Below are 114,988 nucleotides of genomic sequence, written 5' to 3'. Positions count from 1 at the left end.
CCGCGGCCCGCGCGGGTATGTCGCCGTCGGCGTGGATATCGAAGGCCGCTCGTCGCGAAGCCGTGCGCATGGGCTGCAACCCCGCGACGGATGTGACGGCAGAAGCCGCCGCCGACGCGGCCGAGCTGGCCGCAGCCGAGGAGGCGATGCGTGCGGCGGGGTGAACTGTGGATCTACAACCCGCATGGTTCGCCGCGTCGTCGCACTGTCGTGCTCATCAGCAGTGACGGCATCAACGAGTCGCCGAGGCCGTGGCTGATCGCCGCCGAGGTGGTCGAGGACGATCCCCAGGACATTCTCGCGGTGCCGATAGACAGCTACGGCTGGGTGCACGCAGGCAACATCGGGCGGATCTTCCGCGGCTGGCTCGCCGAACGCGTCGACGAGATGGAAATCGACACCATGGAGCGTCTCGACACCGCACTGCGCGCCGCGATGGACCTGTAAACGCCTCGGTATCGCAACCCGTTGGCCACGAAGTCCGCAGGTCGATCGCCTACCATCAGGGCCGACGTACGGAATGGTGTCCAGTCGACGGAAGAGGATGCAGGTGCGGATCTCCCTGATCGCCGCGGTGCTCATCGCGCTGCCGGTGCTCGCGGCATGCGGCGACGACACACCGGCGGCGGCGCCGACGGTGACGCAGGCGGACCTGGCCAAGTCGTTGCAGGACAAGGGTTTCAAGGGCAAGGAGCGCGCCGAGTGCGCGGCGAAACAGTTCTTCGACCAAGGCATTTCGCAGGATGCGCTGCGACTGATGGTCAGCAACGAGTACGACACCAAGGCCGCCGACGAGCAGACCCTCGGCATGAGCAAGGACGACGCGGAGAAGGCGCGCACCGCCAGCACCCGCATCGCCGCCGAATGCATGAGCTTGCCCGGCTGATTCTGGCGTAACCGTCGCGCAATGGCGAGCGCCGCAGCGGGTGTTCGCCGTATTCTGACGGGGCGTCGACGTGCGGATCGGCGGGGAGGAGCCGGTTGCCATGGCGCCGCAATATCCGGAACCAGCCCACTACGCCGGCTCGCCGTATTCAACAGGTCAGCCAGCGCCACAACGGATCACACCCTCCGGCTGGTGGTTCGTCTTCGGCGCGCTACTCATCGTTGGCGGCCTAGTCGGCGGCGTTGTGCTCGGGGTACTCGGATTCGTCGGCATGGCCGGGAAGGTCGATGATCTCCAGCGCGTGCCGGTACCGGGCACCGGCACCGTGCAGCTGACGGAAACCGGCGGGTACACGGTGAATTTCGAGTATCCCGGCGCCTCGGCACACGGATTCCCCGGCAGGATCACCACGAGCATCACCGATCCGAGCGGCGCGGCCGTTCAGCTCCAGGAGTACAGCGCCAACGTGACCTACACGTTCGGCAAACACGAAGGCCGAGCGGCCTTCTCGTTCACCGTGAACACACCGGGCACCTACCGCGTCACCACCACCGGCGGACCCGCCACCGCCGCCATCGGCCGCGGCTTCGGCACCTCGCTGGCCGGCTCGCTGGTGGGGGCATGCGCGCTCGGCTTCGGCGGGCTGGTCCTCGGCGTGATCGCACTGATCGTTGTCGGGGTCAAGCGCGGTCGAAGCAAGCGCCGGGCGGCCGCACCCGCAGGCTGGACCGGCGGCTATCCGCCGGGACCTCAGCAGTCCGGCCCGCAGCAGTACGGTCCATCGCAGTCGGGTCCGCAGCAGTACGGTCCATCGCAGTCCGGTCCGCAGCAGTACGGCCCGCCACAGTACGGGCCACCCCAATCGGGCCCGCGCGAGTACTGACCGGCACCCACCTTCGCACCTCGCGGTCGAATCCTTCGGCATCCGTAGCGAGACTCCCGTCAACCACTATTTCGATCGCACTGCGCGCAACCCGTGAGCTGATTCGCGGGGTGCGCGATCGTGGGGCGATGACATCCCTCGAGGCCAAAGCCGCCACAGATTCCGACCTGGATGCGGTCTTCGGACCGATCTTCGAGCGCATCGCGCAGGGGGCGGTGGAGCGGGAGATCGATCGACGGCTGCCGTTCGAGGAGGTGGGGTGGCTGCGCGAGGCGAAGTTCGGTGCCCTGCGAGTGCCGGTGGAGTTCGGCGGGTACGGGGTCAGCGTGCGGCAGTTGTTCCGGCTGCTGATCGGGTTGGCGGCGGCCGAATCGAATCTGCCGCAGGCCTTGCGGGTGCATTTCTCGTTCGTCGAGGATCAGCTGCTTGCCGAGCCGGGCCCGAGCCGCGAGCAGTGGTTGCGCGCGGTGGCCGACGGCACGCTGGTCGGCAATGCGATCACCGAGCCGGGGGTCGGCGCGGTCGACCGCTATCGAACCCGGTTGACCAGGGACGGGGATCGCTGGCTGCTCAACGGGGTGAAGTACTACAGCACCGGATCGCTGTACGCGGACCACATCCTGGCCGCGGCGGATCGCGACGGTGAGCGGGTCGGCGTGCTGGTGGACGCGAAGGCCGACGGCGTGCGCCAGCACGACGACTGGGACGGGTTCGGGCAGCGCCTGACCGCCAGTGGCACTACGGAATTCACCGATGTGGTGGTGGCCGACGAGCGCATCCTCGGCCCCGGCTACGGCGCGCCAGGCCCGACCTATGGCACGTCCTATCTGCAGCTTGTCCAGCTCGCGGTGCTCGCGGGCATCGCGCGGCGAGCCGAGCAGGACGCCAGGGAATGGGTGGCGGGCCGCACCCGCAGCTACTCGCATTCGGCCGCGGCGCTGCCGCGCCAGGATCCGTTGGTGCAGCAGGTGATCGGTCGCCTGTCGGCCGCGGCGTTCGCCGCCGAGGCGAGCGTGCTCGCGGTCGCCGACGTGCTCGACGAGGTGCTCGCCGGTGCGGCAAAGGACGAAAAGTTGCTGGTGGCAGCCGAACTCGCGGCCGCACAGGCACAGCTCGCGGTGATCGATCTGGTGTTGCCTGCCACCTCGCTGCTTTTCGAGGTCGGCGGCGCGTCGGTCGTCTCGGAGCGGCAGCGGTTGGACCGGCACTGGCGCAACGCCCGCACCATCTCGGTGCACAACCCGGCCATCCAAAAGGCAAGGGCAATCGGCGATCACCTGCTCAACGGCGCCGACCTGCCGTTCGCCTGGAGCGCAGGCGAACACAAACCCACGGACGGAGCCGCCGAATGACCCGCCGCATTCGCTTCAACGCCTTCGACATGAACTGCGTCGCCCACCAGTCGCCGGGACTGTGGCGGCATCCGGACGACCAGTCGCATCGGTACAAGGAGCTGAGCTACTGGACCGATCTGGCAAAACTGTTGGAGCAGGGGCATTTCGACGGCATCTTCATCGCCGATGTGCTCGGCACCTACGACGTCTACGGTGGCACCGATATCGCCGCGCTGCGCCAGGGCGCGCAGATCCCGGTGGCCGATCCGCTGCTGCTCGTTTCGGCCATGGCGGCGGTGACCGAGCATCTCGGCTTCGGCATCACCACCGGCACCGGTTTCGAGCACCCCTTCCCGTTCGCGCGCCGCCTGTCCACGCTCGACCACCTGACCAACGGTCGGATCGGCTGGAACGTGGTGACCGGCTACTTGCCCTCGGCGGCACGGAATTTCGGCGCTGACGACCAACTCGACCACGACGAGCGTTACAACCAGGCCGACGAGTACCTCGAAGTGCTCTACAAGCTATGGGAAGGATCGTGGGAGGACGACGCGGTGGTCCGTGACGCTGCGCAAGGCATCTACGTGGATCCCGCGAAGGTGCACCACATCGGCCACCGCGGCAAGCATTTCACGGTGCCGGGCATCCACCTGTCCGAGCCGTCACCGCAGCGCACGCCGGTGATCTACCAGGCGGGCGCTTCGACGCGTGGCGTGCGGTTCGCGGCCGAGAACGCCGAGGCCATCTTCATTGCGGGGCCGTCGAAACGCATACTCGCTCAGACGGTTTCCCGGGTCCGAGACGCGCTGGTGGCGGCGGGCCGGGATCGGTATTCGGCCAGGATCTATGCGTTGGCGACCATCATCACCGACGCCACCGACGACGCGGCGCGCCGTAAACACGAGGAGTATCTGTCCTACGCCAGCGTCGAGGGCGGCCTGGTCTTCATGTCCGGCTGGATGGGCATCGACCTGTCGACCTATGACCTGGACGATCCGATCGGGCAGGTGGAGAGCAACGCCATCCAGTCCGCTGTCGCCGCATTCCAAGAGTTCGACGATGACGGACGCGAGTGGACGGTGCGCGACATCGGGCAGTGGGCCGGCATCGGCGGCATGGGTCCGGTGTTCGTCGGTTCCGGGGAAACCGTCGCGGGCCTGCTGCAGGAATGGGTCGAGGAGACCGATCTCGACGGTTTCAACCTGGCTTACGCCATCACGCCGGGTTCCTTCGAAGATGTTGTCCACCACGTTGTTCCGGTCCTGGCCGAACGCGGGGCCTACGCCACCGAATACGTGCCGGGCACGCTGCGCAACGCGCTGTTCGAGGCGGGCGATCGACTGCCGGAGGAGCACCGTGGTGCTCGATATCGCGTCGGTGCAGCGGGATCGACGGTGCTGCCTGACGACGTCTCGCGCCCGGGCGCGGTCGTCCAGACACCGCACACGTAAGACAATGGGTTGCGGCGAACACCGGGAGAGGTGTTCGCCGCACCGATCAGAGTGCTGCCAGGAACGCCCGCGCGACGGCTTCCAGACCGTGCTGGTCGATGGCATCGAACCGGTCCGGCTTCGGACTGTCGAGATCGAAGACACCGACGAGTTCGCCGTTGTGCACCAACGGAACAACCACTTCCGAGCCAGTGTCGCCGTCGCACGCGATATGGCCGGGAAATGCGTGCACATCGGGAACCACTTGGGTTTCCCTGGTCTGTGCCGCGGTCCCGCAGACGCCCTTTCCGAGGGCGATACGGACGCACGCCGGTTTGCCCTGGAATGGGCCGACCACGAGTTCGTGTCCGTCATAAAAATAGAACCCGACCCAATTCAGGTCGGGCAGCGCGTGGAATACCAGCGAGGCGAGGTTGGCGGCGTTGGCGACCCGATCGGGCTCGCCTGCCACCAGCGCTTCGGCCTGCGCAGTGAGCTGCTGGTACTGCTCGGTCCGGTCTCCGGTCAGATCGGCAACGGTGAACGACATGCGCCGAATGGTACGCCAGAGGAAACGCCGGTTCTTCCATTGATTCTCGCTGATCGCAACACTCACGAGGGCCGCGGCACAGTTGCAGGATCCCAGCATGACAACGCAGAATTCCGTTCCCCGTTCCACCCGTTCGGCCGCGGTAATCGGCGCAGGCCAAACCGGCGTCACTGCGGCTCTAGGTCTGCTCGACGCAGGATTCGAGGTGACCATCTACAGCGACCGCGATCAACGCAGCCTGCGCGATGACGTGCCTGCCACCGGCACCGCGCTCGAATTCGGCGTGACCCAGCAGTCCGAATCGGCGCTCGGCCTGGACACTTACACCGGCAGGGCGCCGAGACACACCGGGCTCAGCGTCCGCATCGCCGGACCCGACCGTGCCGAATTGATCCAATTCGACGGCCATTTCGACGGATACGTCGGCGTCGCCGTCGACACCCGCCTGAAGGCCGACGAGCGACTGACCGCCTTCCAGGAGCGTGGCGGGCGTTTCGTGGTGGAGCCGGTGACCCCGGAAATTCTCGACACCATCGCGGCGGGCAACGATCTCACCCTGGTCGCCACGGGCAAGGGCGGACTCTCCGACCTGTTCGCGATCGACACCGCGCGCACCCCCTACGACGCACCACAGCGCTCACTGCTCACCGTCACCGTGACCGGAATCGGTTACGACAAGGATGTTTTCGCGCACCGCAGCTCGGCGGGCGGCGCGCACAGCGGCTTCTCCATCCTGGCCGAGCAGGGCGAGGCATGGTGGGGTCCCTACCTGCACAAGGACGCCGGGCCGAGCTGGGCGTTCCTCGGCTGGGCCCGTCCAGGCAGCGAGTGGGAAACCCGTTTCGCCGCAGCCGAGTCCGCCGAGTCCGCGCACAAGATCGTGCAGGACCTGTACCGCGACTTCATCGATTGGGACCTGCCGGAGGTGCTCGCCACCCAGGTGATCGCCGACGACCCGCACTCCTGGCTGAAAGGCGCGGTGCGGCCGGTGGTTCGGTCCGCCGTCGGCCACACCACCAGCGGGCACGTGGTCGCCTCGCTCGGCGACACCTCCATCGCCTACGACCCGATCGCGGGCCAGGGCGCACAGAGCGGGCTGATCCAGGCGCAGCGGCTGGTCGCGGCCGCCGCCGTGCACGAGGGTCCGTTCGACGACAGCTGGTTCAACGCGCGGTACGCGGAGTTCCTCGCCGTGCGCGGTGATGCCGCGAACAAGGTGACCAGGCTGTTCCTCGGTGATCCGGAACTGGCCGAGATCGGCGGGCAGCTGTTCGCGGCCGCGAGCGTCGATCCGAAGTTCGCTGCCGCCCTGGTCGGTCTGCTGCACCACCCGCAGCCGTTCCTCGAGGTCGATTCGCTCGAAGCGGCCAATGCATTCATTACTCGCATTACCGGCGAGAACGCGGCGACCTTGCTCGGACGCTTCGCGCCGGCAGGCAAGTTCGCCAGGTCCACCTTCGCCGACAACCTCGCCACCGCCTGAATCCCCGACCACTCCAGCACGGCGATCCGATCGCACAGATTCAAACCCTCGTGCCGGTCGGAGCGCGGTGCTGGAGTGGGAGGAGATCGACTGCCACCCCCTCGGCTACCCCGAAAGCCACCGGCTACCCCCGAAAGCATGGAGCAGCTATGACCACGGAGCAGATTGCCGACCAGATCCGATTCGCCTACTGGGTGCCCAATGTCAGCGGGGGGCTGGTCACCAGCGATATCGAACAGCGCACGGGCTGGGACTTCGAGTACAACAAGAAGCTGGCGCAGACCGCGGAGCGCAACGGCTTCGACTACGCCCTCTCGCAGGTGCGCTACACCGCCTCCTACGGAGCCGAATTCCAGCACGAGTCCACCTCGTTCAGCCTCGCGCTGCTCGGCGCGACCGAGCGGCTGAAGGTGATCGCGGCCATCCACCCCGGTCTGTGGCACCCTGCGGTGCTCGCGAAATTCGGCGCGACCGCCGATCACCTGTCCAACGGCCGGTTCGCCATCAACGTCGTCTCCGGCTGGTTTGCCGGTGAGTTCACCGCGCTCGGCGAGCCGTGGCTCGAGCACGACGAAAGGTACCGGCGCAGTGCCGAATTCCTCGAGGTGATCCGCAAGATCTGGACCGAGGACAACGTGAACTACGGCGGCGACTTCTACCGGATCCGCGACTTCACGCTGAAGCCGAAGCCGCTCAACACCGCCGAACGCCCGAATCCCGAACTGTTCCAGGGCGGTAACTCGACCGCGGCCCGCCGCAACGGTGGCCGCTACGCCGACTGGTACTTCTCCAACGGCAAGGACTTCGACGGTGTCACCGAGCAACTCGACGATCTACGTGCGGTCGCACGTCAGCACGAGCGCGAGGTGAAGTTCGGCCTGAACGGCTTCATCATCGCCCGCGACACCGAGAAGGAAGCGCGGGACACGCTGCGCGAGATCGTCGAGAAGGCGAACAAGCCTGCGGTGGAGGGATTCCGGGACGCCGTGCAGCAGGCAGGCGCGTCCACCAAGGACCGCAAGGGCATGTGGGCGGATTCCACCTTCGAAGATCTCGTGCAGTACAACGACGGCTTCCGCACCCAGCTGATCGGTACGCCGGAACAGGTGGCCGAGCGCATCGTCGCCTACAAAGAGCTCGGGGTCGACCTGATCCTCGGCGGCTTCCTGCACTTTCAGGAGGAGATCGAGTACTTCGGCGCGAAAGTGCTTCCGCTGGTTCGGGAGTTGGAGGCCGCGCGACGGCCGGTCGCGGCGGCGAGCTGATGACACTGTCGGAGGCCGCGGCGCGTCCCGCCGCGGCCGACCGGATCACCTCGGCCGCGCACGCGTTTTCGGTCGCGGCACACCTCGCGGCCGACTTCGCGTTGGAGGCCGCCGCGCGGGACAGTGGTCGGGTACTGCCGCGCCAGGAGATCGAACGGCTCGCGGCGAGTGGGCTGCTCGCGATCACGGTGCCCGCCGAGTACGGTGGCGCCGACCTGTCGCCGAGCGCAGTGGCGGAGGTGGTGCGCATTCTCGCGACCGCCGATCCGAACATCGCGCAGATTCCGCACAGCCACTTCGTCTACGTGAACCTGGTGCGGCTGGCCGGTTCGGCGGCACAGCGGGAGCGGTACTTCGCCGGCGTGCTCGACGGTGGACAGATCGCCAACGCGCAGTCCGAGCGCGGCGGTGCGACCGTCGCCGAGATCGCCACCACGGTGCGGCCGGTGGGCGACCGGTTTCGCATCGATGGGCGCAAGTTCTATTGCACGGGTTCGTTGTTCGCGAATCTGCTCGCGGTGCTCACCGTGCTCGACGACCCCGAGCAGCGCAGCGGACTGGCGGCAGGGGAGTACATCGCCTACCTCCCCGCGACCGCGCCCGGTGTGCGGATCATCGACGACTGGAACGGCATCGGTCAGCGCACTACCGGCAGCGGCACCGTCTCCTTCGACGAGGTGCTTGTCGAGCGTGACCAGTTGATCCCGCGCGCTGCTGCGGTGCGCGCGCCCACCGCCTACGGTGCGTTCGCGCAGCTGCTGCATGTCGCGATCGATGCGGGCATCGCGCGCGGGGCGCTCACGGCCGCAACGGAGTTCGTGCGCACGGCGAGCAGGCCGTGGTTCGAAGCCGGCGTCACCAAGGCGATCGACGATCCGTTGCTGATCCAGCGATTCGGTGAGCTCGCGGTCGCGGTCACGGCCGCCGAAGCGACGCTCGGCGCGGCAGGCGCCGCCGTCGACGCGGCCACCGACACTGGGGCGCAGCATCATCGGACCGAGGAGCTGACCGCCGAGGCGTCACTCGCGGTCGCCGCGGCCAAGGTGCTCGCCGATCAGGCGGCGAACGAGGTGTCCAGCGCGCTGTTCGAAGTGAGTGGCACCCGCAGTGCCGCAGCAGATCTCAACCTGCACCATTTCTGGCGCAATGCCCGCACCCATACGTTGCACGACCCGATTCGGTGGAAGTACCAGCACATCGGCCGTGCGCAGTTGCACGGCACCGCGCCGCCGTTGCACGGCGTGATCTGACCGGCCCCGCCGGTCGAACCGCAGGTTAGTGAAAAGGATCGAAAACAGTGACAGTGACCGTGGTAGTCGGTAATCCGAAGCCCGCTTCTCGCACTTTGACGGCGGCCACGCTGGTCGCGCGGGGTCTGCGCCCCGACGTGGAGCCGACGGTGATCGACCTGGTCGAGTTCGGCGCTGGCCTGCTCGGCTGGGGTGACCCAGCGGTGACGGCGGCGGTGCGCACCGTATCCGCTTCGGAGCTGGTCGTTTTCGCCAGTCCGACCTTCAAGGCCACCTACACCGGGCTGTTGAAACTCTTCCTGGAACAGTTCGACGGAGGCACCGGATTGGCCGACGTCCTCGCCGTCCCGGTGATGCTCGGCGCGGGCCCGGTGCACGCATTGGCACCGGATCTGTTGCTCAAACCGGTGCTCGTCGAGCTGGGCGCCACCGCAGCGCTGCCCGGTCTTTACCTGTCGGACAGGTCATTTCAGGAAGACGGTGTGATCGACCGCTACACTGGACGCTGGCGTCCCGTGGCCGGGGCACTCGCGAGCAGCGTACAGGCGGGGAATCATGCATGAGCTCTTCGAATTTCCGGCCGATGGCAGCGGCCTGCGCCGTGCCTTCGCCAACTTTCCGAGCGGCGTCGTCGCGGTATGCGCCGAAATCGACGGCACCCAGCACGGTCTCGCCGTGAGCACCTTCGTGCCCGTCTCGCTCGACCCGCCACTGGTGTCGTTCTGTGTGCAGAACTCGTCCTCGACCTGGCCCAAGCTCCGCGGCGCGAGCCACCTCGGGCTCAGCCTGCTCGGCACCGATCAGCAAGATGCCGCCCGCACGCTCGGCGCCCGCAACGGTGACCGGTTCCGCGGCACCGAAGTGCACCGCGGCACCGGCGACGCGCTGTTCATCGACGGTGCGTCCGCCTGGATCGAAGGCGTGCCGGAGGTGCATGTGCCCGCGGGCGATCACGCGGTGGTCATTCTGCGCATCCACCGCATCGCCACGCGCACCGATGTCGATCCGCTGGTGTTCCACGGCAGCAGATTTCGTCGACTCCATGCCGACGTGCGCGAGCGCAGGGATCTCGCCGGGTAGCAATGCTGTTGCGGCCCAACGACATCGGGTTCGGCATTGACCGGCGATCGCCCGACCTGGGGCGCCATCGGCCCTGGTCGGGGCATGTGGGACACTGGAGGAAAGCTATTCGGAAGGGTCGGTCATGACGTTGGGCATGGTTCTCGGTGACGTTTCCTCGCGCACTTCGACGCGGGCGCTGTAACACCCACCCTTCACACCTCCTCGTCGCGGTGCACTCCGTGTCCCCGCATGCCCGACCACGAGGAGTACCTCATGTCCACGATGAGCTGGACCGAAGCCGATACCGTCCGATCCGCGCCATGGCATTCGGAGAGCGCGACACCCGTGCCGACCCGAATCATGGTGGCCGACGACCGGATGACCGCTGAAAACGCCTACCGCCTGGCCTGTGAAGGCACCGCGCTGCTGTGGCGCGGCGACTATCACAACGGCCGTCAGCTGCTGCAGGCGATGAGCCGTCGCGTCGACCGGAAAGCCACGGGGCCCGGCGACACCGCGGCCGAAACCTTCCGGCTGCAGCGCCGGGCCCGCAACCATCGGGCCCGAGTGCTCGGCAAGCTGCTCGTGCAGCTCGAGGACGACCACCGGCTCGCGCTGCGCCGCGCACCGGACGTGCGCAAGGCGTGCGACGACGTCTACGGGCCAGGGCGCGAGCCCATGCTCATCGCGCTCACCGAACTGCTCGGTGTGCTCGGCGCGGCACAGTGGCGAGCAAAAGGCGTTGCGATACCGGCGCTCGACGCGACCATTCACCCGCATTACGGCGTGTTCTCGCCGGTTCGGGGCGAATACATCGATCTCGTCGCCCGCGCTCCGCTGCCGATGCCCGGTGGCACCGCCTTCGACCTCGGCACCGGCACCGGCGTGCTGGCTGCCGTGCTTGCCCGCCGCGGTGTCGAGCGCATCGTGGCCACCGACGACAGCCCGCGCGCGCTGGCTTGTGCCCGCGACAACATCGACCGGCTCGAGCTCGGTCGAACCGTCGAGATCGTCGGCCCCGCCCTCTATCCCGAGGGCCGCGCCGACCTCGTCGTCTGCAATCCGCCGTGGTTGCCCGCGCGGCCGACCTCCGCGCTCGAGCACGGCGTCTACGACCTGGACAGTGCCATGCTGCACGGTTTCCTCGGCGGTCTGGCCGCCCACCTGAACTCGGGCGGCGAGGGGTGGTTGATCCTGTCCGACCTGGCCGAACATCTGGGGCTGCGTACCCGCGACCACCTACTAACCATGATCACCGCCGCAGGCCTGCGCATCATCGACAAAACCGACACCACCCCGCACCACCCGCGCACCAAGGACACCGCCGACCCACTGCATGCCGCCCGCGCCGCCGAAACCACCTCGCTCTGGCGGCTCACCCCGACAAGGCGAGCCGGTTCTTGAACACCGGAAAGCCCGACCCGGCATGCGGATCGGGCCTTCTCCGAATTAGGCTGCAGGACAGCGTGTTCCAGGAATGGTCAGGTTGATGAGGTATTCGTCGGCTGCCTTGGTGGTGCATGCCGAGCGGTCGTAGATGCCGTGGCCGTGGCCCTCGTAGGTGAGGAGGGTGGCACGAGGGGTGTTCTTCTCGACCCCGAGCGCCCATTCGTGCGGAGTGGCCGGATCATGCAGTGAGCTGAGGATCAGCACGGGCGGGCCGTCGGTGATCTGTGGCCGGTGCGGAGGGTTCGGTGCGGTGATCGGCCAGCCGGAACACAGAGCGCCTGCGCCCCAGGCGAAGTGGGCACGCAGTGTGCCCGCGTCGGCATTCTGTTCGCGCCACAGGCTTGTCCAGTGTTCTTGGTCGGCGATGTCGAAACGCCAGTCGGAGCAGGCGATGACTTCCGGCATCGGCGCCGGTGCGCCCTGCCGCCGCGGCGTGGCCTGCGGCAGTGGGCTGTTCGCGGGTTGATCCGCCAACGCGCGTAGTTCCGTTGCCAGCCTGGACCATTCAGGCTTATACAACCGTTGGATAACCGTGAAGCTCAGGTCGAACGGCCCCAGCGGCTTGCTGGTGTCCGTCAGGTTGCGGAGTTCATCGCGCGCCGCCTTGGCATACGTATCGTCGAAGATCCGTCTGACATCCGCATCATGCAGCGCGCACTGTTCGTCACGGGCACACCAGGATACGAACTCGCCGAACGTATCCGCGGCCGCCCGTGCCTCGGTAGCCATGAACGCCCGCCCATCCAGACTGTGATCATCCACGCTGTCGAGCACCACCGCCCGCAGATTCTTGGGGAACAACTCCGCATACGCTTGCGCGGGCATCGTCCCGTAAGACCTGCTGTACACACTGATCTGGTCCGCTCCCAACGCCGCCCGCACCGCGTCCACATCCCGCGCCACGCTCACCGCGTCGAGGTGGTCCATCAACGGCCCGGTGTACTGGCGACAACTTGCCGCGAGATCCCGTGCATAAGAACGAACTTCATCGATCCGCCCACCCAAATCCGGCACCAGATTCGGCCGGTGTCCCACCAGCCCCGCATCACACTGCACCGGATGGCTCCGCTTCACCCCACGCGGATCGAGACTGACGATATCGAACCGCTTGCGCAGCTTCTCCGAAAACTTTCCCCCCTTGAGGATTTCATCCACCCCCGAACCTCCAGGCCCGCCAGGCAACGAAACCAAAGTCCCCACCTTGCCCGCCTGATCATCGGCCTGATCCCGCACCACGGCGACCTCGATCTGCGCTCCCGCCGGATCGGCCCAATCCACCGGCACCCGGACCGCCCCACAGTCGAACGCCGCATTCTCCACACACGGCTGCCAACTCACCCCCGGCGCGGACCGCGCCTCAGACGAACAAGCCCCGAGCACTCCCGCACCCAGTCCAACGGCCAGAACCGCAGCCAAACCACGCCGAATAACCATGCCCGAATAGTCGATCCCCACCCCGCCGCACCACATCCCCCCGCCGAGCCACCCACCCTCACCCCCCAGTACTGCACGCACAAAAAAGACCCTGACCAGCAACTACAGTCAGGGTCTTCGTCGCAGAGCCGATGACGGGAATCGAACCCGCGCTGTCTGCTTGGGAAGCAGAAGTTCTACCATTGAACTACATCGGCAGCCGTATCAGAGATACCTCCGAGACTTTAGCAGAACCGCCCCGACCCCGGTAAAGCTCCAGGTAGAACCCTCTGACCTGCGAAGAAGAACTGGATTGCCGGTCGCGAGGCGCGCCCAATCCCTTCCTCGCTCAGTCGGTTACTGTCTCGTGCTCCGGCAACCCACACTTATCTGCTACATCGGCGACAAAGTCATTTCCTGACTCCGAACCTCAGGTGCAGCACTCGCTCACCCTGAATGACCACGTGAGGATCTTCCAGCAGGTGCTGGCCGTCGATATCGCCGAAGAAGCGTTTCCCGGATCCGAACACCACGGGGACCACGTCCATCGCGACCTCGTCGATCAGACCGGCCGCGAGACACTGGCCGCCGACCTGTCCGGCGTTGACAGCGACGGTGCGGTCGCCAGCGAGTTCGCGTGCGGTGGCGATGGCGGCGTGGATGTTGTCGACGAAGTGGTAGGAGGCCTCCGGGTGCCAACCGTCCGGCTTGGGGCGATGCGAGACGACGACCACGTGCTCGCCCGCGGGTGGCTGCCCCTCCCAACCGTTCACCAGGTCGAACAGTGTGCGGCCCATGACGATCGTCCCGATCGACGCCCACGTGGCGCGGACGTAGTCCGCCGAGGCGCGCGCGACCTTGAATCCGGCTCCGCTGCCGGAATGATCGAAGTCCTGCTCGCCTGCGGGTTCTGTGATCGGGGTGTCACCGCTGAAATACCACTCGTGCAGGGGGCCGACGTCGTCGTTCTTGTCGGCGATGAAGCCGTCCACCGACATCACGTTGTGCATGATCACCGTGCTCACAGGGTCTCCTCCGGATCGTTAGGGCGTGGATTCCGATTCTGTGGCACCACTGGGTGCGCAGGCTTGTAAAAAATCACTCGATCGGCATCGGCCCGGCATCCGGCGGGAATCGGTCCTCGGCCGGAAATCTGCGCCGCAGCGCGAGGTAGCCGGTGGGGGTGTGGCCGGTGAAGTCCTTGAACTCCTTGCTGGCGTGCGCCTGATCGAAATACCCTGCGGCGTGCGCGAATTCGGTCCAATCGACCGGGCCGCGCGCGTCGACGGACAGGATCAGGCGAGCGAAACGATAGATGCGGGCCACGCGTTTGGGTGTGACGCCGACATGAGATTTGAATTGTGCGGTCAGATGATTGCCACTCACCCCGGCGGCGTCACCGAGCGCCGCGACCGAGACCGAACCGTAGGACCTCGCCAACCGTGTCCCCACCTGCGCGACCAGGTCGAGGGTGTCCGATCGGCTTTCCACGAGACGCGACCGCAGCTCCTGCTCGACGAGGTCGAGCGCGTCGACGGCAGCGCCGAGCTCGCCGAGGCGACCACGGATTCGCTCCAGCGCGCGCTGCCACACCGCGTCGACCGGCACACAGCGATTCCGCAGTTCGAGCGCCGGAATGTCGGTGAACGCCGAGAGTCCCCATGGCTTGAAATGCACTCCTACCATTCGCACACGGGCCGGATACGCCAACAGGAAACGCTCGGTCCACAACCCCATGAACCACCCGTCGACCAGAGACGCGGACGGCACTGCGAGATCGGGCACAGTCAGCTGGACCGGATCGCCGAGATTGATGAACAAATGCGCCGAAGGCATCGGGGGAACGAGCACGCGGCGATAGCGCGGCACCCCGGACAGGCAGTAGATGTCGTCGATGAACCGATCGAGCGGCGGGCCGGGAACCCGGCCTACGTAGCGCATGCTCCAGTGTCTCGCATCCCGGTAGCGACGTCACGAAACACCGGCATAGCCAACGCGAACCAGTACAGTCTCCGGCGCGGTGTGGGTGGGCACCATAGGATCGGTGCCCGTGCGGAATTTCTTCCACTCGCCTCATCTCGACTGGCCGCAGCTGCGTGGTTCGCTGCATGTGTATGTGCTGCCGGATCCCGAGTTCATCGCCTCGGTGCAGCCTGCGGTAGATGCCGTCGCGGCGTTCGACGGGTGCACTGCGGTCGAACCGCGCTGGCAGCACGCGACGGTCACTCGAATTCCATGGTGGCGCAACGAAGTAGACGCGGAAGTCCTCGAACGTTTCGCCGCCGCACTGGCAGTCGTCGCCGCGGGCACGGTCCCGTTCGCCATCCCGATGCAGGGTCCGTGGCTGCACGAGTACGGCGTAGGCGTGGCCGCTCCCGAAGAGGCGCAATGGAAGCAGCTCTATACCGCTACCCGCGACACCGCCGCGCGAATCTTCGGGACCGAACGCGCGCTGCCTGCGCCGCCGCCGATGCCGCATGTCTCGCTCGGCTACGGCATCGCCGAACGCGACTCGGCCCCGCTGGCGCAGGCACTCTCGACGATCGAGACACCCGCCACACTGACCGTCGATGCCCTGCATTTTCTGTCGGTCGATGTGGACATCGAGGCGGGCACTTTTACGTGGGATGCGCTTTCTTCGCATACCGTAGGGCCGTCGTAAAGACCGACGCCCGCGCAACATGATTCGATGGGCGTGCGATGAACGGTTGCGGGGAGAAAAAGCTGTGAGGACGATGTCGGCGGAGATGGTGAAGTGCCGGGGCTGTGCCAGTGAGTGGCCGCTGGGCGCACATTTGGTTTGCCATTGTCCGCAGTGTCATCAGACGTTCGTGGACGAGCAGTCTGCGACTGCGCATCTGATCGTGAACTACGGTGGCCGAAAACCGTACGTGCGGTGCAAGACTCCCGAAGCCGCAAACCTGGTCGACGCGGGACGGGCGTACCCGTGCTGGCGGCTGCGCGACGCACTACCCGACTGAGCTGAACCAGCGCGGCGAACACCGCTGAACAGTTTGCGTCTGTGGCGGCGATCGCCTTGTCCAGCCGTCAGCTCATACGTATAGGACGACCGTTCGTCAGATGCCGCGCCGTGCGGGGATCCGCCAGCGCATGTTCAGCGATTCGACGCCTCCTGTGCACGCATTTGTTCGGCCGCGGTCGCGACGATCGTGACCGAGTTCGAGTAGTGCGTTCGATCGTGCGAAATAACACAGATCGAGGGACGGAGCCCGGTGAAAGACGGCTCACGCTAACGGGATTCGCGCGCTAGTGTCAGATTTCCGAACGAGGAGCGTCTGATGATCAATTCCCGCGTTGCCCCCGTTGATGGAAACGACAGGCTACGGCGCCCACCGCGGCTGCGCACGATTCGGTTGGGGAGGATGAAGCTGAGCTACGTGCCCGACGGGGCAGTCGGGCTCAAGCCGAGTGGCTGGTTGCCGAATGCCACTGAGCAGGACTGGATCACCTACGCGGACCACCTCGATGAGCACGGACACCTCGTTGCCGGGATCGGCGGGTTGCTGGTGCAACGTGGTCGACGCGCCCTGCTGATCGATGCGGGCATCGGGCCGGTGGTTGCCAAGGACGACTCGCGGAATCCGGTGACGGGCGCGGCACACGGTGGTGCCTTGCTGCGCAACCTGGCTCGTCTCGGAGTCGCCGATCGGATCGAAGCCGTCGCCGTCAGTCACCTGCATCTCGACCATTTCGGGTGGACGCTGCGCGAAGGACCAGGTGGCACCGCACCATTCGGTGCGGCGCGCTATCTGGTGACCGACACCGAATGGGACTGGTGGCATTCGCTCACCCCGGAGCGGATCGACTCGTTCCCGGACTGGGCGAAGGGGAGTCTCGTCACCCCGGACATGCTGGCCGTGATCGCGCCCAGGGTGCAGCGGATCGTCAACGGAGAGGAGATCTTTCCCGGCGTTCGCGCGCAAGTGGTGCCCGGTCACACGGCGGGTCACACGGCATTCGCGATCAAGTCGTTCGGTCGTCGCCTGGTGATGATCGGCGACGCCATGCATACTCCCGCGCAGATCGCCCACCCGGAGTGGTTCTGCGCCGCGGACTTCGATCCCGAAGAAGGTGTCCGCCGCCGCCGCATCCTGATCGATCGCCTGGCCGCCTCCGGTGATCTGGCCTTCGGCATCCATTTCGCCGACGTCCCGTTCGGTCGCGTGCACCGCGACGCCGACGGCCGCACCACCTGGGTGCCGGTCGGCTGAGATGCGCTGAGCGGTCCGGCAATCCGTGGTCACGGATCGCGCGACAACGAGCGTGCCCGCAACTCCGGCACGGCTCGGACCGGATCCTGACGTTGGTCCAGATAACGGTAGGCGCCGTAACAGAGCAGCACCCACAGCGCGCCGATCGCCCACCCGCCGAGCACATCGGTGGGCCAGTGCACCCCGAGGTAGATGCGGGAAAGCCCCACCGCGACAACGAACATCGCGGCACCGATGGCGGCGAGACGGCGCACGACGGGGCGGCGCAGCCGTGGAATCAGCAGCAGCGCAAGAATTCCGACCACGACGATCGACCCGAGACTGTGCCCGGACGGATACGCCGGGTTGGTCTTGACGATGACGTGGTTGATCGCAGGCGGCCGCGGTCGATCGATCAGGTGTTTACCGCCGTCGACGAGCAGCCAGGAGCCGAGCCCCGCGATGACAACCAGCGCGGCAGCCCTGCGCTGCCCGAGCCAGGCGAACACCGCAATGGCCAGTACCGCGAGCACGGTCATCGTGACGGTGCTGCCGACATGAGTGACCGCGATCGCGATCGGCGTCAGCACCCCGTTGCGATGCGCGACGACCCAGTCCGAGATGTGGGGGTCGATCGTGGCGAGTCCGTCCCGATCGAGCACATTGGCGGTGAGCCCGAGGACGAACACGGCGAGCACGCCCGCCAGGACGGTGGGCGCGAGGATCCGAACCGTTGGGGGATTCGAGGTCACCCACCCACCTTCCCATCCGATCCTGAGAACAAACCCCCAGGAGCCGGTCAGAACTTGCTGTAGGCGCCGTCGATGAGCAGGGTGTCGCCGGTGTGGTACGCACTGGCCGGGCTGGCCAGATACACCGCGACCGCCTCGAAATCGGTCGGCCTGCCCCAGCGCCTGGCCGGGATGCGCGGCTTGACCCGTTCCTGGAAGCGGTCCCACGCGAAAACGCCGTCGGTCATGGGGGTTTCTATCCAGCCGGGCAGCACCGAATTGGCACGAATGCCCTCTTTGCCGAGTTCGACGGCGATGGAGTTCATCATGGCGATCAGCCCGGCCTTGCTCGCCGCGTAGGACTGGCCGCGTGGCACGCCCTGCCTGGCCGCCAGGCTCGCGGTGCCGACCAGGCTGCCGCCCTCGCCCTGGGCGACCATGACTTTGGCGGCCTCGCGCAGGGTGACGAAGGCGGCGTCGAGATTGATCGAGGTGACGCGCCGGAACTCGGCGAGATCGGTGTCGATGAACGGAGTGATGCCTTGCGCCACACCGGCATTGACGAAGCAGGAATCGATGCGACCGAGCTCGTCGGCGGCCAGTGCGATGGTGTCGATCACCTGCTTTTCCTCGCCGACATCGCAGGTGAGCGCCAGCACCCGGCCGCCGTAGGCGCGCAGGATGTCGGCGGCATCGGCATTGCGTTCCTTGTTGCGTCCCACGATGCACACGTCGGCGCCTGCGCGCGCGAGCCCGCGGGCGAAGCCGAGACCGATGCCGGAATTGCCTCCGGTGATGATGGCCACGTGGCCGGTCAGATCGAACAGCGGAGCGTCGGTCATGCGTCATCCCTTCGTCGCGGGCGTCCCTGCCCGAACGAGTGCGAGGATAGTGCTCTAACCGTGTCGCCGCGCCTCGACGATGACCTTGTGGGTACCGCCGAGCCGCCACCTCCCTCGGCCATGACCGCTCGACCGCCGTGCGGCTGAGGAGCACCGGCGAGCAGGCGCTACGCTGCTTGCCGTGCTGCTTTCCGATCGTGACATCCGTGCGGAGATCGCCGCTGGGCGTCTCGGCGTCGAGCCGCTGTTGGAGAACCTGATCCAGCCGTCGAGTATCGACGTGCGACTGGACGGGATGTTCCGGGTCTTCGACAACTCCCGCTACACCCACATCGATCCCGCGCAACGTCAGGACGAGCTGACCAGCCTCGTCGAGCCTGCCGATGGTGAGCCGTTCGTGCTGCACCCCGGCGAGTTCGTGCTCGGCTCCACGCTCGAGGTGTGCACGCTGCCCGACGATCTGGCCGGTCGGCTGGAGGGCAAGTCGAGTCTCGGCAGGCTAGGCCTGCTGACGCATTCGACCGCTGGGTTCATCGATCCCGGCTTCAGCGGCCACATCACGCTGGAACTGTCGAATGTGGCCAACCTGCCGATCACCCTGTGGCCCGGCATGAAGATCGGCCAGCTGTGCCTGCTCCGGCTGACCAGCCCGGCCGAGCACCCGTACGGCAGCGCCACCGCAGGCTCGAAGTATCAGGGCCAGCGGGGGCCGACACCGTCGAAGTCCTACCTCAACTTCCCGTTGCCGCCCGCGGTGGTGGACGCCGCGGAATCGCGGTAGATCTCAGCGCTACTCGGCGGGTTCGCGGACCGGTTGTGCCTGCGCAGGCACCGGCGTCTTCCGGAAGTGCCGACGGCTCGACGTCGTGGCCCACAGGAGCGACAGCACGACGATCGTCAGCACCCAGCCTGCGATCAGCGCCAGATGTACCCCGGCACTGGGGAACATCACCCACACGACGAACCGCCCGAGGAATTGGCAGGCGAGCAAGAAGGTGATCAGCACTCGCGTCCAGTTCCTGCCGTGCAAGAGTGGCAGCACAAGGGCGGCGTAGAGCGGTGCGTTGATCACGTGGAAGACGGTGCCCACGTTCCAGCTGAACGGTGAGAGCACAAGGACGAGAACATGATTGATCGCGTGAAAGAGCACGCCAATGGCGGCGATACGCACGGTGATCGGTGCAGCGAACATCGTCAGACATCCTTCGTGGTCGAGGTCCGCCACACGCTATGTCCCGAGCACTGCCGAGGTATTGGACGAATGGGACATCAGCCGCCGAGCAACCGGCCAGGCGGCGATCCGGCAAAACGCTGGAAGTCCCTGATCAGATGGGATTGGTCGTAGTAGCCGAACTCGTCTGCGAGCAGGCTCATGTCACGCGCGGGCTCGCGCACCAGCGCGGTGAGTGCCGCGGAGAAGCGGAGCAGCGAACCGTAGTCCTTCGGCGGCAGGCCGACCTGCTCGGCGAAGCGGCGCCGGAAATGCCGCTGGCTCCAGCCGCTTTCCGAGACGAGGGCGGCCACCGGCAGCAGGCCGTTCGAGGTGCGCAGTTGCCGGATCGCGTGGGTGATCGCCCGGTCTTCTTGGTCGTCTGCCGCCGCCGAACGTTCGCGGAGATAGGCGGCGACCATGGCGAATCGGGCGGGCCAGGTGGGTGTTTCGGCGAGGCGCTCGGTCAGCGAGCGCACGGACTTGCCGAGGATCTCGGTGAGATCCGTTGCTTCGTTGCGCAGCTCGTCCATCGGGACACCGAGCAGCCGTCGCGCGGTCAGCGGATCGAGTTGCACCTGGACGCTGCGCATCCGCCCGGAGTGCCCGGCCATGCCTGCCCGATCGTGCAGCCCGATGACGAGCGCGGTGGGGTCCAGGCTGCGTCCTTCGAAGGTCCCCTCCAGCGCGAACACGATCTTGACGGTGCCACCGGGAATCTTCCTGCGCCGCACCGGGTTCGGCTCGGTCACATCGAAGCCGTAGCAGCGGACGATGTCGAGGCCTGCGAACGCTGTTGCCGGTGCGGGTACCAGCTCGCGGGTGCACACCTGGAAGGTCCCGCGTAGGTCACTCAGCCGGTCGCCGCCCATTCCTCGAATGTAGATGCGGCCGCCGCACCGTGCTCGGCCTAACGAAAGCCGACCCGGCGATAGCCGCTCTGACGCGCACCGACCCAGCGCACGCCGACCTGGCGAAAGCCGTTCTGGCGGAAGGCGAGCCAGCGCGGACCGCCGTCGCGAAAACCGCGGACTCCGACCCGAGTCCGCCCCGTCGACTGCCAGGAAAAGGGGCGGACTCGGCCCGGTGTGGCGCCGGGCGGCAACGGGAACCGATCGCGGCGCGTGATCAGTCCCCGCCGCCCGCTCCCACCGCCAGCGCCGTCGTGATGATGACGGATAGCGGAGGAAGCGTGTCGCCGCGTCTCGGCGGGGATACCCAGAAGCACCCTTCCCGGGTCCACCTGCCGAGTCCGGTCGGCAACATCACGGCACTGCCAATGGCCGGAATGCCGATGTCGAGGCGGTTGAGCACCTCCAACACCTGCGTTCCCGGCCTGCTGTCCGGTTCGGCGAGAAAGCTCCACCGGATCTGCCTGGCCAGCATGGGCCCCCTGGTCCCCTGCTGTTCCAGTGCGGCCCGTACCTTTTCGGCACGAGCGGTCGGCAAGTGGACGACGCAGACGCGAGCGGTGATCGGCAACATGACGAATCCGCCACGTTCGGTTACGGGTAGTCCGAACTCGTGCCGGTAGAACGCCACCCAATCGTCAACAGTCCTGAGTTTCTCCACATTCACGGCGAACTCCTTGCCTCCCGTCCTCAAGGGTCCCGGTACAACCCGTGATTCGGTATTGCCCGCACGCCCGCCTTCTGCTGCCCTTCCGCTGCCTCTGATACCAGCTCTGTTTCGTATGTAGCCGTGCCAACAAACCCCTCGTACCCTGGGGAAGGAGTGCTTTCGGAAGGGATGACATCGTGGTCCGGCAATGGTCAGGTAAAGAGGCCCGTGCCCTTCGCGATGCCAAGCGCATGAGCATCAGGCAGTTTGCGGCCCATCTCGGTGTGCATGAACGTCTGGTATCGAAGTGGGAGGCCGGTGGCGTCCGAGTCCATCCGCGTCCGATCAATCAAGCCGCTCTCGATACCTCCCTTGCCAGGTCCGATGACGTTGTGCGGGCACGGTTTGCGGCAATGATCGATCAGCCGGTGGCTGATCGACCGTCCGCGCCTGGATTCGATGCGCCTGCCGATAGCTCGGCGCGCGCCCAATATTCGAGCGACGCGGACCTTTTGGCTCTCATAGATGCCGGTGCGATGAGAGGTGAAGCGTTAGCAGCAATTTCGGAGAGGGATCTGATCATGGCGGCTGCCCATGAGGCCAGCGAACACGCCGGCCAGGCGGAGAGCACGAACGTGGGTGCGACCACTTTGGAACAGCTCGACGCCGACGTCACGCGCATTGCGAATGACTATGTACACATCCCGCCGGTGCCGATGATGGTTGAGATGCTGCGGGTTCGGCGTCGGGTGTACCGACTGCTGGAAGGCCATCAGCGCCCCGCCGATACCAGCCATCTGTATCTGCTGGCGGGCACGCTGTCGGGTCTGCTCGCCAACGCGAGCACCGACCTCGGCTACTTCGATGCGGCGGGCGAGCAGATCAGAGCGGCGTGGGCCTACTCCGAACTGTGCGGTCACAACGGGCTCCGGGCGTGGAGCCGCGGCATGCACGCGCTCATCGAGTACAAGTCGGAGCGTCCGCGCCGCGCGGTGCAGCTGGCGCAAAGCGGTCAAGAGTTCGCCGAGTCGGCGACCGCGAAGGTTCGGCTGCTCAATATCGAGGCGCGCATCTGGTCGCGGCTCGGCAGCCAATCCGACGCCGATCGGTGCATCCGCGCCGCCGACGACGCCCGCGATGTGCCCGAGACCGACACACTGCACGACGACGTCGGCGGCGTGTTCGGGTTCAACGACGCCAAGGCGCATTACTACGCGGGCGCGACCTACATCCATCTCGGTCAGGCCGAGCCGGCACTGGCCGCCACGCAGCGCGCGATCGAGCTGTATGCGAGCGGCCCCTCCGAGCAGCGTTCCTATGGCGCCGAATCGCTGGCCAGGATCGATTGTGCTGCGGCACACCTGATCAACGGCAGCCTCGACGGCGCGGCCGAAGCGCTGCGCCCGGTGCTCGGGCTCGCCGAGGAGAAGCGCATCGCCCAGTTGGAGGAGCGGCTGACCGGCGTGCGCAGGCGCATCGCGGGCCCGGACTTCCGCGATGCGGTCGAGGCGCGCTTCCTCGACGAGCAGATCGAAGAGTTCTGCGGCGCCACCGCCGCGAAGGGGATACCGCCTGGCAACCCGGCTTCCTGAGGTTCTCGTCACACAACGAGCCGCGGCGACAGGCTTGCCGCGGTCGCCCCAGTAAAAAACGGGCAATTGATACAAGCAGGCCGATTATCTGTTTGCGGTGGGTGGCACCATGGGACGGGTGAGCCCAAGTCATCGACCGCCGCGTGTGCTGGAGCAGTCCACGAAACTGCAGAACGTCGTCTACGAGATCCGTGGACCGGTACACGCGCAGGCGGCACGGCTGGAGGCGGAGGGTCACCGGATCCTCAAGCTCAACATCGGCAACCCCGCCCCGTTCGGTTTCGAGGCGCCCGACGTGATCATGCGCGACATCATCGCGGCGCTCCCGTATGCCCAGGGCTACTCCGAGTCCAAGGGCATCCTGTCGGCCAGGCGCGCGATCGTCACCCGCTACGAGCTGGTGCCCGGCTTCCCCGAGCTGGATGTGGACGACGTCTATCTCGGCAACGGCGTCTCCGAGCTGATCACCATCACCATGCAGGCGTTGCTCGACAACGGCGACGAGGTGTTGATCCCGGCGCCGGACTACCCGCTGTGGACCGCGATGACCAGCCTGGCCGGTGGCACGCCGGTGCACTACCTGTGCGACGAGTCCAGCGGCTGGCAGCCCGACATCGCGGATATCGAATCCAAGATCACCGAGAAGACCAAGGCGCTTTTGGTGATCAATCCGAATAATCCGACGGGTGCGGTGTATTCCGCGGAAATTCTCCAGCAGCTCGCGGATATCGCGCGCAAGCACCAGTTGTTGCTGCTCGCCGACGAGATCTACGACAAGATCCTCTACGACGACGCGAAGCATATTTCGCTGGCTTCGGTGGCCCCTGACCTGCTGTGCCTGACCTTCAACGGACTGTCCAAGGCGTACCGGGTGGCGGGGTATCGCTCTGGGTGGCTTGCGATTACCGGTCCGAGGGAGTCCGCGCGGGGGTTCCTCGAGGGCATCGATCTGCTCGCCTCGTCCAGGCTGTGCCCGAATGTGCCTGCGCAGCATGCGATTCAGGTCGCGCTCGGCGGGCATCAGAGCATCGAGGATCTGATCCTGCCCGGCGGTCGGCTGCTGGAGCAGCGCGATGTCGCGTGGGAACGGCTCAACATGATCCCCGGCGTCTCGTGTGTGAAGCCGAAGGGCGCGCTGTACGCGTTCCCCAAGCTGGACCCGAATGTGCATGAGATCCATGACGATTCGAAGTTGATCCTGGATCTGCTGCTGCAGGAGAAGATCCTGATGGTGCAGGGGACCGGCTTCAACTGGCCCAACCATGATCATGTGCGGATCGTGACGCTGCCGTGGGCCAGGGACCTCGCGGTCGCCATCGAGCGCTTCGGCAACTTCCTGGCCAGCTACCGCCAATAGGTTGCGCGACACATTGCAGCAACCGCAACGCCCTGCTTCAGGCTCCTAAACAGACCAACGGTCTGGATAGATGCGAGATTTAGAGACCATCTAGCGCAAAAGAAGTACTTTTGTGTACAGTAGGACTCGGCACTTTCGAGTGCCCGGTCGGGTTACCTACCCCCCTGGGTTAACCCGATCTCGGGTTCGGCCGCCTACCCCCCTGGGCCGCCGGCCTGCGGGCGGCGGAGACATCCCCCTGCTCTCCGCCGCCCCCTCCGAACCCCTTCGCGCAGGCTCTGCCGCCGACTTCCGCTGGTCGATTCCGCCTCGCCCCCGCGTATTTGAAAATGAAATCCTTTAAGCTCGCCTGGTGAGCGACCACCATCACCACCACGATCACTCCGGACCCATCGCGATCGGCGACACCGCCGCGCGCGTCGTGATCGGATTGCTCAGCGTCATCGGTGTTCTCGTGGTGCTCGGCACCATCCTGCTCTGGCCGAGCAAACAACACATCGACATCCCGCTGCCCATGCAGAACGCGGGCGGCGGTGCGGTGCAGACCGAGGCGGGCACGGTGATCCTGCAAGACATCGGGCCGTGCGGCAGTTCGTCGATCGGCAAGGTTTTCGTGGACAAGCCGGAGGCGCCGCGCAGTGACGCCTACACCTGCCAGCGCAGCCTGATCGACATCCAGTCCGGCCCGCACAAGGGCAATCGCACGCTGCTCGAGATCCCGCCGGGCCCAGGCCAGCCCGATCTGCATGCCGGAGACAGCCTGCGGCTGGTGCGGCAGACCGATCCGAGCGGCACCCCGATGTACTCGTTCGAGGACTACGCGCGCGGGCTGCCGCTGATGTTGATCGTGCTGGTCTTCGTCGTGGTGATCGTGGTGGTGGCGCGCTGGCGCGGGCTGCGCGCGCTGCTCGGGCTGGTGTTCGCCTTCGCGGTGCTGGTGATGTTCATGCTGCCCGCACTACTGGACGGCAAGCCCGCGATTCCGGTCGCGCTGGTCGCCGGGGCGCTGATCCTTTACGCCGTGCTGTATCTCGCGCACGGGGTCAACTTGCGCACCAGTTCGGCGCTGCTCGGGACGCTGACGTCGATGATCGTCGCGGCGGTGCTGTCATGGGTCGCCATCGAGATGACCCATCTCACAGGTCTGTCCGAGGAACAGAACACCAACGTCGCCACCTATATCGAGCACGTGAGCATCACCGGACTGTTGTTGGCCGGGTTCATCATCGGCTCGCTCGGCGTGCTCAACGACGTCACCATCACCCAGGCGTCGGCGGCCTTCGAGCTGGCCGCGCTCGACGAATCCGCTTCGCGTCGCGAGGTTTTCACCGCAGCCATGCGGGTCGGCCGAGACCACATCGCGAGCACCGTGTACACCCTGGTGCTCGCCTACGCCGGTGGTGCGCTGCCGTTGCTGCTGCTGTTCAGCGTCGCGGGCCGGTCGATCCGCGACGTGCTCACCGGCGACGCGGTCGCGATCGAGATCGCCCGCTCGTCCGTCGGCGGCATCGCCCTCGCCCTGTCCGTCCCGCTGACCACCGCCATCGCGGTCATGCTCGCCCGGCCGTTCGGTAGTCGCAAGGCGCCTGCAGGGCCTGCACGCCGCGCCAGGCACGCGCGCTGAACTCGAGCATGACCGCTTCGTTCGGCCAGGGTCGGCTGATGCAAACGTGAGCCGTCGGTTATCTTGCAGCTTCCGGCGGTGAATTCCTTTGCTGGAGTGGGTGAATGCAAATTAGACAATGGGGATGATCCGGCACGTGGCCGATGCCGCCGCGCACCGCGTCGACGCCGCAACGCAATTCGCGCGCCGCCTGAGCAGTGCCGATGATGAGCACTTGCCCGTTGGCTCAATCGCGGGCGGGCCCGAGCACGCCGAGATCCGCAGAGAGGGTGCGAATCTCGCGGGTTCAGGATCGAGCGCGGACGCTGGGTGTTCGAACTCGCGCGAAGGGATCGGCTCAGCGCGGAGGTGGGAAGGGGAACACCTCGGGCGGGATCGTGGGGACCACGATCGGCGGAAGACCTGGCACCACAAGGGTATTCGGGCCTGGCGCGGGCGGCGGGGGCGGGGCTTCCGTGGTCTGGCGGCGCGGTGGGGGTGCGGCCACCGATTCCGCGGCAGGCGATTCCGACGGCGTCGCCGGTGCGACGACGCTCTGAGGATCGTGGGTTGTGCTGCGCGGCGTAGTGGTGGCAGGCACGGTGGGCGAGCCCTCGCTGTGCGAATCCCGTTGCAGCACCTGCGGACCGTAGCCGAGACCGAGCCCGATCGCGGCGACCACCGCGAGCGCGCTGACGGTCAGCACCGCGCCGCTGATCTCGCGCTTGCCGCGCTTGGGCGGCGTCGACAACCACGCGGGGGACAACTCGTCGTCGAGGCTGGGACTCGGCGCGATCACCTCGGGCTTGACCGGTCGTGCGAGCAGCGCGGCGCCGCGAGCGACCACGGTCTCCGGGCTTTCCGGCACGATCACCGGAACGCCCATCCAGCGCTCGAGCACCTTGGACACCAGCGGGATCCTGGCGCACCCGCCGATGGCGAGCACACCGTGCACCGGACGATCGGAGCGCGTGATCACGTCCCGCGCCATCCGCGCCGACGATTCGATCGCCAGCATGATCAGCGACTCGAAGTTCTCCTGGGCCAGCAGCACCAGGCCCTGTTCGCTCGGCAACGCGACCGCGGTGTTCGAGGACAGCTGTTCCTTGGCCTCGCGACACAGCGCGTCCAGCGCGGCGAGACCGGCCGCGTCCGGCGGATGCGCGATCCGGCCCGAGGCGATCTGCTGTTCCCGGATCAGCGAGTCGAGATAGTCGCCGCTGATATCGCTGGTGCGTTCACTGTGGCGGATCTCACGCGACTGGGTGTCCACCACGCTCACCGAGAGCCCTGAGCTGCCGAGGTCGTACACCACCAGCGAGGAAATGCCACGGATGTCACCGGTGGACTGGGCGAATTCGAGCGCGGCGCCGACCTCGGGGACGAGCTCGTAGTTGGTCAGCTGCTGGCGCGCCATCGCGGCGCGGACCGCCCGTGCGTGCTGCTCGCTGCGGTAGGCGATGGCGGTGGCGGCGATGTCAGGCGTCGTCTCCAGCGTGACGCCGATGGCCTCGGCGGCCAGCTCCTCCACCGACTGTCCGGACACCGGAATGGTCTGCAGATCGAACGAGTGCGGCTCGACGTGTCCGTGTGGGTTCCCGGTGTGCGGGCGCGCCATACGGACAGCGCCGGCCCCCACCGAAACTCCCAATACCGAACTCATCAGCTGCCCATCTCGTTCACAACTTCACGACATGCGAGCCAGCGCGAAGGCCCGCTCCCCGGACCATACCGTCGACGAGCGTCTGTGCCTACGGCAGGAGTAGTGTCCAGCCGCACATCCCGCCTTCGCGACGCAACTCTACGGTGTGCCGAGCCCCGCGTACACCCATCCGGCTGCTCGCCAGCTGGCACGATTGAGACAGTTCCGTCCGTCGATGATCGACCGCGTCCGGACGACCCGGTCCAGATCCGCTGGTTGCAGCGCCGTGAACTCGTCCCATTCGGTCAGCACCAGCACCACATCCGCGCGTTCGCACGCTTCTTTCACCGAGGTGGCGTAGTTCAAGGTCGGGAACACTCTGCGCGAATTCTCCAGTGCCTTCGGGTCATACACGGTGACCACCGCGCCGTGCAGCTGGATCATGCCTGCCACGTTCAGTGCGGGCGAATCGCGAACATCGTCCGATTCCGGCTTGAACGCGGCGCCGAGCACCGCCACATTGGCGCCGAGAAGTGAACCGCCACACGCCCGCGCGGCCATGTCGACCACCTTGGTGCGCCTGCGCATATTGATGTTGTCCACCTCGCGCAGGAACGCCACCGCGTGATCGGCGCCGAGTTCACCGGAGCGGGCCATGAACGCCCGAATGTCCTTGGGCAGGCAGCCACCGCCGAATCCCAGTCCGGCATTGAGGAATCGGCGGCCGATGCGGGCGTCGTAGCCGAGCGCGTCGGCAAGCATGGTCACGTCGGCGCCGGTGGCCTCGCAGACCTCCGACACCGCGTTGATGAACGAAATCTTGGTCGCCAGAAAGGCGTTCGCCGAGACCTTCACCAATTCGGCGGTGGCCAGGTCGGTGAGCAGGAACGGCACGTCCGCGGTGAGCAGGTCGGCGTAGATCTCGCGGACCAGCTCCTCGACCCACGTGGCGGCCGCGCGATCCCGATCCACCCCGAGCACAAGGCGATCCGGGCGCAGCGTGTCCTTCACCGCGAAGCCTTCGCGCAGGAACTCCGGGTTCCACGCCACTTCGATATCGGTCGAGGTGAGCTGTCTGGCGCGGGCGCCGAGCGCGGCGGCCGTGCCGACCGGCACCGTGGATTTGCCGATGATCACCGACGGGCGTTCCAGCATCGGCGCGAGCGTATCCACCACGGCGTGCACATATTTCAGGTCGGCGGCGTACTCGCCCTTCTTCTGCGGTGTGCCGACGCCGAGGAAATGCACATCGGCATGTGCCGCGGCTTCGGCGTAGGAGGTGGTGAATCTCAGTCGGCCGGCGTCGAGGTTGCGCCGGAGCACGTCCTCGAGACCGGGTTCGTAGAACGGCACCACACCATCGGACAGCTTCGCGACCTTGCCCGGGTCGACATCCACCCCGATGACGTCATGCCCGAGCTCGGCCATGCACGCTGCGTGCGTGGCCCCGAGGTACCCGGTTCCGAAGACTGTGCATCGCATGATCGATTGATAAGCCCTCCCGATGGCCACACCACGTCACCGAGGCAAGAGCCTGCGCAACATCTGATGTACAAGCGGCGACATCAGCCTCGCTGACCCCATCTGACCTGCGAAAACGGGGTGGCTGCGGCTATCTACCGCACGTGAGGACAGCAAGAACTCCCGGTGGGTGTGAGATCGGATCGGCGACTAGCGGCAATAGACGCATGTGCGGAAATCGGGGATTGCACAATGCGTGATTCTGTTCGTCGCAGAGCAATGCGGTGATTTCGCTGTGAGCGGCGGCCGTGGTCGCCGCGCGGCCTGGTGGCCTTGCCGGAAGTGCCTGCGGCAGTGGCACAACGAGCGATTCGATCGGTCGATTCGGGCCGTGAGCTGGCAGTTTGCTACCGGGGTTGACATTCCGCCGCGCTTCGGTGAAACTTTGTGCAGCGCCAGAAGTGCGCCTTCATCCGAACTCTCGGAAACATCCTCTCTTCCTGCGGAACTCACGGATTTCCGATTCTCGTGGCCTCGATCCCTCACCGGGATCGAGGCCACGGTCGTTTCCGCTCATCCTTCGAACTAGGAGGCAAGCGATCTTGGAAATCGTCGTCTTCCCCGACGTGGAATCCATTGTCGTGTCGTATCTTTCCGCGCAGCTCAGCGCACGGGGCGACACCGCCCTCGTCACCAGGACGGTGCCCGAATCCCCGCCGAACCGGCTGGTCCGGGTCAAGGGATTCTGGGGCGAGGACCGCGGGCGAGCACTGTCGTCCCGGTTCGTCACCGTGCAGTGCACGGATGCGACCACGACGGGTGCTGCCGATCTCGCCGAATTGTGTTTCGCGATATTGCGAATGGCGTGGCGCGATCCGTCGGTGCCCGCGATTCGCGATGTCGACAGCGTCGATGTGGTGACGATCGAACGGTCGGCGCTGCGCCTACCGGAACCGAATCCGGTCCGCCCGAGCAATCAATTCACCCTGTCCGTGCTGCTGCGCGGCAAAGCCAGATAGCACACGAGTTTCCAGGCCCGGTCCGTCATGCCTGAAAGGGGCTCTACACCATGGCAAGCACTGTCAACAACGTTTACGCGGCGATGCCGAAGTCCAGCGGCGCGGTGTTCCGCGCACCGATGGGCACCGCGGGCCCGGCGACCGCCATCGATGCGCTGAACGCGGCGTTCATCGACTGCGGCTACATCGGCGAAGACGGCTTCACCGAGTCGAACACCCGGGAAACCGAGAAGAAGAAGGCCTTCGGTGGCTCCACCGTGAAGGTGCTGCAGACCGACTACACCGCGACGCTGAAGTTCGCGTTCCTGGAGTCGACCAGCGCCGATGTGCTCAAGGCCGTGTTCGGTGACAACAACGTCACCGTGGACGCCGCCAAGGGCGATATCACCGTGAAGAAGAACAAGAAGGCGCTGCCGCACAACGCCTGGGTCATCGACACCATCGACGACGCCGTCGGCGCGATCCGCACCTTCATCCCGAACGGCCAGATCACCGCGGTCGAGGACATCGTCAAGGTGCACTCCGACGTGATCATGTACACGGTCACCATGGAGTGCTTCGAGGACGCCAACGGCAACAACATCTACGAGTACATCCACAAGAACGCGTAATTTCGCGCGCCGCTGCGGATCTCGTTCCCGATCCCGCCCGGTGAGGTTCATTCAACCCTTGGACCGGGCCTGCCCTCACCGGGCGGGCTTCGAAAGGCCCTGTCCACCAATGCAATCCGAAATCTCAGAAAGGTCCGGTCCATGATGGAAAAGTTCAGCTACACCGCCAAGAGCGGCAAGAAGATCACCCTGCCCCGCTTCGACAACATTCCGTTCGGCGTCATCCGCACCCTGCGCAAAGAGGGCGAGACCGAGCAGTTCTTCGGCCTCATCGAAGGCGTGTGCAGCGCAAAGGATCTGGCCGTCGTCGACGCGATGACCCAGGCCGAGGTGCGCGAGCTGATGACCGCATGGCAAAAGGAGTCGAGCACCGACCTGGGGGAATCCTCGGCCTCCTAGAGCTGTGTGATCAGCACGGGGAGGCGATCGAGGCCGATCTGATCCGAGCGGGCCTGCGGCTACGCGATGTCGGCTCGAAGCGCTTCACCTGGCGTGATTTCGCGGTGCTCGTCCGCGAATCGAGTTCCGACAGTGCACTTTTGCGGGCCATGCATCCCGAGCGATACCGCTGGGGCCAGGTGGAACACCTGCTTGCCGATCTGGTCGACGTGGCGAATCTGCTGCTGTGGAGCAAGACCAAGGACGGCAGCCACAACCGCAACCGACCGGCGCCCTATCCGCGGCCCGGCGTCGAGGACAAGACCAAGCGACAGGTGAAAGGCACTGCGGTGCCGATGGATCAGGTGCGCGCGCGGCTCGCGGCGCTCAAGAGCGGAACTTCCGCACCCTCCGCCGGGACATGACAGATGGAGACACCATGGCTACTACCGACCCACAGACCGAGGCCGCGGCGGCTCAGCTGTCGAACGAGGTCAGGGAAGCACTGAAGACGGCCCTGCAAGAAGCCTTCGCGCAGGCGCAGGCCGCGGCGGAGGTGGTGCCGCCGAACGCCGCCGACGAGATGAAGGAGGCGTGGCGTGGCGCGCTCAAGGACGCGTTCGGCGCCACCGCCGGCGTCATCAAGGAGTCGTTCGGCAACGCGATCAAGGATGCGGCGTCGGGTGGTGGTGGCGCGGGCAAGATCCTGACCGATGGGCTCTCGCAAGGTGTCATCGCAGGCATGCAGGATCTGGCGAGCAAGGTCGGTCTGGGCGGTGTCGTCGAGCAGGTGGCCGCGGTCGGCAACCAGTACAAGGAGTCGCTGAAGGCGATCCAGGACCAGACCAAGGCGACGGACGCGCAGATGGCGCAGGTCTCTGTCACCGCCCAGCAGGTGGGCGCGGCCCTGCCAGGCGCTTCGGCGAAGGACGCGGCGGCCGCCATGGCCGAGCTGGCCAAGAGCGGGTTCACGGTCGAGCAGGCCATGACAGCCGTCAACAGTACCTTGCAGTTGGCGGCCGCGACCAAGGTCGACGCGACGAAGGCCGCCGGGTTGCAGGCTCAGGTGCTCAAGGCATTCGGCCTGGAAGCCGGCTCCGCGGCCATCTCCGCCGACGTCCTGGCCAGCTCGGCCAGATTGATGGGTGTCAACGTCGCCGATGTCGGCAGCGCGCTGGTGGCATCGGGTAGCGGTGCGAACAAACTCGGGGTGTCCGTCGCTGATACCGCCGCCGCGATCGCCGCCTTGACGAAAGCAGGAAGCCCCGTCGGTGCGGCGGGTGCCATGATCTCCGCGGCGTTCCAGGGCATGGTGTCCGACAGCGCGCCCGCCAAGCAGGCGATCGAGCAGCTAGGTCTCACGCTGACCGATGCCAACGGCAAGTTCGTCGGCATGCCAACACTTTTCGGACAGCTGAATGCCGCGGCCAAGACCATGGCGCCGGGCATGTACGAGGCGGCGACGTCGGCTCTTTTCGGTTCCGACTCCATGCAACTCGCCACGCTCGCGGCGCAGCAGGGTGTCGGGGCGTTCGACGGCATCACCGGGGCGATCGGCAATCAGGGCGCCGCTGCCGATCTGGCGGCAGGCAACACCGCGAAACATCTCGACGCTCTCAAGAGCCTCGAAGATGTCGCATTGCGGCTTCGGCTCGCACTCGACTCCGTGACGCAGTCGATCGCGGAACGCATGGTGGCCGGGCTCGGCATGGTGAAAAACGCGGTCTCCGGCATCATCAACTTCTACCGCGAGTGGAACGACGTTATCCAGGTGCTCGGCGCCGCCATCATCGGCTTCTTCATTCCCGGGCTGGTCCGGCTCGCCGCGACAACGCTGTACGCCAAGGCTGTCACGCTGGCGAGCGCGGCCGCGGCGAAGATCATGGCCGCCGCGCAGGTGCTGTGGAATGTCGCGACGATGGGCAGCCCGCTCGGGTTGATCATCGCGGCCATCGCGGCGGTGGTCGCAGGCCTGGTCGTGTTCTTCACCAAGACCGAACTCGGTCGCAGGATTTGGGCGACGGTCTGGGACGCGATCAAATCAGCCATCGCATCCGCCTGGGAGTTCATCAAGCCCGTGTGGGACGGCTTCCTCAACGCCATGAAGGCGGTCGGCGACGCGGTGGTCTGGCTGTGGGGCACCATCATTCAGCCGATTTTCGGCCTGATCGGGCAGCTGATCCAGCTGTGGTGGAACGGCTACGTGATGACGGTGTGGAGTGCCTTCACCGCTGCCATCCAGTTGATCGGCACCGTGATCGAGTGGCTGTGGTCCAGCGTCATCCAGCCGGTTTTCGGTCTCATCGGCGAGTTCATCTCGGCCTGGTGGAACGGTGTGGTCAAGCCGATGTGGGATGGGTTCGTCGCGGTCATCCAGTTCGTCGGTGAGGCGATCAACTGGTGGTGGACGAGCATCGTTCAGCCGGTATTCGGGCTGCTCGGTGAGCTCATCTCGGCGGTGTGGAACAACATCATCAAGCCGATGTGGGACGGGTTCGTCGCGTCGATCCAGCTGGTCGGTGACATCTTCACCTGGTTGTGGTCCAGCGTCGTTCAGCCGTTGCTCGGTTTCATCGGCGAGACCATCTCGGCGGTGTGGAACAACATCATCAAGCCGATCTGGGACGGATTCGTCGCCGCGTTGCAGTTGGTGGGCAGCACGTTCCAGGCGATGTGGGATTCGTTCATCAAACCCGCGTGGGAGCTGCTCCAAGCCGGTATCCAAGCCGGCTGGACGGTCATTCAAGCGGCCATCGAAACCGGCCAGAACATCTTCAACACCTTGCGCGACACCGTGGTCGGTGCGATCAACACCATCCTGGACTACTGGAACAAGATCAAGGACATCGTCGGAACGGTCGTCGACACGGTCGGCAAGATCGGCAGCACTGTTATCAACGGCGTCACCAGCGTCATCCCCGGCTTCGCGACGGGTGGGCACATCACCGGACCAGGAACGGGCACAAGCGATTCCATTGTGGCGCGGTTGTCCGACGGCGAGTTCGTCGTCAATGCGAAGGCGACAAGCGAGCACCTCGGCCTGCTGCACGCCATCAACAGCGGCTCGATGTCGGGGTCGCCCGACGGCGGCGTTTTCGGCGACGGCGGACTGCCCGGCTTCGCCAGCGGTGGCCTGGTCAGCGCCGATCAGCTCGTCGACTTCGCCAAGGGCGTCGAAGGGGCGGTGTACAACTGGGGCGGCGTCAACTGGGGCGACTGCTCCGGCGCCATCTCCGCGCTGGCGAACTACGTTGCCGGACTGGAGCCTTTCGCCTCCCGATTCGCGACGGCGAACGAGGGCGACGCCCTGCTCGCCCGCGGATTCCAGGTCGGCACCGGTCCGGCGGGCAGCCTGCGGATCGGCTGGTACAACGGCGGCCAATTCGGCGGGCACACCGCCGCCACGTTGCCGAACGGGGTCAACTTCGAGATGGGCGGCCAGCGCGGCAACGGCCAGTACGGCGGAATGGCCTCCGGCGCCAACGATCCGATGTTCACCGATCACGCGTTCTTCCAGTTCGCGGCCGCACAGATGGCGGCGCCGACCGGAGTCGAACCGGCACAGTCGAATCCGGCGACCACCGTTCCGGTCACCAGCACGCCGGTCGCGGCGACCACCGACAACCGCTCGCCCATGGACAAACGCCAGGCTTCGACCTTCGACTCGATCCAATCGAACTTCACGAAGGCCGGAACCACGTTCAAGAACGGGATGTTCGGCGACTTCCTCAATGTCTTCGGCATCCCCGATCTCGACAGCACGCCGCTGGCGAAGGCGGCGACCGCCTGGCAGAAGTCGAGTGAGCAATTCTCCAAAGATCAAGCATCACAGGCCGAATGGCTGAAGACCAACAACACCGAAGCCCCGGCCGCCAGCACGTCGATCTACTGGGACAGCAGCCGCGGCCCCGAGCAGCTGCTCGATCTGCCTGGGCGGCTTGCCAACGCGTTGATGGGCCGGATCTCGCCGACCAAATACGACAACGGCGGTTGGCTGCAGCCCGGTTTGACGTTGGTGGAGAACAAGACCGGGCAACCCGAGCCGGTGTTCAACCCGCAGCAATGGGCGCGGATGTCGGATCTGACGCAGGGCGGCAGCAACGACAACTCGATCAACATCGAGAACGTGCACACCGGCATGACCGCCGACGATTTCCGGCGCGAGATCAACCTGCTGCAACGGGAACGCTCGCTGGGATTCGTGGGCCGGTGAAAAAGCCAGCTGTACCTACTCTTTCGACAAGGACGGATCATGCCTGAGACGCTGATCGAATTGGAGGGCCACAACGGCCAGCGCTTCACGGTGGCGGGTCCCGGTGCGGGCGCGCGCGGGGTCTACCTCGCGCCGGAGAACGACGGCACCGAGTTCGACCTGCTGTACGACGCGCCGGTGAAGACGATCTGGAATTCGACCGCCTTCCAGCTCGGCGCCAGCTACGGCGGCATGCGGGAGGAGAAGTACGAATTCACCCTCGCCTTCCATGTCATCGAATCCGCCACCGCCGCATGGCGGGACAACGATTCCGCGCTGCGCAAAGCCTTCTCCTACGAGAAGCGCTCGAAACTGTGGGTGCAGGTGGACGATTCACGCCGCAGGCTCGATGTGCAGTTGGCGTCGAACCCGCGGGTCAAGGTGGGGACCGATCCCAACGGCCGTCAGTACGGTCTGGTGCTCGTGCCGCTGGCCGCTGCTTATCCGCGCTGGATGGAAGCCGACGTGACCGCCACCTTCGTGACGACCAAGGACACCACGAACGGCAGCACCGAGATGGGGTCGGTCAAGATTGCCAACCCCACCGACACCGAGATCTGGCTGAAATGGGTGCTCCAGGGCACCGGCGCCGTCAAATGGACGCTGCCCGACTTCTCGTTCGGTGACGATCGTTTCGACCGCGCCACCAAGGACGCGGACCGGATGATCGTCATGCCGGAACTGCGGGCGAACGAGAATGTCCGGGTCGACACCGACGAGATGGCGATGGAAGGCCAGGTGGTCTCCTCGCTGGACACCGCGGTGTACCAGCGGATGAACGGCAAGATGTTCCTCTACCCAGTCCCGCCGTACACGCCGGAAACCACACTGCCGGTGGCGGTTACGGGTGCGCCGCAGGGCGCGGGTCTGCAGGTCCGCAGTCCTCGGTCGTGGACCAGGCCGTGGGGGCTGGAGTGAGCACCGTATCGACGATAGATTTCGAGGCCCAGTACGCCGCGATCATCAGGCGGCTCGAGGCCAACCGGATCAAACGGCTACGGCCGCCGCTGGTTCGGTTGTGGGACGGCAACTGGGTACTGCGCGGCCAGGTTTCGCACACATACACCGGGTCGTTTCAGGAGGTCGACTCGGAGACCGGTGTCGGCAAGATCGAAATGCCCGAGGACTACTACCTGTCCAAATGGATCATCGATCACGACGCGCGCACGACCAAGAACATCCACGTCACCGTCGACAAGGACGGCGTGCGGTGGTCGGGCCGGATGGATTCCTACGAGATCGAGAAGAACGCCACCGGCCAGACCATCGTGCGGGTGTTCTTCAAGCACGACTACGAGGAGCTCAAGCACATCATCTGCTGGAGCAATCCGTTCCTGTTCGCCGAACTCCAGTTCCCCCGCCTGTGGTTGATGTTCGGCCCCGCGAAATGGGCGCTGAAACTGACGTTGCTGGTGAACATCATGCGGCTGGAATCGTCGATCTGGATGCTGCCCGATGATCCGCTGGATCCCAAGCAGTGGTTCAACTTCGATCAGTCGACCTGGTCGATGGTGGTCAAGCCGCTCAAGATCGAGGACGACAGATCACCGTTCGCGGTGGTGCATGCACGGTTCAAGGACTTCCATAGCGTCGCCAAGAGCATTCTCGCCGACGCGCAACTGACCCCGACATTCCGGCGCTACCTCGAGGGTGACGAGCCGCCATGGCCCGGTGCCCGGCTCAAGCACGGCTGCCTGGTCATCGATATCGAGGACAAGTCCGGATGGACCTCGGGAACCTCCTTCGGCGGTGACCTTTTCCTCGGCTTGCAGCACGCGATCACCAACATCGGCAGTGACGGCAAGACCGAGAGCGTCCAAAACATCAGCGACCCAGCATTTCCCGACGAGTACTACCAGCCCGGGTGGAAGGGCACCTTGCCGTCGGCGCCGGGCATCATCTACCGGGAGACCAAACGCAACGGCATCGTCTCCTCCGGGTTCGTCGGCAGGCCCGCCACCGACGTGCAGGTCGTCACCGGTGGCCACAGCATGCCCGGTGTGAACGAATTGATCAGCGCCGCAATTCAAATGGCGGGCGACCTGATCGCGATGATGATCGGCGTCCCACCGGTCGGCGGTGCGGTCGACGCGTTGCTCAAACCGCTCTACACCGACACGGTGCTGGCCTGGATGGCGTGGAAATCACCTGCCAGGGCACAGCAACTCGGCTGGTCGCACTACAAGGAGGGGCTCGCGAGCTCATCGAGCAAGGCGTACACACTCTCGGCGCTGATCACCTTGCGCGCCAAGCTGTGGGCCACCCGCGAGCAGTTCTCCCATCAGGTGCAGGTCGCCGACGGCGCACCGTGGCTGATCGGTCAGCGCGGCAAGGGGCATTTCTATGTCGGCGATCGGATCGGCACCACCGTCAAGGGCGCGCCCAAGGGAAAGATCTACGTGGAGCGGGTATCCGAGGCCACGTTGTCCTGGAGCCGGGACCGGTCACCGTCCTGGGCGATCACCGTCGGCCACCGCGAAGAACGCGATCCCGTGGTCAAGGCCCTGGAAAAGGTGCAGGAACTGTTCGGAATCGCGCACGACCTAGGAGTGATGTAGTCATGCGTCTGCCCACCCAGCAGCTCTGCGATATGGAAAAGCCCGACGAGCACCTGCTCTGGGCGCTCGCGCAGATCGCGATGTCGCCGACCCAGCCGATGCTGCTGCAGGAATCCATCGCGCGGGTTATCTCGAAACACCTATACGAGTGTGGTTTTCGGCATCACCCCGAATTCCAGGAGAAGAAGCTGCAGGTGCCGCACCGCGGGCAGCAGCACATGCTCAACGGGTCCGCCGTCTGGGTGCCGATCGATGACGACGAGCCCGAACCGGTGGTGCTGCCGGATGTCGCGGCGATGACGGCGCACGAGCAGGAGCACATCATCAACCAGCTCAAGGAACTCGGGCGGATCGCCGACCCCGTCGAGGCCGTCGACGTCGCCGAGGAGACGAGCCTGCGCGCACTGCAGGAGGAGCAGCGATGACAACCCCGGGACAGGGCGCGCCCGACGGCGCCTTCGTGGTGCGCAGCCGGTACGGGCAGGACATCACCGAGCAGTCCGCGAAGGCGATCATGAAAGGTGGTGTGGTCAAGTCCTTCTCGGGCGCACAGGATGCCGCACACAACACCTACAACAACGTGATCGACGATCATTCGCGCAGCATCACCGAATTACGGGCCGCCTACGACAAATTGGTGTTGCAGGGCAAGGCGATCGTGTTCACCTCCAACAACACCTACACCCCGACGCCGGGCACCGTATCGATCGACCTGATCATCATCGGCGCAGGCGCCGGCGGCGGCGCGGGATGGGCGGCCGGGCTGGCCGCCTACGAGAACGGCGGCGGTGGCGGGGGCGGCGGTGGCGAGATCCATGTCAAGATTCCCGCCGCCCTGCTGGCGAAAGACAACGCAGGCAAGTTCGTGCCCATTTCGATCACCGTCGGTGCGGGTGGGCCAGGGGGTGTCGCCATCGCTGCCCCCGGAACCGGCGGTGGGAACACGATTTTCGGCAGCGGCGCCCAAGCGCTGACCGTCACCGGTGGCAACGGTGGCGGCGGCGGCGCCGAAAACGCTCTTGTCACCGGCCCCGGTGGTGCGGGTGGTGTCGGGATGATTTTCGGCGGCAACGGAGGGCGTGCGTCGGCGTCGTCGGCGTCCGGCGAGTCCGCGATGCCGACCAGGGCCGAACGCGGCGGAACGTCCATCAGCCCCTATGAGCTGTATGGCGGTGGTGGCGGCGGTGGTGGCGGCGGATCGGGCGGCCCCAGCGACGCCGGGCGCTGGCCAGGCGCGGACGGCGGCGCGGGCGGCATCGCAGCCGGTGGTAAGGGCGGAGTGAACGGTGCGCCCGGAAATCCCGGAAGCGTGCCGAGTTCCATCCTCGCGACCGGTGGCGGCGGTGGTGGCGGTGGTGGCGTCAACGGCGGCGGCAAAGGGGGCGACGGTGCCTACCCCGGTGGTGGCGGTGGTGGCGGCGGCGGTGGTCGCAGCGACGCCGCGCGTGGCAAGGGCGGCAACGGCGGCAACGGCATCGTGTACGTCATCGAGCGCGGAGCCGAGCCCAAGTGATCACCCGGCTGCTGGTGTACACGGCCAACGCCAGCTGGACCAAGCCTGCCGGGTTGTCCTACATCGACGTGTGGCTGCGCGGCGGTGGTGGCCAAGGCGGCGCGAAAACCGGTGGTGGTGGCGGTGCGGCGGTGGAGCGGATGCGGATCAAGGCCGCCGATCTCCCTGCGACGGTATCGATCTCGGTCGGTGCGGGCGGCGGTGGTGATGGTGGCGGCTCCGCCTTCGGCGAGCCACAACTGATCGCGCCCGGTGGCGCGGCCGGGACGGCGAGTGGCGGAGGGGCAGGGGGGATTTCGTTCATCGCCGGCGGCCGCGGCGGGGACTCGGGCAAGCCGGGCGAGTCCACCACGTCCAGTGCGGTCCGGCTGCTCGCCGGTGGCGGTGGCGGCGGCGGATCGGCGGCGGTTGGCGGAAAGTCCGGTCTGGCAGCCGTGTCGAGCAATCCGCCGTTCTGGCAGGCACTGCAATCGGGAGCGGGCGGCAACAGCGGTCAGCCGGGCGGCTTTCCCGCAGGGGGTGGCGGCGCGGGCGCCGCGGGCGCGAACGGTGTCGTCACCGTCGTCGAATATCTAGAGGAGAACTGAGATGACAATCAAGAAGGCCACCCTGCATATAGACGCTGTCGGCGGCTATGTCGGCCCGGCCCGTTGCTACCGCCTCGATCCCCCGAAGCAGTTCGAGGGCGAGGCCGTCGAGTACGTGACGATCTGGCTGCAGCAGCCGTTCGCGCACCAGTCGCCCGAGGTCGGCCTCGTCGCGGCTACCGAAACCGGTGCCGCCGCAGCACGATCGGTGCAGCGAATGCCGGGTTCGTTTGTCCTGCACGATAACCCGGAGACCCCGGACTATATCGACGGCGCATACCGCATGGCCCTCGGTCTGCTCGGCGGCTATGCGATCGCCGACTCGACCGAGGCATAGCCCGATTACTCGACACCGAAACGGCCCGGAGAGATCCGGGCCGTTTTGTTGTTTCCGGCTACATGCGATTGAGCAGGTCTTGCTTCTTCGCGGCGAACTCGGCGTCGGTGAGGATGCCCGATGCGTGTAGATCGGCCAGTTGGCGGATCTGGTCGGCGATATTCGGTGCTGGTGCTGGTGCTGGTGCTGGTGCCAGGGCCGGGGCGGGCTGGGTGGTCGGGTTGGCCACGGACTGCCTGATCGCGTCGGCCAGCGGTGCCAGATCGTCCTTCTTGACCTTGGCGATCGTCGCGGTGTTGCCGGAGGCGAAGATTTTCAGCTCGCCGGTGCGCAGACCGGAGCTGGTTTGTACCGAAGAGATTGTGCGCAGCGGGAAGTCTTCCAGGCGCTTGCGGATCATGCCGTGGAAGAGGAACAGTACGCGGTGATCGGTGAGGACCACGATGCCCTCATCGCCTTCGTAGGTGCCCTGAGCGATGAAACGGACCGTCTCCTCGGCACGCAGATGTTCGCCGAGATGGCCGATCTCCTGAATGCCGCCCCACGTTGCGCCCATTCGGGCGGTTGCGGCGACCACGTCGGGGCGGCCCTGCGGCCCAGCGTAGACCTGCGCGGCCCGCTCCTTGCTTGCCGCCGCGCGCGCCCGCTGGCGGTCGACCCGGTTGGTTCCGGAGTCGTAATCGACTGCGCTGGAATCGATCCCCATCGCCTGGTTCTGCTGCACCACCGAGAGCAGCCACTTGTGCAGCTCACGGAACTGCGTGGCCTGCTTGGAGCCGAAGACGATCGCATCGGAATCGCTCGGCGTGTTGATGCCGCGGTCGACCGCTGGATTACCGCCGAGGCCGAGTTGCAGGTAGCCGTTCTTCAACGCGCTCGGTTCCCGGAAGAGCACACCTGAGATCGCGGCCAGCGGAATGCGCCGCGGTTCGACCTTGCCGAAGCCGACCCTGGCGTTGAGCCCCTCTCTGGTGATGACGATGGCGTTGTTCTCCACTGTGATCTGACCGGTCGACCCCTCGTATCGCAACGCTGTTTTCCTTCGCTCCCGCGGGGACACCAGCCGCCCCCCATCCGCACGAATCATCACACGACCGAATCGCCCTCGCCACTGCCACATTCGCCGCTTTCCGGGTGCTGAGCGGCTGCGGCGTTGCCCACTGCTCGCGATGCGGCTGCGGTGTGCCGACGCCGAGGAAATGACCTGGGGAGATGCGGTTAGCATCGATCGGGTGCGACGTCGCCGCTCGGTCAGGATCGGGGTCGTTCTCGTGGTACTCGGCGCCGTGATCATTGCCGCGCTCTGGCCGGTCTATGTTCGTCCACAGACCGACGGTCCGGCGGCCGCGGACGCGATTCTGGTTCTCGGTGGTGCGCACGACGGCCGCGAGCAGCTCGGGCTTCGGCTGGCCCATGCGGGTTTCGCGCCTCGGGTCCTGCTTTCCGACCCCTATACGAACAGTGCGATGGTCAATCGAATCTGCCACGGCGGCTATACGTTTCAGGTCATCTGCTTCGACCCCGCGCCGCGCACCACCCGTGGTGAAGGCCGGTATCTCGCGCAGCTCGCCCGCGCCAACGCGTGGCGCAGGGTCATCGTTGTCACCTTTACCCCGCATATTTCCCGTGCCCGCTACATTCTCGGAAAGTGCTGGTCGGGGGAGTTGTTGTTCGTCGATCCGCGGCCGCGGCTTTCGGTGGTGCGCTGGGCCTACGACTACGGCTATCAGTCCGTCGGTTATGGCAAAGCATTCTTCGAGGATTGCTAGCCGACGGCTACTGCCGGAAATAGGAGTGCCCGAGGCTCCCCCCTTCGGAGCCTCGGGCCCGACCGCAACGGTGTTGCTCCAGGTGCGCTACAAAGTTGCGGCCGGTCTATCCCCTCCGCGCTGATCGCCATCGCGCCGGGTGGTCGATGGCGATCATTCCCCTCGGTTCTTCCGCTGATCCTGCCCGTGTCGGGTGCGGGCCGGACGGAAGTTCAGCAGCTCGAACTGCCTCGAACTGCTGGTACATAGTCGTACCACGTGGTGGGATGACGAGGTCACAGGCGGTTTCAGTGTGAGACCTCGTACCGGTAACTCGATTATTGCTGATATTTGGACAGTTGACCAAAACGTCGTGGTGGCGGTTGGTGACCTCCGGCGGGCACGCGTGTGGTTTCGAGAGCGGCAACGTGACGTTGTGGTTTATTGCAGGCCACCGCTAGGTAACGGGAATCGGATATCTCGGTGAAGGAGTTATTCGCCCGGTGTCGAGTCGATCGAATCAGGGTGGGGCACTTGTTGAAACGCAAGATGTCTGCTGCTGGCGGGCGGGTAAGCAGCTATCGGTGAGTAACTCCCGAGAGAAAAGTCACGAAAGTGTTTAGTAACGATCACGGCGGAGTGACGATGCATTGCCGCGCCTCGCTCAATGATGTTCGAGTGCCCAAAGATTGGCGTCGTCCATTGTGCCGCATGCTGAACGTGTTCGTACTTGTCTTGCATGATAACGATTTTCGTCGCCATTGTGAGTCGAGGCCGCGGAACGGGTTGTCGCACTGAAGTACCCGTTCAGATATCTCGCGAACCGAGTCCTCGGCATTCCTTGCTGGTGGCGTCGGCCGAGCTATCGGCCAGGGGGTGAGGGTTGAGGCGGCCGATCTACCACGCGTTGATCAATTGCTGGCAGGTGACTTCAGTTTGCTAACCTGGGTGCGACGGGCATACATTCCGTCCCACATCGGCGGCTCGCCGGTGCTGAGGCAATGGCGCACACCCTCTGGGAGGGCTGATGGAATTCGACTGGTCAGCGGCCGATGTGGCGTTTCGAGACGAGGTGCGGGCGTTTCTGGACACGAACCTGACGCCTGAGCTGCGCAGGGCCGGACGCTTGGCGACGAGCGTCTACCCGGATCACGAGGCGAGCATGGCGTGGCAGCACATCCTGCACGAGCGAGGATGGGCGGCGCCGGCCTGGCCGGTGGAACACGGCGGCTGCGCGTGGAGCTTGACGCAGCACTACATCTTCAGCCGGGAATCGACGCTGGCAGGCGCGCCCCCCTTGTCGCCGATGGGGATCAGGATGGTCGCGCACGCGATCATCGCCTACGGCACACCGGAGCAGAAGGCGTTCTATCTGCCGCGGATCCTGAGCGGGGAAATCTTCTTCTGCCAGGGCTATTCGGAACCGGAAGCCGGCTCGGATCTGGCGTCGCTGACCATGGCCGCCGTCGACGACGGCGACGACCTGGTGTGCACCGGCAGCAAAATCTGGACAACCCATGCGACCGAGGCGAATTGGATCTTCTGCCTGGTGCGCACCTCGCGGGCAGGCAAGAAGCAGCAAGGCATCACGTTCCTGCTGATCGACATGACGACGCCGGGCATCGAGATCCGGCCGCTGGTGATGACCTCCGGTGAACAGGTGCAGAACCAGGTCTTCTTCGACAATGTCCGAGTGCCGAAGAGCAACGTGCTCGGGCAGATCGACGACGGCTGGACCGTCGCCAAGTACCTGCTGGTGTTCGAGCGCGGCGGCGGCGCGATGGCGCCGTACCTGCAGGCGATGGCGCAGGAAGTCGCCGTCGCGGCGGCCGAACAGCCTGGGCCGGACGGCAATCCGTTGCTCGATGACGCGTCGTTCGCGGCGCGGCTCGCAGACGCGCGGATTCGCTCCGACGTGCTCGAAATCCTGGAGTACCGCACGATTTCGGCGATGTCGCGCGGCCAGAACCCCGGTCCTGCCGCGTCCATGCTGAAAATCCTGGCGACCGAGCTGAGCCAGCAGCTGACCGAGCTGGCACTCGAGGCCGCCGGTCCGCGCGGTCGCGTGTACCAGCCGCATGCCACCGCGCCCGGCGGTCCGATCGCCGAGTTCGTGCCGCCCGCGGACGGTTACACCAGCGGCGCCGACTGGCAGGCCGTCGCGCCACTGCGCTACTTCAACGACCGGGCAGGCTCGATTTACGCGGGCAGCAACGAGATTCAGCGAAACATTCTCGCCAAAGCAGCATTGGGGCTCTGATGGACTTCACGCTTACCGATGAGCAGGAACTGCTCCGCTCCGCGCTCGCCGGATTCCTCGGCGCCCGCTACGAATTGGTGAAGAGCCGCACGGCGGCCAAGGTCGGTGCGGGCTGGCAGCCCGCCATCTGGCGCGGGTTCGCCGACGAGCTCGGCATTCTGGGCGCGACCCTGCCCGAACGGGTCGACGGGCTCGGCGGTGGGCCGGTCGAATTGATGGTCATCGCCGAGGAACTCGGGCGGGCGCTGGTCGTCGAACCGTTCGTGGACACGGTCGTCATCGGCGCCGGGCTCCTCGACCGATCCGGTGGCGAGCGGGCCGATGCGGTGCTGCGCCAGATCGTGTCCGGCGACGCCCGCACCGCCTTCGCCGCACTCGAACCCACCTCCGGCCAGACACTGCACGACATCTCGACCACGGCGCGGCGCGACGGTGACACCTGGGTCCTCGACGGCGCCAAGACCGTCGTGACCAGCGCGCCGCTCGCGACCCACCTGCTCATCACCGCCCGCACCGCGGGCGACCGTCGCGATCAGCGCGGAATCTCGTTGTTCTGCACCGAGTTCGACGCCGACAACCCGCCCGTGGGCATCGAGGTGCACTCCTACCGGACCATCGATGATCGAGTAGCCGCCGACCTCACCTTCGCCGGCTTCGTGCTACCGGCCGACGCCATGCTCGGTGTCGAGGGCACCGCCTGGGTCGCCATCGAACCCACCCTCGACGACGCCATCGCCGCCGTCTGCGCCGAGGCTGTCGGCTGTATGCGCAAGGTCCTGGCCGACACCCTCGATTACGTCAAGCAGCGCAAGCAGTTCGGCCAACCCATCGGCAGCTTCCAGGCTCTGCAACATCGCATGGTCGACATGTACATGGAACTCGAACAAGCCATCGCCGCCGTCTACCTGGCCATCTACTCCCTGCAAGCCGACCAGCCGACCCGCGCCCGCGCCGTCTCCGCCGCCAAGGTCACCGTCAGCCGCGCCGCCCGCTTCATCGGCCAAAACGCCGTCCAACTGCACGGCGCCATGGGCATGACCGAAGAATTGGCCATCGGCCACTACTTCAAACGCCTCACCGCCATCCACCAAGAATTCGGCACCCCCACCACCCACCTGACCCGCTACGCCACCCTGACCCGCCCGTAGAACACCTGAACTGTCGGGTCGAGCCCGTGCGTTCAGCGGGAGTTCGACCCGTCTCGTACCTCCGAGACCCTGTGCTGATATGTCTGCCGAGGATTGCGTGCCAACAGAATTGGAGTATGTGGGCGATGTGGAGTCGACTTTCGGTGGTCTATCCATGGAGCGATCGCCTTTCTGAGGCGGACCGTCGGGAGTTCGTCGCCGAAGCCCTCTGCGCTACCCGATCTGACCTCGCGTCCGGCCCGTCCGCTCAAAACACCGCCACGCTTGCTGCATGGCGGGATACTGCGGCGGCGTACGCGGATTCGGCTATCCACATCGATGCCAGCGATCTGCACTACCTGGACGAGCCGGTTCCGGCGCCTGATCCCAGCGGTTACTAGCTGGTCTTCAGACGTTGGTGCGGCTGGCCGGTTACATCAGCGATGGTTTGATAGTCGTTGTCCACATGGAGGACGGTGGCGCCATGGACCTCGGCGGTCGCAGCGATGATCAAATCGGGGATCGGAAGGCGATGCGCGCCCCGTTCAGCCAGAATCCCTTGGACCTGTAATGCCCGATCCATGACCTCTTCGGTGACCGGTAGCCACACAAGGGACTGCTGGCCTGCGAGCTTCGCGACGTAGTCGGTATGAGAGCGCGCAGAGTACCCGATCTCCAACGCGGTGAGGTGGCATGCGGCAACCAGCGCGCCCGGTGCGCCGGTCACCTTTGCGAAGTCGGCTGCAGACATCTCGTCACGAAGCACCCACTCCAACGCCGACTTGTCCGCGAGCATAAACAGTGTCCTCAGTGCCAAGCTCCCCCCATGGCTTCGGGCGAAAGGTCGGTCTCGCTGTCGCGCAACTGCTGGATCATCTTCGACACAGCTCGCCTGTTCGCGACCTCCCGCAAAGCGGCATTTACGGTCGCGACCTTTGTCTTAGTCCCCAACTCCTCCGCTGCAAGAGCGAGGGCGTCGTCGTCGATGTCTATTAGTGTCCGTGACATCACGATCCTCCTGATATCAGAATCTCCTTCTCAATGATATCAGCACATCGGAAATGGGGATACCTTCCAACTTTCGCTACCAGTGCCACAGAAACAGCTCGGCCCGGGCCTGATGGACAGACCCGGGCCGAGAGGCTCGTTCGTCAGTTCTTGCGGCCGGGGGCCTTGGCGTTGGACTTGAAGCCGAGTCCGCCTGGCTTGGCGGCGGGGGGCGCGGCTTCGGGGGTGCCGTTGCCGTTGGTGGGCTCGTCCGGTTCCGGGGTTTGGTCCGTCGCGGTGGGTTCCGGGGCGGGGGCCGGATCGGCCTGGGTGCCCGGCGCCTTCGGGCCGGGGTGCTTGAAGCCGGACTTCATGGCTAGGCCCTTGGCGGGGAGCGTCGGCTTGGTTTCGGTGGGTTCCGAAACCGGTTCGGCGGCAGCTGCTTCCGGGGCGCTAGCGGCGGGTGGCGTGGGGGCCTTCGCGCCAGGAGCCTTGGCTCCGGGCGCCTTTGCCGCACCCTTCATGCCGAGCCCCTTGACCGGCTTGGCTGCGGGGGTTTCGGCCGCGGATTCTGCTGCTGTGGGGGCGGATTCGGCGGCGGGTGCCGATTCGGCCTTGGCGCCGGGTGCTTTCGCTGCGCCCTTTATGCCGAGCCCGCCGGGTTTCTTGGCGGGGCCCTTCATGGCGAGACCCTTGACCGGAGGCGCCTCGGTAGCCTGCTCGGCTTCGGCCGGCGCCGATTCGGCCTTGGCGCCAGGTGCTTTCGCTGCGCCCTTCATACCGAGTCCACCAGGCTTCTTGGCAGGGCCCTTCATTGCGAGACCCTTGACCGGAGCCGCTTCGGCAGCCGATTCGTCTTCGGTCTTGGCGCCGGGTGCCTTTGCTGCGCCCTTCATGCCGAGTCCGCCGGGTTTCTTGGCAGGGCCCTTCATGGCGAGACCACCACCGGTCGGCGCCGCCTTGGCCGCCGTCGGCGCCACGGGCTCGGGTTCGGGCTCGGCAACCTCTTCCACCACAGGCGCTTTCGGCTCCTGGATGACGGTGAGGTTCGCGGTGAGCGTGCTCGGGTCGACCCGGTCGATGGCGTCGAGCATGAGCTGCGCGACGTCGACGACCTCGACCCCTTCGCCCTCGCCCTTTTCCTGGCGGGCGGTGACGCCGTCGGTGAGCATGACGCGGCAGAACGGGCAGCCGGTCGCGATCTTGCCCGGCGTGCTGCCGCCGGACGCGGTCAGGGTGTTGAGGCCCTCGTCGACGCGGTCGACGTTGATCCGCTTGCCGAGCTGTTCTTCCATCCACATGCGCGCACCACCGGCGCCACAGCACATGGAACGCTCACCGTGCCTCGGCATTTCGACGAGGTTGGAGCCCGACGCCGCCATCAGTTCGCGTGGCGCGTTGTAGACCTTGTTGTGCCTGCCCAGGTAGCAGGGGTCGTGGTAGGTGACGTTCTGGGTGACCGAGGCGACCGGGATCAGCTGCTTCTGCCGCACCAGGCGATTGAGCAGCTGCGTGTGGTGCACGACCTCGTAGCTGCCACCCACCTGCGGGTATTCGTTGTTCAGCGCGTTGAAGCAGTGCGCGCAGGTGACGACGATCTTTTTCTTCTTGTCCTCGACACCCTCGAAGACCGAGTTCAGCAGTTCGATGTTCTGCGCGGCCAGCTGCTGGAACAGGAATTCGTTGCCAGCGCGCCGTGCCGAGTCACCGGTGCAGGTTTCCTCGGCGCCGAGCACCATGAACTTCACGCCTGCGGTGGCGAGCAGTTCGGCGACGGCCTTGGTGGTCTTCTTCGCGCGGTCCTCGTAGGCGCCTGCGCAGCCGACCCAGAACAGGTATTCGTAGCCGTCGAAGCTATCGGCATCGCGACCGAAAACCGGGATCTGGAAGTCCATCTCGTTGATCCAGTTGAGCCGGTCCTTGGAGTTCTGACCCCACGGGTTGCCCTTGTTCTCCAGGTTCTTGAACAGACCGGCGAGCTCGGACGGGAACTCCGATTCGATGAGCACCTGGTAGCGGCGCATGTCGATGATGTGGTCGACGTGTTCGATGTCGACGGGGCACTGTTCGACGCAGGCGCCGCAGGTCGTGCATGACCACAGCACCTCGGGGTCGATGATGCCGTTGGCCTCGAGGTCGCCGACCAGTGGCCGCTCGGCCTCGGCCTTGGCGGCCTCGGAGATCTTGGCCAACGCCGCCTCGTCCGGCTTGCCTTCGGCGTCGACGAGTCCGACCTCGTCGCCGCCCATGTCCTTGCTGCCGCCGGCCAGCAGGTACGGCGCTTTCGCATACCCGTGGTCGCGCAGCGACATGATCAACAGCTTCGGCGACAACGGCTTTCCGGTGTTCCATGCCGGGCACTGCGACTGGCATCGACCGCACTCGGTGCAGGTGGTGAAGTCCAGCCAGCCCTTCCAGGAGAAGTCTTCGATCCGGCCGGCACCGAAGGTGTCGTTGTCGGGGTCTGCGGTTTCCATGTCGACCGGCTGACCCTTGGACATCATCGGCTTGGCCGCGCCGAGCGCGACGCCGCCGTCGTCCTCACGCTTGAAGTAGATGTTGACGAACGCGGAGAACCGGTGCCACGCCACACCCCAGGTGATGTTGCGGCCGACCACGGCCAGCCAGATCATCGCCGACATCAGCTTGACGAACGCGAAGATCGACACCATCGTCACGCTCGACGGCAGCAACTGCGCGACCTGCATGGTGAAGAAATCGGTGCTGACGTGACCGCCGTGATACTTGTCGAAGGTGGCGATCTTGCCTGCCTTGACCATGACCATGCCGAGGCCCTCGATCAGCACCACGGATTCGACGAAGTAGGCGGGGCCGAACTTCGAGCCGCTGAATCGGGAGAGCCGTTCGGGCACCCGCGGGTGGTTCAGCTGCCGGATGATCACCAGGACGAGCCCGCCGATGACGGTGCCGATGCCGAGCAGTTCATCGATGAAGTGATAGACCGCCAGGTCGCCGATGATCGGCCAGCCGCCCTCGGGATCGAAGGTCTGGATGTAGGCCTCCATCGCGACGATGGAGCCGAGCAGGAAGCCGACCATCACCAGCCAGTGCGCCCAGCCGACCGTCCGGAACTTCGCCATCCGGGTGTGCGCCGCGAACTCGATGACCATTTGCTTGAAGCGTGGGAAGAATGGCCGCCAGCGATCCGGGGCGGGCTGCCCGAGCATGATGGCGCGAATGATGTTCCGCACGCCGGACACGAAGGAGGCCCAGCACGGGATGCTGATCAGCACACCAATCATGCCCAGCGTCACTGTCAGGGCAGTCATGTCGCGACCTTTCTTTAGAGGCAACACGAGCGTGGGCAGTTCAGCACTGCCCGGTTGGCTCGTATCCTAACCGGCAGTAAGTTACCCACCGGTAACAACCACTGTCTACCGTACGATCTGCACCTGAGCTATGCCCCATCTTGCTGGGGCTTGACCGGCAATTCGGCTGTGGCGAACGTCACAGCTACCGGTCGGTACAAGCGCGTGTTCCGTGATCAACACCGTAAACCTGGGTCCACCCAGACAAATCGGTAAGGCCAGGCTTAGTCCTGAACGGATAGAACGAATCTCGTATCCGCATCGCCCTTCGATTACGCTCACGACGTTCTGTCTGCTGTGCCCGATTCCACACCGCTCGGGGAGGATCCGGGGCGACCGCCTGGATTTGATGAAGAGCTCTCGCGTGTCGAAGACAGGGTGGGTAGGCGACCTGATGATGGATTGGAAAACTGAATGAATCTTCGCAGAACCACCGCGGGTGCCGCGTTGGTCATCGGCGCGATGACCATCGGTCTCGGGACCGCGCATGCCGAGCCTGTCGCCACTCCGGCCGACTCCGGCGTCACCTACTCTGTCAAGCTGGTCGACAAGGTTGTCGTCGCGTCGCTCAAAGGCGGCACCTTCTCGTTGACCGAGAAGGACGGCGCGACCGCTGATGCGCCGAAGACCACCTTCGCCAATGTGCGCGACACCAAGGGCAACACGCTCATCTCGTTCCCCGTCGATGTCGACATCAACGGCACCACCATCCCGGTCAAGCCGGTGATGAAGAAGGACGACACCGTCCTCGAGCTCACGGCGGAGAAGCCGGAAGGCCTCGTCGCCCAGCCGGTCAACTCGGTCGCTGTCCGGCCGGTGGCCGCCGCCGCCCAGGACATCGCATCGCCGATGGAGAACCAGCGCGCGCAGAACGAGTTCGCGAGCAACTTCGGCATCGCGACCGCGGTCGGCGGATTCGTCGGCACCGCCATCGGATTCGTGGTCGGCTGCGTCGTCATTCCGGTGATCGGCTGCCTGCCCGGCGCGGGCATCGGTGGCATCCTCGGCACCATTGCCGTCGGTGGTCCGACGCTGATCGCGGCGGGCGTGGAGCTGATGAACACGCTGCAGGCGCCGGACGGCACCACCAAGTGGGCCGACAAGCCGGGCCAGCCTGCCAACTGATCCATCGGATCGCCGCCTGGTCTGCGGCACGGAACCGCTTTGATTCGGCTCGCTCACCGAGGTGGGCGAGCCGAATTGGTTGCGGCGCTGGCTGCGCCGATCGCGATGCCCCTTCTTTTAGGGGCATCAGCCGTGATTCCCGTCACGGCTGCAGCGCTCGATATGGGCCTGACCATTGATCATGGTGCGGAACACCGGGGCAACCGGTCGGTTGTCGAGTCCAGGCGTAGTCCCCAAGGCGGGGAATGTATCTCGCTTCTGCGTCGCTGTTCGATTACGCTCACGACGTTCTGTCTGCTGTGCCCGTCTTCGCACTGCTCGGGGAGGATCCGGGGCGACCACCCGGACTTGATGAAGAGCTCTCGCGTGACGGAGATGGCTGGGTGGACCACCTGATGATGGATTGGAAACTGAATGAACCTCCGCAGAACCACCGCGGGCGCCGCGATGGTCATCGGCGCGATGACCATCGGTCTCGGGACCGCGCATGCCGAGCCTGTCGCCACTCCGGCCGACTCGGGCATCAACTATTCCGTCAAGTTGGTGGACAAGACGATCGTCGCTTCGCTCAAGGGGGGCACCTTCTCGGTGACCGAGAAGGACGGGGCGACCGCCGCTGACCCGAAGCTCAGCATCGCCAACGTGCGTGATGCGCAGGGCAACACGCTTATTTCCTTCCCGCTGGATGTGGCCGCCGACGGCAAGCCCGTCCCGGTGAAGACCGAGGTGAAGCGCGACGGCACCGTCCTCGAGGTCACGCCGCAGAAGCCGGAGGGCTTGGTCATGTCCGCGGCGCCGGTCGCAGCACGGCCGGTCATGGCGCAGGAGATCGCGTCGCCGATCGAAAACCAGCGCGCGCAGAACGAATTCGCGAGCCAGTTCGGCATCGCCACCGCGATCGGTGGCTTCGTCGGCACGGCGATCGGTGCGATCATCGGCTGCGTCGTCACCATTCCGGTCGGCTGCATCCCCGGTCTGCTGACCGGCGCGGGCGTCGGTGGCATCCTCGGCACCATCGCGGTGGGTGGCCCGACGCTGGTCGCCGCAGGCGTCGAGCTGATCAACACGATCCAGGCTCCGGACGGCACCACGAAGTGGGCCGACAAGCCGCTGCCCGTGAAGTAAGTCGCTCCTCAACATTTGGCCCGCTCTCTTAGGAGAGCGGGCCAAATGTCGTTTCAGGCAGGCAAGTCCAGCGTGCCGCGGAAGGACACCTCGCCCTTGCGCCGCCCGAACATCCCGAACGAGCGCTCCGCCATCTCGAACGACCCATCCGTGCGCACCAGCAGCACCGTGCTCGCCCGCGTCCCGTGCGCGACATCGGCGATGAACCGGGACGAGACCCGCTTCTCCATCCGGTGCGACACCCCGGTGTTCGGCAATTCCGCGTCCGCGGCCCTGGTCCGATCGGCGAGCACCGCGAAATACCGTTCCACCGCACCGGGATCGGACTCGACAACGGCCCGCAGATCGGCGACGCCGCCGCGTACTTTGGGCCAGATGGGCTGTGGGGCGGTTAAATCCGTGTTACCGGGGGTCAACCCTGCCGAGCTCACGAACGCGGCGTTGGAGAGCCCGTGGAAGCCCGGCGTCAGCTCGCGCGGCGGCGCGGCACTGCGATTGGAATGCCACCACAGCGATTCCAGGTCGGACACCAGCAGGTTGTAGCCGTTGTAGTCGTCGGGTGCGGCCGCGACGTCGAGCACGTACTTCTCCGGGCTCGGGAAGTCGGCGCCGGGATGTCGATCCGAGGAGCCGCGCAGGAAGTCCATCAGCAGCGCGCCGCGCGACCTGGCGTCGGAGCGGTCGTCCTTCGGATTGCGGACATTGGTCACCGTGGCGAATCGGTTGCGGCCCTCGGGCTCTCGGGTCAGCCCGAGCCAGGTACCGGGCGGATCCCCGGCCGCCCGGTGCATCGCCCCCTGATCCCGCCCGGCGAGCAGGCCTGGCACCTCCGGCCACCACCGCATCGATTCGGTCGGCCGGGAGTAGAGCTCATCCCGGTTGGCCGCGAGGATCAACCGATACTCCGGATGCGTACGCCAACCGATCAACACCAAACACATGCAGTCCAGAATGCCGGAACATTACCGGGCGCAGCATGTCATTGGCTGTGCGAGCGGCTGCGCAAGGCCAGTGGAAGAGTCGTAGGGACAGCGAAAAGGCCGACAGCGTAGAACGCTGCCGGCCTTGACGTTGGAACGGACTAGCTGGTGCGGACGCGCAACCCGGGGTTGTCCGAGAGGACAACGCTGACCGGCTGCGCGAACAGCTGCGGCGCGTTGCCGGTGAGCGCACCGATCAGGTTGGGGATCTCGCAGATCGGGTAGTCGGCGACCGACGACGCGCTGGAGATGCCGAGGGCCAACCGGCCGGTCACGATCGGGCCGCCGCTGTCGCCGGGCAGCGCGCAGATGTTGGCGGAGAACGCCTGGGTGAGCTCACGGTCGCCGACCTGAACGGTCTGGTCGACCGCGTTGACCACACCGCAGCTGAAGCCGGTCCGCGAACCGGACTTGCAGACGGGCGCACCCACGACCGGGGTCGCGACGCCATCGATCGGGATGGACGCGGCGCCCGGCACCCGGACCTCGTTGTTGCCGAAGCGATCCTTGGCCTGGTCGTTGATCTTGATGATCGAGTAGTCCTGCGAGCCGAGCACCGACTTCTGGAACTGGCCGAGTTCGGCGCCGAGCCGGTTGTCGCGCACCTCGTGCACCTTCGCGGCGTTGTTCGCGCCTGCGGATGGGATGTCCGGGTTGCAGTGGCCCGCAGTGATGTTCACGACCGCGCCACTACGGTCGGTGCCGTTGAAGCCGAGCGAGCAGCGCAGCGAGGTGCGTCCGGCCACCGAGGCGTAGCCGTCGCCACCGGCGAGCACGCCGCCTGCCGCGCCCGCGATCGCGTCGGCCTGCGGCAGCGTCTCCTTCTCACCGGCGATCGGCGGCGCCATCACGATGACCCGCGCCGGGTCGATGAAGCTCGGCATCGGCAGGCCGACCTGGTCGACGCGCACCGCGATGCTGTTGTTGACGGTGTCGATCACCACGCCACGCACGAGTGCGGACACCGCCTCGGGCTGACCGTCCAGCCACCGCTCGAACGCGCTCTTCTCGCCACGCAGCGAGGCCTCGCTCTTCGCGACGTTACGAACCTCGAAACCCGCTGAGTCGGCGGCCTTCTGGGCTGCGTCGGCGCCAGGCCCCTGTGCCAGCGCGACCACCGGCTTGCCCTTGTCGTCGAGCCACGCGCCACCGAAGACGTCCGGGTACTGCCGCTGCGCGGTCGTCGCGAACGCGGCGACCTGCTGGGCGACCTCGGCACGATGCAGGTACTCCGCCGGCGAGATCTTCAGATCACGGGCCACCGCGGCAACCAGTTCGGCGGGCAGGTTCGGTGCCGGATCCGGTTGTGCCGTCGCTACTGCCGCCGTAGGTCCGAACAGCAGGATCGCCGCGGAAGCGGCGATCATGGATTTTCGGACTCGGGTCTGTCGCGCGGCTGATCGGTGCTGACCTATACGTGGCAGGAGCATGCCCAGACTATATGGGGTTCCGCCCGGTATGCCTACTCATAACGAGCGTGTGGTTCGTTTGATAGTCACATCTTTGCATTATGTTCATTGCCACACTCGTGGTCGCCTGTGCCGCAGGCACAACGAAGCGGCGTCCGTCGCCACTAGAGGGCCGACGAACGCCGCCTGTCGAACGCAGCGGGCGACTCAGCCCGCGTTGGCCCGGGTGCGCACCGCGATGCCGCTGCCGACCCCGCCGCCCGCGGACGCGTCGATGTCGGCCAGGATCGGCCGGATCGGAATGCCGAGGCTCGCGGTGCCGCCGTACTGTGCCAACCCGATGTTGGCCTCGTTGCAGTCGGGCGCCTCGGCCGCGTTGGAACCGCTGGTGATGCCGAGAGCAAGGGTGCCGGACACGATCGCGCCGCCGCTGTCGCCGCCGAGCGTGCATGCCGAGCTGGCGAAGCCGCGCACGGTCTTGCTCTCACCCTCGGCGGTGTACAGCTGGGTCTCGACCCGATCGGCCACCACGAAGCCGCAGGTGAAGGTCGACGACTGGCCGGACTTGCAGACCGGAGCGCCGGTGATCGGGTCGGCGATGCCGGTGATCGCGATCGTGGTGCCGTTGGCGCCGCGCACCGTCGGCTGGTCCATGCCCGCCCGCACCGCGCGCTCGTTCAGCTTGATCACCGAGTAGTCGAGCCCGGTCTGCCCGCCGAGCTTTGCCTGCACGAAGGTGCCTAGCTCCGGGCTGTTCGGGATGTCCTTGATGTTGGGGAAGTAGACCGAAGCCTCCTGGTTGCCCTTGCCGAGGTTCGGATCGCAGTGGCCTGCACTGATGTTCAGCGCGTTGCCTGCGGCGTCCACGCTGTTGAAGCCGAACGAGCACACATCGACACCCTTGAGCGCGGTGTCGTGCAGCGAGACGGGGGCGCTGATGTAGGTGTCGCCGCCCATCGGCCTGCGCTCGACCGGGCCGCCGCTGTTCGGCGAGAGGATGACCTTGACGTTGGCGATCAGGGTCGGCAGGTTGAGCAGGTGGCCCGCCGGGGTGTTGGCGACGTTGAGCACCAGCTGGCTGTTGAGGAAGTCGATGGCGACGGAGTTGATCGCCTGGGAGATGTCGCGCGGCAGGCCGGTGACCCACTGGTTCAGCTGCGCGAGCGAGCCTTCCAGGCTGTCGGCGGACACCGGCGCGATCCGGGTCTGGTAGCCGTCGTTGGCCGCGATCTTGGCGGCGTCCAGCGAGGTGACCGCGACGACCGGCTTGCCGTCGGTGCCGATCCACGCGCCGGCGAAGGCATCGGGGCGTTCGGACCGGAAATCACGGGCATAGTCGCGCAGTTGCTGTGCGCGGGCCGCGCGATCCAGGTATTCGATCGGGGTCATCTTGAGGTCGCGGGAGATCGCCTGCACCAATTCCGGGGGCAGGAGGTCGGCGTTGAGCTGCGCGGGTGTCTCCGGGACCGCAGCGGCGGTGGTCGTGCCGAGCAGAGGAGCGAGGAGGACGGTCGAAGCGATAGCGACTGCTTTGACCGCGGCGCGGCGCGCCACCAACTTGCGCATGAAATCCCTTCGTGGCACGCACGTGCCAGCTCAATCCGCGGCAACGGGCGTGGAAACCGTTGGCTCACAGTCGTCCTGCAGCAACAGACCGAATGCCGGTAATTCATCCGACAACACCGGTCAGCGCATCACTTTAAGGCACAAACCGGGGAACGGCTCTCTCAATCACTCGTCATCTTCGGAGTTGCCGAAAGGAAAGCCCCGTCGCGTGGTGGTGGGCCGGGGAGGATTGGTCGTCGTCGACGTCGTTGTGGGCGGTGTCGTCGTCGGTTCCGTGGTCGGTGGTGGCGGCGGAGGCGGTGGCTGAGGCGTGGTCAGCGGCACCGTCGTGGTGATGGTCACCGGCGCCTGAACGGACGTCGGCGGCACCGGAACGGCGGGGAGATTCAGCGGCGGCGTTGGGGTCGGGCTCACCGACACCTGGTCGGACTTGGCGTCGCGCATCGGCGGCACCGGGGTTTCGGACTTGTCGCGGAACAGCACCGCGACCACGAAGCCGCCGAGCACCAGACCGATCAGTGCCGCGGCGCCGATCAGCAGCGGAAATTGCTTGCGGTTCTTGGCGGGCGCTGCCTTGGGTGCGGGCGCCTCCATCTCGACGACCTCGGTCGGCATGAGCGGCTCGGCCATCGGCATGGCCGCCGAGTACGCCTGCGGCGTCACATCGGACGCGGGCACCGCCGGGATGACGATGGTGTCCACCATCGAATTCTCGGCGTGCGTCGGATCCGGCGGGGTGGTGCCCGCCGGAGTGGAGAGCACCGAGGCCAATGCGGCCCGGGCGGCGTCGTAGGCGAAAGTGCTCGGTGGCGCGGTGAACAGCTCGGCGCTCGGCAGATCAGCCTCGCTGACCAGCAAGACCGACCGCAGCCCGAGGTAATCCAGGGCATCACGCAGCGCCTGCACATACTCGCGCGGCCAGTCGCCAGGGTGGGTCGCGTAGAACTCGGCCGGGCCGTTGAGGTGTTCGGCGGCCAGGTTGATCAGGCAGAACAGCGCGGTGGCGACCAGATCCTCGGCGCGATACGCCTCGCCGTCATCGATGGAGATGCCCGCAGGATCGCCGACCGCCGGCACGAATCCGGTGATCGCATGGGCGTTCTCGTCCGGCGGCGGTCCGCCGAGCGTCGCGTCGCCGTCGTCGGACATGTACAGCACCGACTCGCGGACGATGAACAACGGCTCGTCGCCGCCGTCGGTGACGATGGCCGCCGTGCTCTCGGCCTCGGCGATGCGTAGGCCCACCCCAGTGGCCATCCTCAGTACCTCGCTTCGGCGTTCTGGCTCACGAATCCGTATCTTGCTGACACCGACGCTTGGGTCACACCAGCAGTGAGCCGTGTCCCATGGCGCGGAGCATCGACAATAACTCCGATCGGGACCGCGCACCGATCCGACGCCGAATACGCGCGACATGATGCTCCACCGTCTTGGCGGAAATGTACAGGCGCGCGCCGATCTCACGGTACGTGAGGCCGAGCAGGACGAGTTCGGCCACCTCCCTTTCCCGTTCACTGAGCATCGTGGCGGACTCCCCGTTCGCCGGATCCGCGGCGGGCTCGGTGCCCTCTTTCGCGGCAGGTTGCGCCGGTGGCAAGACCGGGTCCTGCGGTTTCGCGTCGGTGCGGACCGTGCGGGCGAGCTTGAGCAACGCGGTCGCGGTCGCGGAATCGGCGGCGGCGAGGGCGGCCTCGCTGGCGAGTCTGGCGGCGTCCCAGCTCATGCCGATTTCGGTCAATCCGGCGACGGCCGCTTCGACCGGGCCGACGGACACTTCGCCGCGCAGCATCAGCACCCAGGTGCGGCCTGCATCGGCAAGCACCGCCGCGTGCCGGTCGCCCGCCTCGGCCGCGGCCTTCAGCGGCTTGGCATGCGGTAGTAGCTCGGTCGGGCTCTGGCGCGCGATCGCGGCCTGCACGCCATACCAGTGGAAGGCGTTCGACCACGCCGGTGGTTGACCCATCCGGTCGAGCAACGCGAGCGCGGCATCGACGAGCGGTGCGATCCGGCGCTCGTCCCGCAGCCGGATGGCCGCCAGCCACAGCTCGCCGATCGGCAGCAGCGCGAGCAGGTCGGCCTCGACGTCGTCGAACAGGAGGTAGGCGGCCTGCCAGGCTCGAGCCAGCGCGGCATGGTCGCCGGAGCGCCTGGCCAGGCCGACCGTGACACCGTGCGCGAGCAGACGATCCCGGACATCGAGCGAATCATGGTCCAGCGCGGCCACGGTCGCGGCGGCGGCGCGTTCATCGCCGCCGAGCATGGCCGTCCAGGCCGCGAGCGCTTGGAGTTGATGGCAGCGCAGGCCGCTCGCGGTGGCGCGGCGCAGCGCGTCGCCCGCGCGGCGGGGTTCGCCGGTGCTCAGGCACAGCAGGGTGGCGATGGAGACCGCGGTGCACGGGAGGAAACGATCCACGCCCGAGTCGGCGTGCGCGGCCTGTACCAGCGAGGAGACCGCGCCCGCTGCCGCGGGCCCGGCGAGCGAGTCGCCGAGCGCGGTGGCGATCAGGCGGGCATGGGCATTGGCTCCGGTCGGCGGCCACTGGGTCGCCGACGCGGACAGCTCCGCGGCACCGGCCACGTCACCGGCGAGCGAGAGCACCGTGGCGCCGATGGCCCAGTCCGCGCCGACGCGGTGCGCGCCGAGCCACGAATACAGTTGTGCCGCACGGCCGACCAGGCCACGGCGGGTCAGCACGGCGGCGCAGATGCGCACCGCGTCGGCCAGTTCCGCGCCGGAGACCCCGGAGCGGGCCAGCACCGGCTCGGCAAGGCGCATCGCCGTTTCACCGTCGCCGTTGCGGCCGGCCGCCTCGGCCCAGCGCAGCGCGATGAGGTCGGGATCGGCGCCGGTCGCCGCGGCAGCCGCGTAATAGCGCACCGCCTCGCGGCCCGCCTTTTCCGCTGCGGCCGAGAGGAATTCGGCAAGGCGTTGATCGTGCACGCCGGATTCGGCGAGCAGCAGTGCGGTGTGATCGCGGAGCAGGCCCGCGTCCAAACGTGCGCCGAGCAGCTTGCGCTGGACCGCGACGAACCGGCGGTCGCCGAGCAGGGTGCGCAGCGGCCCGACCGCCGGGGCGAGCAGCAGATCGGCGTCGGTGACCAGCGCGCTCGCCCGTGCTCGATCGATAAGGCGCTGTGCGGCAACGGGTTCGACGCCGAGCACCTCGGTGAGCTCGCTGGCGTCGAGGCCGGTGCCGGTAGTGGCGATGACGAGGGTCTCGAGCAGGTCCGGCTCGAGATTGTCCAACAGCGCACGGGCCCAGACGGTCACGGCCGCGTCGACCGCGAGGATGCCCGCGTCCAGCCGGGCCGAGCAGGCGGCGGTCAACGCGGCGACCACGCCGCCGCGAATGCCGTCGGTCTGCCGGTGGATGTGTTGGGCCACCTGGCGCGGCACCATCATGCCGATCTCCCTGGCGAAGGGGGCGATGTCGGCGAGGCCGAGCGCGCGGAGATCGACGATGCGGCCGCGCCTGGCGACGGTGTCGGCCAGCGTGCGCAGCAGCTGATCGTGCGGGCGCGGCTGGGTCGCGACCACCACCGTGCCTCGGCCGGATTCGATGGTGGCACACAGAGCTTCGAGATCCGACTGGCTCAACGTGTGGGCGTTGTCGATGATCAGCGCCGGGTGTGGATCGATCGTGGACACGGCGGGCGTGCCGAAGCCGTTGGCGGAGTTCGCGATCGGGTCGGCGCCGACGCGTGCGGGCGTGAGTTCGGCCGTCGGCGCGTCCTGCAGCGGGACTCCGCGGGCGCGTAGGCGGGTGCGAATCTCGGTGAGCAGGGTGGTCTTACCGGTTTGCGAGCGGCCACGGATGAGGTAGACAACCGGCTCCTGGTCGGCGGTGTCGAGTTCCCTGAGGATCTCGCGTGCGGACGGCAGGGTGTCGAACGCGATGTCAGCCACCGTGTCCTCCGACGATCTGGCCCGGTGCCCGCAGCACGGTGCCGACGACGCCGCCGACGGTGTCGACCGGGTCGCTGAGGGCGCCGGTCGGCAGGCTCGGTGCGGTCGGCGGGGCGGGCAGGGGAGCGGGCACCGGTACCGGCACGGGTACCGGAACCGTCACCGGGGCCGGGGCCGGAACGGGAACGGGTGCTGCCGGCGGAACCGGTTGCGGTGCACCTGGTTCCGCGGGCGGGGCGACAGGCTGCCCGGATGCCGGGTCGGTGTGCACCACGGCCACCGTGCTCGCGGCGGGCGAACCGGGTTGTGCCGGATCGGATTTCGGGCGTACAGCCGCTTTCGGATCGGTCGCGGCCACCGGGGCATTGGGGTCGGCGGGCTGCCCTGCGCCGGTGGTCGCGGCGATCTCGGCCGCGCGCGCCGGGCTGGAGTGCTCGGTCGAGGCGGGGCTCGACTGCGCGCCGGTGCCGATCGCGACGGTGCCGGTGGCCAGCGCGCCGAGCACGATCGCGGCGCCTGCGACGATGGCGGCACGCTGCTTGCCGGTCAGCCGAGGGCGGCGGGACTTGTCGACCGTCGGCAGCGGTGAAAGTGACGCCGAGGGAAGCGCTTTGGTCGTTGCCGTGTCCGCAGCAGGCAGCGGGATCGCCACCTGGTCCACCGCCAGGGAGGCCAGATCCGCGGCAAGCATGGCGGCACCGCGTGCGCTGGTCTGCGCAGGCCGGGGCGCCGCAACCACCGGGAGGCCGAACTCGGCCGAAATCAGCTCGGCGACCAGCGGAATCGAGCCGCCGCCACCGGTGAGCAGGACGCTGCCGATATCACCGATGTCGAGCCCGGCGCGGTGCACCGCATCGCGGATCAGGTCGATCGAGGTGAGCAGCGGTGCACGGAGCAGGTCCTCGAGTTCACCGCGCACCAGGCGGATGTTGCTGCTCGGCGTGCCCACCGGATTCAAGCGAACCCGGACGACCGTCGCCGTATTAATCGAGAGCTCTTCTTTCGCGGTTCTGCAACGTTCGCGCAATACCGACAATTCTTCTTCGACAACCGGGTCGAACGGGTCGAAATCATTTGGTACCGCAGCGTTTGCCAGAACGTAGCGCATCGTCAGCAGATCGAATTCCGCGCCGGCGACGTCCGTGGTGTGCGCGGGTGTGCCGAGCAGGCTCGCGTGATCGCCGGTGCGCACCACCGACACCGTCAGGCCGGCGGCGCCGAGGTCGTAGACGACCACCGCGCCGTCGCCGAGCGGGCCGCTGCTGGCCTCCAGCCAGCGGATCGCGGCAATCGGCTCCGGCACCAGGGTCACCTCGCGCAGGCCGATGCGATCGAGGGCGGTGCGCTGGACATCGACGGTGTGCCTGGACCACCACGCCGGGTGGCAGGCCACGGTTGAGCCGTATTCTGTTGTCGCCGTGCTTGTCTCGTCGATCAGGCAGGAGATGGCGGTGGCGACGAGGTCGGCGGCGGAATGCGTGCTTCCGTCCTCGGCGAGGATATCCACCGGATCGCCGACCCTGGCGAGGAAGCCCTCGAGCACCACATCGCCGGATTTCCTGGCGGCGGCGCCGAGGGCAGGCGGCGTGGCCGCGGCCAAGCGCAGCACGCTGGGCTGGGTGAATACGCCGTCGCTGTCATCCCCCGCTGCCGCCACGGCGACTGAATTCGACGACCCGACAGTGATGCCGAGCGTCAGACGCTGTGTCATTCGTGAACCCCGTTCGAAAACTCTGTGGTCCGGTATCGCTGCTGTGTAGTCCGATGCGCGAAAGGCAGTGCGGGCACGCCGACGCAACACTTGTTTCGGTTGCTGGCCGTCAGCCGTTACCGGTTCCGGGGAAGCTTTGGGGAAATTCCCCTAATGCTGTGGCTGCCCCTAAGGGCGGGACGGGGTGACGTGTAGGGATCGGCCCCGTTACGCGTAACGACTGGCGGCCCTAGCGTGAAATGTATTCCGACTACAGCGGATCGCGATGGTCCGCCTGCCTTCAGGAGATGTTTCTGATGACACCCAACGCGATTCTCGAGTTCATCCTCAATCTACTTCGCGATCACGAGGCCGCAGTAGCCTACTGCGCCAACCCGAACCAGGCGCTTGTCGATGCGGGGCTCACCGCCGTCAGCGCCGAGGACATTGCCGCCGTCGCCCCGATGGTCGCCGAATCGGCGCTGGTCGCCGGCGGTTCCCAGCTGTCGGCGATCGTCGCCGCAGGCGCACAGGCCGGTGCCTCCGCCGGGCTCGGTGCGCTCGGCGCCGTCGGCGCGGCCGCCGCCGCGAATGCCGGACTCAACCTCGCCGCAGGCCTCGGCATCGACCTCGGTGGCCAGGTCGGCACCGGCATCGACCTCGACGCGGGCCTGAACAGCACGATCGGCACCGGACTGAACGCGGCGATCAACTCCGGCCTGCAGGCGGGCGCGGATCTGGATGCCGGTCTCAACACCGGCGCGCAGATCGGCGCAGACCTGGGTGCCACCGTGAATACGGCGATCAACACCGGTTTGCACGCTGGCGCCGACCTCGGGGCCGGTCTGAACACGGCGATCAACTCCGGCCTGCAGGCGGGTGCCGACCTCAGCGCCGGTCTGAATACAGCGATCAACACCGGCTTGCAGACCGGGCTCGGCGCGGCCGCCGACATCGGCGCGAACCTGTCCACCGCGGTGGGCGGCGCGGTGGACGCGGGAGTCCACACCGGCGCCGATCTCACCAGCAACCTGCAGGGCGCCGTCAACGCCGGCCTGCAGGCCGGGACAGGACTCGAGACGAGCCTGTCCACCGGCCTCGGCGGTGCGCTCGGCGCAGCAGGACAGGTCACCACCGGTCTCGACGCCGCACTCGGCGGCGGCGCCCAGCTGGGCACCGACCTCGCCACCGGCCTCAACGGCGCGGTGAACACCGGCGCCGACCTCACCACCGGCTTGTCCACGAGCCTTCAGGGCGCCGCAAACGCGGCCACCGGTCTCGACGCGGCAGCCAGCGCGGGCGCGAATCTCGGCGCCGGCGTAAACACTGGGCTGCAAGGTGCTGTGGATGCCGGGGCTCAGGCGGCCGGCAATCTTGGCGGCGATTTGTCCGCTTCCGTTGGTGGCGTTGTGGATTCGGCGGCGCACGCGGGCGCGGGCCTGGAGACCGGTCTGTCGGCCGGGCTCGGTGCTGCGGCCGGTGCAGGCGCGGATCTCGGTGGTGATTTGTCCGCTGCCGTGGGTGGTGCGGTCAACACCGGTGCGCAGGTTGGTGCGGGTCTGGAGACCGATCTCACTGCCGGGCTGGGTGCTGCGGCCGGTGCGGGCGCGGGTCTCGGTGCCGGTGTGAGTGCCGGGCTGCAGGGTGCTGTGGATGCCGGGGCTCAGGCGGCCGGCAATCTTGGTGGTGATTTGTCCGCTTCCCTTGGTGGGGCTGTGGATTCGGCGGCGCAGGCGTCCGCGGGCTTGGAGACCGGATTGGCGGCAGGGCTTGGCGCTGCGGCCGGTGCGGGCGCTGAGATCGGTGGCGATTTGTCTGCTTCTGTTGGTGGCGTGGTGGATTCGGCGGCGCAGGCGTCGGCGGGTCTGGAGACGGGTCTGTCGGCCGGCCTGGGTGCGGCGGCTGGTGCTGGCGCGGGGCTGGAGACCGGATTGACGGCCGGGCTGGGTGCCGCGGCTGGTGCGGGTGCGGATCTCAGCGGTGATCTGGCCACTGCTGTGGGTGGTGCGGTTAACACCGGTGCGCAGGTTGGTGCAGGTCTGGAGACGGGCCTGTCCGGTGGTGTGGACGCAGCGCTTGGTGCCGGTATCGGTGTTGGTGGTGATTTGTCCACATCTGTTGGTGGTGCGGCGAGTTCGGCGGCGCAGGCGACTGCTGGCCTGGAGACCGGTCTCACTGCTGGGCTCGGTGCTGCTGTTGGTGCGGGTGCTGATCTCGGCGGTGGTTTGGCTACCGGTGTGGGTGGTGCACTGAACACTGGTGCGCAGGTTGGTGCTGGTCTGGAGACGGGGTTGTCGGGTGGCGCGGACGCGGCGCTCGGGACCGGTGCACAGGTGGGTGCCGACCTGGGGGCCAGTGTGGATAGTTCGCTCAGCGCCGGAGCGCAGCTCGGTTCCGGCTTGGAGACCGGGTTGTCCACGGCCGTCGGTGGCGGGCTGAGCGCGGGCGTTGGTGCTGCCGCGGATGCCGGTGCCGGACTGAGTGGTGGACTGTCGACCGGGCTCCAAGGCGCGGCCGATCTCGGTGCACAGGTGGGGACCGGGTTGGAGACCGGTCTCGGCGGTGCGGTCGATGCCGGGGCGCACGCGACAACCGGGCTCGAGACCGGACTGTCGACCGGGATCGGTGCCGCTAGCGGGATCGGTGGCGGCTTGTCCACAGGCATCGGTGGTGCCGTGGATACCGCTGCGGGACTTGGCGGTTCGTTCGGTGGTACCGGACACGGAAGTGTCGACACCGGTCTCTCGGGTTCGCTCGGCGGTGCGACGCACGGTGCGGTAGATGCTGCGGCGAACCTCGGCGGCACCACCAGCGGTGCGGTGGACACGTCGGCCAGCCTCGGCGGTGCAACGCATGGTGCGGTGGATACGTCGGCCAGCCTCGGCGGCGCAACCCACGGCGCGGTGGACGCTGCTGCCGGCCTCGGCGGCGCGACCCACGGTGCCGTGGACGCAACGGCCGGACTCGGTGGCGCCGCGCACGGAGCGGTGGACACCGGGGCCGGGATCGGTGGTGATATTGGATCCACTGCCAGCACCTGGTCGTCACTGGATGTTTCCAGTGCGTTCGGATCGGGCCTGGACAGTACTGCCGGACTGCACGGCGACACCGGGCTGTTCGCCGATACGCACGCGGACGCGGGCCTGGCGGGCACGGCAGGCACGGACCTCACCGGCGACGCGATGCTGCACTGACAGCGACGCCGCACCGAACACCGTCCCTGCTTCACGGAAAGAGGTTCCCGCCGCGATGGAGAGCCCCGCATCGACCGCCACGCCCAAGGGTGTTCCCCTGCTCTCGGTGCTAGGCGAAACCATCGCGGCGGCGCAAGCCGCGGGTCGCAACGATCTGGTCAGCCGCCTGGAAGCGGCGGCCGACCGGGTTCGCGACCCGCGGCGGCGCATTCTCATCGCCGGGCAGCTCGATCAGGGCAAGAGCCGTTTCGTCAACGCGCTGCTGAACCTCGACATCTGCCCGGTGGGTGACGACGTGACCACCACGATCACCACCCTGCTTGCCTACGGCGAAGAACCGAAGGCCGAGCTGGTGCTCGCGGGCCCGGGCGATGCCGTCGGCGAGGGCACCCGAGTTCCGGTGCCGATCAACGAGATCGGCACGATCACCGCACGATCCCCGCTGGCGCAGGGCAGACGGATCGTGCGGCTGGAAATCGAGGTGCCCAACCCTTTGCTCGCCGACGGCATCGTCCTTGTCGACACCCCGGGTGTCGGCGGTCACGGAAGCTCTTATGCGGCAACCGTGTTGGGCATGGTCCCGACCGCGGATGCGGTGCTGGTCGTCTCCGACGCATCCACCGAACTCACCGAGCCGGAGCTGGCTTTCCTGCGCCAGATCCGCGAATTGTGCCCCACCGTCGCACTCTTGGTGACCAAGACCGATCTGTATCCGCACTGGCGGCAGGTATACGAAGCGGATCGCCGCCACCTGGCCGCGGCAGGTTTGGACCTGCCGATGATCGCGGTGTCCGCGCTGCTGCGCAGCCACGCGCTGCGGTTGCAGGATCAGCAACTCGGCGCGGAGTCCGGGTTCGGCGTGCTCTATCAATTCCTGCGTGATCAGGTGGTGGCGCGCGATCAGGTCGCCACCCGCGCCGCGGTGGCCCGCGATATCCGTTCCGTCGCCGAACATTTGGCTTTGGCACTGGGCAGCGAGTTGGTCGCGGTGCGCGATCCGGCGCGCGGCGCCGCCGCGGTCGGGGAACTCCAGGCCGCCCGCGCGTCGGCCGAGGAATTGCACCGCCGCACCGCCGCCTGGCAGCAGACCCTGGCCGACGGAATCACCGACCTGGCAGGCGATGTCGACCACGATCTGCGAGATCGGTTGCGCGGCATTGCCAGAACCACCGAGGAATGGATCGACGAACATGATCCCGGCCGACATTGGGACCGGATCGCCGACTATCTCACCGGCACCATCGACACCGCGATCGGCGACAACCTGCTGTGGACGCATGCACGCGCCCTCCAGCTCGCCGAGCGGGTGGCCGAGCATTTCACCGAGGTCGGCGCGGTCGAGCTGCCGGATGTCCGGTCGGACGCCGACGGCAGTCCGGCCGCCGCGGCCACCCTTGCCGAGCTGGAACCCGACATCGGCTTCGGCAGCAAGGTCCTGGTCGGCATGCGCGGGTCGTACGGCGGCGTGCTGATGGTCGGGCTTGCCAGCACTTTCGCCGGACTCGCACTGCTCAACCCCATCTCGCTCGGCGCCGGACTTGTGGTGGGCAGCAAGGCTTTCCGTGACGACAAGCAGGCCAGGCTGGCCCGGCGCCGGAACGAGGCGAAGGTCGCGGTCCGCCGGTTCGTCGACGATGTCGCGTTCCAGACGGGCAAGGAGTCCAAGGACCGGCTGCACCGGATTCATCGCGCGCTGCGCGACCACTACGCGGGCGTTGCCGAGCGCAGCCTGCGGTCCATCGACGAGTCGTTGCGGGCGGCGCAGGAGGCGGCGACGATGGCGAACGCGCGCCGCGCCGAACGTGGGACGGTGTTGGAGCGGCAGGTGCGGGTGGTCGCGGAACTGGCCAGATACGCCGAGGCGATGCAGGCGGCACTGCCCGGCGGCACCGTCGGTACGGTGGTTTCGTGAATCGTGAGGTCGGCGCGGCGCCAGGGATTGTTGCCGAGGCACACCGGCTGGTCGGCGCAGCGCGGGCGGCGTTGGCGACCGAGGCCAGGCCGCGGGCGTTGCTCGCCGACTGCGCGAGCCGGTTGGATCAACCGCTGCGCGTCGCGTTGGCCGGATCGCTGAAGGCAGGCAAGTCGACGCTGCTGAATTCCCTTGTCGGACAGGACATCGCACCGACCGACGCGACCGAGTGCACCAGGGTGGTCACCTGGTACCGCTACGGGTCGACGCCGAGCGTGACGGCGCACGCGCCGGACGGCGCACGCGCGAATGTGGCGGTGCGCCGCGGTGGTGGCACGCACGGGCTCACCTTCGATCTGGACCGGCTGCGGTGGAATGCGCCCGCCGCGCGCGAGGTCGACCATCTCGAAGTCGAATGGCCTGCTGCGGCACTCGCGCACACGACGATCATCGATACACCGGGCACCTCCTCGCTGTCGCGTGAGGTATCGCAGCGCACCGCCCGATTGCTCACTCCCGGTGTGGATGTCGAGCAGGCCGAGGAGAACATCGCGATTCCCGGCGCGGATGCCGTGGTGTATCTGCTGCGCAGGCTCGACGCGGCCGATGTCCGTTTCCTCGAACGGGTCGGCGCGGCGCCGGGCGCTTCGGATCTGTCCGGACCGCTCGGGGTGGTCGGCGTGGTGTCCAGGGCCGATGAGATCGGCGCCGGTCGCATCGACGCCTTGCATTCGGCGCGCGACGTCGCGACCCGCTTCGCCGGCGAGCTGGAGCGAACAGGGTTGTGCCAGGCGGTGATTCCGGTGGCCGGGTTGCTCGCCTATGCGGCGGCGACGCTGCGTCAGCAGGAGTACGCGGCGTTCGAGGCGCTGGCCGGTGTCCCGGTCGACGAGTTGAGCGCGGCGCTGCTTTCCGCGGATCGCTTCGCGCGACCCGATATCGCGCTGCCGGTGGCGCCGGAGACCAGGTCCCAGCTCGCCGAGCGATTCGGCTTGTTCGGTATCCGGATGGCGGTCACGTTGATTCGGCTCGGCGTGCGCGATTCCGCCACGCTTGCCGCGGAATTGACCAACCGTAGCGGGGTGGACGAGCTCCGCTCGGTGCTCGACGTCCAATTCGGCCAGCGCGCCGACCAACTCAAGGCGCACTCTGCCCTCACCGCGCTCGCGCGGGTGCTGACCGCGTACCGCGGCAGCGAGGCGGACGCACTGCTGCCGAGGGTGCGCACCCTGCTCGCCGACGTGCACGGGTTCGTCGAACTCCGCCTACTCGGCAGGCTGCGCACCGATGAATTGGCGCTGCCGCCAGCGGATCTCGCGGAGCTGCACCGGATCATCGGCGGGTCGGGCATTGCGCCGCACCTGCGTCTCGGGCTCCCCGTCGATGCCGCGCCCTCGGTCCAGCGGGCCGAAGCCCTTGCCGCGGTGCGCAAGTGGCGGGCGCGGGCGCGCCATCCGCTCGCCGATCAGTTCACCGCGACGGCCTGCCGCACCGCGGCCCGTAGCGCGGAAGGCACGCTCGAATTGTTGCCAGGGTAGATCGATTACCCGGTGATCGTGCGTAGCGCAGCCGCCAACTCGGCGCCGGTCGGCGCGTGGTCGGGGTCGATCAGGTACTGGGCGGCCACGCCGGTCAGCAACGCCTGGTAGAGGGCGCCGACCGCGCGGCCTTGCGCGGTATCCGCTTCGTCGAGGTGCTCGAAGAGGCGGGCCAGGCCGCTGCGGGCCTCGGTGAGCTTGTCCGCCAGCTGGTCTCGTGTCTTGGGATCGTGGCCTGCTTGCGCAAGGGTGTCGAAGGTGGCGGCCCACAGGCCGCGATGGGCGCCGATCGAATCGATGACTGCCTGCCAGTTCGTGGCGAAGCGGTCCAGTGGAGTCGCGCCGGGTTGCGCCGCATCGTCCAGTGCGCGTTCGAGTTCCGCCCCCCATTCCCGATTCGCCTCGGCGAGCGCCTCGTTCAACAACGCCTCTTTGGACCCGAAGTGATACCCGATGGCCGCCATACTGACCCCACCCGCCGCCGCCGCGATATCACGCACCGTAGTCCGCGCATAACCCTTCTCGAACAAACAACGCCGCGCACCCGCCAGCAGGTCCTCCCGATTTCCCATGCACAGGATCCTAGCGCGCTCGCCTAAGGCATCCGTCTTACGCATCCGCCCAACACATACGTGCTGTCACCCAGCCTGACCACGCCGTCGGCGACCTATGTGCGTTAGGGGGTTGTGGTGGGGCTGGTGGGGTCTATGAGGATTTTGGCGTGGTGGGTGGGGGTGGCGAGGGTGGTGAAGGCGTTGTCGATGCCGTCCAGGCCTACGGTGGCGGTGATCAAGGGGGCGGGGTCGACCTTGCCGTTGGCGAGCATGTGGAGGGTGTCGCGGAATTCGCCCGGGTCGTAACCGAGGACGAAGCGGAGGTCGATTTCCTTGTTGATGGCGGTGGCGGGGTGGATGCGGTCGGGTTCCATGCAGACGCCGACGACGATCACTTGGGAGCGTGGGGGTGCCGCGGTCAGGATCTGGTCGAGAATGCCTGGCACGCCGACACATTCGAAGATGGCCGGGCCTGCGGGGCCCGCGTTCAGCGTGTGCGCGAGACGGAAGACGTACCACCAGGGCAGGTTCGGGACGCGGCGGAGCCGGTCCATGGCCTCGAAGCCGAGGTCGAGAATGTCGGTGACGGTGGTGATCCGGCCGGGTTTCGGGTTTGCGGTCCACGGCGAATCGGTGGCGGGGTCGACGACGACGTCGGCGCCGCACGCGGTGGCGAGTTCGCGACGGCGTGGGGAGAAGTCACTGGCGATGACGGTGCGCACGCCGGCGGCCTTCAGCATGCTGATCACGGCCAAACCGATGGGGCCGCAACCGATCACGAAGGCGGTCTGCCCCTTGCCGACCCGCCCGCGGCGGATCGCGTGCCAGGCCACCGCCATGGGTTCGGTGAGCGCGGCGTGCTCGGCGGACAGCCCGTTGGGCACCGGCATGGTCATCGATTCCTGAACAACGACCTGCTCGGCGTATGCCCCGGGGGCCGCGGTGGACAAGCCGGTCATCTCAGACTTCTTGCCGTTCCGCAGGATCGGCAGCGCTACCACCGACGTGCCCGGCTTCCAGCGCCGACGGCAGCCAGGTCCGTAATCGACTACCTCGCCGCTGAATTCGTGTCCGAGCACCACGCTCTGGTCCGACCGCATGAATCCGTCGTAGCCTGCGGCGGTGGCGAGGTCGGCGAGCTGGTCCGCGTGCAGGCGGGCATGCAGGTCGGAACCGCAGATGCCGCACCGGGTTACGTTGATCAGCACCTGCCCGCGGCCTGGCACCGGCGTCGGTAGGTCGGCGACCTCGAATTTCGTGTTGGTGACGACGGCTGCCCGCATGGCGAACTCCTCGATTCGGCGGCACGCGGCGGGCGCATGCACCTGCCCGCCACTCGTGGCCAACCCTACTGCGCGTGCCGAGCGGAAACTCGAAACTCGGTGCTGCGAAGTCAGGCGTTCGCGGCGACCAACGCCGCGTCCTCGGCCGCGCGCCGATCGTAGGCAAAACGCGCGGAAGCGATTTCGTTCTGATGATTCTCGGTCCAGGTGACCAGTGCCTTGATGGTGGTGTGCAGGCTGGCGCCGAGTGGGGTCAGCGCGTAGTCCACTCGCGGCGGCACCGTCGGATACACGGTCCGCTGGACCAGTCCGTCGCGTTCGAGCTGGCGCAGCGTGCGGGTGAGCATCCGCTGGCTCACGCCGTCGATCTCGCGCTTCAACTCGGTGAACCGCATGCTGCATTGGTCGAGCAGCGCGATTACCAGCAGCGACCATTTGTCGGCGATGCGGTCGAGGATCTGGCGCACCTCGCAGTCCGCGCGGGTGTCCCACTGGCGAACGTCGTAGTCGGGGTCGGTATCCCCGCAGTACCCGGGTGACTCCACAGTGCCGTCTTCCATGGTCGTCGATTCTGCCGGAGACTTTCCCTCGGTATCAAGTAGTAACCGACCCCACTATGGGGAACCTATTCTGTTTGGGGAGTCGTAATGGTGAAATCCAGAGCCGCCGCCGAGGTCTTCACGGAGATGTCCGGCCGCGCCTGGGCGGTGCTCGCGGTGTTGTGCGGCGCGATATTCCTGGAGGGCATCGACGTCGCGATGCTCAACGTGGCGCTGCCGTCGATCCGCGCCGAGTTCGGCTTGTCCACCGGGATGCTCAGCGGCGTGGTGTCGGCCTACGTGCTCGGCTACGGCGGCTTCGTGCTGCTCGGCGGTCGCGCCGCCGACCTGCTCGGCCGCAGGCGGATGTTCCTGTTCTGGATGACAGTGTTCCTGCTGTTCTCCGGACTGGGTGGCTTCGCCACCAATGGCTGGATGCTGTTGACCGCCCGCTTCGTCACCGGCGTTGCCGCGGCATTCCTTGCGCCGGCGGGACTTTCGTTGATCACCACCAACTTCGCCGAGGGCAGGGTGCGCGACCGGGCACTGATGTTCTACGCGGGTATCGCGGCGGGCGGCTTCTCGCTCGGCATGGTGGTCGGCGGCTTGCTGACCGCGCTCGGCTGGCGCTGGGTGTTCTTCGTTCCGGTGCTGGTTTCCGCGGTGCTGCTGGCGGCCGCGATCGCGCTGGTCCGGGATTCCGGTGTGCCGGAACGTGTTCGGGGCGGCTTCGACGTGCTCGGCGCGCTCGGGGTGACCGGTGCGATGCTGCTGCTCGTCTACGGTGTCGTGCGGCTGGAACATCCGGGCAACGGGCCGGTGCTGACCGCGGCGACCTTCGCCGGTGGTCTCGCGCTGCTCGCATTGTTCGTGCTGAACGAACGGCGCGCCGCGGCACCGCTGGTCCGGCTGGGCATCCTGCGCTCGGCGGCACTGGTGCGCACCAATCTGGTTGCGGTGCTGTTCATCGGCTCGTTCATGGGCTTCCAGTTCCTTGTCACGCTGTACTTCCAGGAACTGCGCGGTTGGAGCACGGTGGAGACCGGTCTCGCGATGGCGGTGATGGGTTTGGACGCGATCCTCGCGCCGTTGGTGACGCCGTGGCTGGTGCGCAAGTTCGGCAATGTGCGGGTGATCCTCGGCGGTGCGATCTTCGCGGCGCTCGCCTACGTGCTGTTCCTGCCGTCCGGGCTCGACCGGGCCTACCTCGCGATCCTGCCGACGATGCTGCTGCTCGCCGTGGCATTCGCGCTCGCCTACGGCCCGCTGACCATCGCGGCGACCGACGGCATCGCCGAGGCCGAGCACGGCCTGGCGGGCGGGTTGCTCTACACGGCAATCCAATTCGGCGCGGCCCTCGGCATCTCGGTGGTGACGGCGGTGAACGTCGCCGCGGTCGACGCGGGCAAGCTGGGGATCGACGGTCTGCGCGTCGCCTTGATCGTGCCGGTCGTTGCCGCGGCCCTGGCGGCTGTTATCGCGGCAGCGGGCCTGCGCCGCACCGCGATTCCCGCATCCGAGCCGTTGGTGGAGCAGCTCGCGCGAGTGTGATCCGAGCGAGGCGGGGCCGGAGCGGTGGCTCCGGCCCGCCGTTCGTTCACAGGAGTACCCCCGGATTCAAGATCCCCGCAGGGTCGAGGGCGGATTTGGTCGCACGCAGTGCCAGGGCGAAGGGCTCCGGACGTTGGCGGTCGTACCAGGGCCGGTGGTCCCTGCCGACGGCGTGGTGGTGGGTGATCGTGCCGCCGTTGGCCGAGAGTGCTTCGGAGACGGCGGATTTGATCTCGTCCCACTGTGCGACGGTGCTGCCCCAGCGGCCTGCGGCGTAGATGCCGAAGTAGGGCGCTGGGCCGTCCGGATAGACGTGGGTGAAGCGGCAGGTGACGACGCCCTGCGCGCCCACCGCACGGATCGCGTCGTTGGCCGCGGTGGTCACCGCCGACTTGAGCGCATCGAATGTGTCCCAGGTGCAGGCGGTTTCGAACGTCTCGGTGATCATCGATTGCGCGGCAAGGGCATCGCGCTGGTACGGCATGCGCAGGAACGACGAGCGCCACGTGTCGGCGGTGCCGCAGGTGTGCACGCTGGTCTCGGAATCGGTGTAGCGCACGGGTTCCGGCAGCTTGCCGCCGAATTCGACGGCGATCTCGACGGCCCGCTCCAGCCAGACCCGCGTCGGATGGTCCGCGGACTCGAACCCGAGAACCAGCACGCCGCCCGAGGTCGCGGCCCCCGCGTTGAGAAACGCCTCGGCCGGGTCGAGCAGACGGCAGTTGGTCGGATACAGCCCGGACTGGGCGATCGTGCGAGTCGCGGTCACCGCACGGTCGTAGTCGTCGAAGTGCACGGAACCCGTTGCGCGCCAGCGTGGCCGGTCCTGTAGCCGCATCCAGGCCTCGGTGATCACGCCGAGTGTGCCTTCGGAACCGAGGAACATCCGGTCCGGCGATGGACCAGCACCCGAGCCGGGCAGTCTGCGCGATGCGCTGACGCCTGCCGGGGTCACCACCCGCATCGACTCGACCAGGTCATCGATGTGGGTATAGAGCGTCGCGAAGTGCCCACCGGCCCGCGTGGCCAGCCACCCACCGAGCGTGGAGAACTCGAACGACTGCGGAAAATGCCGCAGGGTCAGCCCGGATTCCCGCAGTTGGTCTTCCAATGCAGGCCCGAACACACCGGCCTGGATCCGCGCCGCCCGACTGGTGCGATCGACCTCGAGCACCTGATCGAGCGCGCCGAGATCGAGGCTCACCGCGCCTGCGAAGTCACCGTCGAGCCGGGGTTCGATCCCGCCGACCACGGAAGTGCCGCCGCCGAACGGGATCACGGCGATATTCGCGCGGCTTGCCCAGTCGAGCACGTCGACTACCTCGGCTTCGGTGCGCGGCCGAATGACGAGATCCGGCGGGTTCTGCACGTCACCGAGCAGATTGCGCACCACATCGCGGAAGGCCTGTCCGTGTGCGTGCGCCGCCCGGTCGGCGGGGTCGGCGGACGCCAACGCGGCGAGCGCATCCGGCGCCGAGATCCGCGGCTCGGGCAATGCCAGTGCGTCGATCGAGGGCGGCTCGTGCACGGTCAGATCGGCTCCGGGCAGTATCGCCGCGACCCTGGTCGTCAGTGCCGCCCGCTCCGCGCCGTCGACGGCGTCCTCGACATTGCCCCAACCCCACCACGACCGCGTCTTCGCCGACACTGCAACTCCTCTCGATCGGGCTCGCGCCCGCGCGTGCCATTGCATCATGGAAGCAGCACCGGTACCGGTGATCGGCCACACCGCAGCACGGCCCGAAACGCGGTGTGCTCGGCAGTCGCTTGCTCCTGCCGGATCCGTCCGAAGCCGGTCCATGAGCCGCGCGGAGCAGATCGCCGAGATTCTTTTCGGCGTTCGGGAATCATTCGCGCCGCACGTCCGTTGAGCTGGAAGACAAGATTGAGTGTGGACGACTCAAGTTTGAGTTGACGCCCCGAGGTATTTGGGGGCAGGATTGAGCCGACCACGCTCAGCGTTGCTGGGACCGTGCTCCGTGAGGTGCTTGGGGCGAGGTCTCGCGGCACAGGATGGCGGACCCATCCTGGGCAGCCGGGCGGCATTCGCCCAGCACCGACACATGTAGGTACGTCAAATTAGGAGGAACAACAATGGCTCGTGCGGTCGGAATCGACCTCGGGACCACGAACTCGGTCGTCGCCGTGCTCGAAGGCGGAGAGCCGGTCGTCGTCGCCAACTCGGAAGGATCGCGCACTACCCCGTCGATCGTCGCGTTCGCGAAGAACGGCGAAGTGCTGGTCGGTCAGCCGGCCAAGAACCAGGCCGTCACCAACGTCGACCGCACCATCCGCTCGGTCAAGCGCCACATCGGCACCGACTGGACCGTTGAGATCGACGGCAAGAAGTACACCCCGCAGGAAATCAGCGCGCGCACGCTGATGAAGCTGAAGCGCGACGCCGAGGCCTACCTCGGTGAGGAGATCACCGACGCGGTCATCACCGTGCCCGCGTACTTCGAGGACGCCCAGCGGCAGGCCACCAAGGAAGCCGGTCAGATCGCAGGCCTGAACGTGCTGCGCATCGTCAACGAGCCCACCGCGGCCGCGCTGGCGTACGGCCTGGACAAGGGCGACAAGGAACAGACCATCCTGGTCTTCGACCTCGGTGGCGGCACCTTCGACGTCTCGCTGCTGGAAATCGGCGAGGGCGTCGTCGAGGTCCGCGCCACCTCCGGCGACAACCACCTCGGTGGTGACGACTGGGACGAGCGCGTCGTCTCCTGGCTGGTCGACAAGTTCAAGGCCAGCGCAGGCATCGACCTGACCAAGGACAAGATGGCCATGCAGCGCCTGCGTGAGGCTGCGGAGAAGGCCAAGATCGAGCTGAGCTCCTCGCAGAGCACCTCGATCAACCTGCCCTACATCACCGTCGACGCCGACAAGAACCCGCTGTTCCTCGACGAGCAGCTGACCCGCGCCGAGTTCCAGAAGATCACCTCGGACCTGCTCGACCGCACCCGCGCGCCGTTCCAGTCCGTGATCAAGGACGCGGGCATCAACGTGGCCGACATCGACCACGTGGTGCTCGTCGGTGGCTCCACCCGCATGCCCGCCGTCTCCGACCTGGTCAAGGAACTGACCGGTGGCCGCGAGCCGAACAAGGGCGTGAACCCGGACGAGGTCGTCGCCGTCGGCGCCGCCCTGCAGGCCGGTGTGCTCAAGGGTGAGGTCAAGGACGTCCTGCTGCTCGATGTCACCCCGCTCTCCCTCGGTATCGAGACCAAGGGTGGCGTGATGACCAAGCTCATCGAGCGCAACACCACCATCCCGACCAAGCGGTCGGAGACCTTCACCACGGCCGACGACAACCAGCCGTCCGTGCAGATCCAGGTCTTCCAGGGTGAGCGCGAAATCGCCTCGCACAACAAGCTGCTCGGTTCGTTCGAGCTGACCGGCATCCCGCCGGCCCCGCGTGGCGTGCCGCAGATCGAGGTCACCTTCGACATCGACGCCAACGGCATCGTGCACGTGACCGCGAAGGACAAGGGCACCGGCAAGGAGAACACGATCAAGATCCAGGACGGCTCCGGCCTGTCCAAGGAGGAGATCGATCGGATGGTGAAGGACGCCGAGGCGCACGCCGCCGAGGACAAGGCCCGCCGTGAGGAGGCCGAGACCCGCAACCAGGCCGAGTCGCTGGTGCACCAGACCGAGAAGTTCATCAAGGAGAACGAGGACAAGGTCCCCGCGGACATCAAGTCCAAGGTCGAGGCGGCCATCGCCGAGGCGAACGAGGCGCTCAAGGGCACCGACATCGCCGCGGTCAAGGCGGCCGTCGAGAAGCTGGCGACCGAGTCGCAGGCTCTCGGCCAGGCGATCTACGAGTCGTCGGCCAACGATGCCGCCGCGTCGAGCAACGGATCCGCCGCGTCCGACGCCGATGATCAAGTTGTCGACGCGGAGGTTGTGGACGAGCCGGTCGACACGGAGAAGAAGTGAGCAACTCCGAACAAGAGCCGATCACCTTCGTGGACAATCGCAAGATCGATCCGGAGACCGGCGAGATCAGGGACCCTGCGGCGGCTGACGCCGCCGCGGGGCCCGATGCCGGGAACGGTGCCGACGCCGCGGTGGCGGCGCCTGCCGACACCGCGAGTGTCGAGTTGGCCGAGCGCACCGCGGACCTGCAGCGACTGACCGCGGAGTACGCCAACTACCGGCGTCGGGTCGAACGCGACCGCAAGACCGCGATCGACACCGCCAAGGCCGCCGTCGTCACCGAATTGCTCGGCGTGCTCGACGATCTCGATCGGGCACGGGCACACGGTGACCTGGATTCCGGTCCGCTGAAGTCGGTGGCCGACAAGCTGGCCGCCGCGCTGCAGAAGCAGGGGCTGGAGGAATTCGGTTCGGCGGGTGAGCCTTTCGACCCGACGCTGCACGAGGCCGTGCAGCACGAGGGCTCCGGGCACGATCCGGTGATCGGCATCGTCATGCGCAAGGGCTATCGGTTCGGCGATCGGGTGCTTCGGCACGCGCTCGTCGGGGTAACCGATGGCGTGGCCGACCTGGTCGGCGACGAGCGGAAGCCGGCCGAGCAGGCGGGTGCGGCCCAGCCAGAGGCATCGGATGCTGATGCCGGCGCGAACAAACACTAATACTGCGAGAGGAGGAGATATCCGGTGAGTCAGCGGGAGTGGATCGAAAAGGACTTCTACAAGGAGCTGGGTGTCTCCTCCAGCGCCTCGCAAGACGAGATCAAGAAGGCGTACCGCAAGCTCGCTCGCGACTTGCATCCGGACGCCAACCCCGGCGACGCCAAGGCCGAGGAGCGGTTCAAGACCGTCAGCGAAGCGCACGCGGTGCTGTCGGATCCGGCCAAGCGCAAGGAATATGACGACACCCGAAAGCTGTTCGCGGGTGGCGGATATCCGCGTGGCGGCGGCTTCACCCCCGGTGCGGGCGGCGGCTTTTCGCAGGACTTCAACATCGGTGACATCTTCGGCGGCGCCAATGCCGGCGACGGTGGCCTCGGTGACCTGCTCGGTGGACTGTTCAACCGGGGAGGCACGCGCACCGCGAGCCGCCCGCGGCGCGGGGCCGACGTGGAGACCGAGACGACCCTCGGTTTCCGGGAGGCCGCGCAGGGCGTCACCGTTCCGCTGCGGATGACCAGTCCGTCGCCGTGCACCACCTGCCACGGCAGCGGCGCGAAACCGGGCACCAGCCCTCGGGTCTGCCCGAACTGCAACGGCACCGGCATCATCAGCCGCAACCAGGGCGCGTTCGGCTTCAGCGAGCCGTGCGATGACTGCCGGGGCACCGGCTCGATCATCGACGACCCGTGTGTCGACTGCCACGGCAGCGGCATCCAGAACCGCACGCGCACCATCACCGTGCGGATTCCGCCGGGCGTCAGTGACGGACAGCGGATTCGGCTGGCCGGTCAGGGTGAAGCGGGCCTGCGTGGCGCGCCGTCGGGCGACCTGTTCGTCAGCGTGCACGTCAGCCAGGACAAGGTCTTCGGCCGTAACGGCGATGACCTGACCCTGGTGCTGCCGGTCAGTTACAGCGAATTAGTGCTCGGGACAACGGTTTCCGTGCCTACCCTGGAGGGGCGCGTCGGCGTCAAGGTGCCGCCTGGCACTGCGGACGGCCGCATCCTGCGGGTGCGCGGTCGCGGCGTGCCCAAGCGCGGCGGCGGCGCCGGTGACCTGCTGGTCACCGTCAAGGTCGCGGTGCCACAGAAGTTGGATGACAATGCCGCCGACGCGCTGCGACGCTATGCGGAGGCGGAGAAGGCCAGCGGATTCGATCCACGGGCAGGATGGGCAGGTGCTTGATGTCCAATGATCCGAAGCAGTCGCGTGCCGAGTTCTTCATGATCTCGGTGGCGGCCCAACTCGCGGGCATGCACGCGCAGACGCTGCGCACCTATGACCGACTGGGACTGGTTACGCCACAACGCACTTCGGGCGGCGGGCGACGCTACTCGACCAGGGACGTTGAGCTGCTGCGCGAGGTGCAGCGGCTGTCTCAGGACGAGGGCGTCAACCTGGCGGGCATCAAGCGCATCATCGAACTCACCAATCAGGTCGAGGAACTGCAGCAGCGGGTTGCCGAGCTGTCGGCCGAGCTGGACCGGATGCGGGCGGGCTATCGGCCCGATCTTTCCCCGCCGCAGCGCAGCACCGCGCTGGTGGTCTGGCAACCGCGCAATCGCCGGAATATGTGAGCCATCGGCACTCGCGCAACATCATTGAATACTGCTGGCTATTCCTCGGGCCCCTGGCCTCGGCATTGTTGATCATGATCCGAGATCGGGGGCCCGAAGTCGTCTCCAGCAGACCGTTCGGCACGGTTGCTGACGGTATGCCGATACTTAGTGTGTGACAACACTTACCGCGGCCGCTTTTCTGGACTGCTGACTTGTCATATTTTGTTGCGCGCCCCTGCTGCGTGATCGCTGTCGATTGTCCGGCGGAGTCCGCTTGCGATCATGGAATGTTGCCCCGTGGTCGCTCCAGAGCCCTTGGTGGCGTGAGAGTTTCAGAACGAGTCTTGCAAAATCAGTGTTCTTGCGACTGATTTCACCGATTTTTACCGTCTTACAGTCTGTTTCGTCGGCGTTTCGCGCTGAGGGCCCTCGTTTTGAGGGAATTACAGGCTTGTTGTTTAAACGGAGGATTCCACTCCTGGCTAACCTCGCCTACACTTCTCGGCAACGGCTGCTGACGAGTGTCCCGCAGCACCTCACTCGCCGGCACGGTTTGTGTTCGAGTGCGAAATGGGGTTGTGACACAAATGGATTCGCGGACTGTCGCTTTGATCAGAACTACGTTCAAGGCGGTTGCTGCGGAGGAAGGGGGGCCGGAGAAATTAGCGAGATCGTTCTACTCGATCCTATTCACCGACTACCCCCAAGTCCGCGATTTCTTTCCAGCAGCCATGGACGCACAGCGAGATCGCCTGGTCAAAGCCATCTCCTACGCATTGGACCGGCTCGAGGAGCCGAACAAGCTCCTACCGTTCCTTGCGCAACTCGGGCGTGACCATCGCAAATACGGTGTGCAGCCTGCGCATTACACGGCGGTCGCGGTCTCGCTGAAGGCCGCGATGCGCAACTACGCGGGCACCGAGATGTGGACCGACGAGGTCGACAAAGCCTGGGACGACGGCCTGAAGATCATCGGGGAGACCATGATCGGGGCCGCGGAGAAGGAAACGACGCCGGCGGCCTGGACCGGGACCGTGGTGGAACGCCGTGCGGTGCTACGCAATCTGACCGTGGTGCGGTTGCAACTCGATCAGCCGATGCAGTACGCCGCAGGCCAGTACATCAGCGTGCAGATCCCGTCCCGGCCGCGGATGTGGCGCTACCTGTCGCCCGCTGTGCCCGCAAATGCCAACGGGGAGATCGAGTTTCACATCCGCAGCGTGCTCGGCGGCTGGGTCAGCTCCGCCATCGTCGGCCACACCGTCGTCGGCGATCAGTGGCTGCTCGGTGCGCCGCTCGGCGGCCTCGGCATCCCGCGCAACGCCAAGCGCAAGATGTTGATGGTCGGCTGCGGCACCGGCATCGCGCCGCTGCGCGCCCAGCTGATGGCGATGGCACAGCGGCGGACCAACCCGAAGGTGCACCTGTTCGTCGGCGGGCACCACCCGTGCGATCTCTACGACCTGGAAACGCTGTCCACGCTGGCCGTGGCGCACCGCTGGCTGACCGTGACACCGGTGACCGAGCACGACGAAAACCCTTGGTGGTATACCGATTCCGGCGAACCCGAACGCGTCTGGCCCGGCCTGGAGCCGCGGCTGACCGGGCAGATCGGCAAGGTGGTCGCCAGCTTCGGCGCCTGGGCCGACCGGGACGTCCAGATCGTCGGCTCGCCATCGATGGTGCAGACCACCAAGTTCCGACTGATGGCCGCGGGGACGCTCACCAAGAACATCCGCCACGACCCGCTGTTCTGACCGACTGTCCGGGATGTCGACCCCTCCCGTTATCCCGGACACCCGGAATCCGGCCGCGCCCTGCAGCGCGGCCGGATTTCCGGTCAACGGATCAGGTTTCGCGTGCGGACCCCGCCTCGCTACGGCTCAGCTCGGCCGAGCTCGCCACCCCTTAGCCTCGCTGCCGCTCAGGTCCGCCGTGACTGAGCTAGGCCAGCTCACATACCTTCGAATTGGATGCGCTCCGGCGGAGTTCCGTTGTCGAGCAACCGATCGACGGTCGCGCGGACCATGGCGGGGGAGCCGCACACCAGCACCTGATGGCTGTCGAACGCGCCGTGCGACGCCATCACGTCGGCGAGCGTGCCGAACAGCACCTCGTCCGGCGGGAAGGTGATGTCGACGCGGCTGCGCTCGTACCACTCATCGATCCAGCCGGGATCGTCCGGGCTCTCGACCACCGGAATCACCGTCAGCCACGGCAGTTCCCCGGCCAGCAGGTAAAGCATGTCCTCGGCGTACAGATCGCGCGGGGTCTTGCCGCCGAAGAAGAGATAGGTGTGCGGCGGATCCGGCACCCGCGTCAGATCGAGGATCTGCGCCCGCAGCGGGGCAAGCCCGGTGCCGCCCGCGACCAGCACCACGTCGTCGCCCGCCGGGTCGATCGCGAAGGTGCCTTGCGGCGCGCGGATCGTCCACTCATCGCCCGGCCTGGTGTCGGCGACGATGGACCCGCTGCACCACCCGCCCGGCACCGTGCGCACATGGAATTCCAGCTTGCCGTCCAACGACGGCGGCAGCGCAGGGGACAGCCTGCGCCGCATGCTCGCCTGCTGCGGCACCGTCACCTCGACGGACTGCCCGGCGAGGAACGGGACGAACTCGCCGATCAGGCGGATCACCGCAAGGTCATGACGGATTCGGTGGTGTCCGACTACCGTCGCGGTCCACTCGGGCTGGTGTTGTGCACCATTGCCGAGTGCACTCGGGTCCCGCGGATCCCACCCGCCCCCCGGACTTCGTCCGCTGCCATCCCCCATGTGGGGCCTCCTTCGTCACACAGGGTCGGAGCTGATGATGTGCTCCGGAGTACCGACCGCGATCAACGCACGGCGGGTGTCCGCGATCATCTTCGCCGACCCGGCGATCTGGATCTGTCGGTCCGCCCAGGCGCCGAAGCTCGCGACCACCGCGCCCAGGTTACCGATCAACCGGCGATGCATGCCGTACGGCTCTTCCTGCGGCGGATGCGGATACCACCACGGATTGGTCTTCTGTTCGCAGACCGGGACGATGGTGAGCCACGGGTTGCTCTGCGAGAGCTGCCACATGTTCTCCACGTCGTAGAGATCGCAGGGGTAGCGGCCGCCGATGAAGAAGTGCACGCGCGGGTTGATGCCGCGCTGCCCCATCTCGATCAGCTGGGCGCGCAGCGGCGCGATGCCGGTGCCCGCGCCGATCATCAGCACGTCGCGCCCGCTGTCCCGGTCGACGTGCAGTCCGCCGAGCGGTCCCGCGATCTGCCAGCGGTCGCCGACCCTGGTCTCGTTGACGATGGCGGGGCTCACCCAGCCGCCGCGGATCTTGCGGATGTGGAACTCGATCTCGCCGTACGGGTTCGCGGGGATCGCCGGCGAGAAGTAGCGCCACATCTTGGGCCGCTGCGGCACCGTGAGTGGCACGTACTGCCCGGCCTGATAGGGGATCGGGCTTTCCGATTGCAGCCGAACGATGGCCAGGTCTTCCAGCACCCTGCGGTGGCCGACCACGGTCGCCTCCCAGTACGGCTGGGACTTATCGGAATTCGCGCCGATCGCCATGGACGCGGAGATCAGGATGGTGATGTCGCGCCAGCCCTCCTCCAGACCACGATGCCAAGCCGCGCCGTTGTACGCGCGGAAGGCAGCGAGCAGCGCCCGGCCTGCGGCGTCGTAGTGCGCCGCGTCGACCCCGTACTTGCGGTGGTCGCGAGCCAGTTGTTCGAGGAATTTCTGCGCCCGTCCCCAGTCCTCGAGATGATCGAGCACATACTGGATCGCCGTGGCGATCCGTTTCGCCTGCATGTCCATCGCAGGCGGAAAGAGTTCGCGCAGTTGTGGGTTCTCGGCGAACAAATGACCGTAGAACGCACTGACCAACCGCTCGGGTCCGTTCGGTGCCTCGATCACCGAACGGAAGTTGGCGCGGACCAGCGCAGCCGAACGCGCATCCACGACGTGGAGCTTCCTTTCCCTCAGTTCTGCCCGGGGACGTACCCGTAACCGGCGGTCCTCCGCCGACCAGTATCCCCGAAAATCCCGTGGTCGTGTGGCTATGCCACTGAAGACCGGGCCAAACGGTAATCGGTGGGCAAACACCAGGTGTTGCGGCCATGCCGTCGAGGTCACACCGCGGTGTGGGAGCCGGGCCCTCGGCCCGGTACGGCTCAGATCGCGAGGACGGTTTTGCCGCGGGCGCCGGGGGCGCCGATGACTGCCGGGCCGTCGGCGAGGGGGACGGTGGCGTCGATGGGGACCACCACGTCACCCTCGGCGACCCGGTCGAGGAGGCGGGCCAACTCCGATGCCCCGCCCTTGGATTCGATGTTGCCGCCGCGCAGGCCGCGCGCCTGCAGCGCCGCTTCGTCGGCGGCCAAGATGGTGGAGTAGACGGTGCCGCCGTCGCGGACGAGGCCGGTCAGCTCCGCGAGCACCTCCGGCGGACTGACCAGATCGAAGAGGACGTCGATGCCGTCGGGATGCGCGGCAGCGACTTGCTCGCGAATCGGGCCCGAGGTGTAGTCGACGGTCTCCGCCGCGCCGAGCCTGGTCATCTGATCGGCGACGGTGCCGCGGGCGGTCGCGATGACGTGCGCGCCCGCGATATTCGCGAGTTGGACAAGGAAGGAGCCGACGCCGCCGGTGGCGCCGACGATGAGCACGGTCTGTCCCGGTTCGATCCCGGTGGCGTCCACGAGGTCCTGTGCGGTGATGCCCGCGATGGGTAGCGCCGCGGCCGTCACGGTCGGCACCCCCTCGGGAATGTGCACCAGCGTGCCGTTCTCCGGGATCACCGCGAATTCGGCGAAGCTGCCGTGGCCGACGGGCGAACCGAGGAACTTCCCGACCACCCGATCGCCGACGGCGAATCGGTTGACGCCCGGCCCGACGGAGGCGATGGTGCCCGCGCCGTCCACCCCGAGGATCATCGGAAAGTCGTGTGGCAGTTTGCCGTCCAGGATGCCGTCGGCCAGCTTCGCGTCGAACGGATTGACCCCTGCCGCTTCGAGTTGTACCCGGACGGTGCCGGGGCCTACCTCGGGGACCGGCATGTCGATCAACTCCGGGGTGGCTCCGAACTTCCGTACGACGATCGCGCGCATCCATTCGCTCCTTGAATCGGGCTGAAGAGTGATGCATCAACTAACGGCATGGGCCATCGTATGCATCCATACCCCATGGACGAGGTGATTCGTCGCATTGGGAGGGTGTCGCGGCGGTAGCGTTCAGAGGTGCGAGAAGCCCACCCGTCACCCGACCACCACCCCCCATCGAATCGCTACGCGATACTGTTTATCTAGACTTGAGTGGAACAGACTCAACCTTTCCGACGTTGGACGTAGGGAACGGCACGGAACCGCGCGGGAGTTCGCGTGGAACCAGGCTCCGGCGCCGTCGACATCGACTAGTAGGAAGGTGATTCGTGGACTCGTTCAATCCCACCACCAAGACCCAGGCGGCCCTGGCCGCCGCCCAGCAGGCGGCTTCCGCCGCGGGCAACCCGGAGGTTCGTCCTGCGCATTTGCTGGTGGCGTTGCTGGATCAAACCGACGGCATCGCCGCCCCGCTGCTCAAGGCCGTCGGCGTCGACCCGGTATCCGTGCGAGGCGAGGCCAACGACATCGTCGAGCGGCTGCCGCGCGCGACCGGCGCCACCACCGCACCGCAATTCGGCCGCGAGGTGCTGGCCGCTCTCAATACGGCACAGCGCCTGGCCACCGAGTTGGGCGACGAATACATCTCGACCGAGCATGTGCTCGTCGGCCTGGCCAGCGGCGATTCCGATGTGTCGCAGCTGCTGCTCAAGTACGGCGCGACCGCCGAGGCATTGCGCGAAGCATTCACCACCGTGCGCGGCAGTGCGCGGGTGACCAGCCCCGATCCCGAGGCCAGCTACCAGGCGCTGGAGAAGTACTCCACCAACCTCACCGAGCTCGCTCGCGCGGGCACGCTCGACCCGGTCATCGGCCGCGACACCGAAATCCGGCGCGTCGTCCAGGTTTTGAGCCGCCGCACCAAGAACAACCCGGTGCTGATCGGCGAGCCAGGCGTCGGCAAGACCGCGATCGTGGAGGGCCTTGCCCAGCGCATCGTCGCGGGCGACGTCCCGGAATCGTTGCGCGGCAAGTCCGTTGTCTCGCTCGATCTCGGCGCGATGGTCGCGGGCGCGAAGTATCGCGGTGAGTTCGAAGAGCGGCTCAAGGCCGTGCTGGAAGACATCAAAAACAGTGCGGGACAGATCATCACGTTCATCGATGAGCTGCACACCATCGTCGGCGCCGGTGCCACCGGCGAATCCGCGATGGACGCGGGCAACATGATCAAGCCCATGCTCGCCCGCGGTGAGCTGCGCCTGGTCGGCGCGACCACGCTGGAGGAATACCGCAAGCACATCGAGAAGGACGCCGCCCTGGAACGCCGGTTCCAGCAGGTGTTCGTCGGTGAGCCGTCGGTGGAGGACACCATCGGCATCCTGCGCGGCCTCAAGGAGCGCTACGAGAACCACCACGGCGTGCGCATCACCGACTCCGCGCTGGTCGCCGCGGCGACCCTCAGCGACCGCTACATCACCTCGCGGTTCCTGCCGGACAAGGCGATCGACCTGGTCGACGAGTCGGCATCCCGGTTGAAGATGGAAATCGACTCCCGCCCAGTGGAAATCGACCAGATCGAGCGCGCGGTGCGCCGCCTGGAGATCGAAGAGCTCGCGCTGAGCAAGGAGACCGACGACGCCTCCAAACAGCGGCTGGAGAAACTGCGCGCCGAATTGGCCGACGCCAGAGAGAAACTCAACCAGCTGACCACCCGCTGGCAGAACGAGAAGAAGGCGATCGACCAGGTCCAGGTCCTCAAGAAGGAACTGGAATCCCTGCGCGGCGAGGAGGAAAGGGCTGACCGCGACGGCGACCTGGAGACGGTCTCCAAGCTGCGGTACAAGGACATCCCCGACTTGGAGAAGCAGCTCAGCGAGGCCGAGCAGGTGTCGAAGGTCGCCGGTGACGGCGACGTGATGCTGAAGGAGGAGGTCGGACCCGACGACATCGCCGAGGTGGTCGGTTCGTGGACCGGCATCCCCGTCGGCAGGCTGCTCGAGGGCGAAACCCAGAAGCTGCTGCGGATGGAGGACGAGCTCGGCAAGCGGGTGGTCGGCCAGACCGAGGCGGTGCAGGCGGTGTCCGACGCGGTGCGCCGGGCGCGGGCAGGCGTCGCGGACCCGAACCGGCCGACCGGCTCGTTCCTGTTCGTCGGCCCGACCGGTGTCGGCAAGACGGAGCTGGCAAAAGCGTTGGCGGACTTCCTGTTCGACGACGAACGCGCCATGGTCCGGATCGACATGAGCGAGTACAGCGAGAAGCACGCGGTGGCTCGCCTGGTCGGCGCTCCGCCCGGCTACGTCGGCTACGACCAGGGCGGTCAGCTCACCGAGGCGGTGCGGCGCAGGCCGTACACGGTGGTGCTGTTCGACGAGATCGAGAAGGCGCACCCGGATGTGTTCGACATCCTGCTCGCCGTGCTCGACGAGGGTCGGCTCACCGACGGCCAGGGCCGCACGGTGGACTTCCGCAACACCATCCTCATCCTGACCTCGAATCTGGGTGCCGGTGGCGAGCGCGAGTTCGTGATGAACGCGGTGCGTTCGGCCTTCAAGCCGGAGTTCCTCAACCGCCTCGACGACGTGGTGATGTTCCACCCGCTCGACGAGGAGCAGCTGGAAAGCATCGTCGACATCCAGCTCGACCAGCTGCAGAAGCGGCTGTCGCAGCGCAGGCTGAAGTTGGACGTCAGCGATTCGGCGCGGTTCTGGCTCGCGGTGCGCGGGTACGACCCGGTCTACGGTGCGCGCCCGCTGCGCAGGCTGATCCAGCAGGCGATCGGTGACACGCTGGCCAAAGAGCTGCTGTCAGGCGAGATTACCGACGGCGACACGGTCAAGGTGAACACCGTGCCGGACGGTGACGGGCTCATCGTCGGCAAGTAAGGCAGGCGCGGCGCGTCGGCGTTCGATCCCTTCGCGGGTATCGATGCGTCGGCGCGCCGCTCGGCGTCGGCACCATGTCGGCGGCGCCCGGTCGTGCCGCCGTGCGGCGTTTATGCGACAGGGCACCGAGGTGGACCATGGCGCGCGCGGTATCCGGCGCAGGAGCGTCGTCTACCTGACCGCAGCGCCCGAGCCGCCTAACCTGGAGTCCATGACCAACCCGAACGATCCGTGGGGACAGCGGCCGGAGGATGCGCCGACCGAGTACCTGGCGGGCAAGTCCGGGTTCGAGCAGCCGCCGCACACCACGGAGTATGCCGAGGCGTACGGGTCGGGCGCGCCCTCGGCGTATCCGGCGACCGAGCAGTTCGAGCCGTGGTCACCGCCGCTGAACGCCACCCGGGAGTTTCCGCCCGCCGACCATCAATGGGGTGCGTACGAGGGCGCCTACGGCACTGAGTGGCAGGGGGCTGCGCCGGGCGGTCCGGTCCCACCCGGCATGCCACAGGACGCGCCGCCGGAGCCGCCGCGGCGCAACACCGGGTTGTGGATCGCGCTCCTCTTCGTCGGCGTCGCGCTGATCGCGGTGGTGGGTGTGGTCGCGGGAGTCCTGCTCAGCGGCAAGGATTCGTCGTCGACCACCGCCGCGAGCACCTCGGCGTTCCCGACCGCGCGCCAACCGACCCCGGGCACGCCGCGCACCGGCCAGCCCCGCCCGAGCGGCACGCCGAGCATCCCCGGCCTCGGCGACATCGACAGTCTCGGCGCGACCATGGGCACCATCACCGCGAACAACGGCGGAACGCTCACCATCAACACCCTGCTCGGTGCAACGGTCACCGTGCACACCGACGCGAACACCCAGGTGATCTCGGTGTCCGGCACCAAGGTTTCCGATCTACCCGCAGGCGACATCGTGCTGGTCCAGGGCGACAAGGCACCCGATGGTTCGGTGCAGGCCAAGGTCATCATCAGCACGTCGCTGCCGAATGGCCCGCGATGAACGACTCGATCCGCGAATATCGCGCGGGCCTGCGCTACTCGGGTGGTGCGCGGCCCGGCGCGGGGTCAATGTCGGGCTCCGTCCCGCCGCTCCCATTAAGCTAGACGGCGATGACGGCAATGTGGTTCGGCCTGGCGGCGATCGCACTCGTGGGTGCGATCGTACTGCTGTATTTCGATCGGATTCAGCGACAGCGCACCGGTCACGCGCGGCAGGTCTGGGCGAAATCCCAGGGCTATACGTATGTATCGGTGGAGCCTGCGCTCCCCTCGACCTGGCGGCGCGGTGCGCTCGCCAAGCTCGGCTACCTGTCCGCGGTCGACGTGGTCTCCGGAATTCGCAAGGGCGAGAAGTTCGTGCTGTTCGATCTGGAGGACTCCGCGACCCTGATCGCGGTGCGCCGCCAGATCGGCTCGGACATCGATGTCGACATGCGGCTCAAGACCGCATCACCGCCGAAGGACGCCGATCTGGAACTGCTCGGCGCCATCGGCGACCGGGTGGTGTTCGCGACCAACCCGGAAATCGCCAGGCACGCAGTGGATCAGCGCATGGTCGCGTTCATCGAGACGCTGCCCGACACGGTGCAGATGCTCTGGAGCGAGGGCAACTGGACGCTGGGCATGCTGTCCGTCGGCACCGCGTCGCGAGACTGGGAGACCGCGATCGACGCGGTGCTCCGCCTGTCCGGCCTGCTGCACGTACTGCCGCCGGTGAGCGAGCCGCGCTTCGACAACGGCGGGCACGATCCTGGCAGGCCGCGCCCGCGCGGTCGCCAACGGGCCGACGAGTCCGACGACGACCTGGACGAGCCCGTCGGCGCGGCCAGGGTGCAGGCGCCGCGGGCGGGCGAGGACGACGAGTACGACCCGTTCGCCGGACCGGGCTACGACGACGAATTCGACGACCGCGCACCGCAATCGGCGCCCGACGAACCCGAACCGCCCCGTCGCCCCTCGCTCGCCGTCGTCCCGGACGCGCGGGCAAGGGCGCGCGAGGACCGCAAGCCCGAGGACACCTGGTCGCCCGAGCCGCGCGAAGAGTGGGCAGCGGACGACGACTGGTCGCCCGCGCGCGAACAACGGATTCGGGAGCAACGCGAGCCGTACGCGCCACGCGACGACCGACCCGATGCGGATTGGCCCGACGAGGCCGACCGCCGTCCGGCGCCGCGTGACGACGACAACGCGGCCGACCCGCCCGGCGGTCCGTTCCATCCAGGCTTCCGTCCATATCAGGGACCTGTGCCGCAGTGACCCTGCCCGGCGCCACCCGTCCGGTGGCGTTGATCACCGGACCCACCTCCGGCATCGGCCACGGTTACGCGATGCGACTCGCCTCACTCGGCTACGACCTGCTGCTCGTCGCCAGGGACGAGGAGCGGCTCGGCACCCTCGCCGCGGTGCTGGAGCATCGCTTCGGCACCCGCTCCGAGCTGCTCGTCGCCGACCTGACGTCGGCGCAGGACCGCGCGCGGGTGGCGGCCAGACTGGCCGACGGCGTCGAATTCCTGGTCAACAACGCGGGATTCAGGCACGCGGGCGAGTTCTGGGCGCTGTCGCCCGCGCAGCTGCAAGAAGAGGTCGATGTCAACGTCACCGCCGTGGTGCAGTTCACCCGGGCCGCGCTGCCGTCTATGATCGCCGCGGCCAAGGGATCGGTCGTCAACCTCGCCAGTGTTGCCGGGGTGATTCCTGGGCGGGGATCGACGTACTCGGCGGCCAAGGCCTACGTCGTATCCTTCACGGAAGGGTTGGCAGGTGGACTGGCCGGAACAGGTGTCCGGGTCCAGGCCCTGTGCCCGGGATTCGTCCACACCGAATTCCATGAGCGAGCCGGTATCGATACCTCGTCGCTGCCGAAAGCATTGTGGCTGAGTGTCGACCGGGTAGTTGCCGGTTCCCTGAGTGATCTGGAGAAGGGCCGGGTGCTCAGTGTGCCCGGTGTGCAGTACAAAGCGCTTACTACCGTCGCCGGAATGATCCCGCGAACCCTGGCGGCCCGACTGAATCGCGGCCTGTTCAACACGCGCGGAAGGACTTAGGAATGATCGACGAGGCAACCACCAATGAGTCGGCACTGGGCACCGCGGCCGGCTCCGACCGAGACAGATTGGCCGCGCTGGTGCGCGAGCTCGCGGTGGTCCACGGCAGGGTGACCCTGTCGTCGGGCAAGGAGGCCGACTACTACGTCGACCTGCGCCGCGCGACCCTGCACCACCGCGCCGGACCGCTCATCGGCAAGCTGCTGCGCGACCTGGTCGCGGACTGGGACTTCGACGCGGTCGGCGGGCTGACCATGGGCGCCGACCCGGTCGCGTTCGCGGTCATGCACGCGCCGGGCAGGCCGATCGACGCCTTCGTGGTGCGCAAAGCGGCGAAGGCGCACGGCATGCAGCGCCAGATCGAAGGCCCGGACATCGTCGGCAAGCGGGTGCTGGTGGTCGAGGACACGACGACCACCGGAAACTCCCCACTGACCGCGGTGCGCGCGCTGCGGGACGCGGGCGCGACCGTGGTCGGTGTCGCCACCGTGGTCGACCGGGAGACCGGGGCCGATCAGGTGATCGCCGCCGAGGGACTGGAGTACCGGTCGATCCTCGGCTTGAAGGATTTGGCCCTGGGATAACCTGGGCATTGGTCAAGTTCTTCGAAGGCGAAGGGTTGTGTGAGCACCAGTGGTGAGCATTGCAGTCAATAAGAATCGCGACAATGTTGCGATGCTCGGTATCGGTGCCTATCGCCCCGAGCGAGTGGTCAGTAATGAAGAGGTGTGCGAGGTCCTCGATTCCACCCCGGAGTGGATCTACGACCGGACCGGTGTCCGCAACCGCAGGTGGATCAGCGGCGACGAGACGCTGCAGTCGATCGCCGCGGCCGCTGGCGAGCGCGCGATCGTCAACAGCGGCATCGACCGGTCCAAGATCGGCACCCTGATCCTGGCCACCTCCAGCTGGCTCATGCTGACCCCGCACGGTGCCCCCAAAGTCGCCAACGACCTCGGACTGAACGGGATCGCCGCCTTCGACCTGACCTCCGGCTGCGGTGGTTTCGGCTACGGCCTCGGCGTGGCCGCGGACCTGATCCGGGCAGGGTCGACCGAATACGTGCTGCTGATCGGCGCGGAAACGATGACCGTCGGCCTCGACCCGACCGACCGGGGCACCGCGATGATCTTCGGTGACGGCGCGGGCGCGGTGGTGGTCGGGCCGAGCGAGGAGAACGGCATCTCCCCGACGGTGTGGGGCAGCGACGGCGAAAACGCCAGCGCCATCTCCCAGGACGTCGACTTCCTGACCTACATGGAGAAGGCGCAGGCGCTGCAGGGCACCGACCCGGCGATCGAGCCGGTCGGCCGGATGTCGCTGCGAATGGAGGGCCCTCGGGTATTTCGCTGGGCGGCGGTGACTCTGCCGCGTGCGCTGTCCACCGCGCTCGAGGTATCCGGGGTGTCCAAAGAGGACATCGAGGTGTTCATTCCGCATCAGGCCAACGCCCGCATCAATGAATTGATGAAGAAGAATCTCGGACTGGCCGATGACGTCCCGGTGGCCAACGATATCGAGAACACCGGAAATACCTCCGCTGCCTCGATTCCGCTCGCGATGGAAGAAATGCTGGTGACCGGCAAAGCCAAGGGCGGTCAGACGGCGTTGCTGCTCGGATTCGGTGCAGGCCTGAGTTATGCGGGCCAGGTGGTCACGTTGCCGCCCGCGCCCGCCGAGGCCAGCTTTGCTGTCGATGCCGTCGAATAGACCGTTTCGCACCGGATTTCTCGCGGCCGCGGCAGTCACCGTCTTCGGTGCGCTGACCGGCCGCGAGAAGCTCCAGTGGCTTGCGAAACCGCTGCTGATGCCGCTGCTCGCGGCCGATGTGGTCACCGAGGGCAGCGCGCTCGACCCGACTGATCGGACCGTGCTGCTCGGCGCGCTCGGCGCCGCGACCGTCGGCGATGTGCTGCTCATCGATCCCGACAACGATCGGCGATTGATCGCCGGTGCGTCCTCGTTCGCGGTGATGCAGGCCGGGTACTCGGCGCTGTGGTGGCGCCATGGCGCCAGGCCGCGCCCCGACATCGCGGCGCCCCGGCTGCTTGCCTGGCTCGGCGCAGCGGGACTGTTGCGGGCGAAAGCCCCCGCGGTGGCCGTTCCGTTGACCGCCTACGGCGCGACACTCGGCACCGCCGCCTTGCTCGCCTCCGACCCCGATCTCGCTCCCGACGCGAAAACCGTTGCGGGCCTCAATATCCCAGACGCGGACCCACACAGCCGCCTCGGCCTCGGCGCCCTGCTGTTCACCGCCTCCGACGGACTTATCGTGCTACGCCGCATTTTCGCGCGCAGCGACCGGTCGCGCCACGTCGCCGAGGCAGTCATCCTGACCACCTACGCCGCAGCCCAATTCCTCCTCGCTGACCCCCACGCACACGTGAAAGCTGTTGTCCCGAAAGATAATTGAGACGCGTTGTGCTGCACGACGACACGGCCGAAGAGTCCGATCGCGATCTGCTTCGATGCTGAGACCTTGCTCAGTTCCTGGTCAGCGTAGCCAGATCGAGGTGTATCTGGTCTCCTGCCAGATCAAGCGTTATCTGGCCAGATCGCTCGCTGACCAGCTCGTATTCACCGTTGATCAGGTGGTATGCCGAGAGGCTCGGCGGGGCATCGAGATCGATCAGCCAGTAGTACTGGATGCCGACCTCGGCGTACTCCACGAACTTGGTGACCCGATCGGTGCGCTTCGAGCCGGGGGAGAGAACCTCTACCGCCAGGAGGACGTCCTCCGGATTGGCGCGGGGCAGGTTCTCGTCGAGCGCCTTGGTCCGGATGACCATGACGTCGGGAACCCGAACCGTTGACGGTGTTGCGGGGTCGATGACAACCTCGGCCTCCGTGACCACGCTTAGCGAGTCGATCAGCTGCGGTTCCAGCTGGGCTCCCAGCTGCAGGATCGCATACTGATGGCGCAAGACCGGCCTAGGCGACACGAGCAGAACCCCCTCGACAAGCTCATAACTACGGCTGTTGTCCTCCGGCAGAGCGTTCCAGTCCGCCAGGGTCAGCAGATGATCCGGCCAGTGCATTTCGACAGTCATCGCTTCCTCCTCCCCACTAAGGCGTCGCTCGCGGCAAGTCTCTCACATGGAAACAGCCTGCGCCGTCAGCTACCCCGCGCGGCGAGATGTGGCTGCGCGGTCACAGCACGACGATGATGCGGTCGCGGTTGGTCGGGTCGACGCGGATCGAGATGGTTTCGCCGACTGCGAGTCGGGGCTTGTCTGCCGGGGTGACGTCGAAAACTATTGTGCCGCGGTAGCTTTCGGAGCCGGGGACGGTCAGCTCCAGGTCGAGTTCGGTCAGCTCGGTGTGGTGGTCGGTGCGTTCCAGCGGGTGCACGCCCTGTACCGTCGCCCAGCCTTCCAGGCCCTCGCGCCACAGCCGCCGATCCGCCTTGGCGGGCCGCGCCGCCAGCATCATCCCGATGCCGACACAGGAGCCGAACAGGCCGACCAGCGCGGCGATCTGATAGGGCACCGTGCCCGGCGGCGTGTGTGGCAGCAGCCAACCCAGCCAGAGACCGAGCACTACCAGGTACCCGGCTGTCACCCCGAGTACTGTGCGAAGAATCCGCCCGTGATCCATACCAGCCTCCACCTGGCGACTGTCCGATCTCCAGAATAGGCCGCGTGCAGCACGGACGGGTGTAGATCGGACTACCAGGCGGTAGCAGGATCGGCGTGCTGGCGCACCCAGGCGTGCATGGCGATGCCCGCGGCGACACCGGCGTTGATGCTGCGGGTCGAGCCGAACTGCGCGATCGAAACCGTCATGGCCGCCGCGTCTTTCGCGTGCTCGGTGACGCCGGGGCCTTCCTGTCCGAACAGCAGCAGGCAGTGCACGGGCAGCTCGGCCGTTTCCAGCGGGACCGAGCCCGGCACGTTGTCCACCGCGACCACGGTGAGCCCTTCGCGCACCGCGAACTCCAGCAGCTCGGTGATGCTGGCATGGTGCTCGATGTGCTGGTAGCGGTCGGTCACCATGGCACCGCGCCGATTCCAGCGTTTGCGGCCGACGATGTGCACTGCCGCGGCCGCGAAGGCATTCGCGGTGCGCACCACGGTGCCGATGTTGGCGTCGTGCCCGAAGTTCTCGATGGCCACATGGAACGGGTGCCTGCGCCGATCGATATCGGCGACGATCGCCTCGCGAGTCCAGTACCGATAGGCATCGACGACGTTGCGCCGATCACCCGTGGCCAGCAGTTCCTGGTCGAGCCGCGGATCGTCCGGCGGCGGCTCGGCATGCTCGTCCGCCCACGGCCCGACCCCGTGCGGATGCTCGCCCCACTCGGTCGGCCCCGCCGGGTCCTGCTCCGTTGCCTCCGGTACTGGGTGATTCACTCCGCCGATGCTAATTCCGGCGGTCTCGCCGTCGACCGACCGGTCCGGTCCTCAGTAGCTCGAGCTCGACGTGCCCGCGAAGACGCCGACCAGGCCGAGTATCAGGAACAGCGCGAGGAACAGCAGGCTGACGACGATCAGACAGGTGCTGATGATGCCGCAGACGTAGCCGACCATGACGTTCGTCCGGCCGCCGATCGTGCCGCCGGAGGCGTCGATCTCGTTCAGCGCCTTCTTGCCCATGACCCAGGCCACCGGCCCGAGGATCTGGCAGAACACCAGGCCGAGGATGCCGACGATGAGAATGGTGGTGGCCTGTGGATGGTCCGGCGGCGGACCGTAGGCTGAATAGCCGTAGGGCGGCTGCTGCGGCGGGTAGCTCATGGGCAGGATGGTAGTTGGTGTAGCTGGCTACACCACCCATTCGGCGGACAGCTCCATCGAATACCGCCGCCGCCCCGACAACCATGAGAGCCATGACCGAGACACCCGCCGAAGCCACCCTCGTGCTCGACCGGCCGACCGAGAAAATCGGACGGTCCGCCGACGGAGTGGCCCGCGCCGTTCTGCTTGCCCCCTTCCAGGCCCGCTTCTGGAAGGAACTCGTCTATCTCCTCACGGTTTTCGTCCTCGGCTGCGTCGCCCTCGGCTACATGTACGTCGGCTGGGGCGGCGGGCTGATGATATCGATCACCATCGTCGGCGTGCCGATCCTGGCGCTGGTCCTGCTCGGCGGCCGGACTTGGGGGCGGATCTACCGGGCGCTGGCCAAGGATCTGCTCGGCACCCCGGTGACGCCGCCGCCACCGTTCGCTCCCGCGCCGGGCTTGGTCGGGTTCGTCAAAGGCGCGTTCACCGATCGCACCAGCTGGCGGGCCGCGCTGTTCCTGCTCGCGCAGGCGGTACTCGGGGTCGTCGTCGGCTGGCTGCTGTTGATCGCGATCGCGATGACCTTCTTCGTCGCGATCTCGCCGATCCCGTGGGCGGTCTTCCAGCCGATGAACGTCGATGCCCAAGGCGTGGAACATCATTCGCTTGCCCAGTTCGGCGACTACTACATCGACACCTGGCCGAGGGCGCTCGGCTTCGCCGCGCTCGGCATCATCGGCTGCTTCGTGTTGCCCTGGGTGGTGCGGGCCGTGTGCTGGTTGCATCGGCTGCTCACCATCGCCTGCCTGAGCGCGACGACGGGCGACCGGCGGATCATCGAGTTGCAGCAGGGCAGGCAGGCCGCGGTCGACGATTCCACCGCAACGCTGCGGCGACTGGAGCGGGATCTGCACGACGGCACCCAGGCTCGGCTGGTCACCATCGCGATGGCGCTCGGCAGGGCCGAGGATCGGCTTTCGGCCGGTGGCGACCCGCGTGACCTGATCGCGGACGCGCACGCCTCCTCCAAGGAGGCGCTGACCGAGCTGCGTGAGCTGGTGCGCGGAATCCATCCGCCCGCACTGGAACTCGGGCTCGGCCCGGCACTGGAAACGCTGGCCGCGCGCTGTTCGGTGCCGGTGGAACTGCGAGTGCACCTGCCGCAGCGTCCGAACCCGGCGATCGAGGCGATCGCCTACTTCTCCGTCGCGGAACTGCTCACCAACGTGGTCAAGCACGCGAACGCCACCCGCGCCTGGGTGTCGGTGGTGCCGACCGATGCACAGACCGTTTCGGTCACGGTGCGCGACAACGGCATCGGCGGGGTGCTGCCGCCCGTCGAGGGCGGAATCGCGGTGGGCAGCGGACTTTCGGGCCTGGCCGCGCGGGCCCGCACGGTGGACGGCACGCTCAGCGTGCAGAGTCCCACCGGCGGACCGACCGTGGTGACCATCCTGCTGCCGAAAGAAGGGTCACGATGACCGAGTCGCTGCGGATCGTGATCGCCGAGGACAGCGCGATCCTGCGCGACGGCCTGGCCGGACTGCTCGCCGAGCGCGGGCACGAGGTGGTCGCGATGGTCGGGGACGCCAGCACGTTGAGCGATGTGGTCGGCACGCACAACCCCGACGTCGCCGTCGTCGATGTGCGGATGCCGCCGAGTTTCACCGACGAGGGCCTGCTCGCCGCCATCGAGCTGCGCCGCAAGTATCCGATGACGGGCGTGCTCGTTTTCTCCCAGTGGGTCGAAACCCGATATGCCACCGAACTACTCGCAGGTGGCGCGAGTGGCGTCGGGTATCTGCTCAAGGACAGGGTCGCCGATGTCGGCGATTTCATCGACGCATTGCATCGGGTCGCCACCGGCGGCACCGCACTCGATCCGGAGGTGGTGAGCCAGTTGATGGGAGCATCGCGCCAACAGGATTCCCTGGCCCGGCTCACTCCACGCGAACGCGAGGTGCTCGAGCTGATGGCGCAGGGCCTGTCCAACAACGCCATTGCCGGTGCGCTCACCGTCACCGAGCGGGCGGTGGAAAAGCACATCGGCAATATCTTCACCAAACTCGATCTGCCGCCTTCCGACACCCATCACCGCCGCGTGCTCGCGGTGTTGCGGCTCAAGGGCTAGCCCGTGCGCGGGCAAATCGGATATCTGCGAAGGGTGCGAGAACAAATGCACATCGCTTTAGTAACAAATCGGGCGCGTAAATCCGTGCGGTGCTGGCACCATTGACCCATGACCACGCGGAAGGCCGAGGACCCGCAGCACGCGACACCGCGGTCGCTTGGCGAGCGCGCGCAGGCCGGGCGTGACGCCGACGCGACGCCCGCGCTCTGGTCCGAGCGCGCCGACATGGCGGAATCCGCGATCGTCTCCCGGCATCTGCGCGCATTGTGGGCCATACCCGGCACCGAATTGGGCGTGGTCGGCTGGCCTGCCACCAAGCGGGAACGGGCCTTCGGCACCTGGCATTACTGGTGGCAGGCACACCTGATCGACTGCGCGGTCGATGCCGCCAATCGAGTGCCGACTCCGGTGCGCCGCAAGCGGATCGCCACGATCGCGCGCACCCACCGCATCCGCAACCTCAACGGCTGGACCAACCGGTACTACGACGACATGGCCTGGCTGGCCATTGCCTTGGAACGGGCCGAGCGAACCCAGGGCATCACCGAGGTGCGTGGCGGCCTGCTCGCGCTGGAGCGCCCGCTGTACGACGGCTGGAACCCGGCGGTCGGCGGCGGCCTGCCGTGGCGCATCGCCTCCGACTACTACAATACGCCCGCCAACGGCCCTGCCGCCATCGCACTACTGCGTCTCGGGCGGCAGCAGCGGGCCCAGGACATGGCCGACTGGCTCGACGCGACGCTTCGCGATCCGGAGACCGGCCTGATCCTGGACGGCATCCATCTGCCGTCCGGCGAGATCGAGCGTCCGGTGTTCACCTACTGCCAGGGCGTGGTGCTCGGGGTGGAGACCGAGCTCGCGGTGCACACCGGTGAGCCGAGGCACGGGCAGCGGGTGCATCGATTGCTCGCCGCGGTCGAGGAGCACCTGACCACCCGCGGCATCGTCAACGGTGGCGGCGGTGGGGACGGCGGCCTGTTCAACGGCATCCTGGCCCGCTATCTCGCGCTGGTTGCGCTGATGCTGCCCGGCGACGACCCCGAGCAGGAGGCCGATCGCAAGACCGCGGCCGCGATCGTGCGCGCCTCCGCCTCGGCCGCGTGGGCCAACCGGCTGGAGGTCGAGGGTGAGCCGCTGTTCGGGCACGACTGGAGCAAGCCTGCGACGCTGCCCGGTGGCAGTGCCGGGGCCGGCCGGTTCACCGTCGGTGGTTCGGTGACCTCGTCGAAGGTGCCGGAACGGGATCTGTCGGTGCAGCTTTCGGGCTGGCTGCTGATGGAAGCCGCGTACCTGGTCAGCGCCGCGGGACTGTGATCAGCCTCGCGCTGTGCGGGTTTCGGCGTCGACGATGTTGATCGGCACCGTTTCCAGCTCGAAATCCTCGGCGGGCTTGGCCATTTCCTGGCGGTAGTGCCTGATGCCGAGCACGGTGCCGACGATCAACCCGATCACCAGCGTGGCGATCACGATGGGCATCAGCCACGGCACCCGATCGAGGAAGCCGCCCGCGTAATACCCGATGAGCAGCAGCACCGGCGCCCACAGGATCGCGCCGATCGTGCTGGCCACGGTGAACTTGCGATGGTCCATCCCGGCCGCGCCCGCGACCGTCGGGCACAGCGTGCGCACCCAGGGAATCCAGCGGGCGATGAGCACGGCGACGAACCCGTGCCGCCGCAACAACTCGGTGACCCGCTGCAGGTTCTTGGCATTGATGTAGCGCCCGTTCTTGCGGGCGACCAGCCGGTGCCCGGTCCGGCTCCCGATGACGTAGCCGACCTGGTTGCCCGCGATCGCCGCGATCATCGTGCCGATCGAGAGCGCCCAGACCTGCGCTTCACCGGAGGCGTGCGAGGCCATCACGACGCCCGCGGTGATGAGCATGGAGTCACCGGGCAGGAAAAGCCCGAGAATCACCGCGCATTCGAGGAAGACAAAGGTCAGCACCACTGTCCAGACGAGCGCGGGCCCCGCTGACATCAGCGGATCGAAACTGCCCACAGCTAGGGGCGAGGACGCCTCGAACACGAGCTCAGCGAGTCGGCTCGTTCGCCGCGGCGGTCAGCTCGGCTTCTGGCTGGGCCGCCGGCTGCTGCGCGCCACGATTGAGCAGCTTCTTCGCGACCGCCATGATGCCGGGCAAGATCGACACGAACACGATGAGCAGGAAGATGGCCTCGACGTGGTCGCGGATGAAAGCGACGTTGCCGAGGAAGTAGCCGAGCACCGTGATGCCGCCACCCCAGAGGATCGCGCCGACGATGTCGAACGCGACGAACTTGCGGTAGTCCATCTTGGAGACACCGGCCAGCACCGGCATGAACGTGCGCACGATCGGCACGAACCGGGCCAGGATGATGGTCTTCGGGCCGTGCTTCTCGAAGAACTCGTGCGTCTCGGTGACGTAGTGCTTCTTGAAGAAGCGAGTGTCTTCCTTGTGGAACAGCGCGGGCCCGATGCCGCGGCCGATCCAATAGCCGGACTGGTCGCCTGCGAAGGCGATCAGCGTGACCAGGGGCAGCAGCCACCAGATCGAGACCGGCGGATTCGGCTGCGCGGCCAGCAGACCACCGGTGAACAGCAGCGAGTCGCCAGGCAGGATCGGGAACAGCAGACCGGTCTCGATGAAGACGATCACCAGGATCGCCGGGAGCACCGCGTTCTTCAGCCACGTCTCCGTGAGCAGGTGCATCGGATCGAGCAACTCCGTGATGGCGAGGTTGTTCGTCACCGATTCTGTCGCTGCCAGCAGAATCACGCGGTCTCCTGTCCTGGATTACGGCCGGCCGGATCGCTTGCCACCGCATCGGAAGCTGCCAGCGCAATTACCGGCACTACAGTACCGGGTTCGGCTGAGAATCCTCCTGCTGTGCACGAAACTACCCGGCGGTCACCTGGTAGACCTCCCTGGATACCAGGAGAAAGACTGCTGACTTAGGGTGGTGCCTGACAAAATAGGTCTTTGCCGCAACAAACACGGAGGTCTTACTGTGCCCATCGCGACTCCGGAGGTCTACGCCGAGATGCTCGGTCGGGCCAAAGCGCACTCCTTCGCCTTCCCCGCCATCAACTGCACGTCCTCGGAGACGATCAACGCGGCCATCAAGGGTTTCGCGGAGGCGGGCAGTGACGGGATCATCCAGTTCTCCACCGGCGGTGCGGAGTTCGGCTCCGGCCAGGGGGTGAAGGACATGGTGACCGGTGCGGTCGCGCTTGCCGAGTTCGCGCACGTGGTTGCCGCGAAGTACGACATCACCATTGCGCTGCACACCGACCACTGCCCGAAGGACAAGCTGGACGGTTTCGTCCGGCCGCTGATCGCGGTCTCGCAGGAGCGGGTGAACGGCGGGCTGCCCCCGCTGTTCCAGTCGCACATGTGGGACGGCTCGGCGATCCCGATCGACGAGAACCTGGAGATCGCGCAGGAACTGTTGAAGGCCTGTGCGCAAGCCAACATCATCCTCGAGGTCGAGATCGGTGTGGTCGGCGGTGAAGAGGACGGCGTCGAGGCCGAGATCAACGACAAGCTCTACACCTCGCCCGAGGATTTCGAGAAGACCATCGATGCGCTCGGCGCAGGCGAGAACGGCAAGTACCTGCTCGCCGCGACCTTCGGCAACGTGCACGGTGTGTACAAGCCGGGCAACGTGGTGCTCAAGCCCGAGGTGCTCGCCGAGGGGCAGCGGGTGGCCGCGGCCAAGCTCGGTCTCGGTGCGGACGCGCAGCCGTTCGACTTCGTTTTCCACGGTGGTTCCGGCTCGCTGAAGTCGGAGATCGAGGATTCGCTTCGCTTCGGTGTGGTGAAGATGAACGTCGACACCGACACCCAGTACGCCTTCACCCGGCCGATCGCGGCGCACATGTTCGCCAACTACGACGGTGTGCTGAAGATCGACGGTGAGGTCGGCAACAAAAAGGTTTACGACCCCCGCAGCTACTTGAAGAAGGGGGAAACCTCGATGGCCGCACGTGTCACCGAGGCGTGCAATGATCTGAAGTCCGCGGGAAGGTCGATCAGCGCCTGACCCATCACAACCCACCGGGGGCTCGACAGCTCATGTGTCTGGATGTGCGCGTGCTCGGGCCCGTCCGGTTGCTCGTCGGCGGTGAGCCGGTGGCGGTCGGCGGGCCCAAGCCGCGGGCTTTACTCGCCGCGCTCACCGTGAATCGACGGCGTGCGGTGTCGTCGGCCGCGCTGGCCGACATGGTGTGGAACGAGGATCCGCCCGATTCCTACGCGGCCAGCCTGCAGGTATTCGTGTCGAATATCCGTAAGGCGCTGCGTAATTCGGGTGTGGATCCGGCGGCGGTGCTGCGCACCGAATCCTCCGGCTATCGCCTCGAAGTCGCCGAGGACGCGTGCGATCTCGGGCGGTTCGAGGCGACGCGGGAGGCGGCGACCAGGGCCGCCGAGATCGGCGACCACAACGGCGCGTCCCAGCTTTTCGGTGCCGCACTGCGGGAATGGAGCGGGCGCGCGCTGGCTGACCTGGCCGGGCTGCAGTTCGCCGACGGGTTCGCCACCGCGATGGACGAGGAGCGGTTGCTCGTCGCCTCCGCCCGGATCGACGCCGAAATCGCGTGCGGGCGTGCGTCATCGGTGATCGGTGAGCTGGTCTCGATGACCACCGAGCAGCCGCTGCGTGAGCCGCTGTGGGGTCAGTTGATCACCGCGCTGTACCTGTCCGGCAGGCAAGCCGACGCGCTCGATGCGTGCAGGCGGGTCCGCGCGGTGCTCGCCGAGGAGCTGGGCATCGATCCTGGCCCCGCGCTGATCGAGCTGGAACAGCGGGTGCTGCGGCAGGAGCCGCTGAGCACGGTCGAACTGCGTCAGGTCGAACGGATGGCCGCGGCGATGACCGAGACGGTCACCGAGGCGCCGAGCGCGGTGCGCAGCGGACAGCTGCGACTACCCGACGGCCGGGTGGTGTCGATCGCGCAGGGCGGCTTGCGGATCGGCCGGATGACCGACAACGATCTGGTGCTAGACGACCCGAAGGCCAGCCGGTATCACGCGCACATCATGCCGAGCCGGGCCGGTCTGTTGATCAAGGACCTGCACTCGGCCAACGGCGTGTACGTCAACGACGATCCGATCGAGAGCGGGGCGCTGCTCGCCGACGGCGACCAGATCCGCATCGGGGCAACGATGTTGACCTTCCAGGCCGTCAGGTAGGCAAGTTTTCGCTTGCCGCAGGCCGGGATTGGTCAGAATTCGTTGCAGGCGACGCCGTCGTTGTCCTTGTCGAGGAACGAGTTGAACCCGGGCTGACCGAACCGCAGCGGCCCGCCGGTCTCGGCGCGAACCTGATCACAGTTGGTGTAGATCTTGCGCTTCTTCTTGTCGCTCTTGCTGTCGGTGTTGGACGGCGGAATCGAATCGGGACGTGCGGAAACGGCGACGGCGGTTGGCATATCGGCGGTGGCGGTCGGCGCGACGACGCTGAGGGCGCCGACCACGAGACACGCGGCACCGATCGCGGGTGTCACGCGCCGGAACAAAGAAATACTCACGCTGTCCATCCTGCGCCGAAATACCGGTGCTGTGGGATGTGATTTTCCTGGACCGCGAATTTATCGTGCGACACCGAAAATCTTTCGAGTCAGACCATGGCCGGTCGGGTAGGGTCGGCCGCGCTGGTGCGTTGTCCTGCGATGGATGTCGAGGGGTTGACTATGGCCATGCGCATGCTGGCCGCGGTGGGCGCGATCGTGATCGGCGTTGGAACCGTGGTGTGCGCCGAACGACCGGCCGTCGCGGCGCCGGAACCGTCCGGCACCGAGGTGGCGGGCACCGGGCCGTGCACCACCGATCCGGTGGCGACGCACGAACCGCTGGTGCCCAAGACACTCGAGGTGCCGATCCCGTACCCGGTGATCACCGTCTTGCCGCCGCAGCCACCCGAACCGGAGCCGAGCCGCACGGCGATGGAGCTGCCGCCGAACCCGTGCACCAGCCCGTGCCCCGACCTCACCGATCTGCCCGAGCCGCCGCCCGGTCTCGCGGCGCAGCTCGGCGTGCCGGAAGTCTTGTTGCAGCCCAAGCCTTTCCATTTCGCGGTGCCTGGTCCAGGACCGGATCCCGGCCCGGTGCCGCCGCCGCCCGCGCCGGTGCAACCACCCGTCGAGCCCGCCGCCTCGGCACCGGCGCCACCCGCGCCGCGGGTCGGCGCCGTGCGCGAGGTGGCCAAGCTGACCGGCGCGCATTCGCTGAACCGCACCGACAAGCGCTGGCAGGTGGACGGCACCGACCTCGGCATCATGTGGGAGAGCGCGCCCGGTGAGATCGCGACCGTCTTCGGCGACACCGTCGGCCGCGGATTTCATCCGCCGGGTGGCATGGGGATGGATTGGCGCAGCAATGTTTTGGCGTTCAGCACCGATCGGGAGCTCGCCGACGGCGTCACCTACGACCGGATGGTCACCGACGACCGGTGTCATGCCGCCGAGGTGCTGTCCAGTCGCAAGCTCGACAATGTGGAGCTCACCACGATTCCGACGTCCGGGTTCGCGCTCGGCGATCGGCAGTACCTGAGCTACACCTCGGTGCGCACCTGGCACAGCCTGCCCGGCACGTTCTTCACCAACTACGGCGGCATCGCCTACTCCGACGATCACGGGCAGTCCTGGACCAAGGATCCGTACGCGCGCTGGGACAACATCTTCGGGCTCGCGAATTTTCAAGTGAGCGCGATGGTTCCGCAGGGCGACTACGTCTACATGTTCGGCACACCCAACACCAGGCTCGGTGCGGTCGGGTTGGCGCGGGTGCCGAAGAACGAGGTGCTCAACACCACCGCGTATCAGTACTGGCGGGACGGAAGCTGGACGCCGGTGGGCGGATTCAGCGCCGCGACCCCCGTGGTCGACGGTCCGGCCGGTGAGTTGTCCGTGCGCTATGACCAAGCCAGGAATGTCTGGCAGATGAGCTATCTCGACACGGCCAAGGCGGCCATCGTTGTCCGCGAGGCGGATTCACCGCAGGGGGCGTGGTCGGCGAGTACCCCGACGACGACAGTGCGCGACTATCCGGAACTGTATGGCGGATTCATTCATCCGTGGTCGTCCGGCAACGACCTCTACTACACCATCTCGACATGGAGCGACTACAACGTCTACTTGATGCACGCCGTGCTCGAGTAGAGCTCCTAGGTCAGGCGGACCTCGGCGATGGCGCGGCCGAAGAGCTTGCGGCCCTCCGAGGTACCGCTGAGCACTACGGTGGCGCTGCGGGTGCTCGGGTCGAGCGACTTGACCTTGCCGGTGAACTCGACCGAGCTCGCCTCGGTCGCGGCGACCGGGACGAAGCCTGCGAAGCGCACGCTGAACTTCGCGATGGCGGTCGGATCGCCGAGCCACGAGGTGAGATAGCCGCCGGCCAGACCCATGGTCAGCATGCCGTGCGCCACCACCGTCGGCAGGCCGACCAGCTGCGCGGCGTGCTCGCTGAAGTGGATCGGGTTGGCATCGCCGGACACCCCCGCGTAATTGGCGAGATCTCCGCGGGCCAGCCGGAAGGACGCGGGCGGCAGCTGGTCGCCGACGGACAGCTCGTCGAACGCGGGCAGGGTGTGCACCGGTGCGCTCTCGTAGCCTGCCGCCGGCGCGGGTAGTTCGCCGATGCCGAGCGGAATCAGCGCGGAGTTGTCGTCGAGTCCGTCGGCTTCCGTGGGGAATTCGACCACCTCGCCGTGCATCATGATGTTGTCGACCACGGCGGCGAGGTTCGGGTCCACGTCGGCGCCGCGGCGGGCAACGATGGTGGTCGAGCCGATCAGCGTCAGCTCGCCGTGCTGGTTGACCAGGGCGGAGCGCACCACCACGAAATCGTTGTCGCCGAACTGGCGGATCGACTCGATCAGGATCTCGCTGGTCAGCTTGTCGCCGGCGAGGATCGGCCGATAGGCCTGGAACACCTGGTCGGTCTGCAGGAGCTGGGAAAGGTCGTACTGGGTGAGCACCGATTCGAGCAGCGACCGGGTGCCTGCCGAGCCGATCACCGACGCGAACGTGGGTGGCGCGATGACACCGTCGTGGCCGAGCTTGCCCGCGTCGGCTTCCTGCTGGTGCGCAAGGTGATGGTTCTGCACCGCACGCGCGAACTCGCGGATCTTCTCGCGACCGACCTCATAGTGGTCCCGAACGCGGTACCGCTGTCCAGCCAGTGATTCTGTCTGCGTTACGCCATCGGTTTCGAGCGTCATCGTCTGTTCCGTGCCCATGATGCGGGCCACGCTAACAACTAATAGGACCGATGACCAGGAGACTGTGAGCAGCGCTACCGTTTATCGATGCGGAATTGCTGTCGAATTTGCCTTTTCGTCACTTGAAATCTCGTGCGCCGCGGCACCACGTCCGAAATGCGACGATCGTGTTTAGCTACCCTTAAATGAGATGAAGCCCGGCGGTTGCCCGCGCGCGAATTCCACGCGCGCGGACCCCGCTCGAACCATCAGCGATTAGCGAACCATGTATCGCTACGGTGTGCTCGTCGGCGGATCGCAGACTTTCCAGCCCTTGTCGGTGTTCTGCAGATCGAACGTCCGCGCCGAGCGTTTCGCCGGATCGGCCTCGGTGTAGACGGTCGCCTGCGCGATCGCGGTGTTGTCGGTGATGCGGATGGCGTCGACGCCGTCCACCACCGGAATGGACCGGCGATCCATCGACAGCTGGTGCACGCCGGCGAACTGATCCGCCGGAATGCCCTGATAGAAATCGTGCAATGGGCCACAGGTCGTCGAGCGCAACGTGTTCAGATCACCGGTCTTGAGCGCCTGTGTGTAATCGGTGATCGCGGCGCGCACCTTCGCCTCCGGCGAACTGTCCTTCGCGTTCGTGACGAAGGCCACGATCACGCCGATCAACACGACCACCAGCACCGCGGCGCCGGCCACCATGAGCAGCACCCGCTTGGACCGTCCGCCGTCCGCAGACCTGCTGACCGCGTCGACCGGCGCCTGCGCGGCAGGCTCGATCCGTTGCGGCGGCGCGATCGTCCGAGGTTGCGGCGGGCGCGGCTGCAACGGCTGCACCGGCGTCGTCGGCTGCACATCGGCAGGCGAATGCGCCGAGCCGGGTCGCGCCTGCTGCGGTGGCATCGGCTGCTCGACCGGCCCACCCGGTGCCGGTGCCGAAGGTCCATGCGCACCAGGCTGTTTCGGTCCCGGCGCAGGTCGCGGCGTGCTCGGCGGCTTGGTGATCGGCACCCGCCCCGCGCCCGGCGCGACCCGATCGGTACCCGGCGCCTTCGGCGCCCCCGCTGGCCGCTGCACTGGCAGCGCCACCGTCTTGGCCTCGTCCGGCTTGATGACCGGCATCGCGACGGTCACATCCTCGGCCCCCGCCGGGGCCTGCCCCGCAGGCGCACCGGTCTGCATCTTGACCGTGTCCGCCTCCGGGGTGGCATCGGCCACTGGCGGCTCCGGCCGCTGCACCCGAATCACCGTCGTCGGCGCATCCCCGTCCGCGACAGCATCTTTCGGTGCCGGTGCCGCCTGTTCCGCCGGAGCGTCACTCGGCGCACCACCCTGCGCCGCGTTGGCGGCAGCGCCACCGAACCAAGGACTGCGCTTCGACGGTGCACTGCCCGGCTGAGTAGCCGACCCGGTGCCACCGGATGTCGTGGCATCGCCCTGCGTGGGGCTGCTTGCCGTAGTCGCCGACCCCGTGCCGGCGGATGGTGTGGCATCGCCCTGCGTGGGGCTGCTCGGCGTCGTGCTGGTGCCGCCGGATGTCGTTGTGCCGCCTTGCGCAGGACTGCTCGGCTGCGTTCCGGGGGCTGCCGCGCCGCGAACGGGACTGTCGGGCTTGGTTGTCGAGCCCGCCGCGTCGCCTTGCGCCGAGCCGCCCGGTTGAGCCGCAGGCTCTGTTCCGCTTGGTGTTTCGCCGCCCTTGGTTACCGGGCTCGATCCGCCTGGTGACGCGGACCCTGGCGCGCCATCGCCGCGAGTTGGGTCGCCCGGCTGGACTGCCGGGCTCGCCGAGCTGGCTGCTGCGGCGCCGCCTTGGGCCGGGCTGTTCAGCTGGGTGTCAGCCGCTTTCGCGCCAGGCGTCGATGATGCTTGGCCGGATGCAGTGCTTGCGCTGGCCGCCTCGGACTGACCTTGATCGCCTCGCTTGATCGCCTCGGTCGCCGCTTCGGATCCGGCTGCCCCGCTGCGGGTTCCGCCTGCCGAGGCCTCGGTTGTTGCGGTAGCGCCCTTGGCCGGGCTGTTCGGCTGGGCGCCAGCACCTTCCGGGCTCGACTTCGTCGGGGTGTCCGGTCGTGCCGCGGCCGTACCGGCGGCAGCAGCAGCGGTGGTACCGGCCTGAGTGGGGTTGCTCTGTTGCGCCGCTGTGGCTTTCGCGCCCGGTGCCGCATGGTCGGCAGTTCCCGGAGTGCTGCCACCTGCGGCGGATCCGGGCCGGACTTCATCGCTTCGTTTGATCGCCTCGGTGGCGGCTTCGGCTTCGGCTGCGCCGCCGGCGGTGCCGCTGGATGCCGCGCTGCTCGCTGCGGCCGCACTGGACTGCGTTGTCTGGCCCGCGGTTTCCGCGACCGATCCCGGCGTGCTCCGATCCTTGTGCTGGAGTCCAGCGGTCTCGGATGCTGCGGCCTTGTTTGCCGCCCCGCCCTCGGCGATGTCGGCGGCGACTCCGCCGGAAGGCTTACCTTGTTGCGCCGCTGCGGTTTCCGCACCCTGTGACGGTGCCTGGGCCGAGCTCGGGCCAGGACGGCTTTGGTCCGCAGTTGCGGCTGTCGAGCCCGCAGTGGTTCCTGGGTTTCGATTCGGCGCGGAGTGCGACGCGGCTGCGCTGGCGCCACCCGCATTCGGTGCACCGGTCGGCGGTGTGCCGCTCGGCGCCTGTTGGCCGGACGCTGTGCCCGGGCTGCTCGGCCGAGACGTGGCTGCCGACGATGCCGCGGTGGCGTCGGTTCCACCGGCATTCGGTGCACCGGTCGGGGTCGCGCTGCTCGGTGTCTGCTGGCCGGAGGTGGTGCCGGACGGTGCGGCAGCGGCCGTCTCAGCGGCGCCGGAGCTGGCCGGGCCGTTGGTGGCAGCGGCCGAATCCTGCTGTCCGGCGGCGCGATCTCGTTGGTCGGCCGATGTGCCATGAGGGGCAGGTGTTGTCGCAGAGGTCGACGCGGCCGGGCCACCTGGCGTGGTAGGGGCCGAAGAACCCGGAGCGGACGTCTTCGCGCCGTCGGTGGGCGCGGACGGGCTCGACGCCGAGGCGGAGATCGGGCGGGTCGGCGCGGCCGAGGGGGTTGCGGCCGAGCCGGAGGCGGTGTCTTGGCGTGCGTCGGTTCCCGCCGGGGACGCCGGGGTGGCGCTCTCCCGCGCCGGGTTCTTGTCGTCTTTCGGGTCGGACACGCACTACCCCTCGCTCGGGCGGAACATTTGAACTCGACGGCCAGCCTAACGGGCACGCGTGCACGAAGGCCGACTTCAGGGCACCCATAGCGGGAATCGAATACGAGGGTTCGCCGAACATGCGCTGTCGGCGCACGAATGACGCGAATCTGGAGGCACGACCGACCGGCAATTCGGGCATCGGTGCACAATGAAGCCCATGACCTCGTTCGGTGATCTGCTCGGCCCGCAACCGGTACTCCTCCCCGAAATCTCCGACGCGGAAGACGCGTTGCTCGACAAGGCCGACCCGGTGCGGGTCGCGGCCGACCATCCTGCCGCATCGATCGCATGGGCCACGCTGGCCGAAGACGCGCTGACCAGGGCTGAAGCCCAGGATGAGCCGATCAACCACGATGTCGTCGCCGCCTATGCGTTCGCCCGCACCGGCTACCACCGCGGCCTCGACCTGTTGCGCCGCAACGGCTGGAAGGGCTTCGGCCCGGTGCCGTGGAGCCACGAACCCAACCGCGGTTTCCTGCGCAGCGTCGGCGCGCTTGCCCGCGCGGCGAAGATCATCGGTGAGACCGAGGAATACGCGCGCTGCCTCGACTTGCTGGAGGACTGCGATCCGCGGGCCGCCACCGAGCTCGGCCTCGACTGAGCCGTCGTCATTGATTGATCTCAAGCCCCGTGTTGATGTCGCCAAGGCGAGCAGCATGGATCAGCTGCGCTCCGCGTGGTCGCGACTGCGCCTGTCCGCGTTGCCGATCGTGCAATGTGCGGTCGGCGCGGCGCTGGCCTGGTTCATCGCGCGCGATATCGTCGGCCACCCGCAGCCGTTCTTTGCGCCGACCGCTGCGGTGGTGTCGATCGGCATCTCGTTCGGTGCGCGGCTGCGCCGTTCGGTGGAGCTGGTCGTCGGTGTCGCGGTCGGCATCGGCATCGGTGACCTGTTCATCACCAGGGCCGGCACCGGCGTCTGGCAGATCGCGCTGGTGGTCGCGGTCGCCATGGCGGCGGCGGTCTTCCTGGACGGTGGGTCGATCATCACCATGCAGGCGGCCGGTTCCGCCGTGCTCGTCGCGACGCTGCTGCCGCCGTCGGCGGGCGGCGGCTTCTCCCGCATGATCGATGCCCTGGTCGGCGGCCTGGTGGGAGTCGTTGTGGTGGCGGCGATTCCATTGCATCCGGTGCGCAGGGCCAGGGAGCAGGCCGCGGAAATCCTTGCGGTGATGAGCAAATCGCTCACCGAATGCGCCGACGGCCTGCTCGAACAAGATCCGGACAAGGTGCGGGCCGCGCTGGCGGCGGTCCGGGCGACGCAACCGCAGATCGATACGTTGCGCGCCACACTGGAGGGCGGCAGGGAGATCAGCCGAATCTCCCCGCTGTACTGGAATTCTCGGGCCAGGCTCGAACGCATCAAGGCCACCGCCGACCCGCTCGACAACGCGGTCCGCAACGTGCGGGTGTTGCTGCGCCGCTCGCTCACACTGGTCCAGGACGACGAGATCCTCGACCCGCGCCTGATCGACGAGGTCGAAAGGCTCGGCCAGTCGGTCGAAGTCCTGCGCAGGATGATGCTCGCCGATCCCGGTGAGCAGCCCGACCAGGCCGAAGCGGCCAGGGTGTTGCGCACGGTCGCCAAGGGCGCCCGTCCGGAACTGGTTGAGGGATCCGGGCTTTCGGCGCACGTAGTGTTCGCGCAGGTGCGCTCGGTCGTGGTCGATTTGATGCAGGTGTGTGGCATGAAACGCATCTCCGCGATCGCGCTGCTCCCGCCGACGGTGCCCAAACCGTTTGTCACTCCTGAGGACTGAGCATCAGCGCCGGAGGCAGCGCAGCAGCACCACGGAGGCGTAGCGCTGTTGTGGACTACTCAGCGGATCACGGACGTCCGCGCCGGGTGTGAGTGCTCGCGCCGCGCGCTGCGAAGCCCGGTGATGATCTTTTGGGTAGTCGGCTACTCGTGTCCTGGTCGGCTCGACGCCATAACTTGTAGCAGTGACCGCGATGACGAGGGGTGTCGCGGTCGATCACTTCGCATACACGCGAACTGCCCCGCCGGTCATGGGTGTGGTGGCCGGTCGGGTTGGGGCAGATTGCCGCTGCGGAGAGCAGGGCCGCCCGGTCACGAGGTCCAGATCGGGCGGCCACTGTGCTGTTGCCTGGCTAGGTCCAGAACGCTGTTTCCTGGCTAGGTCCAGAACCGGGTCAGATAGCTGCCGTAACGGGACCAGTCCGCATCGACCCCGGACAGCTCGTACAACGAATACACCGCGTCGAAGAACACCTGATTGATCGCGGGCGTGAACAGCAAGGCGAACACCAGCAGCATGCCGAACGGCTTGAACTGGTCGAGCGAACGCCGGGTCTGATAGCTCAGCGACGGCTCGAGGATGCCGTACCCGTCCAACCCCGGCAGCGGAATCAGGTTCAGCAGCGTCGCGGTGATCTGCAGGAACGCCAGGAAGCTCAACCCGAACCACAGCGCGGGATGCGAACTCGCACTACCGAATACCCCGACGACCACCAGCAACAGCACCGCGCAGACCGCGTTCACCGCAGGCCCTGCGCCACTGATGATCCGCTGCATGCGCGGCGACACATTGTGCGTGTGCACGTACACCGCACCACCGGGCAGGCCGATCCCGCCCAGCGCGATGAACACCATCGGCAGCACGATCGACAGCAGCGGATGGCTGTACTTCAACGGGTTCAGCGTGAGGTATCCGCGCAGCTCGACCTCGCGGTCACCGGCCCGCCACGCGGCGAACGCGTGCGCGAATTCGTGCAGGCACAGCGTGATGATCCAGCCGAACACCACGAGCACGAACACCCCGACCTTCGCGCGGGTCGAGTCGAGGTCGGCGTCCCAGGCCAGCGCACCGCCGACGATCGTGATGAGGACGACGAGCAGGAAGACCGGGCTCGGCCGCACGGCGCGTGCGCGGCGGTCCGCGGGAAACGGCGTCGTCATCGGACCAGCAGCCAGGGTTCGTGATGCCGGTAGAAGCTCGAGCGCGGCACCGTCCGGTCGCTGCTGATGCCGTCGCGCGTCACCACCGCGCCCGGCGTGCCGAGCTGCGCGGCGCGCCCTTCGACCCAGCGGCGCTTGCGCATGCCCTTTTGAATGGTCGCCCGCACACCAGGTTGGTGCAGGGTCGGCGACACCAGCATCGCGGTCACCTTCCCCGAGAACAGTTGCACGTCGTCCACGTAGGCCTCCCCCTCCAGCTTTTCCGCATCGGTCCCGGTGATCCTGGCACGCCCGACGATCACCTGCCCGGTGTCGTCGCGGATGAGCGGCACCTCGGTCGCCCGGCCATCGATGGCCCGCTTGGCGGCGGCGTTGCCGGTCGCGATTTGATACGCGCGGGAGGCGTAGGTCTTGTCGACCGGCACGTAACCGATTTCCACGTGCAGCCGTTCGGTGCGCATCAGGTGCGTCAGCACCGCGGCGAGCGCGGCGTCCGCGCCGAGCACGATCAGCCGGGGCAGGCTGTCGGCGGCGAGCACGGGAAGCAGCTCGTCGATCAGGGCGGTGTCGGGGATGGCGGTCGTTGAGCTGGTCGGCAGCGCGGCGAGGGCGATCGGTACCGGTGCGCCGTCGCAACGGAGAACATGGGTACTCAAACTGCCGTACACCCTCCTAGGTCCGAGCCGACATCCGTCGGTCCCTGCCGTGACTCTCCCGGCGAGCTCTGCCCGGCTCACCGGCTGCAACCTTAGCCCTGCCCGGCCAAAGGTCACATGGTTGTCGAGCCTACGCAGAGATCCGGTCCGCCGCCGGTGTCGACGCGTCTACTAGACTGTGCTCCCGGCCACCGCCTCGATACGGCAGGTAGCTGCAACACTGGTGTTTACCGCCCCGCCGGCTCGCCCGGCTGCCATCTCCAGGGTGTTGCACGTCGAACCGTAGGAGATACGACCATGCCGGCAATCGTCCTGATCGGCGCCCAGTGGGGCGACGAGGGTAAGGGCAAAGCAACCGATCTACTCGGTGGCCGGGTGCAATGGGTGGTCCGATACCAGGGTGGCAACAACGCGGGCCACACCGTGGTGCTGCCCAACGGCGACAATTTCGCGCTGCACCTGATCCCCTCCGGCATCCTCACCCCTGGCGTGACGAACGTCATCGGCAACGGTGTCGTGATCGATCCCGGTGTGCTGCTCGACGAGCTGGCCGGATTGGAGCAGCGCGGCGTCGACACCTCCGGCCTGCTGCTCTCCGCCGACGCGCACCTGATCATGCCGTACCACGTCGCCATCGATAAGGTCACCGAACGCTTCCTCGGCAACAACAAGATCGGCACCACCGGCCGCGGCATCGGCCCCTGCTACCAGGACAAGGTCGCTCGGGTCGGCGTGCGCGTCGCCGACGTGCTCGACGAGAAGATCCTCACCCAGAAGGTCGAGGCCGCCCTGGAGTTCAAGAACCAGGTGCTCGTCAAGATCTACAACCGGCGCGCGCTCGACCCGCAGCAGGTGGTCGACGAGGTGCTCGCGCAGGCGGAGGGCTTCAAGCACCGCATCGCCGACACCAGGCTGAAGCTGAACGTCGCGCTGGAGAACGGCGAGACGGTGCTGCTCGAGGGTTCGCAGGGCACGCTGCTCGACGTGGACCACGGCACCTACCCGTACGTGACGTCGTCCAACCCGACCTCGGGTGGCGCGGCGGTCGGCGCTGGCGTCGGACCCAACAAGATCAACGCGGTGCTCGGCATCCTCAAGTGCTACACCACCCGCGTCGGCTCGGGCCCGTTCCCGACCGAGCTGTTCGACGAATTCGGTGCCTACCTGGCCAAGACCGGCGGCGAGGTCGGCGTCACCACCGGACGCGCCCGGCGCTGCGGCTGGTTCGACGCGGTCATCGCCCGCTACGCGACCAGGGTCAACGGCATCACCGACTACTTCCTCACCAAGCTGGACGTGCTGTCCAGCCTGGAGACGGTGCCGATCTGCGTCGCCTACGACGTCGACGGCGAGCGGGTTGAGCAGATGCCGACCACCCAGACCGAGTTCCATCACGCGAAGCCGATCTACGAAGAGATGCCTGGCTGGTGGGAGGACATCTCCGGCGCCCGCACCTTCGAGGAGCTGCCCGCGAACGCGCAGGCGTACGTGCTGCGACTGGAAGAGCTCTCCGGCGCCCGCATCTCCTGCATCGGCGTCGGGCCGGGCCGCGATCAGACCATCGTGCGGCACGACGTCCTCGCGCTGTAGGGCTTGACGGGGAGGCGGTGTGCGGCCTGACGGGGAGCCGTCCCCGGCAGGAGCGGCCGTCCCGACCGCGTGTGTGGCCGGAAAGTTATCCGGGGGCTGAATGATTGTCGCCGTTCATCGTTCGAGACCTTCGATCATGATCGAGGACGAACTACAGTAAGAGTTATGGCTCGGAACTGGCCGATGATCGAGCGCGAGACCGAGTTCGAGGCGATCCGCGCGGCCCTCACCGGCAAGGAACATGTCGGCGCGGTACTGACCGGCGATGCCGGTGTCGGTAAAACGACGCTGGCAAGACAGGCAACCGCCGCCGTCGGCGGCAATATCCGCTGGGTAGCGGGCACCGAGTCGGCGCGAAGCATCCCGCTCGGTGTCTTCGCGCACATGGTCGGCGTCTATACGGCGCACGATCCGGTGACGTTCATGTCCGCGGCGCGCGAAGCGCTGCTCGCGGAGGGACACACCATCATCGGTGTCGACGACGCGCATCTGCTCGACCAGTTGTCGGCGACGTTGCTGCTGCAGCTGGCCATCGACAAGGCGGCGCACATCGTGGCCACCGTGCGCAGCGGCGTTCAGGTGCCCGACGCGGTCACCTCGCTGTGGAAAGACGGCCACCTGCTGCGCATCGACCTGAATCCGTTCAGTCAGCGCCAGAGCGTCGATCTGGTCGAGTCGATGCTCGGCGGGCAGCTCGAGGGCTTCACCGCCAACCTGATGTGGGAGTCCTCCGGCGGAAACGCCCTGTTCCTAAGGCATTTGGTGGAAGGCGCGCTGGAAGCCGGCTCGCTGCGCCAGGTCAACGGCGTGTGGCAGCTGCGCGGGCGGGCCGCGGTGACCTCGGAACTGGCTGCGCTGCTGGAAGACCGGGTCGAGCAGCTGCCGGACGAGGTACTGCGGGTGCTCGAGCTGCTCACCTTCTGCGAACCGATCGACCTGGACGTGCTGTCCGAACTGGCGGGCGAGGAGGCGGTGGAGGCCGCCGAAACCCGTGGCCTCATCCGGGTTGTCGAGAACTCGCACCAGCTGATCGTGCGATACAACCATCCGCTCTTCGGTGAGGTGATCCGGCGCAGGCTCGGCATCGCCTCGGCCCGCAGGCTGCGCGGCAGGCTGTACTCCTCGCTCAAGGAGCGGCCGATCAACTCCGCGCCGGATCGGATCCGGCTGGCCGAATTGGCTTTGGACAGCGACAAATCCGCCGATCTCGAGCTGTTCGAGGCGGCCGCGGAAGATGCCATCGGGCTGGCGAACCTGCCGCTCGGCGAGCGGTTCGCCAGGGCAGCGGTGGAACGCCGCGGCGGGGTGGAATCCGCGGATCTGCTGGCCAGGGCGTTGCTGTGGCAGGGCCATCGGATCGAGGCCGAGCGCACGCTGGCCAGCTTCGATCCCGACAAACTCAACGAGGTGCAGCTGGCCCGCTGGGGCAGCACCAGGGTGGCAAACCTGTTATGGGCCATGGGCGATGCCGATCGCGCCGACGAAGTGCTCACGCTGGTCCGCGGCAAGGTGCGGCATCCGAAGATCGTGGCGATCCTCGACGGGCTCGCCTCCGCGACCGCGGTCAACGAGAACCGGATCGACGCGGCCATCGCCGAGGCCGAGAAGGCGATGGCGGTGAAAGACGCACCGCCGTGGGCGATTTGGTGGGCGTCGTTCGGCGGTGGGCTCGCGCTGACGTTGATGGGCAAGGGCACGGCGGCGTTGGAGTACGCGGCACGCGGACACGAGATCGAGAGCGAGATCGACGGGCTCAACCGGTTCATGTCGACGCACGCCGAAGTGCTCGCGCTGATCTTCACCGGCGACCTGGAGGCCGCAAGACGCTGTGCCGCAGCCTATTTCGGCTATTCGGCGCCAGGGCAGTACCTGGCGTGGGGGATGTCGAAGATCCTGCAGGGCACCGTCGATGTGGCACAGGGGCACTTCCTGGACGGCATCGAGAATCTGGAGCAGGCGCTGGCCGCGCTGGCCACCGAAGGCGCGGCGGCGTGGATGTTCCCGGCGCGGATCCGGTTGGCCGAGGCCTATTCGGCACTCGGTCGCGCGACTGAAGCGGCCGAGGCCATCGGGGAGGCCACCGCGCGCGGCGGCAGGC

99 protein-coding genes, 1 tRNA gene and 1 pseudogene (2 of these 101 cut by a window edge) are annotated in these 114,988 nt (G+C 67.1%); 61 read left to right on the top strand and 40 right to left on the bottom strand.

All coding sequences use genetic code 11. From position 1 onward, the window contains the following. The 6 genes from ACGFNJ_RS02725 to ACGFNJ_RS02700 all read left to right on the top strand — a co-directional run. Positions 1-164, top strand: the 3' portion of a protein-coding gene (locus ACGFNJ_RS02725; protein WP_069163046.1) for a hypothetical protein. The gene continues 61 nt to the left of window position 1, outside the view; only the last 164 of its 225 coding nucleotides appear in the window; the start codon falls outside the window, past its left edge; its stop codon occupies positions 162-164. Further along, complete coding sequence (locus tag ACGFNJ_RS02720) at positions 151-447, top strand: hypothetical protein (protein ID WP_393442633.1); 297 nt, start codon at positions 151-153, stop codon at positions 445-447. Before ACGFNJ_RS02725 ends, ACGFNJ_RS02720 begins: the two co-directional genes overlap by 14 nt. Before the next feature lie 103 nt (positions 448-550). Continuing rightward, positions 551-886, top strand: a complete 336-nt coding sequence (locus ACGFNJ_RS02715) for a hypothetical protein (RefSeq protein ID WP_393442631.1) — start codon at positions 551-553, stop codon at positions 884-886. 100 nt (positions 887-986) lie between these two features. Beyond that, entirely contained in the window at positions 987-1,769 is a 783-nt protein-coding gene (locus tag ACGFNJ_RS02710) for a hypothetical protein (RefSeq protein WP_393442629.1), read from the top strand. 128 nt (positions 1,770-1,897) lie between these two features. Continuing rightward, positions 1,898-3,121 (top strand): acyl-CoA dehydrogenase family protein, encoded by a 1,224-nt coding sequence (locus tag ACGFNJ_RS02705; RefSeq protein ID WP_393442627.1) that lies wholly within the window; start codon positions 1,898-1,900, stop codon positions 3,119-3,121. After that, positions 3,118-4,554: an LLM class flavin-dependent oxidoreductase gene (locus tag ACGFNJ_RS02700; RefSeq protein WP_393442625.1), complete on the top strand. Its 1,437-nt coding sequence runs from the start codon at positions 3,118-3,120 to the stop codon at positions 4,552-4,554. Before ACGFNJ_RS02705 ends, ACGFNJ_RS02700 begins: the two co-directional genes overlap by 4 nt. Before the next feature lie 46 nt (positions 4,555-4,600). Here ACGFNJ_RS02700 and ACGFNJ_RS02695 read toward each other — a convergent pair whose 3' ends face one another. After that, positions 4,601-5,083, bottom strand: coding sequence for a GAF domain-containing protein (locus tag ACGFNJ_RS02695; protein WP_393442623.1), 483 nt, complete (start codon positions 5,081-5,083; stop codon positions 4,601-4,603). 97 nt (positions 5,084-5,180) lie between these two features. Between ACGFNJ_RS02695 and ACGFNJ_RS02690 the strand changes: the two genes are divergently transcribed. The 6 genes from ACGFNJ_RS02690 to ACGFNJ_RS02665 all read left to right on the top strand — a co-directional run bounded on the left by ACGFNJ_RS02690 (position 5,181) and on the right by ACGFNJ_RS02665 (position 11,547). Further along, entirely contained in the window at positions 5,181-6,566 is a 1,386-nt protein-coding gene (locus ACGFNJ_RS02690) for a styrene monooxygenase/indole monooxygenase family protein (protein ID WP_393442621.1), read from the top strand. Between the two features lie 149 nt (positions 6,567-6,715). Further along, complete coding sequence (gene sfnG, locus ACGFNJ_RS02685; RefSeq protein WP_393442619.1) at positions 6,716-7,831, top strand: dimethylsulfone monooxygenase SfnG; 1,116 nt, start codon at positions 6,716-6,718, stop codon at positions 7,829-7,831. Continuing rightward, the gene (locus tag ACGFNJ_RS02680) at positions 7,831-9,081 is read left to right on the top strand and encodes an SfnB family sulfur acquisition oxidoreductase (protein ID WP_393442617.1); all 1,251 of its coding nucleotides are present in this window, start codon (positions 7,831-7,833) and stop codon (positions 9,079-9,081) included. Before sfnG ends, ACGFNJ_RS02680 begins: the two co-directional genes overlap by 1 nt. Before the next feature lie 47 nt (positions 9,082-9,128). After that, positions 9,129-9,644: an NADPH-dependent FMN reductase gene (locus ACGFNJ_RS02675; RefSeq protein WP_393442615.1), complete on the top strand. Its 516-nt coding sequence runs from the start codon at positions 9,129-9,131 to the stop codon at positions 9,642-9,644. After that, positions 9,637-10,161: a flavin reductase family protein gene (locus tag ACGFNJ_RS02670; protein ID WP_393442613.1), complete on the top strand. Its 525-nt coding sequence runs from the start codon at positions 9,637-9,639 to the stop codon at positions 10,159-10,161. Before ACGFNJ_RS02675 ends, ACGFNJ_RS02670 begins: the two co-directional genes overlap by 8 nt. A gap of 255 nt (positions 10,162-10,416) precedes the next feature. Then, a complete protein-coding gene (locus ACGFNJ_RS02665) occupies positions 10,417-11,547 on the top strand; it encodes a methyltransferase (RefSeq protein ID WP_393442611.1) in 1,131 nt (376 codons plus the stop codon). Positions 11,548-11,592: 45 nt separating this feature from the next. On the opposite strand, the gene ACGFNJ_RS02660 is transcribed toward ACGFNJ_RS02665, so the two are convergent. The 4 genes from ACGFNJ_RS02660 to ACGFNJ_RS02645 form a co-directional block, all read right to left on the bottom strand. Beyond that, entirely contained in the window at positions 11,593-13,128 is a 1,536-nt protein-coding gene (locus tag ACGFNJ_RS02660) for an alpha/beta hydrolase (RefSeq protein WP_393442609.1), read from the bottom strand. 24 nt (positions 13,129-13,152) lie between these two features. Beyond that, positions 13,153-13,223: transfer RNA gene (locus ACGFNJ_RS02655), tRNA-Gly, on the bottom strand. A 192-nt stretch (positions 13,224-13,415) separates the two neighbouring features. Then, positions 13,416-14,030 (bottom strand): dihydrofolate reductase family protein, encoded by a 615-nt coding sequence (locus ACGFNJ_RS02650; protein WP_393442607.1) that lies wholly within the window; start codon positions 14,028-14,030, stop codon positions 13,416-13,418. Positions 14,031-14,103: 73 nt separating this feature from the next. Continuing rightward, positions 14,104-14,946 carry a DUF6597 domain-containing transcriptional factor gene (locus tag ACGFNJ_RS02645; RefSeq protein WP_393442605.1) on the bottom strand — a complete coding sequence of 281 codons (843 nt, stop codon included), beginning with the start codon at positions 14,944-14,946 and terminating at the stop codon, positions 14,104-14,106. A gap of 103 nt (positions 14,947-15,049) precedes the next feature. On the opposite strand from ACGFNJ_RS02645, the gene ACGFNJ_RS02640 reads away from it, so the two are divergent. From ACGFNJ_RS02640 to ACGFNJ_RS02630, 3 genes are all read left to right on the top strand, one after another. Then, positions 15,050-15,667 carry a 2'-5' RNA ligase family protein gene (locus tag ACGFNJ_RS02640; RefSeq protein ID WP_393442603.1) on the top strand — a complete coding sequence of 206 codons (618 nt, stop codon included), beginning with the start codon at positions 15,050-15,052 and terminating at the stop codon, positions 15,665-15,667. Positions 15,668-15,836: 169 nt separating this feature from the next. Continuing rightward, on the top strand, positions 15,837-15,986 hold the full coding sequence (locus tag ACGFNJ_RS02635; protein WP_393442601.1) for a hypothetical protein: 150 nt from the start codon (positions 15,837-15,839) through the stop codon (positions 15,984-15,986). 402 nt (positions 15,987-16,388) lie between these two features. Beyond that, the gene (locus ACGFNJ_RS02630) at positions 16,389-17,237 is read left to right on the top strand and encodes an MBL fold metallo-hydrolase (protein ID WP_393442599.1); all 849 of its coding nucleotides are present in this window, start codon (positions 16,389-16,391) and stop codon (positions 17,235-17,237) included. Between the two features lie 29 nt (positions 17,238-17,266). On the opposite strand, the gene ACGFNJ_RS02625 is transcribed toward ACGFNJ_RS02630, so the two are convergent. Together ACGFNJ_RS02625 and ACGFNJ_RS02620 are read right to left on the bottom strand one after the other, a co-directional pair. Continuing rightward, entirely contained in the window at positions 17,267-17,968 is a 702-nt protein-coding gene (locus ACGFNJ_RS02625; RefSeq protein ID WP_393442597.1) for a phosphatase PAP2 family protein, read from the bottom strand. Positions 17,969-18,015: 47 nt separating this feature from the next. Further along, on the bottom strand, positions 18,016-18,789 hold the full coding sequence (locus ACGFNJ_RS02620; RefSeq protein WP_393442595.1) for an SDR family NAD(P)-dependent oxidoreductase: 774 nt from the start codon (positions 18,787-18,789) through the stop codon (positions 18,016-18,018). Between the two features lie 181 nt (positions 18,790-18,970). Between ACGFNJ_RS02620 and dcd the strand changes: the two genes are divergently transcribed. Beyond that, the gene (gene dcd / locus ACGFNJ_RS02615; RefSeq protein WP_393442593.1) at positions 18,971-19,570 is read left to right on the top strand and encodes a dCTP deaminase; all 600 of its coding nucleotides are present in this window, start codon (positions 18,971-18,973) and stop codon (positions 19,568-19,570) included. A gap of 9 nt (positions 19,571-19,579) precedes the next feature. On the opposite strand, the gene ACGFNJ_RS02610 is transcribed toward dcd, so the two are convergent. The 3 genes from ACGFNJ_RS02610 to ACGFNJ_RS02600 form a co-directional block, all read right to left on the bottom strand. Next, a complete protein-coding gene (locus tag ACGFNJ_RS02610; protein ID WP_393442591.1) occupies positions 19,580-19,981 on the bottom strand; it encodes a hypothetical protein in 402 nt (133 codons plus the stop codon). Positions 19,982-20,058: 77 nt separating this feature from the next. Beyond that, positions 20,059-20,871, bottom strand: coding sequence for a helix-turn-helix domain-containing protein (locus ACGFNJ_RS02605; RefSeq protein ID WP_393442589.1), 813 nt, complete (start codon positions 20,869-20,871; stop codon positions 20,059-20,061). A 256-nt stretch (positions 20,872-21,127) separates the two neighbouring features. Continuing rightward, positions 21,128-21,577 (bottom strand): hypothetical protein, encoded by a 450-nt coding sequence (locus ACGFNJ_RS02600; RefSeq protein ID WP_069163083.1) that lies wholly within the window; start codon positions 21,575-21,577, stop codon positions 21,128-21,130. Between the two features lie 563 nt (positions 21,578-22,140). Between ACGFNJ_RS02600 and ACGFNJ_RS02595 the strand changes: the two genes are divergently transcribed. The 3 genes from ACGFNJ_RS02595 to ACGFNJ_RS02585 all read left to right on the top strand — a co-directional run bounded on the left by ACGFNJ_RS02595 (position 22,141) and on the right by ACGFNJ_RS02585 (position 26,132). Further along, positions 22,141-23,151: an XRE family transcriptional regulator gene (locus ACGFNJ_RS02595; protein ID WP_393442587.1), complete on the top strand. Its 1,011-nt coding sequence runs from the start codon at positions 22,141-22,143 to the stop codon at positions 23,149-23,151. A 109-nt stretch (positions 23,152-23,260) separates the two neighbouring features. Next, the gene (locus ACGFNJ_RS02590) at positions 23,261-24,508 is read left to right on the top strand and encodes a pyridoxal phosphate-dependent aminotransferase (protein ID WP_393442585.1); all 1,248 of its coding nucleotides are present in this window, start codon (positions 23,261-23,263) and stop codon (positions 24,506-24,508) included. 352 nt (positions 24,509-24,860) lie between these two features. Then, positions 24,861-26,132 (top strand): YibE/F family protein, encoded by a 1,272-nt coding sequence (locus ACGFNJ_RS02585; RefSeq protein ID WP_393442583.1) that lies wholly within the window; start codon positions 24,861-24,863, stop codon positions 26,130-26,132. A gap of 337 nt (positions 26,133-26,469) precedes the next feature. Here ACGFNJ_RS02585 and ACGFNJ_RS02580 read toward each other — a convergent pair whose 3' ends face one another. After that, positions 26,470-27,774, bottom strand: a complete 1,305-nt coding sequence (locus ACGFNJ_RS02580; RefSeq protein WP_393442581.1) for an Hsp70 family protein — start codon at positions 27,772-27,774, stop codon at positions 26,470-26,472. A gap of 138 nt (positions 27,775-27,912) precedes the next feature. After that, positions 27,913-29,235 carry a UDP-glucose dehydrogenase family protein gene (locus ACGFNJ_RS02575; RefSeq protein WP_393442579.1) on the bottom strand — a complete coding sequence of 441 codons (1,323 nt, stop codon included), beginning with the start codon at positions 29,233-29,235 and terminating at the stop codon, positions 27,913-27,915. A gap of 581 nt (positions 29,236-29,816) precedes the next feature. Between ACGFNJ_RS02575 and ACGFNJ_RS02570 the strand changes: the two genes are divergently transcribed. From ACGFNJ_RS02570 to ACGFNJ_RS02520, 11 genes are all read left to right on the top strand, one after another. Beyond that, entirely contained in the window at positions 29,817-30,233 is a 417-nt protein-coding gene (locus ACGFNJ_RS02570; protein ID WP_393442577.1) for a hypothetical protein, read from the top strand. 50 nt (positions 30,234-30,283) lie between these two features. Then, positions 30,284-30,844 carry a hypothetical protein gene (locus ACGFNJ_RS02565; protein WP_393442575.1) on the top strand — a complete coding sequence of 187 codons (561 nt, stop codon included), beginning with the start codon at positions 30,284-30,286 and terminating at the stop codon, positions 30,842-30,844. Positions 30,845-30,985: 141 nt separating this feature from the next. Continuing rightward, positions 30,986-31,243, top strand: coding sequence for a hypothetical protein (locus ACGFNJ_RS02560; RefSeq protein WP_393442573.1), 258 nt, complete (start codon positions 30,986-30,988; stop codon positions 31,241-31,243). Beyond that, positions 31,195-31,647, top strand: coding sequence for a DUF5361 domain-containing protein (locus ACGFNJ_RS02555; RefSeq protein ID WP_393442571.1), 453 nt, complete (start codon positions 31,195-31,197; stop codon positions 31,645-31,647). The genes ACGFNJ_RS02560 and ACGFNJ_RS02555 overlap by 49 nt, the downstream gene beginning before the upstream one ends. Before the next feature lie 14 nt (positions 31,648-31,661). Further along, complete coding sequence (locus ACGFNJ_RS02550; protein WP_393442569.1) at positions 31,662-35,435, top strand: phage tail tape measure protein; 3,774 nt, start codon at positions 31,662-31,664, stop codon at positions 35,433-35,435. A 39-nt stretch (positions 35,436-35,474) separates the two neighbouring features. Beyond that, the gene (locus ACGFNJ_RS02545; protein WP_393442567.1) at positions 35,475-36,392 is read left to right on the top strand and encodes a phage tail protein; all 918 of its coding nucleotides are present in this window, start codon (positions 35,475-35,477) and stop codon (positions 36,390-36,392) included. Then, positions 36,389-38,032, top strand: a complete 1,644-nt coding sequence (locus tag ACGFNJ_RS02540) for a phage tail protein (protein WP_393442565.1) — start codon at positions 36,389-36,391, stop codon at positions 38,030-38,032. The genes ACGFNJ_RS02545 and ACGFNJ_RS02540 overlap by 4 nt, the downstream gene beginning before the upstream one ends. Positions 38,033-38,034: 2 nt before the next feature. Further along, a complete protein-coding gene (locus ACGFNJ_RS02535; protein WP_393442563.1) occupies positions 38,035-38,457 on the top strand; it encodes a DUF2744 domain-containing protein in 423 nt (140 codons plus the stop codon). Beyond that, positions 38,454-39,545, top strand: a complete 1,092-nt coding sequence (locus ACGFNJ_RS02530) for a glycine-rich domain-containing protein (protein ID WP_393442561.1) — start codon at positions 38,454-38,456, stop codon at positions 39,543-39,545. Before ACGFNJ_RS02535 ends, ACGFNJ_RS02530 begins: the two co-directional genes overlap by 4 nt. Continuing rightward, the gene (locus tag ACGFNJ_RS02525) at positions 39,542-40,132 is read left to right on the top strand and encodes a hypothetical protein (protein ID WP_393442559.1); all 591 of its coding nucleotides are present in this window, start codon (positions 39,542-39,544) and stop codon (positions 40,130-40,132) included. Before ACGFNJ_RS02530 ends, ACGFNJ_RS02525 begins: the two co-directional genes overlap by 4 nt. 1 nt (position 40,133) lies before the next feature. Then, positions 40,134-40,469, top strand: a complete 336-nt coding sequence (locus tag ACGFNJ_RS02520) for a hypothetical protein (protein WP_393442557.1) — start codon at positions 40,134-40,136, stop codon at positions 40,467-40,469. A gap of 58 nt (positions 40,470-40,527) precedes the next feature. Here ACGFNJ_RS02520 and ACGFNJ_RS02515 read toward each other — a convergent pair whose 3' ends face one another. After that, positions 40,528-41,499, bottom strand: coding sequence for a PH domain-containing protein (locus ACGFNJ_RS02515; protein WP_393442555.1), 972 nt, complete (start codon positions 41,497-41,499; stop codon positions 40,528-40,530). 202 nt (positions 41,500-41,701) lie between these two features. Between ACGFNJ_RS02515 and ACGFNJ_RS02510 the strand changes: the two genes are divergently transcribed. From ACGFNJ_RS02510 to ACGFNJ_RS02500, 3 genes are all read left to right on the top strand, one after another. After that, entirely contained in the window at positions 41,702-42,238 is a 537-nt protein-coding gene (locus ACGFNJ_RS02510) for a YdcF family protein (protein ID WP_393442553.1), read from the top strand. Between the two features lie 1,006 nt (positions 42,239-43,244). Continuing rightward, positions 43,245-44,477 carry an acyl-CoA dehydrogenase family protein gene (locus ACGFNJ_RS02505; protein ID WP_393442551.1) on the top strand — a complete coding sequence of 411 codons (1,233 nt, stop codon included), beginning with the start codon at positions 43,245-43,247 and terminating at the stop codon, positions 44,475-44,477. Then, on the top strand, positions 44,477-45,625 hold the full coding sequence (locus tag ACGFNJ_RS02500; RefSeq protein WP_393442549.1) for an acyl-CoA dehydrogenase family protein: 1,149 nt from the start codon (positions 44,477-44,479) through the stop codon (positions 45,623-45,625). The genes ACGFNJ_RS02505 and ACGFNJ_RS02500 overlap by 1 nt, the downstream gene beginning before the upstream one ends. 376 nt (positions 45,626-46,001) lie before the next feature. Here the strand turns inward: ACGFNJ_RS02500 and ACGFNJ_RS02495 are convergent, their stop codons facing one another. The 3 genes and pseudogenes from ACGFNJ_RS02495 to ACGFNJ_RS02485 form a co-directional block, all read right to left on the bottom strand. Next, positions 46,002-46,400, bottom strand: coding sequence for a PIN domain nuclease (locus ACGFNJ_RS02495; protein WP_393442547.1), 399 nt, complete (start codon positions 46,398-46,400; stop codon positions 46,002-46,004). 109 nt (positions 46,401-46,509) lie between these two features. Beyond that, positions 46,510-46,612: pseudogene (locus ACGFNJ_RS02490) on the bottom strand (type II toxin-antitoxin system VapB family antitoxin); the annotation flags it as partial. Positions 46,613-46,755: 143 nt separating this feature from the next. After that, complete coding sequence (locus tag ACGFNJ_RS02485) at positions 46,756-49,881, bottom strand: (Fe-S)-binding protein (protein ID WP_393442545.1); 3,126 nt, start codon at positions 49,879-49,881, stop codon at positions 46,756-46,758. A 453-nt stretch (positions 49,882-50,334) separates the two neighbouring features. Between ACGFNJ_RS02485 and ACGFNJ_RS02480 the strand changes: the two genes are divergently transcribed. Next, complete coding sequence (locus ACGFNJ_RS02480) at positions 50,335-51,045, top strand: hypothetical protein (protein WP_393442543.1); 711 nt, start codon at positions 50,335-50,337, stop codon at positions 51,043-51,045. Between the two features lie 414 nt (positions 51,046-51,459). Then, complete coding sequence (locus ACGFNJ_RS02475) at positions 51,460-52,170, top strand: hypothetical protein (protein WP_393442541.1); 711 nt, start codon at positions 51,460-51,462, stop codon at positions 52,168-52,170. 53 nt (positions 52,171-52,223) lie between these two features. Here ACGFNJ_RS02475 and ACGFNJ_RS02470 read toward each other — a convergent pair whose 3' ends face one another. From ACGFNJ_RS02470 to ACGFNJ_RS02445, 6 genes are all read right to left on the bottom strand, one after another. Beyond that, positions 52,224-53,111 (bottom strand): NRDE family protein, encoded by an 888-nt coding sequence (locus ACGFNJ_RS02470; RefSeq protein ID WP_393442539.1) that lies wholly within the window; start codon positions 53,109-53,111, stop codon positions 52,224-52,226. Positions 53,112-53,251: 140 nt separating this feature from the next. Further along, the gene (locus tag ACGFNJ_RS02465) at positions 53,252-54,517 is read right to left on the bottom strand and encodes a S1 family peptidase (RefSeq protein WP_393442537.1); all 1,266 of its coding nucleotides are present in this window, start codon (positions 54,515-54,517) and stop codon (positions 53,252-53,254) included. Between the two features lie 249 nt (positions 54,518-54,766). Then, complete coding sequence (locus tag ACGFNJ_RS02460; protein ID WP_393442535.1) at positions 54,767-56,125, bottom strand: S1 family peptidase; 1,359 nt, start codon at positions 56,123-56,125, stop codon at positions 54,767-54,769. 165 nt (positions 56,126-56,290) lie between these two features. Then, positions 56,291-57,382 (bottom strand): hypothetical protein, encoded by a 1,092-nt coding sequence (locus tag ACGFNJ_RS02455; RefSeq protein WP_393442533.1) that lies wholly within the window; start codon positions 57,380-57,382, stop codon positions 56,291-56,293. Between the two features lie 64 nt (positions 57,383-57,446). Further along, on the bottom strand, positions 57,447-60,032 hold the full coding sequence (locus ACGFNJ_RS02450) for a LuxR C-terminal-related transcriptional regulator (RefSeq protein WP_393442531.1): 2,586 nt from the start codon (positions 60,030-60,032) through the stop codon (positions 57,447-57,449). Beyond that, positions 60,025-61,743, bottom strand: coding sequence for an Hsp70 family protein (locus tag ACGFNJ_RS02445; RefSeq protein ID WP_393442529.1), 1,719 nt, complete (start codon positions 61,741-61,743; stop codon positions 60,025-60,027). Before ACGFNJ_RS02445 ends, ACGFNJ_RS02450 begins: the two co-directional genes overlap by 8 nt. Before the next feature lie 296 nt (positions 61,744-62,039). Between ACGFNJ_RS02445 and ACGFNJ_RS02440 the strand changes: the two genes are divergently transcribed. Genes ACGFNJ_RS02440 through ACGFNJ_RS02430 form a run of 3 tightly spaced genes read left to right on the top strand, consistent with a single transcriptional unit; the run spans position 62,040 to position 68,366 of the window. Then, a complete protein-coding gene (locus ACGFNJ_RS02440) occupies positions 62,040-64,916 on the top strand; it encodes an IniB N-terminal domain-containing protein (protein ID WP_393442527.1) in 2,877 nt (958 codons plus the stop codon). Positions 64,917-64,971: 55 nt separating this feature from the next. Beyond that, complete coding sequence (locus ACGFNJ_RS02435; RefSeq protein ID WP_393442525.1) at positions 64,972-66,828, top strand: dynamin family protein; 1,857 nt, start codon at positions 64,972-64,974, stop codon at positions 66,826-66,828. Next, positions 66,825-68,366 carry a dynamin family protein gene (locus tag ACGFNJ_RS02430; RefSeq protein ID WP_393442523.1) on the top strand — a complete coding sequence of 514 codons (1,542 nt, stop codon included), beginning with the start codon at positions 66,825-66,827 and terminating at the stop codon, positions 68,364-68,366. Before ACGFNJ_RS02435 ends, ACGFNJ_RS02430 begins: the two co-directional genes overlap by 4 nt. Before the next feature lie 5 nt (positions 68,367-68,371). On the opposite strand, the gene ACGFNJ_RS02425 is transcribed toward ACGFNJ_RS02430, so the two are convergent. The 3 genes from ACGFNJ_RS02425 to ACGFNJ_RS02415 all read right to left on the bottom strand — a co-directional run bounded on the left by ACGFNJ_RS02425 (position 68,372) and on the right by ACGFNJ_RS02415 (position 70,763). Further along, complete coding sequence (locus tag ACGFNJ_RS02425) at positions 68,372-68,938, bottom strand: TetR/AcrR family transcriptional regulator (RefSeq protein ID WP_393442521.1); 567 nt, start codon at positions 68,936-68,938, stop codon at positions 68,372-68,374. Between the two features lie 104 nt (positions 68,939-69,042). Next, positions 69,043-70,203, bottom strand: coding sequence for a zinc-binding dehydrogenase (locus tag ACGFNJ_RS02420; protein WP_393442519.1), 1,161 nt, complete (start codon positions 70,201-70,203; stop codon positions 69,043-69,045). A gap of 110 nt (positions 70,204-70,313) precedes the next feature. Continuing rightward, positions 70,314-70,763, bottom strand: coding sequence for a winged helix-turn-helix transcriptional regulator (locus ACGFNJ_RS02415; RefSeq protein WP_393442517.1), 450 nt, complete (start codon positions 70,761-70,763; stop codon positions 70,314-70,316). Positions 70,764-70,850: 87 nt separating this feature from the next. Between ACGFNJ_RS02415 and ACGFNJ_RS02410 the strand changes: the two genes are divergently transcribed. Then, positions 70,851-72,293 (top strand): MFS transporter, encoded by a 1,443-nt coding sequence (locus tag ACGFNJ_RS02410; RefSeq protein WP_393442515.1) that lies wholly within the window; start codon positions 70,851-70,853, stop codon positions 72,291-72,293. 46 nt (positions 72,294-72,339) lie between these two features. Here the strand turns inward: ACGFNJ_RS02410 and ACGFNJ_RS02405 are convergent, their stop codons facing one another. Continuing rightward, positions 72,340-73,986 (bottom strand): FAD-binding oxidoreductase, encoded by a 1,647-nt coding sequence (locus ACGFNJ_RS02405; protein WP_393443720.1) that lies wholly within the window; start codon positions 73,984-73,986, stop codon positions 72,340-72,342. A 401-nt stretch (positions 73,987-74,387) separates the two neighbouring features. Between ACGFNJ_RS02405 and dnaK the strand changes: the two genes are divergently transcribed. From dnaK to ACGFNJ_RS02380, 5 genes are all read left to right on the top strand, one after another. Further along, positions 74,388-76,235, top strand: a complete 1,848-nt coding sequence (dnaK, locus tag ACGFNJ_RS02400) for a molecular chaperone DnaK (RefSeq protein WP_393442513.1) — start codon at positions 74,388-74,390, stop codon at positions 76,233-76,235. Beyond that, positions 76,232-76,894, top strand: coding sequence for a nucleotide exchange factor GrpE (gene grpE / locus ACGFNJ_RS02395; RefSeq protein ID WP_393442511.1), 663 nt, complete (start codon positions 76,232-76,234; stop codon positions 76,892-76,894). The genes dnaK and grpE overlap by 4 nt, the downstream gene beginning before the upstream one ends. 24 nt (positions 76,895-76,918) lie before the next feature. Beyond that, a complete protein-coding gene (gene dnaJ / locus ACGFNJ_RS02390) occupies positions 76,919-78,079 on the top strand; it encodes a molecular chaperone DnaJ (RefSeq protein ID WP_393442509.1) in 1,161 nt (386 codons plus the stop codon). Next, positions 78,079-78,471, top strand: coding sequence for a heat shock protein transcriptional repressor HspR (locus ACGFNJ_RS02385; RefSeq protein WP_393442507.1), 393 nt, complete (start codon positions 78,079-78,081; stop codon positions 78,469-78,471). Before dnaJ ends, ACGFNJ_RS02385 begins: the two co-directional genes overlap by 1 nt. A gap of 569 nt (positions 78,472-79,040) precedes the next feature. After that, entirely contained in the window at positions 79,041-80,210 is a 1,170-nt protein-coding gene (locus tag ACGFNJ_RS02380; protein WP_393442505.1) for a globin domain-containing protein, read from the top strand. A 197-nt stretch (positions 80,211-80,407) separates the two neighbouring features. On the opposite strand, the gene ACGFNJ_RS02375 is transcribed toward ACGFNJ_RS02380, so the two are convergent. The 3 genes from ACGFNJ_RS02375 to ACGFNJ_RS02365 form a co-directional block, all read right to left on the bottom strand. Further along, positions 80,408-81,229: an FAD-binding oxidoreductase gene (locus ACGFNJ_RS02375; RefSeq protein ID WP_393442503.1), complete on the bottom strand. Its 822-nt coding sequence runs from the start codon at positions 81,227-81,229 to the stop codon at positions 80,408-80,410. 15 nt (positions 81,230-81,244) lie between these two features. Then, positions 81,245-82,402, bottom strand: a complete 1,158-nt coding sequence (locus ACGFNJ_RS02370; protein ID WP_069165497.1) for an FAD-binding oxidoreductase — start codon at positions 82,400-82,402, stop codon at positions 81,245-81,247. A gap of 212 nt (positions 82,403-82,614) precedes the next feature. After that, complete coding sequence (locus ACGFNJ_RS02365; RefSeq protein ID WP_393442501.1) at positions 82,615-83,550, bottom strand: NADP-dependent oxidoreductase; 936 nt, start codon at positions 83,548-83,550, stop codon at positions 82,615-82,617. Positions 83,551-83,870: 320 nt separating this feature from the next. Between ACGFNJ_RS02365 and clpB the strand changes: the two genes are divergently transcribed. The 7 genes from clpB (at position 83,871) to ACGFNJ_RS02330 (ending at position 91,886) form a co-directional block, all read left to right on the top strand. Then, positions 83,871-86,426: an ATP-dependent chaperone ClpB gene (gene clpB / locus ACGFNJ_RS02360; protein ID WP_393442499.1), complete on the top strand. Its 2,556-nt coding sequence runs from the start codon at positions 83,871-83,873 to the stop codon at positions 86,424-86,426. A gap of 211 nt (positions 86,427-86,637) precedes the next feature. After that, positions 86,638-87,429, top strand: coding sequence for a DUF5666 domain-containing protein (locus ACGFNJ_RS02355; protein ID WP_393442497.1), 792 nt, complete (start codon positions 86,638-86,640; stop codon positions 87,427-87,429). Between the two features lie 110 nt (positions 87,430-87,539). After that, positions 87,540-88,685, top strand: a complete 1,146-nt coding sequence (locus ACGFNJ_RS02350; protein ID WP_393442495.1) for a hypothetical protein — start codon at positions 87,540-87,542, stop codon at positions 88,683-88,685. Continuing rightward, positions 88,682-89,473, top strand: a complete 792-nt coding sequence (locus tag ACGFNJ_RS02345; protein WP_393442493.1) for an SDR family NAD(P)-dependent oxidoreductase — start codon at positions 88,682-88,684, stop codon at positions 89,471-89,473. The genes ACGFNJ_RS02350 and ACGFNJ_RS02345 overlap by 4 nt, the downstream gene beginning before the upstream one ends. A gap of 2 nt (positions 89,474-89,475) precedes the next feature. Then, entirely contained in the window at positions 89,476-90,057 is a 582-nt protein-coding gene (gene pyrE, locus ACGFNJ_RS02340; protein WP_393442491.1) for an orotate phosphoribosyltransferase, read from the top strand. A 49-nt stretch (positions 90,058-90,106) separates the two neighbouring features. After that, positions 90,107-91,183: a beta-ketoacyl-ACP synthase 3 gene (locus tag ACGFNJ_RS02335; RefSeq protein WP_393442489.1), complete on the top strand. Its 1,077-nt coding sequence runs from the start codon at positions 90,107-90,109 to the stop codon at positions 91,181-91,183. Beyond that, a complete protein-coding gene (locus ACGFNJ_RS02330; RefSeq protein WP_393442487.1) occupies positions 91,170-91,886 on the top strand; it encodes a lysoplasmalogenase in 717 nt (238 codons plus the stop codon). Before ACGFNJ_RS02335 ends, ACGFNJ_RS02330 begins: the two co-directional genes overlap by 14 nt. Positions 91,887-91,956: 70 nt before the next feature. Here the strand turns inward: ACGFNJ_RS02330 and ACGFNJ_RS02325 are convergent, their stop codons facing one another. The 4 genes from ACGFNJ_RS02325 to ACGFNJ_RS02310 all read right to left on the bottom strand — a co-directional run bounded on the left by ACGFNJ_RS02325 (position 91,957) and on the right by ACGFNJ_RS02310 (position 94,212). Beyond that, entirely contained in the window at positions 91,957-92,523 is a 567-nt protein-coding gene (locus ACGFNJ_RS02325; RefSeq protein ID WP_393442485.1) for a Uma2 family endonuclease, read from the bottom strand. 100 nt (positions 92,524-92,623) lie between these two features. Continuing rightward, positions 92,624-93,070: a hypothetical protein gene (locus ACGFNJ_RS02320; protein WP_393442483.1), complete on the bottom strand. Its 447-nt coding sequence runs from the start codon at positions 93,068-93,070 to the stop codon at positions 92,624-92,626. A 71-nt stretch (positions 93,071-93,141) separates the two neighbouring features. Then, positions 93,142-93,828, bottom strand: a complete 687-nt coding sequence (locus ACGFNJ_RS02315; protein ID WP_393442481.1) for a TrmH family RNA methyltransferase — start codon at positions 93,826-93,828, stop codon at positions 93,142-93,144. Between the two features lie 51 nt (positions 93,829-93,879). After that, on the bottom strand, positions 93,880-94,212 hold the full coding sequence (locus tag ACGFNJ_RS02310; RefSeq protein WP_393442479.1) for a DUF4190 domain-containing protein: 333 nt from the start codon (positions 94,210-94,212) through the stop codon (positions 93,880-93,882). A gap of 92 nt (positions 94,213-94,304) precedes the next feature. Here ACGFNJ_RS02310 and ACGFNJ_RS02305 point away from each other — a divergent pair, with 92 nt between their 5' ends. The 3 genes from ACGFNJ_RS02305 to ACGFNJ_RS02295 all read left to right on the top strand — a co-directional run bounded on the left by ACGFNJ_RS02305 (position 94,305) and on the right by ACGFNJ_RS02295 (position 97,642). Beyond that, the gene (locus ACGFNJ_RS02305; RefSeq protein ID WP_393442477.1) at positions 94,305-95,678 is read left to right on the top strand and encodes a sensor histidine kinase; all 1,374 of its coding nucleotides are present in this window, start codon (positions 94,305-94,307) and stop codon (positions 95,676-95,678) included. Continuing rightward, complete coding sequence (locus tag ACGFNJ_RS02300) at positions 95,675-96,328, top strand: response regulator transcription factor (RefSeq protein ID WP_069165511.1); 654 nt, start codon at positions 95,675-95,677, stop codon at positions 96,326-96,328. Before ACGFNJ_RS02305 ends, ACGFNJ_RS02300 begins: the two co-directional genes overlap by 4 nt. A 225-nt stretch (positions 96,329-96,553) precedes the next feature. Continuing rightward, positions 96,554-97,642: a glycoside hydrolase family 76 protein gene (locus ACGFNJ_RS02295; RefSeq protein ID WP_393443718.1), complete on the top strand. Its 1,089-nt coding sequence runs from the start codon at positions 96,554-96,556 to the stop codon at positions 97,640-97,642. Here the strand turns inward: ACGFNJ_RS02295 and ACGFNJ_RS02290 are convergent, their stop codons facing one another. Both ACGFNJ_RS02290 and ACGFNJ_RS02285 read right to left on the bottom strand, forming a co-directional pair. Next, on the bottom strand, positions 97,643-98,308 hold the full coding sequence (locus tag ACGFNJ_RS02290) for a DedA family protein (RefSeq protein ID WP_393442475.1): 666 nt from the start codon (positions 98,306-98,308) through the stop codon (positions 97,643-97,645). A gap of 52 nt (positions 98,309-98,360) precedes the next feature. Further along, entirely contained in the window at positions 98,361-99,020 is a 660-nt protein-coding gene (locus tag ACGFNJ_RS02285; RefSeq protein WP_393443716.1) for a DedA family protein, read from the bottom strand. A gap of 298 nt (positions 99,021-99,318) precedes the next feature. On the opposite strand from ACGFNJ_RS02285, the gene fbaA reads away from it, so the two are divergent. Then, positions 99,319-100,353, top strand: coding sequence for a class II fructose-bisphosphate aldolase (fbaA, locus tag ACGFNJ_RS02280; RefSeq protein ID WP_393442473.1), 1,035 nt, complete (start codon positions 99,319-99,321; stop codon positions 100,351-100,353). A 32-nt stretch (positions 100,354-100,385) separates the two neighbouring features. Further along, positions 100,386-101,504 carry a BTAD domain-containing putative transcriptional regulator gene (locus ACGFNJ_RS02275; protein WP_393442471.1) on the top strand — a complete coding sequence of 373 codons (1,119 nt, stop codon included), beginning with the start codon at positions 100,386-100,388 and terminating at the stop codon, positions 101,502-101,504. A 32-nt stretch (positions 101,505-101,536) separates the two neighbouring features. Here the strand turns inward: ACGFNJ_RS02275 and ACGFNJ_RS02270 are convergent, their stop codons facing one another. Continuing rightward, complete coding sequence (locus ACGFNJ_RS02270; protein WP_393442469.1) at positions 101,537-101,842, bottom strand: excalibur calcium-binding domain-containing protein; 306 nt, start codon at positions 101,840-101,842, stop codon at positions 101,537-101,539. A gap of 162 nt (positions 101,843-102,004) precedes the next feature. On the opposite strand from ACGFNJ_RS02270, the gene ACGFNJ_RS02265 reads away from it, so the two are divergent. After that, positions 102,005-103,471, top strand: a complete 1,467-nt coding sequence (locus ACGFNJ_RS02265) for a DUF4185 domain-containing protein (protein WP_393443714.1) — start codon at positions 102,005-102,007, stop codon at positions 103,469-103,471. Between the two features lie 5 nt (positions 103,472-103,476). On the opposite strand, the gene ACGFNJ_RS02260 is transcribed toward ACGFNJ_RS02265, so the two are convergent. Both ACGFNJ_RS02260 and ACGFNJ_RS02255 read right to left on the bottom strand, forming a co-directional pair. After that, positions 103,477-104,532: a fused (3R)-hydroxyacyl-ACP dehydratase subunits HadA/HadB gene (locus ACGFNJ_RS02260; protein WP_393442467.1), complete on the bottom strand. Its 1,056-nt coding sequence runs from the start codon at positions 104,530-104,532 to the stop codon at positions 103,477-103,479. Between the two features lie 273 nt (positions 104,533-104,805). Beyond that, positions 104,806-107,682 carry a hypothetical protein gene (locus tag ACGFNJ_RS02255; protein WP_393442465.1) on the bottom strand — a complete coding sequence of 959 codons (2,877 nt, stop codon included), beginning with the start codon at positions 107,680-107,682 and terminating at the stop codon, positions 104,806-104,808. A gap of 199 nt (positions 107,683-107,881) precedes the next feature. Here ACGFNJ_RS02255 and ACGFNJ_RS02250 point away from each other — a divergent pair, with 199 nt between their 5' ends. Both ACGFNJ_RS02250 and ACGFNJ_RS02245 read left to right on the top strand, forming a co-directional pair. Continuing rightward, positions 107,882-108,325 (top strand): DUF3151 domain-containing protein, encoded by a 444-nt coding sequence (locus ACGFNJ_RS02250; RefSeq protein ID WP_393442463.1) that lies wholly within the window; start codon positions 107,882-107,884, stop codon positions 108,323-108,325. A 55-nt stretch (positions 108,326-108,380) separates the two neighbouring features. Further along, entirely contained in the window at positions 108,381-109,484 is a 1,104-nt protein-coding gene (locus ACGFNJ_RS02245; protein WP_393442461.1) for an aromatic acid exporter family protein, read from the top strand. 377 nt (positions 109,485-109,861) lie between these two features. Here ACGFNJ_RS02245 and ACGFNJ_RS02240 read toward each other — a convergent pair whose 3' ends face one another. Beyond that, the gene (locus tag ACGFNJ_RS02240) at positions 109,862-110,644 is read right to left on the bottom strand and encodes a site-2 protease family protein (protein WP_393442459.1); all 783 of its coding nucleotides are present in this window, start codon (positions 110,642-110,644) and stop codon (positions 109,862-109,864) included. Further along, entirely contained in the window at positions 110,641-111,300 is a 660-nt protein-coding gene (locus ACGFNJ_RS02235; RefSeq protein ID WP_393442457.1) for a hypothetical protein, read from the bottom strand. The genes ACGFNJ_RS02240 and ACGFNJ_RS02235 overlap by 4 nt, the downstream gene beginning before the upstream one ends. A 297-nt stretch (positions 111,301-111,597) precedes the next feature. Here ACGFNJ_RS02235 and ACGFNJ_RS02230 point away from each other — a divergent pair, with 297 nt between their 5' ends. Further along, on the top strand, positions 111,598-112,890 hold the full coding sequence (locus ACGFNJ_RS02230) for an adenylosuccinate synthase (protein ID WP_393442455.1): 1,293 nt from the start codon (positions 111,598-111,600) through the stop codon (positions 112,888-112,890). Between the two features lie 165 nt (positions 112,891-113,055). Then, a protein-coding gene (locus ACGFNJ_RS02225; RefSeq protein WP_393442453.1) for a LuxR C-terminal-related transcriptional regulator crosses the window boundary here: on the top strand, positions 113,056-114,988 show its 5' portion. The gene runs 671 nt beyond the window's last position; only the first 1,933 of its 2,604 coding nucleotides appear in the window; its start codon is at positions 113,056-113,058; its stop codon lies off the right edge, out of view.

It is taken from the genome of Nocardia sp. NPDC049149 (genome assembly GCF_043197455.1).
GTDB lineage: Bacteria > Actinomycetota > Actinomycetes > Mycobacteriales > Mycobacteriaceae > Nocardia.
This window is presented reverse-complemented; position numbering and strand designations above follow the sequence as displayed.

Coding starts and splice junctions, on each gene's coding strand:
- ACGFNJ_RS02485 (WP_393442545.1), bottom strand. CDS start 49,881: ATGACTGCCCTGACAGTGACGCTGGGCATGATTGGTGTGCTGATCAGC.
- ACGFNJ_RS02495 (WP_393442547.1), bottom strand. CDS start 46,400: ATGCTCGCGGACAAGTCGGCGTTGGAGTGGGTGCTTCGTGACGAGATG.
- ACGFNJ_RS02350 (WP_393442495.1), top strand. CDS start 87,540: ATGACGGCAATGTGGTTCGGCCTGGCGGCGATCGCACTCGTGGGTGCG.
- ACGFNJ_RS02365 (WP_393442501.1), bottom strand. CDS start 83,550: ATGCGCGCGATCGTCGTACGGAAGTTCGGAGCCACCCCGGAGTTGATC.
- ACGFNJ_RS02530 (WP_393442561.1), top strand. CDS start 38,454: ATGACAACCCCGGGACAGGGCGCGCCCGACGGCGCCTTCGTGGTGCGC.
- ACGFNJ_RS02285 (WP_393443716.1), bottom strand. CDS start 99,020: ATGCACCTGCTCACGGAGACGTGGCTGAAGAACGCGGTGCTCCCGGCG.
- ACGFNJ_RS02475 (WP_393442541.1), top strand. CDS start 51,460: ATGAACCTCCGCAGAACCACCGCGGGCGCCGCGATGGTCATCGGCGCG.
- ACGFNJ_RS02435 (WP_393442525.1), top strand. CDS start 64,972: ATGGAGAGCCCCGCATCGACCGCCACGCCCAAGGGTGTTCCCCTGCTC.
- ACGFNJ_RS02605 (WP_393442589.1), bottom strand. CDS start 20,871: ATGGGCGGCGACCGGCTGAGTGACCTACGCGGGACCTTCCAGGTGTGC.
- ACGFNJ_RS02620 (WP_393442595.1), bottom strand. CDS start 18,789: ATGACCGACGCTCCGCTGTTCGATCTGACCGGCCACGTGGCCATCATC.
- ACGFNJ_RS02645 (WP_393442605.1), bottom strand. CDS start 14,946: ATGCGCTACGTAGGCCGGGTTCCCGGCCCGCCGCTCGATCGGTTCATC.
- ACGFNJ_RS02465 (WP_393442537.1), bottom strand. CDS start 54,517: ATGATCGCCGCTTCCGCGGCGATCCTGCTGTTCGGACCTACGGCGGCA.
- ACGFNJ_RS02520 (WP_393442557.1), top strand. CDS start 40,134: ATGACAATCAAGAAGGCCACCCTGCATATAGACGCTGTCGGCGGCTAT.
- ACGFNJ_RS02355 (WP_393442497.1), top strand. CDS start 86,638: ATGACCAACCCGAACGATCCGTGGGGACAGCGGCCGGAGGATGCGCCG.
- ACGFNJ_RS02565 (WP_393442575.1), top strand. CDS start 30,284: ATGGCAAGCACTGTCAACAACGTTTACGCGGCGATGCCGAAGTCCAGC.
- pyrE (WP_393442491.1), top strand. CDS start 89,476: ATGATCGACGAGGCAACCACCAATGAGTCGGCACTGGGCACCGCGGCC.
- ACGFNJ_RS02420 (WP_393442519.1), bottom strand. CDS start 70,203: ATGCGGGCAGCCGTCGTCACCAACACGAAATTCGAGGTCGCCGACCTA.
- ACGFNJ_RS02555 (WP_393442571.1), top strand. CDS start 31,195: ATGGCAAAAGGAGTCGAGCACCGACCTGGGGGAATCCTCGGCCTCCTA.
- ACGFNJ_RS02545 (WP_393442567.1), top strand. CDS start 35,475: ATGCCTGAGACGCTGATCGAATTGGAGGGCCACAACGGCCAGCGCTTC.
- ACGFNJ_RS02595 (WP_393442587.1), top strand. CDS start 22,141: ATGGCGGCTGCCCATGAGGCCAGCGAACACGCCGGCCAGGCGGAGAGC.
- ACGFNJ_RS02680 (WP_393442617.1), top strand. CDS start 7,831: ATGACACTGTCGGAGGCCGCGGCGCGTCCCGCCGCGGCCGACCGGATC.
- ACGFNJ_RS02445 (WP_393442529.1), bottom strand. CDS start 61,743: ATGACACAGCGTCTGACGCTCGGCATCACTGTCGGGTCGTCGAATTCA.
- ACGFNJ_RS02240 (WP_393442459.1), bottom strand. CDS start 110,644: ATGACGACGCCGTTTCCCGCGGACCGCCGCGCACGCGCCGTGCGGCCG.
- ACGFNJ_RS02550 (WP_393442569.1), top strand. CDS start 31,662: ATGGCTACTACCGACCCACAGACCGAGGCCGCGGCGGCTCAGCTGTCG.
- ACGFNJ_RS02590 (WP_393442585.1), top strand. CDS start 23,261: ATGGGACGGGTGAGCCCAAGTCATCGACCGCCGCGTGTGCTGGAGCAG.
- ACGFNJ_RS02705 (WP_393442627.1), top strand. CDS start 1,898: ATGACATCCCTCGAGGCCAAAGCCGCCACAGATTCCGACCTGGATGCG.
- ACGFNJ_RS02325 (WP_393442485.1), bottom strand. CDS start 92,523: ATGACTGTCGAAATGCACTGGCCGGATCATCTGCTGACCCTGGCGGAC.
- ACGFNJ_RS02610 (WP_393442591.1), bottom strand. CDS start 19,981: ATGTTCGCTGCACCGATCACCGTGCGTATCGCCGCCATTGGCGTGCTC.
- ACGFNJ_RS02630 (WP_393442599.1), top strand. CDS start 16,389: ATGAAGCTGAGCTACGTGCCCGACGGGGCAGTCGGGCTCAAGCCGAGT.
- ACGFNJ_RS02690 (WP_393442621.1), top strand. CDS start 5,181: ATGACAACGCAGAATTCCGTTCCCCGTTCCACCCGTTCGGCCGCGGTA.
- ACGFNJ_RS02505 (WP_393442551.1), top strand. CDS start 43,245: ATGGAATTCGACTGGTCAGCGGCCGATGTGGCGTTTCGAGACGAGGTG.
- ACGFNJ_RS02260 (WP_393442467.1), bottom strand. CDS start 104,532: ATGACGCTCGAAACCGATGGCGTAACGCAGACAGAATCACTGGCTGGA.
- ACGFNJ_RS02290 (WP_393442475.1), bottom strand. CDS start 98,308: ATGTCAGCGGGGCCCGCGCTCGTCTGGACAGTGGTGCTGACCTTTGTC.
- ACGFNJ_RS02440 (WP_393442527.1), top strand. CDS start 62,040: ATGACACCCAACGCGATTCTCGAGTTCATCCTCAATCTACTTCGCGAT.
- ACGFNJ_RS02320 (WP_393442483.1), bottom strand. CDS start 93,070: ATGGATCACGGGCGGATTCTTCGCACAGTACTCGGGGTGACAGCCGGG.
- ACGFNJ_RS02245 (WP_393442461.1), top strand. CDS start 108,381: ATGGATCAGCTGCGCTCCGCGTGGTCGCGACTGCGCCTGTCCGCGTTG.
- ACGFNJ_RS02230 (WP_393442455.1), top strand. CDS start 111,598: ATGCCGGCAATCGTCCTGATCGGCGCCCAGTGGGGCGACGAGGGTAAG.
- ACGFNJ_RS02265 (WP_393443714.1), top strand. CDS start 102,005: ATGGCCATGCGCATGCTGGCCGCGGTGGGCGCGATCGTGATCGGCGTT.
- ACGFNJ_RS02425 (WP_393442521.1), bottom strand. CDS start 68,938: ATGGGAAATCGGGAGGACCTGCTGGCGGGTGCGCGGCGTTGTTTGTTC.
- ACGFNJ_RS02710 (WP_393442629.1), top strand. CDS start 987: ATGGCGCCGCAATATCCGGAACCAGCCCACTACGCCGGCTCGCCGTAT.
- ACGFNJ_RS02380 (WP_393442505.1), top strand. CDS start 79,041: ATGGATTCGCGGACTGTCGCTTTGATCAGAACTACGTTCAAGGCGGTT.
- ACGFNJ_RS02480 (WP_393442543.1), top strand. CDS start 50,335: ATGAATCTTCGCAGAACCACCGCGGGTGCCGCGTTGGTCATCGGCGCG.
- ACGFNJ_RS02455 (WP_393442533.1), bottom strand. CDS start 57,382: ATGGCCACTGGGGTGGGCCTACGCATCGCCGAGGCCGAGAGCACGGCG.
- ACGFNJ_RS02405 (WP_393443720.1), bottom strand. CDS start 73,986: ATGCAATGGCACGCGCGGGCGCGAGCCCGATCGAGAGGAGTTGCAGTG.
- ACGFNJ_RS02470 (WP_393442539.1), bottom strand. CDS start 53,111: ATGTGTTTGGTGTTGATCGGTTGGCGTACGCATCCGGAGTATCGGTTG.
- ACGFNJ_RS02275 (WP_393442471.1), top strand. CDS start 100,386: ATGTGTCTGGATGTGCGCGTGCTCGGGCCCGTCCGGTTGCTCGTCGGC.
- ACGFNJ_RS02580 (WP_393442581.1), bottom strand. CDS start 27,774: ATGAGTTCGGTATTGGGAGTTTCGGTGGGGGCCGGCGCTGTCCGTATG.
- ACGFNJ_RS02460 (WP_393442535.1), bottom strand. CDS start 56,125: ATGCGCAAGTTGGTGGCGCGCCGCGCCGCGGTCAAAGCAGTCGCTATC.
- ACGFNJ_RS02415 (WP_393442517.1), bottom strand. CDS start 70,763: ATGGAAGACGGCACTGTGGAGTCACCCGGGTACTGCGGGGATACCGAC.
- ACGFNJ_RS02575 (WP_393442579.1), bottom strand. CDS start 29,235: ATGCGATGCACAGTCTTCGGAACCGGGTACCTCGGGGCCACGCACGCA.
- ACGFNJ_RS02695 (WP_393442623.1), bottom strand. CDS start 5,083: ATGTCGTTCACCGTTGCCGATCTGACCGGAGACCGGACCGAGCAGTAC.
- ACGFNJ_RS02560 (WP_393442573.1), top strand. CDS start 30,986: ATGATGGAAAAGTTCAGCTACACCGCCAAGAGCGGCAAGAAGATCACC.
- ACGFNJ_RS02665 (WP_393442611.1), top strand. CDS start 10,417: ATGTCCACGATGAGCTGGACCGAAGCCGATACCGTCCGATCCGCGCCA.
- ACGFNJ_RS02310 (WP_393442479.1), bottom strand. CDS start 94,212: ATGAGCTACCCGCCGCAGCAGCCGCCCTACGGCTATTCAGCCTACGGT.
- ACGFNJ_RS02700 (WP_393442625.1), top strand. CDS start 3,118: ATGACCCGCCGCATTCGCTTCAACGCCTTCGACATGAACTGCGTCGCC.
- ACGFNJ_RS02330 (WP_393442487.1), top strand. CDS start 91,170: ATGCCGTCGAATAGACCGTTTCGCACCGGATTTCTCGCGGCCGCGGCA.
- ACGFNJ_RS02305 (WP_393442477.1), top strand. CDS start 94,305: ATGACCGAGACACCCGCCGAAGCCACCCTCGTGCTCGACCGGCCGACC.
- ACGFNJ_RS02295 (WP_393443718.1), top strand. CDS start 96,554: ATGGCGGAATCCGCGATCGTCTCCCGGCATCTGCGCGCATTGTGGGCC.
- ACGFNJ_RS02300 (WP_069165511.1), top strand. CDS start 95,675: ATGACCGAGTCGCTGCGGATCGTGATCGCCGAGGACAGCGCGATCCTG.
- ACGFNJ_RS02410 (WP_393442515.1), top strand. CDS start 70,851: ATGGTGAAATCCAGAGCCGCCGCCGAGGTCTTCACGGAGATGTCCGGC.
- ACGFNJ_RS02670 (WP_393442613.1), top strand. CDS start 9,637: ATGCATGAGCTCTTCGAATTTCCGGCCGATGGCAGCGGCCTGCGCCGT.
- ACGFNJ_RS02385 (WP_393442507.1), top strand. CDS start 78,079: ATGTCCAATGATCCGAAGCAGTCGCGTGCCGAGTTCTTCATGATCTCG.
- ACGFNJ_RS02250 (WP_393442463.1), top strand. CDS start 107,882: ATGACCTCGTTCGGTGATCTGCTCGGCCCGCAACCGGTACTCCTCCCC.
- sfnG (WP_393442619.1), top strand. CDS start 6,716: ATGACCACGGAGCAGATTGCCGACCAGATCCGATTCGCCTACTGGGTG.
- dnaK (WP_393442513.1), top strand. CDS start 74,388: ATGGCTCGTGCGGTCGGAATCGACCTCGGGACCACGAACTCGGTCGTC.
- ACGFNJ_RS02500 (WP_393442549.1), top strand. CDS start 44,477: ATGGACTTCACGCTTACCGATGAGCAGGAACTGCTCCGCTCCGCGCTC.
- ACGFNJ_RS02535 (WP_393442563.1), top strand. CDS start 38,035: ATGCGTCTGCCCACCCAGCAGCTCTGCGATATGGAAAAGCCCGACGAG.
- ACGFNJ_RS02375 (WP_393442503.1), bottom strand. CDS start 81,229: ATGGGGGATGGCAGCGGACGAAGTCCGGGGGGCGGGTGGGATCCGCGG.